Genomic DNA, 114,546 nt, shown 5'->3' with positions numbered 1-114,546 from the left:
CTTTATGTGGTGGCGACGCCCATTGGCAACCTGGATGACATCAGTGCGCGGGCCATGAAAGTGCTGCGCGACGTGTCGCTGATTGCCGCGGAAGACACCCGTCACTCACTCAGATTATTGCAGCACTTCGGGATTGCGACACCGCTTGCGGCCTGTCACGAGCACAACGAACGTGACGAAGGCAGCCGTTTCATCGCCAAGTTGCTGGCGGGCGAGGACGTGGCCCTGATCTCCGATGCGGGCACGCCGTTGATCTCCGATCCCGGTTATCACCTGGTACGCCAGGCGCGGGCGGCAGGCATCAGTGTAGTGCCGGTTCCCGGCGCCTGCGCGTTGATCGCCGCGCTCTCGGCGGCGGGTCTGGCGTCCGATCGCTTTATCTTCGAAGGTTTCCTGCCGGCCAAGGCGGTGGGGCGTCGGGCTCGCCTGGAACTGCTCAAGGAGGAACCGCGCACGCTGATTTTCTACGAAGCGCCGCATCGGATCCTTGAATGCCTGCAGGACATGGAGACGGTCTTCGGCGCCGAGCGCCCGGCGCTGCTGGCCCGTGAGCTGACCAAGACCTTCGAAACCCTCAAGGGCTTGCCATTGAGCGAGCTGCGCGGCTTTGTCGAGGCGGATGCCAATCAGCAGCGCGGTGAGTGCGTGGTGCTGGTCGCCGGCTGGACGGCGCCGGAAAACGACGATGCGGTCGGCGCCGAGGCGCTGCGGGTCCTCGATCTGTTGCTCCAGGAAATGCCGCTCAAGCGTGCCGCGGCCCTGGCGGCGGAAATTACCGGGGTGCGCAAGAACCTGCTGTACCAGGTGGCGCTGGATCGGCAGAAAAATGCCTGACTGATTCGGCTGTAGGTTGGCTCCTGTTTGGCTATGAGATCCGGCCTGCCGGTGTTTGCCGGGACACAACCCGCTGGCGAAACGCCTTTAACGCTTGTCCTTCAGGGCGTGTGCCGGTAACCTTCGCGGCGGAGAGTCGATTGGACAGTCGCTGCCCCCTATGAAAATTAGGGGGGGGAGGAAAGTCCGGGCTCCATAGGGCGGAGTGCCAGGTAACGCCTGGGAGGCGTGAGCCTACGGAAAGTGCCACAGAAAATAACCGCCTAAGCGCTTCGGCGCCGGTAAGGGTGAAAAGGTGCGGTAAGAGCGCACCGCACGGCTGGCAACAGTTCGTGGCTAGGTAAACCCCACTCGGAGCAAGACCAAATAGGGTTCCAAGGCGTGGCCCGCGCTGGAACCGGGTAGGTTGCTAAAGATGTCCAGTGATGGCCATCGTAGAGGAATGACTGTCCTCGACAGAACCCGGCTTACAGATCGACTCTCCACCTCTTTCCTTCCCTGCACGCAATCGCTGGCAGAAGCGCATTTGTAATACCGAAAAAATCTTACTCTTCACAAATCACTTTAACTTCCGCGCTCAAATTTCTCAGGGCGTTGAAGTTCGTCTCCAGAAACACTCTCCCGATTGTCGAATTACCTCCTTTTATGCTCCTAAATCTCCGATCTGTAAGGCTTTTCCTTAAGACCGCGCCTTGACGGTGTGGTGGGCGCATTCCTATAGTGTGCGCAAGTGGAGGAAAGTGGCATGAAGTGGGTTTTTTTGACGTAAAACGCTAATATTTGGAGAAGCGCAGCTGTGTTTCGCGGAGCCAACGCTATCAGTCTCGATGCAAAGGGCCGTCTCGCTATGCCGAGCCGGTACCGTGACGAGCTCGTTTCGCGTAGTTCCGGCCAACTGATCGTGACCATTGATGCCGTGGACCCCTGCTTGTGTGTGTACCCGCTCGACGAGTGGGAACTGATTGAAACCAAGCTGCGGGCGTTGCCGTCGTTGCGCGAAGAGAACCGCCGGCTGCAGCGTTTGCTGATTGGTAATGCCGTCGACCTCGAGCTCGACGGCAGCGGCCGTTTCCTGGTGCCGCCGCGCCTGCGCGAGTACGCGAAGCTGGACAAGTACGCGATGCTGGTGGGCCAACTGAACAAGTTTCAACTGTGGGACGAGGACGCCTGGAACGCTGTATCTGCAGCGGACCTGGCGGCCATTCAACAACCGGGCGCGATGCCTGATGAACTGCGTGATCTGATCCTGTGACTATTGATAGCGGCTTTAACCACATCACCGTACTGCTTGACGAAGCCGTCGAGGCTCTCGCCGTACGCCCTGATGGCTGCTATCTGGATGGCACCTTCGGTCGTGGCGGGCATAGCCGGCTGATCCTCAGCAAGCTCGGGCCGGGTGGCCGGCTCCTCGGGTTCGACAAGGATCCTCAGGCGATTGCCACCGGGCAAGCGCTAGCGGCCGAAGACGGCCGCTTTGTCGTTGTGCAGCGCAGCTTTGCCGAGCTCGGTTCGGAAATCGTCGAACGCGACATGGCCGGCAAGGTCAACGGCATCCTGCTCGACCTCGGCGTGTCCTCGCCGCAGCTCGACGATCCGGAGCGTGGTTTCAGTTTCATGAACGACGGTCCGCTGGACATGCGCATGGACCCGTCCCGTGGCATCAGTGCCGCCGAGTTCATCGCCACCGCGCCGGCTGAAGAAATTGCCCGGGTATTCAAGGAATACGGCGAAGAGCGTTTCTCCGGGCGCATGGCCCGGGCCGTGGTCGAGCGGCGTGTCATCAAACCCTTCGAGCGCACCGCCGACCTGGCCGAAGTGCTGAAGGTCGCCAATCCGGCCTGGGAAAAGGGCAAGAACCCGGCAACCCGGGCTTTCCAGGGCCTGCGCATCCACGTCAACAATGAGCTGGGGGATCTGGAAGCCGGTCTCGAAGCGGCGCTCGAGGCCCTGGAAGTCGGCGGCCGCCTGGTGGTCATCAGCTTTCACTCGCTGGAGGATCGCATCGTCAAACTGTTCATGCGCCGTCTGGTCAAGGGCGAAAGCGACAACCTGCCGCGTAACCTGCCGGTCCGCCACCAGGTTTTCGAGCCTCGGATCAAAGTGCTTGGCAAGGCCCGGTTCGCCTCCGAAGCCGAGCTCAAGGCCAACCCGCGTGCGCGCAGCGCCGTCATGCGCGTCGCGGAGAAGTTGCGGTGAGCAAGCTCTACGCCAAGCCACTTCCCGGCGGAAGCTTTTTCATGTTCCTGCTGTTTATCGCCGTGCTGGTCTCCGCCATCGGCGTGGCCTACAGCGCGCACTGGAATCGCCAGTTGCTCAACTCGCTGTATAACGAGTTGAGCGTGCGCGACAAGGCCCAGGCCGAATGGGGGCGCCTGATCCTCGAGCAGAGCACCTGGACCGCCCACAGCCGGATCGAAACCCTGGCCACCGAACAACTGAAGATGCGTATCCCCAGCCCATCCGAAGTCAGGATGGTGGCGCCATGATGAAGCTCGAAGGTGCGCTCTATCCCTGGCGCTTCCGCGTGGTCCTCGGCGCGCTGGCGATCATGGTCGGCTATATCTGCTGGAAGATTGTCGACCTGCAGGTGATCGACCGGGCGTTCCTGATCGGCCAGGGCGACGCGCGCAGCATGCGGCATATCCCGATTCCGGCGCACCGTGGTCTGATCACCGACCGCAATGGCGAGCCCCTGGCCGTCAGTACCCCGGTGACCACGCTGTGGGCCAACGCCAAGGAAATGCAACTGGCCAAGGACCGCTGGCCGGCGCTGGCCATTGCGCTGGGGCAGGACCCTAAGCTGCTGACCGAACGCCTGGAACAACAGGCCAACAAGGAATTCATTTACCTGGTCCGTGGCTTGACCCCGGAGCAGGGCCAGTCCGTGCTCGACCTCAAGGTCCCCGGCGTCTACGGTATCGAGGAATTCCGGCGGTTTTATCCGGCCGGTGAAGTGGCGGCCCATATGGTCGGCTTTACCGACATCGACGACCACGGCCGTGAAGGGGTGGAGCTGGCCTACGACGAGTGGCTGGCCGGGGTGCCCGGCAAGCGACAGGTGATCAAGGACCGGCGCGGCCGGCTGATCAAGGATGTCCAGGTCACCAAAAACGCCAAGGCCGGCAAGCCCTTGGCGTTGTCCATTGACCTGCGCCTGCAATACCTGGCCAACCGCGAGCTGCGCAACGCCCTGGTGGAAAACGGCGCCAAGGCCGGCAGCCTGGTGATCATGGACGTGAAGACCGGCGAGATCCTCGCCATGGTCAACCAGCCGACCTACAACCCCAACAACCGGCGCAACCTGCAACCGGCGATGATGCGCAACCGCGCGATGATCGACGTGTTCGAACCGGGTTCGACCATGAAACCGATCTCCATGAGCGCGGCCCTGGAAACCGGCCGCTGGAAGCCCAGCGACACGGTGGAGGTCTACCCGGGCACCCTGCAGCTGGGCAAGTACACCATTCGTGACGTGTCCAAGACCGAAGGTCCGGTACTCGACCTGACCGGCATCCTGATCAACTCCAGTAACGTCGGCATGAGCAAGGTCGCCTTCGATATCGGTGGCGAGGCGATTTACCGCGTGATGCAGAAAGTCGGCCTGGGCCAGGACACCGGCCTCGGCTTCCCCGGCGAGCGGGTCGGCAACCTGCCGAACTACCGCGAGTGGCGCAAGGCCGAGACCGCGACCCTGTCCTACGGCTACGGCCTGTCGGTGACCGCGATCCAGCTGGTGCATGCCTTCTCGGCCCTGGCCAACAACGGCAAGATCGTGCCGCTGACCTTGATCAAGACCGACAAGGCTCCCGAGGGTACCCAGGTTATCCCGGAAAATGTCGCCAAGACCATGCAAGGTATGTTGCAACAAGTGATCGAGGCGCCGCGCGGTGTCTGGCGTGCGAAAGTGCCGGCCTATCATGTGGCCGGCAAGTCCGGTACGGCGCGCAAGACCGCGGTCGGTACCAAGGGTTATGAAGAAAACGCCTATCGCTCGCTGTTCGCCGGTTTCGGCCCGATGAGCGATCCGCGCTACGCCATCGTGGTGGTGATCGACGAGCCGAGCAAGGCCGGTTACTTCGGCGGCCTGGTCTCGGCACCGGTCTTCAGTAAAGTCATGTCCGGCACCCTGCGCCTGATGAACGTCATCCCCGACGACTTGCCGACAACGCCCCAACAGCAGGCCGTTGTCGTGCCTGCCCCGGTTAAAGGAGGGCGTGGTTAATGTCCCTGAGCCTGAACAAGATCTTTGCCCACGCCGGTCGCGATCTGCTGATTCGCGAGCTGGCGCTAGACAGCCGTAAAGTCCGTGCCGGCGACCTGTTCCTGGCGGTGCCGGGCGCCAAGGTTGACGGCCGTAACCATATTGCCGATGCCTTGCAGCGTGGCGCGGCGGCGGTGGCCTATGAAGTGGAAGGCGCCACCGTGCTGCCGATCACCGACGTGCCGCTGATCCCGGTCAAGGGCCTGGCCGCGCAACTCTCCGATATCGCCGGGCGTTTCTATGGCGACCCGAGCCGCCACCTGAACCTGGTGGGCGTGACCGGGACCAACGGCAAGACCAGTGTCAGCCAGTTGATTGCCCAGGCCCTCGACCTGTTGGGCCAGCATTGCGGCATTCTTGGCACCCTGGGTACAGGCTTCTACGGCGCGCTGCAGAGTGGTGTGCTCACCACGCCGGACCCGATCGCGGTCCAGGCGAGCCTGGCCGACTTGAAGAAAGCCGGGGCCAAGGCCGTCGCCATGGAAGTGTCTTCCCACGGCCTGGAACAGGGGCGGGTGACCGCGCTGGCATTCGACGTGGCGGTACTGACCAACCTGTCCCGCGATCACTTGGATTATCACGGCACCATGCAGGCCTATGGCGCGGCCAAGGCCAAGCTGTTCGGCTGGACTGACCTGAGCTGCCGCGTCATCAATATCGACGATGCGTTCGGTCGCCAGTTGGCGGCGGAAAAACACCCATCGCGCCTGGTGACCTACAGCCAGGAAGACCCGAGCGCTTACCTCTATTGCCGCGACGCGCAATTCAGCGATGAAGGTGTGCGCGCTACCTTGGTGACGCCGCAAGGCGAGCATCATCTGCGTGGCGCCCTGCTCGGACGCTTCAATCTGAGCAATCTGCTGGCGGCGGTCGGTGCCTTGCTGGGCCTGGATTACCCGCTGGACGAGATCCTGCGGGTGTTGCCACAACTCGAAGGTCCGGTCGGTCGCATGCAACGCCTGGGTGGTGGTGCCCGGCCATTGGTGGTGGTCGACTACGCCCACACCCCGGATGCCCTGGAAAAAGTCCTGCTGGCCCTGCGTCCGCACGCCAAGGGGCAATTGCTCTGCCTGTTCGGCTGTGGCGGCGACCGCGATCGCGGCAAGCGCCCGCTGATGGCCGAAGTGGTCGAGCGCCTGGCCGATGTGGTGTTGGTCACCGATGACAACCCGCGTTCGGAAACCCCTTCGCGGATTTTCGACGATATCCGCGCCGGCTTCGTGGCGGCGGACAAGGTTCGGTTTGTCGCCGGTCGCGGTCTTGCCATTGCCGAACTGATTGCTGGCGCCTCGGCCGATGACGTGATCGTCCTGGCCGGCAAGGGGCATGAGGACTATCAGGAAATCAACGGCGAGCGCCATGCTTTTTCCGATCTGGTCGAGGCCACCAAGGCCCTGGACGCCTGGGAGGTCGCGCATGCTTGAGGCAATGAAACTCAGCCAAGTGGCCGGTGCCCTCTCGGGGCGCCTGGTGGCGGCCGATGCCAGCTTCAATGGCGTGAGCATCGACAGTCGGGCGATTCAGCCGGGCCAGTTGTTTGTCGCGCTGACCGGGCCGCGTTTCGACGGTCATGATTATCTTGACGATGTCGCCGCCAAGGGCGCCGTCGCGGCGCTGGTCGAACGTGAAGTGGCCGGCAGCAAGCTGCCTCAGTTGCTGGTTGCCGACAGCCGTCTGGCCCTGGGGCAGTTGGGCGCGCTCAACCGCGCGGCTTTTACACAACCGGTGGCGGCTATTACTGGCTCCAGCGGCAAGACCACGGTCAAGGAACTGCTTGCGAGCATTCTGCGTACCCGTGGCCTGGTCCTGGCCACCCGCGGCAACTTGAACAATGAACTGGGCGTGCCGTTGACCCTGCTCGAACTGGCCCCGCAGCACAGTGCCGCGGTCATCGAACTGGGGGCCTCGCGCATCGGCGAAATTGCCTACACCGTCGCCATGACCAAGCCCCATGTGGCCGTGCTGAACAATGCCGGAACCGCCCACGTCGGCGAGTTCGGTGGCCCCGAGAAAATCGTCGAGGCCAAGGGTGAAATAATTGAAGGACTGCAGGTCGATGGTGTCGCCGTCCTCAATCTGGATGACAAGGCTTTCGCGCTTTGGAAAGCCCGTGCCGCCGGTCGGAAAGTCCTGAGTTTTGCCCTGGAAAATAGCGCCGCCGATTTTCATGCCGGCCTGATTTCCCGTGATCCACGCGGCTGCCCGGGTTTCGAACTGCACAGTCCGCTGGGCAGTGCCCGGGTGCAACTGAACCTGCTCGGCGTGCACAACGTCGCCAATGCCCTGGCCGCCGCGGCCGCCGCCCATGCCCTCGGCGTTTCCCTGCCCGGCATCGTCGCCGGGCTGGAAGCGGTACAACCGGTCAAGGGGCGCGCGGTAGCGCAATTGGCAATCAATGGCATTCGTGTCATTGACGACACCTACAACGCCAACCCTGCCTCAATCTGTGCCGCCGTTGATATACTCGCCGGCTTTTCCGGCCGCACCGTTCTGGTGCTCGGAGATATCGGCGAGTTGGGCGAGTGGGCGGAGCAAGGACATCGTGAAGTAGGCGCTTATGCCGCCGGCAAGGTTTCGGCGCTGTATGCGGTGGGACCGATGATGGTTCATGCCGTCCACGCCTTTGGCCCACACGCCCGTCATTTCGCCACCCAGGCCGATCTGATCGAGGCGCTCGGCGCCGAGCAAGACACTGACACCACCATTTTGATCAAGGGTTCGCGCAGTGCTGCGATGGAAAACATCGTGGCGGCTTTGTGTGGGCCCGCTTCTGACGAACACAAGGGAGAGAAGCATTAATGCTGCTGCTGCTAGCGGAGTACCTGCAACAGTTCTACAAAGGCTTCGCGGTCTTTCAGTACCTGACCCTGCGCGGGATTCTCGGGGTGCTGACCGCGCTGTCTTTGTCGCTGTGCCTGGGTCCCTGGATGATCCGTACGTTGCAGAATCGTCAGATCGGCCAATCCGTACGGAATGACGGTCCGCAATCGCACCTGTCCAAGTCCGGTACGCCGACCATGGGCGGCGCCTTGATTCTCTCGGCCATCGGCATCAGTACCTTGCTCTGGGCCGACCTGCACAACCGTTATGTCTGGGTGGTCCTGCTGGTCACCCTGCTGTTCGGCGCCATCGGCTGGGTCGACGACTACCGCAAGGTGATCGAGAAGAACTCCCGTGGCCTGCCGAGTCGCTGGAAATATTTCTGGCAATCGGTGTTCGGTCTCGGCGCGGCGATCTTCCTGTTCATGACCGCGCAAAGCCCGGTCGAGACCACCTTGCTGATACCGATGCTCAAGGATGTCAGCATTCCCCTGGGTGCCGGCTTCATGGTGCTGACCTACCTGGTCATCGTCGGTTCGAGCAACGCGGTCAACCTGACCGACGGTCTCGACGGCCTGGCGATCATGCCGACGGTGATGGTCGGCGGCGCGCTGGGGATCTTCTGCTACCTGTCGGGTAACGTGAAGTTCGCTGAATACCTGCTGATTCCCTATGTCCCGGGCGCGGGTGAACTGATCGTGTTCTGCGGCGCGCTGATCGGTGCCGGCCTGGGGTTCCTCTGGTTCAACACCTATCCGGCCCAGGTTTTCATGGGCGACGTCGGCGCACTGGCGCTGGGCGCGGCCCTGGGCACCATTGCGGTGATCGTCCGCCAGGAAATCGTTCTGTTCATCATGGGCGGGGTGTTCGTGATGGAAACCCTGTCGGTGGTGATCCAGGTCGCGTCCTTCAAATTGACTGGTCGCCGTGTGTTCCGCATGGCGCCGATTCACCACCACTTTGAACTCAAGGGTTGGCCCGAGCCACGGGTGATCGTCCGTTTCTGGATTATCACCGTGATCCTGGTGCTGGTCGGCCTTGCCACCCTGAAGCTGAGGTAGAACACGTGTCACTGATCGCTTCTGACCACTTCCGCATCGTTGTCGGCCTCGGCAAGAGCGGCATGTCCCTGGTTCGCTTCCTGGCGAACCGGGGCATTGCCTTTGCCGTGGCCGATACGCGGGAAAATCCACCGGAGCTGGCCACGCTGCGCCGTGACTATCCGCAGGTGGAAGTGCGTTGTGGCGAGCTGGACGTCGAATTCCTCTGCCGTGCCGACGAGCTCTACGTGAGCCCCGGCTTGGCCCTGGCGACTCCGGCCCTGCAAGCGGCGGCTGCCCGTGGCGTGAAGTTGTCCGGCGATATCGAGCTGTTCGCGCGTCACGCGAAGGCGCCGATTGTCGCCATCAGCGGCTCCAACGCGAAAAGCACCGTCACCACCCTGGTGGGCGAGATGGCCGCGGCGGCCGGCAAGCGCGTTGCCGTCGGCGGCAACCTCGGCACCCCGGCGCTGGACCTGCTCAGCGACGATGTCGAGCTGTACGTGATGGAGCTGTCGAGCTTCCAGCTGGAAACCACCGACCACCTCGGTGCCGAAGTGGCCACCGTGCTCAATGTCAGCGAAGACCATATGGACCGCTACAGCGGCCTGCCGGCTTATCACCTGGCCAAGCACCGGATCTTCCGGGGGGCGCGGCAGGTAGTGGTCAACCGCCAGGACGCCTTGTCCCGGCCACTGATGAGCGAAGGCCTGCCGTGTTGGACCTTTGGCCTCGGCAAACCGGATTTCAAGGCCTTCGGTCTGCGCGAAGAAGACGGCGAGAAATACCTGGCCTTCGAATTCCAGAACCTGATGCCGGTGAGCGAGCTGCGCATTCGCGGTGCCCACAATCAGGCCAATGCCCTGGCGGCCCTGGCCCTGGGCCATGCGGTCGGGCTGCCGTTCGACGCGATGCTGTCGAGCCTGCGCACTTTTGCCGGTCTTGAGCATCGTTGTCAGTGGGTACGTGAGTTGAACGGCGTGAACTACTACAACGACTCCAAGGCCACCAATGTCGGTGCGGCCCTGGCCGCTATCGAAGGTCTCGGTGCCGACATTGCCGGCAAGCTGGTACTGATTGCCGGTGGCGATGGCAAGGGCGCGGACTTCAGCGGCCTGCGCGGCCCGGTCGCGAGCCACTGCCGTGCGGTGGTCCTGCTCGGCCGCGATGCCGAGCTGCTGGCCCAGGCCCTGGGCGACGCCGTACCGTTGGTTCGCGTGCAGAGCCTGAACGAGGCCGTGCAGCGTTGTGCCGAACTGGCCGAGCCGGGTGATGCGGTGCTGCTGTCGCCGGCCTGTGCCAGTTTCGACATGTTCAAGAACTATGAAGAGCGCGGACGCCTGTTCGCCCAGGCCGTGGAGGGGTTGGCATGAGTTTCAACATCATCAAGCCTTACCCATCGCCGATTATCAGCGGGCATGGCATCGACGTCGATTTTCCGATGCTGGCCGGTGCCCTGGGCCTGCTGGGCCTGGGCCTGGTCATGATCACCTCGGCGTCGTCGGAAGTCGCCGCCGTGCAGTCGGGCAACGCGCTGTACCACATGATTCGCCATCTGATCTACATGGTCATCGGCCTGGGGGCCTGCATCACCACCATGATGGTGCCGATCGCCACCTGGCAGCGCATGGGCTTCATGATGCTGGTGAGTGCCTTCGGCCTGCTGGTCATGGTGTTGCTACCGGGCATCGGTCGTGAAGTAAACGGTTCGATGCGCTGGATCGGTTTCAGCTTCTTCAACGTGCAGCCTTCGGAAATCGCCAAGGTCTTCGTGGTGATCTACCTCGCCGGTTACCTGGTGCGGCGACAGAAGGAGGTCCGCGAAAGCTGGATGGGCTTCTTCAAGCCGTTCATCGTCCTGCTGCCGATGGCCGGACTGCTGCTGATGGAACCGGACTTCGGCGCCACCGTGGTGATGATGGGCGCGGCGGCGGCGATGCTGTTCCTCGGCGGCGTCGGACTATTGCGCTTCGGCCTGATGGTCATGCTCGCGGTGGTGGCGGTGGTGGTGCTGATCAAGGCGCAACCCTACCGGATGGCGCGCTTGACCACCTTTACCGACCCCTGGGCCGACCAGTTCGGCTCCGGCTACCAGTTGACCCAGGCGCTGATCGCCTTCGGTCGCGGCGAATGGCTGGGCGTGGGCCTGGGCAATAGCGTGCAGAAACAGTTCTACCTGCCTGAAGCGCACACCGACTTCGTGTTCTCGGTACTGGCCGAAGAGCTGGGTGCGGTGGGGTCGCTGCTCACGGTCGCGCTCTTTGTCTTCGTCAGCGTGCGCGCCATGTACATCGGCCTGTGGGCGGAAAAGGCCAAGCAGTTCTTTGCCGCTTATATGGCCTACGGCCTGGCCTTCCTGTGGATCGGTCAATTCCTGATCAATATCGGTGTGAACGTCGGTCTGTTGCCGACCAAGGGCCTGACCCTGCCGTTCCTCAGTTACGGCGGCAGTTCGTTGGTGATCTGCTGTGCCCAGCTCGGCTTGTTGCTGCGCATCGAGTGGGAGAGTCGGACCCACCTGGGCAGTGAAGAGATGGAGTTCGATGAAAGTGACTTCGCCGAGGAGTCACCCCATGGCCGATAAAGTGCTGATCATGGCCGGCGGCACTGGCGGGCACGTGTTCCCGGCACTGGCCTGCGCGCGGGAATTCCGGGCGCGCGGCTATGAGGTGCATTGGCTGGGCACGCCGCGTGGTATCGAGAACGACCTGGTGCCGGGCGCCGGCCTGCCGTTGCACCTGATCCAGGTCACCGGCCTGCGGGGCAAGGGCAAGCTGTCGCTGCTCAAGGCGCCGTTCGTCCTGCTCAAGGCGGTGTGGCAGGCGCGCAAGGTCATGCGTGAACTGAAGCCGGTCTGCGTGCTGGGCTTTGGCGGTTACGTGACCGGTCCCGGCGGCGTGGCCGCGCGGATGGCCGGTATTCCGGTGATCGTTCACGAACAGAACGCCGTGGCGGGTACCGCCAATCGGCTGCTGGTGCCCTTGGCGACCCGGGTCTGCGAAGCTTTCCCGAATACCTTCGGCGCCTCGGACAAGCGTCGGACCACCGGCAACCCGGTGCGTACCGAACTGTTCCTGGAAACCCCGCGCCAGGACTTGGCCGGACGCCGCGCGCGTCTGCTGATCCTGGGCGGCAGCCTGGGAGCCGAGCCGTTGAATAAGCTGTTGCCCGAAGCCCTGGCGCAAGTGCCGGCCGAATACCGCCCGGAAGTGTTCCACCAGGCTGGGCGCAATCACGACGAAATCACCGCCGAACGCTATAAGGCGGTCGGCGTCGAGGCGCAAGTGGCGCCCTTTATCAAAGACATGGCCCAAGCCTATGGCTGGGCCGACCTGGTGGTCTGCCGTGCCGGCGCCTTGACCGTCAGTGAACTGGCCGCCGCCGGTCTGCCGTCGTTGCTGGTGCCCTTGCCCCATGCGATCGACGATCACCAGACCCGCAATGCCGAATATCTGGCCGGGGAGGGCGCCGCCTTCCTGCTGCCGCAAAGAACGACTGGCGCCGCCGACCTGGCGGCTCGCCTGACAGAGGTTTTGATGCAACCGGAACGACTGAACAGCATGGCGCGCACCGCCCGCCGCCTGGCCAAGCCAGATGCCACCCGCACCGTGGTCGAGATCTGCCTGGAGGTGGCCCATGGTTGAGCGCCGGAAAGCCATACCGCAACCGGAAATGCGCCGTATCCGCCGCATCCACTTCGTCGGTATCGGTGGCGTGGGCATGTGCGGTATCGCCGAAGTGTTGCTGAACCTGGGCTATGAAGTGTCCGGCTCCGACCTCAAGACTTCGCCGGTGACCGAGCGCCTGGAGTCGTTTGGCGCCCACATCTTTATCGGCCACCGCGCCGAGAACGCCGCCAATGCCGATGTGCTGGTGGTGTCGAGTGCCGTGAACAAATCCAACCCGGAAGTTGCCACCGCTCTGGAGCGGCGCATTCCGGTGGTGCCGCGTGCCGAGATGCTGGCCGAGCTGATGCGCTATCGCCACGGCATTGCCGTCGCCGGTACCCACGGCAAGACCACCACCACCAGTCTGATCGCCTCGGTGTTCGCCGCCGGCGGCCTCGATCCGACCTTTGTCATCGGTGGCCGGCTGAATGCCGCCGGTACCAATGCCCAGCTCGGCACCAGCCGCTACCTGATCGCCGAAGCCGATGAAAGCGACGCCAGCTTCCTGCACCTGCAACCGCTGGTCGCCGTGGTCACCAATATCGACGCCGACCACATGGACACCTATGAAGGCGACTTCAACAAACTGAAGAAAACCTTCGTCGAGTTTCTCCACAACCTGCCATTTTATGGCTTGGCCGTGGTCTGCCTGGACGATCCGGTGGTGCGTGAGATCCTTGCGCAGATCGCCCGTCCGACCCTGACCTACGGTGTCCACGAAGACGCCGACGTGCGCGCGATCAATATTCGCCAAGCCGGCATGCAGACCCATTTCACCGTGCTGCGTCGCGACCGCGAGCCGCTGAACGTGTCGGTGAACATGCCGGGCAACCATAACGTGCTCAACGCCTTGGCGACCATCGCCATCGCCACCGACGAGGGCATCAGCGATGAAGCCATCGTCCAGGGCCTGTCGGGCTTCCAGGGCGTCGGCCGACGCTTCCAGGTCTACGGTGAACTGCCGGTGGACGGCGGCAGCGTGATGCTGGTGGACGACTACGGTCACCACCCGACCGAAGTGGCGGCGGTGATCAAGGCCGTCCGTGGCGGCTGGCCGGAGCGCCGTCTGGTGATGGTCTACCAGCCACACCGCTATACCCGTACCCGCGACCTGTACGACGATTTCGTCCAGGTGCTGGCCGACGCCAATGTCTTGCTGCTGATGGAAGTCTATCCGGCCGGCGAAGAAGCGATTCCGGGTGCGGACAGCCGCCAGTTGTGCCGCAGTATTCGTCAGCGCGGCCAGCTCGACCCGATCTACATCGAACGCGGTGTCGAACTGGCGCCGCTGGTCAAGCCGCTGTTGCTGCCCGGTGACATCCTGCTCTGCCAGGGCGCCGGCGATATCGGTGGCCTGGCCCCGCAATTGCTCAAGAGCCCGCTGTTCGCCGTTGCCGTAGCCAGCCCGGGGAAATCGAAATGACCGCTGCCTACGCCAACCTCTTCTCGACCGTCGAGCCGAAAGCCTTCGGCCGCGTCGCCGTGCTGTTCGGCGGCAAGAGCGCCGAGCGCGAGGTCTCGCTGAAATCCGGCAACGCGGTGCTCGAGGCGCTGCAAGGCGCCGGTGTCGACGCTTTCGGCATCGATGTGGGCGATGATTTCCTGCAACGTCTGCTCAACGAAAAGATCGATCGCGCCTTTATCATCCTGCACGGTCGCGGCGGCGAAGACGGCAGCATGCAGGGCTTGCTCGAATGCCTGGGGATTCCCTACACCGGCAGCGGCATCCTCGCTTCGGCGCTGGCCATGGACAAGCTGCGGACCAAGCAGGTCTGGCACAGCCTGGGGATTCCGACCCCACGTCACGCCGTGTTGAGCTGCGTGGCCGACTGTATTTCAGCTGGTGCGGAACTGGGCTTCCCTTTGATCGTCAAACCTGCTCATGAAGGCTCCAGTATTGGGATGGCCAAAGTGACCTGTGCCGACGATTTGATCGCCGCCTGGAAAGCCGCCGCCACCTACGATTCGCAAGTATTGGTTGAACAGTGGATTCAAGGTCCGGAGTTCACCATCGCCACCCTGCGCGACCAGATCCTGCCGCCGATTGCCCTCGGCACCCCGCATTCTTTCTACGACTACGACGCCAAGTACCTGGCTTCCGATACCCAGTATCGGATTCCCTGCGGCCTCGATAGCGCCAAGGAAAAGCAATTGATGGACCTCACGGCCAAGGCCTGCGAGGCGCTCGGTATCGCCGGTTGGGGCCGGGCCGACGTGATGCAGGACGCCGACGGGCAGTTCTGGTTCCTGGAAGTCAACACCGCGCCGGGCATGACCGACCACAGTCTGGTCCCCATGGCCGCGCGGGCCGCCGGCCTGGACTTCCAGCAGTTGGTGCTGGCGATCCTGGCGGCAAGCATTGAGGCGCGAGGTTAAGACCATGCACGGCGCATCGATTCGTCATCAGCCACCCGCATCCGGCCGTAACAAGCCGGTGCCGCGGGGTGCCAGCCGGATGGTGGCTAAAGAGCCGATGTCGGTGCGCCTGCCAAAAGCCAATTTCGGCTTTTTGAAGAGCCTGATGTGGCCCGTGCTGCTGGTGGCCTTGGGTTTCGGTACCTACGAAGGTGCCCAGCGCCTGTTGCCCTATGCCGATCGGCCGATCAGCAAGATCAATGTGCAGGGCGACCTGAGCTATATCAGCCAGCAGGCGGTGCAGCAGCGGATTGCGCCCTACGTCGCGTCGAGCTTCTTCACCATCGACCTGGCGAGCATGCGCCGGGAGCTGGAAACCATGCCGTGGATCGCCCACGCCGAGGTCCGTCGCGTGTGGCCGGACCAGGTGGTGATTCGCCTGGAAGAGCAATTGCCGGTGGCCCGCTGGGGCGACGGTGCATTGTTGAACAACCAGGGCCAGGCGTTCGCGCCACGGGAACTGGCGAACTACGAGCATCTGCCGCAGCTGTTCGGCCCCCAACGGGCCCAGCAGCAGGTGATGGAGCAGTATCAGGTGTTGAGTCAGATGCTGCGTCCGCTGGGGTTCTCGATTGCCCGGCTGGAGCTGCGTGAACGTGGCAGCTGGTTCCTGACCACCGGCGCGGGCAGTGCGGGGCCGGGAATCGAGCTGTTGTTGGGCCGCGACCATCTGGTCGAGAAGATGCGCCGTTTCATTGCCATTTATGAAAAAACGCTGAAAGAACAGATTACGAACATTGCCAGCATCGATCTGCGTTATTCCAACGGCCTGGCCGTCGGATGGCGGGAACCTGTGGCACCCGTGACGGCCAAACCCGCCGTTGCGAAGAATTAAGAAGAGGCAGGACCATGGCAAACGTGCAAAGCGGCAAAATGATCGTCGGGCTGGATATCGGCACCTCCAAGGTGGTGGCGCTGGTGGGCGAGGTCGCGGCCGATGGCACGCTGGAAATCGTCGGTATCGGCACCCATCCTTCGCGCGGCCTGAAGAAGGGCGTGGTGGTGAATATCGAGTCCACCGTGCAGTCGATCCAGCGCGCGGTAGAAGAAGCGCAACTGATGGCCGGTTGCCGGATCCACTCGGCGTTCGTCGGCGTGGCGGGTAATCACATTCGCAGCCTGAACTCCCACGGTATCGTCGCGATCCGTGATCGCGAAGTCAGCGCGGCGGATCTGGAACGTGTGCTCGATGCGGCCCAGGCCGTGGCGATCCCGGCGGACCAGCGGGTCCTGCACACCCTGCCGCAGGACTACGTGATCGACAACCAGGAAGGCGTTCGCGAGCCCCTGGGCATGTCCGGCGTACGTCTGGAAGCCAAGGTCCACGTGGTCACCTGCGCGGTGAACGCGGCGCAGAACATCGAAAAGTGCGTGCGTCGCTGCGGTCTGGAAATCGACGACATCATTCTTGAGCAACTGGCTTCGGCCTACTCGGTGCTGACCGACGACGAGAAAGAACTGGGCGTGTGCCTGGTGGATATCGGCGGCGGCACCACCGACATCGCGATCTTCACCGAAGGCGCGATCCGCCACACCGCGGTGATCCCGATTGCCGGTGATCAGGTGACCAACGACATCGCCATGGCGTTGCGCACCCCGACCCAGTACGCCGAAGAGATCAAGATCCGTTACGCCTGCGCCCTGGCAAAGCTGGCCGGTGCCGGTGAAACCATCAAGGTCCCGAGCGTCGGTGATCGTCCGCCGCGCGAGCTGTCGCGCCAGGCCCTGGCTGAAGTGGTCGAGCCGCGCTACGACGAACTGTTCACCCTGATCCAGGCCGAACTGCGTCGCAGCGGCTACGAGGACCTGATTCCGGCCGGCATCGTGCTGACCGGCGGTACCTCGAAGATGGAAGGCGCGGTCGAACTGGCCGAAGAGATTTTCCACATGCCGGTGCGCCTGGGCGTGCCGCACACCGTCAAAGGGCTTTCGGACGTGATCCGCAACCCGATCTATTCAACTGGGGTAGGGCTGTTGCTGTACGGACTGCAAAAGCAGTCGGACGGCATTTCCCTGTCCGGCTACAACGGCGGCAACAGAAACGACTATCGCGATGAAGAACAGAAAGCACCTGTACTGGAGCGCTTGAAGCGCTGGGTCCAGGGCAACTTTTAAAGTTTCAAAGCAGTAGAAGTAGGCGAAAAAACTAGAGAATGAAAGGAGAGGGAACATGTTCGAACTCGTAGACAACGTCCCACAAAGTCCGGTAATCAAGGTTATCGGCGTAGGCGGTGGCGGCGGCAACGCCGTTAACCATATGGTCAAGAGCAACATTGAAGGCGTCGAGTTCATCTGCGCCAACACCGATGCCCAGGCCCTGAAGAACATTGGCGCGCGGACTATCCTGCAACTGGGGACCGGCGTGACCAAGGGCCTGGGTGCCGGCGCCAATCCGGAAGTCGGTCGTCAGGCCGCGCTGGAAGATCGCGAGCGCATCGCCGAAGTGCTGCAGGGCACCAACATGGTGTTCATCACCACCGGCATGGGTGGCGGTACCGGTACCGGTGCGGCCCCGATCATTGCCGAAGTGGCCAAGGAAATGGGCATCCTCACCGTTGCGGTGGTGACCCGTCCGTTCCCGTTCGAAGGTCGCAAGCGCATGCAGATCGCCGATGAAGGCATCCGCGCGCTGAGCGAAAGTGTCGACTCGTTGATCACCATCCCCAACGAGAAGCTGCTGACCATCCTCGGTAAAGACGCCAGCCTGTTGTCGGCTTTCGCCAAGGCTGACGATGTACTGGCCGGTGCCGTTCGCGGTATCTCCGACATCATCAAGCGTCCGGGCATGATCAACGTCGACTTTGCCGACGTGCGTACCGTGATGAGCGAAATGGGCATGGCGATGATGGGCACTGGTTGCGCCAGCGGTCCCAACCGTGCACGTGAAGCCACCGAGGCGGCAATCCGCAACCCGTTGCTGGAAGACGTCAACCTGCAAGGCGCGCGTGGCATCCTGGTGAACATCACCGCCGGTCCTGACCTGTCCCTGGGTGAGTACTCCGACGTGGGTAGCATCATCGAAGCCTTCGCGTCCGAGCACGCCATGGTCAAGGTCGGTACCGTTATCGATCCGGATATGCGCGACGAACTGCACGTGACCGTGGTCGCCACCGGCCTGGGTGCGCGTATCGAGAAGCCTGTGAAGGTCATCGACAATACGCTGCAAACCAGCCAGTCGGCTGCCGCCCAGACGCAAGCGCCATCGCGTCAGGAACTGCCGTCGGTGAACTATCGTGACCTGGACCGTCCGACCGTCATGCGCAACCAGGCCCAGGCCGGTGCTGCGACTGCCGCGAAGATGAACCCGCAAGATGACCTGGACTATCTGGATATCCCGGCTTTCCTGCGTCGCCAGGCCGATTGATGGAATGTATCAGGAGTATTAGGGTGATTGGTGTTCAGCAAAGGCCTGGTCTGCTATTATCGCCAGCCTTTGTTGATACCTGTTCGCAATTTGCGCTGAAGCGGCCCATGCCATGATTAAACAACGCACCCTGAAAAATATTATCCGTGCTACAGGTGTCGGCCTGCACTCCGGTGAGAAGGTCTACCTGACCCTCAAGCCCGCGCCTGTGGACACCGGTATCGTGTTTTGTCGTGCTGACCTCGACCCTGTGGTGCAGATTCCTGCTCGCGCGGAAAATGTTGGTGAAACCACGATGTCGACCACGTTGGTCAACGGTGACGTCAAGGTGGACACGGTGGAGCACTTGCTCTCGGCCATGGCCGGCCTGGGCATCGATAACGCCTACGTCGAGCTCTCCGCGTCCGAAGTCCCGATCATGGATGGTAGCGCTGGACCCTTCGTATTCCTGATTCAATCTGCCGGCCTGGAAGAACAGGACGCAGCCAAGAAGTTCATCCGCATCCTGCGTGAAGTCACAGTGGAAGACGGCGACAAGCGCGCCACTTTCGTGCCTTTCGAAGGGTTCAAGGTGAGCTTTGAGATCGATTTCGATCACCCGGTGTTCCGTGACCGCATCCAGAGTGCCAGCGTGGATTTTTCCAGTACTTCGTTCGTAAAAGAAGTCAGCCGCGCCCGGACCTTTGGTTTCATGAGTGATATCGAGTACCTGCGCAAGCACAACCTCGCACTTGGCGGTAGCGTGGAAAACGCCATCGTGGTGGATTCGAACGGTGTACTGAACGAAGACGGCCTTCGTTACGAAGACGAATTCGTCAAACACAAGATCCTCGACGCCATCGGTGACCTCTACCTGCTGGGCAATAGCCTGATTGGTGAGTTCAAAGGCTTCAAGTCCGGTCACGCCCTGAACAACCAGCTTCTGCGTAAGCTCATCGAGCAGAAAGATGCCTGGGAAGTGGTGACCTTCGAAGACGCCAGCACCGCGCCGATCTCTTACATGCGTCCCGTTGCGGCCGTGTAACGACTCTCTCCTTTTGTTGTATTTGAAAGCCGCCTCCGGGCGGCTTTTTTTATGTCCGGCACATTCCTGCAGGAGCAGAGCCGGCTCGCGAAAGCGGCCGGATAGTCAATGCAGGGCTTAAGCGTCATATGAGGTGGGCGGCTTGTTATTGTTCGAGGCTGGCATGCACCACGCGGTCACGGCCGTCGTGCTTGGCCTGGTACAGCGCCTGGTCGGCTTTGCGCAGCAGCTGCTCCAGAGTGCCTTCGCCGGATGGTGATGCGGTGCAGGCACCGATGCTGACGGTGATTGCCTGTCGGTCACCGTTGAAGGGGGCCAGGGCGGCCATGGCCGCTCTGATCTTTTGCGCCAGGTTCAAAGCCCCTTGCGCGTCGGTTTCCGGCAAGACCACGGCAAACTCCTCGCCGCCATAACGTGCCGCCAAGTCGCCGGGACGACGAATGTTGTCGCCAATCACCCGCGCCAATCGCCGCAGGGCTTCGTCACCGGCCGGGTGACCATGGCGGTCGTTGAAGGCTTTGAAGTGGTCGGCATCGATCATCAGCAGTGACAGCGGTTTGTCCGCCCGTTGCGCCCTGGCCCACTCGCGCTGCAGGGCCTCATCCAGTGCGCGGCGATTGGCCAGGCCGGTCAGCGCGTCGGTCGCGGCCAGTTCGGCGAGTTCCTGTTCGGCGTGCAGGCGCAGGCGCAGTTCCCGGGAGAGCAGCCAGGTCAGCCAGAGCAGGCCCAGGCAAAGGATGCCCGTGGCGAGGCCGATCAGCCAGGCAGTGCGCTTCCAGGTGCCATAGACTTCATCGGAAGAGAGGCCTACCACCACGATCAATGGCAACTTGCCCACCTGGGAGAAGGTATAGAGCCGCTCCGCGCCGTCGACACTGGAGATGCTGGTAAAACTGCCTTCGCCCTCGCGCAGGATACGGATGAAGTTGGGACGGTTGCTGAAGTCCTTGCCGATCAACTCCTCGGCCAGCGCTGGCTGTTGGGCGAGGAGGAAACCTTCGGTGCTGACCAGGTTGATCGAACTGCCCTTGCCGACGTTCAAGGTCTTGAACAATTCGTCGAAGTAACTGAGGCGCATCGAGGCGGCGGCGACCCCGAGAAAGGTTCCGTCTGGCGCGGACAAGCGCCGACTGAAACCGATCAGCCAGAGATTGGGGGAGCGACGGCCCTTGAACGGGCGGCTGATCATCAGTCCCGGGTCCGGATTGTGTACATGAGCCTGGAAGTACTCACGGTCGGATAAATTAATGACCCTCGGTATGACCGAGAAAGAGTCGGCGATGACATCGCCTTGGCGATCAAGCAGTAGCACGTCGCTTCTGTGGGCCGCGTTCGATGCCAGATCGAAGAGTGCGAGATGGCGAACCTGAGGCGGTATGTTCACCAGGTCCGTGCGTTGCGAGGCCTCGATCAGCCCTTTGAGGGCCTGATCGTAGAGTTCCACGTTCCGCAGCACATCGGCATCGATCAGTTGCACGATATTGCTTGCTGCCCGGGCGGCGGCCTGAGCGGCATTGACACGCTCGCGGGCTAGCAGGAAGGTCACGATGGCGAGAATGGCAACAACCGTGATTGTGCAACCCAATATCAGCAGGGTTTGCGGATTGGCGGGTTTGGCCGGGTGGTGGTTAATGGTGGCACTCTCGATCGCATAGGCTCATTGGCGCATATATACGGCCCACGCAAGAAAAACGCCAGTCTCAAGCGACTGACGTTCTGGGTTTTTGCATGTGAAAAACGTCGTTCTGATCGGCGTTGGGCCGATTCCGTTTGCCATGACGGCGGGAGATGGCTGCACTCGGCCGGCGCAGGTCCAGGCCTGTCATCGTTACTGCCTGGGCAATGAACAAAAAAAGCCGCCTTTTCGGCGGCTTTAAAACATTCAATCGCAGATAGAGCGCTGGATGAATGTCGAGGGATGGTTCAGCTGTCTTTGCTGCTGTCGGACTGTCCCTGGACGGAGGTGTGTTGCCCGGGGTTACCGTATTGATCCTTGGCGCTCATTTCGACCTGGCTGTGCTCGGCGCTGGCGACGCGAGCGGCATTCCGGGCGGCGAACGATTGGGATTCCTCGGCCAGGGCCAGAGGCGACAACAACAAGGCGGACAGGGCGAAAGCGCTGGCCATACCCATGGTGGTAGACATTTTGAGGACCTTCTTGCGGGGCAAGTGCTGTGTGGTGCGCGCACAATAAAGGTCCTGGGCGGTGGGAAAAAGCGCCGGAAGGGATAATTTCCGTTACAAAATCGGTAACAGTAGCGTCATTGAAGTGCTCCGGTCTGCACGTATCCTGGGCCTTGCGGTGCCCGTCCGGTCGCCATCGCCAGCAACCCGGAGCCCACGAGGTGTCTGTTCGCTGCGGTGTGCGTTCAGGCCGGAAGATAGAGGCCAAAGGTATTGATCCCATCGTGGCTGCGCACGAACACGTCGCCGCCATGCATCAGGGCGATGGCCCTGACGATCGCCAGCCCCAGCCCGTGGTTGGCGCCACTGTTGCTGCGTGAGGCATCGACCCGGTAGAAGCGTTCGAACAGGCGTGGCAGATGCTCGGCGGCAATCGCTTCACCTGGGTTGGACACGGCAATTACCACCTGCTCGCCCTCGCGTTCGATACGCACCACGATCACCAGGCCCGGCGCGGTGTGCTGCACCGCGTTGCTCAGCAGGTTGATCAGCGCCCGGCGCAGATGGGCGATCTCGATCTGTACCTGGGCATCGCCGCTGACCCGTACCTGGACCTGGGCGTCTTCGAGAATGAAATCCAGGTAGTCCAGGGTGGTCGCCACCTCGCCGGCCAGCGACGTGCTGATCAGCTTGGTGGCCTTGCTGCCCTGGTCGGCGCTGGCCAGGAACAGCATGTCGTTGATGATCGAGCGCAGGCGTTCCAGTTCTTCGAGGTTCGATTGCAGGACCTCGAAGTAGTGTTCGGCCGAGCGTCCGCGGGTCAGGGCCACCTGGGTCTGGCCGATCAGGTTGGTCAGCGGCGAGCGCAGTTCATGGGCGACGTCGGCATTGAACGACTCCAGGCGCGAGTAGGCATGCTCGACACGTTCCAGGGTCGAGTTGAAGGAGTTGACGAACTGGCTGAGCTCTGGTGGCAGCGGCGACAACTGCAGGCGCCCGGACAGCCGTGGCGGCGCCAGTTTCTGCGCCTCCTCGGACAGCTTGATCAAGGGTTTCAGGCCGATACGCGTCACCCAGTAACCCAGCACGGAAGCCAGGGCGATGCCGACAATCGCCAGGCTGATCAGGGCGATCAGCAGGTGATGTTGGGTCTGCCGGAAGGTTTCCGTGTCGATGGCGATCAGAAACTTCAGCGGCGGGCGCGGTCCCTTGGCCGGCAACGCATTGACCAGCACCTTGAACGGGTAGGCATGCCCCGGCAAGCTCAGGTCGCGCATCCCCCCGGGGCCTTCGGCGAAGGTGCGAATCAGCGCGTCGGGGGAGCCGTATTCATAGTTGCCAGCATCGCTGACCACCCAGAAACGAATGCGCTTGTCCTCTTCGCCCAACTGCTTGAGCTTGGCGCTGACCTTGGCCCAGTGGTCCGGGGTGCTGTCGTGGTTGAGCGACGACAGCAGCACGCTGTAGCGCGCCTCCAGTTCGGCTTCCGGCAGCAGGCCGAGGCCCTTGCCCACTTGCTGGTACAGGGCCCAGCCGATCAGCAGGAACACCAGCAGCGCCACGCCGCTGAACAGGACGCTCAGGCGCAGGGCGATGCTGTTAGTCGGCACCGCGACTCTCCAGTACGTAGCCCATGCCGCGAATGGTGTGCAGCAGTTTCTGTTCGAACGGCCCGTCGAGCTTGGCCCGCAGGCGCTTGATCGCGACTTCGACGACGTTCGCGTCGCTGTCGAAATTGATATCCCAGACCATCTCGGCAATGGCGGTCTTGGAGAGGATTTCGCCCTGGCGCCGGGCCAGCACACTGAGCAGCGAGAACTCCTTGGCGGTCAGGTCCAGGCGTACGCCGGCACGGCTGGCCTTGCGGCTGATCAGGTCGACCCAGAGGTCGGCGACGCTGATCTGCACCGGCTCATGGCCGCCGCCGCTGCGTCGAGTCAGGGCCTGCAGGCGCGCCACCAGTTCGAGAAAGGAAAAGGGCTTGCCCAGGTAGTCGTCGGCGCCCTCGCGCAGGCCGCGAATCCGGTCTTCGACGCGTTCACGGGCGGTGAGCATGATCACCGGGGTCTGCTTGCGCGCGCGCAGCGCCTTGAGCACGCCGAAGCCATCCAGCTCCGGCAGCATCACGTCGAGGATGATCACCGCGTAGTCGCTTTCCAGCGCCAGGTGCAGGCCGCCGACGCCATCGTGGGCGAGGTCGACGGTGTAGCCCTGTTCGGTCAGGCCGCGGTGCAGGTAGTCGGCGGTTTTTTCTTCGTCTTCGATGATCAGAACGCGCATGGGCCGCCTCAGAGAGTGATCGCCGGCGCGGGCGCCGGTGTTGGCCGATGGAAGAGCCGCTCAAGCCACAAGTATATGACGGGGGTGGTAAATAGCGTCAGCGCCTGGCTCACCAACAGACCGCCGACCACGGCGATCCCGAGCGGCTGGCGCAACTCGGCACCGGTACCGTGGCCGAGCATCAGCGGCAGGGCGCCGAGCAGGGCCGCCAGGGTGGTCATGATGATCGGCCGGAATCGGGTGATGCAGGCCTTGTAGATCGCCTCCTCCGGCGATAGCCCGCCACGCTGGGCCTCAAGGGCGAAGTCGATCATCAGGATGCCATTCTTCTTCACGATGCCGATCAGCAGCACCAGGCCGATCAGCGCCATGATCGAAAAGTCCTTGCCCAGCAGCCAGAGCATGATCAGTGCACCGAGACCGGCGGAGGGCAGGGTGGAAATGATCGTCAGCGGGTGCACGAAACTCTCGTAGAGCACGCCGAGGATGATATAGACCGCCACCAGCGCCGCGAGGATCAGCCACGGCTGGCTCGCCAGGGAACTCTGGAAGGCCTGGGCCGCACCCTGGAAATAACCGTTCACCGAGGCCGGCATGCCGATCTCGTTCTTCGCCTGGTTGAGTTGCAGCACCGCATCGCCCAGGGCCACGCCGGGCGTCAGGTTGAACGACAGGTTGGCGGCCGGGAACATGCCGTCGTGGGCGATGGACAACGGGCCGCTGGTGGGCGCATCGAAGCGTGCCAGGGCCGAGAGCGGGACCATCTCGCCGGTCAGTGGCGAGCGCAGGTAGAAGTAGTTCAGGCTTTCGGCCTTGCCGCGCTGGGCGGCATCCAGTTCGAGGATCACGTTGTATTGGTTGGTCTCGGTCTGATACTCGTTGATCTGCCGCTGGCCGAAGGCGTCGTAGAGGGCTTCATCGACGTCGCTGGCGGTCAGGCCGAAACGCGCGGCGGCGCGGCGGTCGATGTTGATATGGGTAATGCTGCCGCCCGTTTGCAGGTCGTTGGACAGATCCCGAAAGGCCGGGTAGGTACGCAGTTTTTCGGTCAGGCGCTGGGTCCAGGTGTTGAGCGTATCACCGTCATTGCTTTTGACCACGTACTGGTACTGGGCCCGGCTCGGACCGGAACTGAGGTTGATGTCCTGGCCCGCCCGCAGGTAGAGCACGATGCCGGGAATCTTCATCAGTTGCGGGCGAATCCGGTCGATGAATGCGCTGGCTGACACATCCCGTTGGTCCTGTGGCTTGAGGGCGATCCAGAAGCGGCCGTTGGCGATGGTCTGGTTGCTGCCGGAAACGCCCACCGAATGGGAGAACGCCTGCACCGCCGGGTCGGCTGCGACGATTTCGGCCAGGGCCTTGTGCTTGGCCACCATGTCGGCGAAGGACACGTCGGCGGCAGCCTCGGTGGTGCCGAGGACAAAACCGGTGTCCTGGATCGGAAAGAAACCCTTGGGAATGAACACGTAGCCGGCGATGGCCAGGCACAGGGTCACGCAGAACAGCCCGAACATGGTTCTCTGGTGCGCCAGGGCGCGGCGCAGACCACGCTCGTAGACGGCCAGCAAGCGTTCGCCGAAGCCCGGCTTGGAGTGTTCGTGATGCACCGGCGCGTGCATGAACAGCGCGGCCAGGGTCGGTGCCAGGGTCAGCGAGACCACCACCGAAATCAGGATGGTCGAAGTGGCGGTCAGGGCGAACTCCTTGAACAGCCGGCCGACCACGCCACCCATGAACAGCAGCGGAATGAACGCGGCGATCAGTGAGAAACTGATGGAAACCACGGTAAAGCCGATCTCCCCGGCGCCCTTGATCGCCGCTTCGCGCATGCCGTCGCCGGCCTCGAGGTGGCGATGGATGTTTTCCACCACGACAATCGCGTCGTCGACCACGAAGCCCACGGCGATAACGATCGCCACCAGGGTCAGGTTGTTCAGGCTGAAACCCATCACGTACATCAGGGCGAAACTGGCCACCAGGGATACTCCGAGCACCGAGGAGACGATCAGGGTCGCCGACAACTGGCGCAGGAACAGCGCCATCACCGCCACCACCAGCAGGATGGCGATCAGCAAGGTCATTTCCACTTCATGCAGCGAAGCGCGGATGGTCTGGGTCCGGTCGATCAGCACCTTGACCTGCACCGAGGCCGGGAGCATGGCTTCGAGTCCTGGCAGCGCGGCCTGGATACGGTCCACGGTCTCGACGATGTTGGCCCCTGGCTGACGCGAAATCACCAGGTTGACCCCCGGCTCGTCACCGGACCAGGCCTGCACGTAGGCGTTCTCGGAACCACGGATGACCTGGGCCACGTCCTTGAGTTGGACCGGTGCGCCATTCTTGTAGGAGACGATCAACTGGTCATATTCCTCCGGCTGGAACAACTGGTCGTTGGTCGACAGGGTGGAGATGCTCGACTTGCCATACAGCGCGCCCTTGGCCAGGTTGAGGCTGGTCTGCTGGATCGCCTGGCGCACGTCGGCCAGGGTCAGGCCGATGGCCGCCAGCTTGTCCGCCGAGACCTGGACCCGGATGGCCGGGCGCTGCTGGCCGGTGATGTTGATCTGGCCGACGCCGTCGATCTGGCTGAGTTGACGGGCCAACAGGGTTTCGGCGTAGTCGCTGAGTTCGGTGCCGGGCATCTGGCTGGAGCTGACGCTGAGGATCAGCACCGGGCTGTCGGCCGGGTTGACCTTGCGCCAGGTCGGCAGGGTCGGCATGTCCTTGGGCAGCTTGCCCGAGGCGGTGTTGATCGCCGCCTGGACTTCCTGGGCGGCGGTGTCGATGCTTTTGCTGAGGGTGAACTGCAACGTCAGGGTGGTGGTGCCCAGGGCGCTGCTGGAAGTCATCTGGGTCATGCCGGGGATGGCGCTGAATTGCACCTCCAGTGGCGTGGCAACCGAAGACGCCATGGTTTGCGGGCTGGCGCCGGGGAGCTGGGCGGAGACCTGGATGGTCGGGAACTCGGCTTCCGGCAGCGGCGCCAGGGGCAGGCGCGGGAAGGCGATCGCCCCGAGCAGCACCAGGGCGAAGGTCAGTAGGATGGTCGCTACCGGATGGTCGATGCACCAGGCCGAAACGCCGCGACTTTCCTTGATCATGGCTTGGACTCCACGGCGGTCTGGCGGTCAGCCATTTTCGGCTGGCCCTGCACTTCGATCCGTGAGGTCGGTTTGAGCCGCGACTGGCCGTCGCTGACCAGCACATCGCCGGCCTGCACACCGCTGATGATGTTCAGGTCGCTGTCCTGGTAAGCCATCTGCACCGGTACTACTTCCACGCCGCTGCCTTTGACCCGGTAGACGAAGTAGTTGTCCAGGCCGCGCTGGACCACGGCGGGGGGGACCACCAGCGCCGCGCGCTCGAGGGCGGTCTGGATCTTGATGTTCACCAGTTGCCCCGGCCAGAGTTTCTGGCCCTTGTTGCTGAATTCGGCCTTGGCCTTGATGGTCCCGGTCCCCGCCGCGACCTGGTTGTCGATCAGCGTCAGGTGGCCTTCACCGAGCAGCAGGCCGCTATGCCCGTCGTCGCCGAGGAAAGCCCGGACCGACGCCGGCGAGGTGCTGCTGAGCAAGCCTTGCAGGGTCGGCAGCATCTGCTGGGGCAGGGAGAATTCCACGGCGATCGGATCGATCTGGGTGACCGAGAACAGGCCCTGGGCATCGCTCATGCGCAGGAAGTTGCCTTCGTCCACGGCACGAATACCGACCCGGCCGGTGACTGGCGAGTGGATCTGGGTGTAGGACAATTGCACCTGTGCCGCGGCAATCGCCGCCTGGTTGCCTTGCGCGGTGGCCTTCAACTGATTGACCAGTGCTTGTTGCTGGTCATAGGTCTGCTTGGAAATGCCATCATCGACCGTCAGCAGCTTGTAGCGCTTGAGGTCGACTTCCGCCACCTGCAACTGCGCCTGGCTTTGCGCCAGCTGGGCCTTGGCCTGGGCCAGGCTGGCCTGGATCGAACGGTCGTCGAGGGTCGCCAGCAGGTCGCCTTCCTTGACCAGTTGCCCTTCCTTGACCAGCAGTTTGGTGAGAATCCCGTCGATCTGTGGGCGGATCACTACGCTGTGCAACGACAGCACCGAACCGATACCGCTGACATACCGCGGCACATCCTGCTGGATCACGCTGACCACAGTGACCGGCACGGCGACGTTGGCGCTGGGTTTGGCCGGATGCGGTCGGCTCAGTGTCCAGGTCGCGGCGGCGGCCACGAGGACCACCAGGCCAAGGATCAACGCGGTTTTCTTCGGGATACGCATGCTGTCAGGACGCCGGGACAAAGGGATGGGAAGGTGAATGCTGGCAGAACAGTCGCTTCTTTATAAACCCCCAACCGGGTCAGCACGGTGACGGCTACCTGACAGCACTGTCAGAAAACCGTCCGGTTTATAACACGCCAGACAATTAAAGTGCCTATCACTTTGGCCGATAAGGTTAACGGGTGTTGTGGACAGAAAAACAGCCGTGACATGTCCTACGGAGAGTTCTTTGGTTTCTGGTGGAGTGGCGTGGGGTGATCTTTACTGCTTAATACCGGCCCTGCTTTGGGAGTGTTGGAAATGAACGGAAAGAGAGTGAATCTTGCTGTGCTGTTGCTGATGGCGGGTAGTTTCAATGTGCACGCGGCGAACAACACCGGTCAGATCGGGTTTTCCGGACAGATCGTCGAGTCCGCTTGCGAAGTGGGCAGGCAGGCCCAGGGCGATGTCGAGTCCGTTAGCCGACGACTCAAAGTCTCCCCCGCATTGAGTTTGAATGTCGATACGAGGGCCAATGCCTGCCGTGATGAGCGGGTGCCATTTAGTGTGAGCTATCAGCCCTTGGCGTCGGCTTCTGCGACCCAACAGATGACGGCGCAAGGGGTCGTCATCATCACGTACAACTAAGTTGTACGTGGTCCAAGCGCCAGCCGTTGCCGCTGGTGTGTATAGACGCGCTGCCGGGAAGGTAAAAGTCCGGCGACCTGCGGGGCCAGCGGGCCGGGCATGCGGAGATCTTGAACAAACAGTGCCGTTTGTAACTAATTGGCGTGGCATCAGATCAATATCAATGTGGTCAATGGTTATGTTTTGACGATGAGTTATTTCGTTAAGGAAACTTGAATATTAAACGCTTATTGTTCTTTTTTCTTGGGGTTTGGAATGACGCCGTGCTCTGACAGTCTTGGCGTTCCTCTTTCTAAGCGCGTTCTTAGTTAATCAGGTGGGAAGGGCTTACAGCGTAATAAAATCTTCGGGTCTATAGTGTTTGCCACCCAAGTGATGGGTGCAAACGAATTAACTCGAAGGATTGTGTTCGCATGAAAAAAATCTCGATGACCCTGGCTTTATTGGCGGCGACTCTGGGGGCAGTCACTACCACGCAGGCAGCCAACAATGGCACGCTGAATTTTACCGGTGCCTTGACCAACACCAGTTGTGAAGTGTCTTCCGGAGGCGGCTCGGCCGATAATATTCCGGTGGACCTGGGGCGTGTGTCCTTTGCCGATATCGGTAACCGCACCGACGCGCGACTGGGTACCGCGAAAGACATCGACCTGGTGGTGACCTGCCTGCAACCGGCGGCGGAGAACACCGTGCATATGTCGTTCCGGCCTTCGCAAACCGATACCAACGATCCTTACCTGCTGACCACCGCCGGTGCCGCCAAGGGCGTCGGGATCGGCCTGGTACGCCGCGACAGCGACACTTTCCTCAATATCCAGGACCCTACCGACACCATTGACGGCGTTCTCCAGGCCAGCGGTACCGGCTCGCGCGGCGAGCTGGCGCTGAGGGCGGTGTTCGTCAAGAACGGCGTGGCCACGGTACCCGGTGCCGCGACTGGCACCGTGCCCTTTGTTCTGACTTATAACTAAGTGGCTTTCTTGAACGGAGCGTTGCATAGCTCCGTTCTTTTTTCATTGGAATGGGTAGTTCGTATGCGGAACGTTTTTGCTCCGGTGATCGGTATTGTCCTGGCAATGTCGATAGGGGCCGAGGCGCGGGCGGGTATTGTGTTGAATACGACGCGGGTGGTTTATCCGGCGCAAGACAAGGAAGCGGTGCTCAGTGTCCTGAACAATAATTCCTCGAGCATATTGCTGCAGTCCTGGCTCGAAGCCGATGGCGAGGTGACCCAGGCGTTGCCCTTTGTGGTGGTGCCACCCCTGGTGCAATTGCCTTCGGGCGCACGCCAGACGGTGCGGATCATCCACTCGGGGGCGGCGATGCCGGCGGATCGCGAGTCGCTGTTCTGGTTGAACGTGCAGGAAATTCCCCAGGCCAGCGAGCGGGAAAATGTCCTGCAGATCGGTATCCGCCAACGCATCAAGCTGTTCTACCGCCCCGGCCGGCTCAATGAGCGGGTCGAGCAGGCACCGGCGCAACTGCGCTGGAGCCTGGCCCATGGCGGCGTGCTCAAGGTGCTCAACACCGGGCCCTATTACGTGACGTTGGTGGACATTCAGTTGACGTCCGGGGGGCGTCGGGTCCTGCACAAGAAGAACTCGATGCTGGCCCCGGGGCAGTCCGCCGACTATGAGCTGCAGGAACATGCCCAGGCCCAGGGCGCCCGGCTGAATTTCAGTGTGATCAACGACCACGGGGCGCTGGTGCCTTATCGGTTGTCTTCGGCTGACTGGAGCAAGGGCCAGGCGCAACCGCTGGACAGTTAGCGTCTGCGATCGTTATCCGATTTTTTCGATGCCGGACCCCGCGCGCAGGTCAGGGCATTGTGCGGGCGGAAGGAACCCGTCTGGAACACACTTCAAGCTATTGTATTGCGAAGGTGCACATGGATTGGCTTTATCAGCGAACAAAGGAAGTTCTCGCGTTATCACGTCAGGGGGCGCGCAGCGGTTTCGTGCGCTCCCTGTTTGAGAAAACACGAGGCCCATGGGGCTTCAAATGGTCGTTGGGGGTGGTGCTGATTGCGCCGGGCGCTGCCTTTTCCGAGTCGTCGGGGGATGAAAGCGGGCAGGCCGTCCGGTTCAATACCGCCTTTATCCACGGCGGCGAACAGTCGGCGGACCTGAAGGCCTTTCTCGAAGGCAACAGCGTAGTGCCGGGTACCTACCGGGTGGATATCTACCTCAATCGCAACCTCAGCGCACGACGGGACCTGGTGTTTGCCCGCAACGCCACGACCGGCCAGGTCGAGCCTTGCCTGACCTTGCCGGTGCTCGACGACCTCGGGTTGGACCTGCAGCGTCTGCGCAGCCTCGGGGTGTTGACCGACGGTACGGCACGCGAAGAGTGCTTCGACTGGCGACGCCTGGATCAGGCCAGCGTCGACTACCAACCCAACAGCCTGCAACTGAACATCAGTGTGCCGCAGATCGCCTTGCGTCGCAGCGCCCGGGGCTACATCTCGCCGCAGTTATGGGACCGAGGAGTGAGCAGCGGCTTTATCGACTACAGCTTTATCGGTAACCGTCGCGAGGTCACGGGGATTCGCACCGACAGCTACTACCTGGGCCTGAACAACGGTTTGAACCTCGGTGACTGGCGCCTGCGCAACCAGTCCTCGCTGTTGCAGGGCAGCGACCAATCGGCGCGTTGGAGCAGCAACAGCACCTTCGCCCAGCGCGACCTGAGCGCCTGGAAGAGCCAACTGACCCTGGGCGAGACCTATACCGATTCACGGGTTTTCGACAGTGTGCGTTTTCGTGGTGTCCAGGTGGCCACTGACGACGGCATGCTGCCGGACAGCGAGCGGGTCTATGCGCCAACCATTCGCGGTGTGGCCGAGAGCAACGCGACGGTGGAAATCCGCCAGAACGGCTACCTGCTGTACAGCGCCAATGTGGCGCCGGGGCCGTTCGAAATCCGCGACTTCTACCCCAGCGGCTCGAATGGCGACCTGCTGGTGACAGTGATCGAGGCCGATGGTCGGCGCCGGACCTTTACCCAGGCATTCGCCTCCCTGCCGATCATGGTGCCCGAGGGCACCTTCAGTTACAGCGTCGAAGCCGGGCAATACGACAGCAACAGCAGCGGTTACCAGGCCCCCGGGTTTGCCAGCACGACCCTGATCTACGGCCTGACCGAGCACCTGACCGGCTATGGAGGCCTGCAACTGGCCGGGGATTACCAGGCCAGTAACCTGGGGGCGGGGTTCAATACCGGGCTGGGGGCGATTTCGGCGGACCTGACCCATTCGGTCAGTCGCCAGCCGGCAACGGACCTCGGCGGGCAGAGCGTACGCCTGCGCTACGCCAATACCCTGAATGCCACCAGCACCACCTTTGCCATTGCCGGTTATCGCTATTCCAGCGAGCAATACCGCACGTTCGACCAGCATGTGCAGGAGCGCAGCCAGCCCGGCCTGATCCAGCAGGGCCGGGCCAGGGACCGGGTGGATCTCAACCTCAGCCAGCCGCTGGGCACCGGGACCTTGAGCGTTTCGGCCCTGGAACAACGTTTCTGGGATCTGCCAGGCACGTCCCGGCAGTACAACGTGACCTACGGCGGCTACTGGCGCGATCTCAATTACAGCCTGTCGCTGGACCGTGCCGAAGTCACTGATCTCAACGGCCAGGCCGGTACCGATCATCAACTGACCCTGACCCTTTCGATGCCGTTCGGCAATCCTGAGCGAGCGACCCGCGCCTCGTTTACCGGGGTGCGCGACAGCGAGGGTGGTTCCAGTGCCCTGGCCGGCGTGACCGGGCGCCTGCCGGAGAGCCGCGACACCTTCTATTCGGTACTCGCCGGTAACGATGGCAGCGGTGCCGGTGCGGGGTCGGCCAGCTTGAACAGCACCACGTCCGTCGGGCGTTTCGAGGCCGGCTACAGCCATGGGCGCGATTTCAACAGCTGGAACCTCGGGGCCCGGGGTTCGCTGGTGGCCCATGGCGGCGGCATCAATCTCGGCCAGTCCCTGGGCGACACCTTTGTATTGGCGCAAGTGCCGGGTATCAGTGGGGCCCGCTTCAACAACTTCAGCGGTGTCGAGACCGGCGCCAACGGTTATGCCGTGGTGCCTTATGCGCAGCCTTACCGGGCCAACTGGATCAGCCTGGATACCCGCGACCTGGGCGCCGATGTCGAGGTGGATAACGCCATCGCCCAGGTGGTTCCGCGGCGTGGCGCGGTGGTACTGGCCACCTTCAAGGCCAGTGCCGGGCGGCGCGTGCTGTTCGAGCTGAGCCAGGCCGATGGCAGCCCGATTCCCCTCGGCGCGAGTGTCCAGGACGCCGCCGGGCGGACCTTGGCGGTGGTCGATCCGAACAGTCACGCGCTGGTACTCAGCGAGCAGGAGCACGGCGTGCTGAGTGTCAGCTGGTCGGAACGGCACTGCCAGTTTTCCTTCAAGCTGCCACCCAAGGACCCGCAGCGGACCTACGAGCGGGTTCGCGGGGTGTGCCAGTGAAGCGCTGGAGTGTGCTGGCGTTGCTGCTGGTGGTGTGCGCCGACGGTCCGTTGCAGGCCGCGGTGTCCCTCAGTGATACGCGATTGGTGTTCGACGGGCGCTTTCGCGAGGTGAGCATCGAAGCCCGCAACCGTGGTGCGCAGGAGGTCCTGCTGCAGGCCTGGTTGAGCGATGCAAACGAGGGGGCGGAGCCGTCAGCGAATTTGCCCTTTGTGCTGACGCCGCCGCTGTCGCGGCTGGCGCCGGCGGGGCGCCAGGTCTTGCGCCTGATGTATGAAGGGCTGGGCATGCCGACGGGGCGTGAGTCGCTGCTGCACCTGTACGTACTGGAAATTCCCCGTACCCGCCCGGGCGATGGGGTGCTGAACATCGCGATTCGCCAGCGGATCAATGTGCTGTTTCGTCCGCCGGGGCTGCCGGGGGATCCGGCGGCCACTCCGCAGCGCCTGAACTGGACGTTGGTGCGTGACGACAGCGGCGTGCATCGATTGCGGGTGGAGAACCCGACGGTGTTCCATGCCGCCTTGCTGAATATTCAGATAGAGGAGTCGCCGCGCCCGGGCCCGCCCCTGCGCCAGGGGAACGATTTGCTGGTCCCGCCGGGAGAGCGGCGGGAACTGATCCTCGCCCGCGCCCCTGCGCAGCACTTGCAGTTCAAGGCGCTGACCGACTACGGCGGCCAGCGTGCCTATCGCGCCCGGCTGGCCTTCGGTACGCCATTCAACGCGTCACTGAGTGGCGACACCATCCATACCGAACAGAAGGTTTCATCCCATGATTAAGCTTGACTGCCGTGCCTGGCGGCGTCCGTTGTTGTGCCTCGGACTCTTGAGCCCGGCCAGTGCATTTGCCTTGACCTGCACCTTGCAGGGCTCCGGCGCTACCCTGGTCAACGCCGACCTCGGCAGCACGGTCGCGATCCCGGCCTCGTCGCCCAATGGCAGCGTGATCTGGCGCTCGGAACCGCTCAACCTGGCGGTCGACTGCGTCAGGGACAATCCCCTGGGCGCTGACGAGGACGTGTTTATCTACCTCAACCCGGCCGGCCAGGTGATCGGCCAGGGCATCCGCGCCGGCTTGACCCTTGACGGCGTCGATCATCGCCAGAGCAGCGGGCGCATCGCGACCGGGAGACGGGTACCGGGGTGCCTTGAAGGGAATTGCCCGGCGTCGAGTTTCAATCTGGCCTTCTCGGTGTTTATCGAGAAATTCGGGCCGACACCGCCTTCGGGGGTAGCCAGCAACCTGCTGGACTATCGTCTGTTCCAACTGGACGGGAGCGCCGGGCCGGGCATGGGCGCGCGTTCGCTCAATTACGTGATCAACAACCTTTCCGGCCTGCGCTTCGTTGCCTGTGACGCGCAGTTGCAGGTGATTCCCGAGACCGTCGATTTCGGCCGGGTTGCCATCGAGCGGGTGGTCATGGGCCAGGTCGCCGCCCGTCGCCCGTTTGCCCTGCACACCAGCCGAACCTGCGACACCGCGTTCAGCCTGGACGCACGCTTGAAGCCGGTGTCGGGTAGTGTTTCCGGGGACTTGCTGATTCCCCAGGGCAATGACGGCGTGGGCATACGGATTGTCCGGGCGGACGGTGGCCCGGGGATTCCCTACAACCGCTCCTTTCACCTGGCCGACCTGCTGGGGGAAAACCGGGCGGCCATGGTGCGCTTCGACGCCGAGCTGGTATGGAACAGTGATCGGCCCAAGGCCGGGCCGTTCTCGGCCGGGGTGGTGGTCGATTTGTTCTATAAATGACCGTTGGCGGCGGCGCGGGCAGGGCGCTCACAGGTATACTGCGGTCTTTCGGTTCGACCTGATCCGTCCCGCCTTTCGGAGCTTCCATGACTTCCCCTGAACAACCGTCCGTTTCCGCCAACCCGGGTGAAGAGCCTGTGGTCGAGGCTGAGCTCGCGGTCAGCGAAAAACCCGCCGTCCCGGCCTTCAGTTTTCCGTTCAACCCCGCTGAATTCGCCGCGGCGAAAAAGGCCGGCCAGACCTGGTACCAGAAGGGTGGCAAGGATGGGCATCACGAGAGGCCGGGCCGCGCGCCGAATGGTACGCGGCGGTCGATGGGTAAGCGCTGAGTCTTGAGCTTCGCAGGGCTTGCCCGCGAAGAGGCCCCTGAATCTTGCGCCACGAATATGGACTTCATCGCCGGCAGGTCGGCGCCAAAAAACAGGGATCGTCTTTGAATTGTCATGACGATGGCTAAATGCCAGGACCCTGAGCTAGATCAGTGTTTTGCTTTTCCGTGCGCTTAGAGTCGACGCCCTGCCGACTCCTCTCACTCTCTGAGCGCGCTTTCCATGAAGATCAATCTGCCGATCACCGGGCGAAGTGTAGACGTCGCCTTTGATGCCAACATCCTTTCGACCACCGATCTGGACAGTACGATCACCTACGCCAATCCTGACTTCGTCAGGATCAGTGGCTACAGCCGCGAGGAGTTGCTGGGTTCGCCGCATAACCTCTTGCGTCATCCGGACATGCCCGCCGAGGCCTTCGCCCATATGTGGCAAACCCTCAAGGGCGGGCGCTCGTGGATGGGGCTGGTGAAGAATCGCTGCAAGAATGGCGATCACTACTGGGTCAACGCCTACGCCACGCCCGTCACCCGCGACGGCCAGACGGTGGAATACCAGTCGGTGCGAACCCGACCCGCCGCCGCACAGGTCGAGGCCGCCGAGCGTTGGTATGGTTGGTTGCGCGGCGGGCGTTTGCCCTGGCGTGAGCGTCTGCCCAACCTGCGTGTGCAGACCCGGCTCTGGGTGCTGGCCAGCGCGGCGTTTGCCGTTGTCCTGGCGCTGGGGCATGGCGTTGCCGAGCAGCCGCTGAAGGTCGAGTTCGGGCTCTGGGCCCTGGGCACCGTGCTGGTCGGCGCGCTGATCCACTGGGCCCTGCGCCCGTTTGCCGAACTGACGGCGCGAGCCCGGGAGATTGCCGATAACCCCCTGAGCCAGGTGATCTATACCGGTCGTAGAGACGAGTTCGGTCAGATCGGCTTTGCCCTGAACATGCTGGAAGCTCAGGTCGGCGCGGTGGTGGGACGTATCGGCGATGCCTCGCTGCGCCTGTCCGGGCATGCCCAGGCGTTGGCCCGGCATATTCAAAGCAGTCATGGCAGCACCCTGGATCAACAGGCCGAAACCGACCAGGTCGCCGCGGCAATTCAGCAGATGAGCGCCAGCGTGGCCCAGGTCGCCAGCAATGCCCAGCAGGCCTCGGAAGTGGCCGACCAGGTCGGCGGCGAAACCCACGAAGGTCATCAACTGGTGGCTGACAGTCGCGGCGCGGTGTTGCGCCTGGCCAACGAGCTGGCGCGGGCCACCGAGGTGATCCTGCACCTGGAAAGCCACAGCACCGAGATCTCCACGGTATTGGAGGTGATCCGCGGGATTGCCGACCAGACCAACTTGCTGGCGCTCAATGCCGCCATCGAAGCTGCCCGTGCCGGGGAGCAGGGGCGGGGCTTTGCGGTGGTGGCCGACGAGGTGCGCGGGCTGGCCCAGCGCACGCAGCAGTCGACCAACGAAATCCAGCGCATGATCAGCAACCTGCAGGGCGGTGCGCGCAATGCGGTAGAGGTGATGCGGAACAGCAGTCAGCAGGCCGAGGCCAGTGTGCAGCAGGTCCAGCAGGCCGCCGATGCCCTGGCCGGGATCAGCCAGCGGGTCGGCCGGATTACCGCGATGAGCCAGCAGATTGCTTCGGCGGTGGAAGAGCAGAGCAGTGTCAGCGAGGACATCAGCCGCAATATCGTCAGTATCCGCAATGCCTGCGAGGCGCTGGTCACTGTCGGCCAGCAGAGTCATCTCAGCTCAGGTGATGTGGCGGGGCTGGCGGATGACCTGCGTTCATTGGCCCGGGAGTTCTGGCTCAAGCGTTGTTGAACCTGATTCTGCCCGCGCCACGGGACCCTGTAGGCGCGGAGTTTGTTTGGGAGCAGTGCTCCTACAGGTCGGCGTTTCGCCGTAGATCGTGCTCAGGTCGCCTGCAAGGCGATAAAGGCATAGGTGGTCGCGGCTTCGCTCACCACCCGGGCCCCCTCTGCCCGCAACCGCTCGGCGATGACCGGGCCCGAGACATGAAAGCTCCACTCGCTCGCCGCCGGCCAGTGCGTCAGCTGTTGCACTTGGTCAATCGCCTCCGCGAATGCTGACATCTGCGGCAGGTAGGCGGTGAAGCCGTCGCCCTTGAGGGCCGTGGTGTGAATCCCCAGCCGGGCGCAAATCACTTCCTTGGCCTGGATATCATCGCGGTCGGCCTGGCGCGAGGCCTCGATCAGCCGGACCAGTTCCGGGTCCTGCAACTGCCCGCCGACGATCAGCAGCGGCTGCGTGTCCAGCCAGGCCTCCGGCGGGCAATCCTTGGCTTCGGGGCGCAGCGGGATATGCGGATTGATTTCCATCGGATAGATCCGGCACACCAGCGGCCGCCGTTGGTAGATCCGACAGAGCAGGTCTTCGTCAAGATTCCGGCAGGGTCCGACGTTGTAGGCGGCAAAGGTGATGGCGACGCGGGCTTCGGCGTGACCGCTGGGCACGCCCCAGGAACGGCGCAGTACGTGATCGCGTTGCTGCTCCGGCTGGCCCGGACCATCGGCGATGAAGGCCTCGACCAGGACGATCACCTGGCCGCCGTCAGCGGCCCATTGCCGGGCTTCGACCAGTGTCAGGGGCACATGGTGATCGGTGCAGCATTTGCCGCAACCGACACAGGAAAAATGGGTACTCATGAGTAGGCCGACCGAAGGACAAGGGCAGGGACGGTGACGTAATTCCGTTTTGTTTCGCCGTGCGAGCTTTGGTCAAAGCAAGTTATGCGCCAGCCACTCAGTTGCTGCGGGCGGGCATGACCGAGTCCCATTCGGTGACAACGGCGGTCTTGCTCTTCTTGTTGTACAGGCACAACTCGGTACCCGGCTGGTTCTTCATGTGGGCCTGCGGATAGCGGCCATGCAGCAGCAGGGCGGTGTAACCGATCTTGTCGTCGAATTGCGCGGGGTTGCCCACGGGCTTGACGTTTTTCAGTTTGCTGGCCTTGGTGCAACTGGCGACCACGGCTTTGTGTAAGTTCGCCCAGGCATCGGGGCTGGCGGCCTGGGCCTGGCTGGCCAGGGTGACGAGGCTGATGAAGAGCAGGGTGAAGGCTTTCATGACAGGTCTCCTTCAGGGGCGGCGGGCAAAAAGGGATTATGCCTGAGCCGGGCTGACTTCATAGCGTTCGATAAAACGCATGCCGGCCCGCTCGTACAGGCGCCGGGCAGCGAGATTGTTCTCCATGACCTTGAGGTCGACGAAGGCTTCGCCACGCGCGGCGAACACCTTGAACGCCTGGCGCAGCAAGGCCAGGCCGAGGCCTTGGGCGCGGCGCCGCGGGTGCACGACCAGGTCCTTGATATAAGCGCTGGTCCAGCACAGTGCGACACCGGCCACGCCGTGCTCGTCGAGGGCGATCAGGCACAGCGCGGGATCGAATTCGGCATCGGTGGTGAAGTGTTGACGCCACACGGCGAAGTCTTCGACGCTGCCGCCGCCATCCTGGTAGCCGTGCTTGAGCAAGGCATGCACCGGCTCCATCAACTGCGCGCGCAATAGGCCGACGCGGATGCCGGTCGGCCATTGGGGAATGTCCAGCAGATCTTCGAGGTCCTTGCGCAGCAAATGGCAGTGGCGATCAGGCATTTCAGATCCCTTGCTCCGCGACGGTCCGGGCGGCCTGGATCAGGCAACGAGTCAGCTCCGGAGAGGAAAACTTGGTCAGCACCGCGTTGGCCCCGGCCAATCGCGCCTTCTCGCTGTTCATGGCGCTGTCCAGGGAGGTGTGCAGGAGGATGTAGAGGTCCTGGAAATCCGGGGTTTCGCGCACCGTGCGGGTGAAGGCGTAGCCGTCCATCTCGGACATTTCGATGTCCGAAACCACCACGTTGATCTGCTCGGCGGTGCCTTGCAGGTCCAGCAGGCAGCCGATGGCATCCTTGGCGCTGCGGGCGGTGTGGCAGGTCAGGCCGAGGGTGCGCAGGGTCAACACCGATTGCTGCAAGGCCACCTGACTGTCGTCGACCACCAGGATGCGGGCATGACCGAGGATTTCCGCCTCTTCCATGGTCAGTTCGCTCGGTGTGACTTCGATTTGTGTCGGCGAAATACCGTGGATGACTTTTTCGATATCCAGCACCTGGACCAGGGTCCCGTCGACCTGGGTCACCCCGGTGATAAAGGCCTTGGGCCCGCCGGAACCATAGGGCGGCGGGCGGATATCGGTGGTCAGGCAATGGACAATCTTGCTCACGGCCTGGACATGCAGGCCCTGTTTGGAACGGCTGACGTCGGTGACGATCAGGCACCCGCCGTCCGGGTCCACCAGCGGCCGTTCGCCGATGGCGCGGCTCAGGTCGATCACCGACAGCGAGGCGCCACGCAGGGTGGCGATACCTTTGACGTGGGGATGGGACTCCGGCAGCTTGGTCAGCGGCGGACAGGGAATGATTTCACTGACTTTCAGCAGGTTGATCGCCATCAGCTTGCCGCTGCGCAGGGTAAAAAGCAGAAGTGACAGCGAGTCTGCGCGGGCTTTGTTGGAGGACATAGAAACCTTCTGTGGAAAAAGGTGGTTCAGGACAGATTAACCCTGAACGGCTATCGATGACGGGTTATCGACCCGATAAGAGCAGGCTTTAGTTTGAATATCTTGTAGGAGAGGTGCTTTTGTGGGAGCGGTGCTTGCCCGCGAAGCGAGCGCCACGGTTTTGCAGGTATATCGCGTTATCGTTCTTCGCGGCGATGCGGCGCTCCGACAAACACTGCTCCCACAGAGCAGCACTGTCAGCTTGAGTTTCATTTTGTCATTTCAAGCCGAGGCGTTTGGCCATCCGTCCCAGGTTGGCCCGGTCCAAGCCCAGTTCGCGGGCGGCGCTCGCCCAATTGTGCTGGTGTCGCTCCAGGCAGGCGCTGATCAGTTGCCGCTGGTAGGTTTGCGTGGCCTGGCGCAGATCGACACCGGTTTCCAGTTCCGCAGGCGCGGGGACTTGCTCTTGCGAGGCCTGTGCGACAGCTGTCGGCAAGTCCAGGTCGGCCGCGCTCAGGCTGAGGATCTTTGGCCGTTCCCGGCAATTGCCCAAGGCTTTCAGGGCACTGCGTCCGATCAGGTGTTCCAGCTCGCGGACATTGCCCGGCCAGTTGTATGCCAGCAGTGCCGCCTGTGCGTCCGCCCCCAGGCGCAAGCTGCCCAGGCCGAGACGCGAGCGGTTCTGCTCGAGAAAAAAACCGCTCAATAGCAATACATCGCGACCGCGCTCGCGCAGGGCCGGCACTTGCAGCGGATAGACACTCAGGCGGTGGTAGAAGTCAGCACGGTAACGCCCGCTGCGCACTTCTTCGGCGAGGTCGCGGTTGGTGGCGGCGATCAGTCGGACATCCACCTGATGCTCGCGGTCCGAGCCCAGTCTTTGTAGCTGGCCGCTTTGCAGCACACGGAGCAATTTGGCCTGGACGCTCAGTGACAGTTCGCCGACCTCATCGAGAAACAGCGTGCCGCCATTGGCCAGTTCGAATTTGCCACGGCGATCATTCACGGCTCCGGTGAAGGCCCCGCGCACATGCCCGAACAGCTCGCTTTCCACCAGGGTATCCGGCAGGGCCGCGCAGTTCAGGCTGATGATGGGTTTTTCCGCACGCGGGGAGGCGGCATGGATCGCCTGGGCCACCAGTTCCTTGCCGACGCCGGTTTCACCGGTGATCAGCACGGTCAAGTCGCTGCTACCCACCAGGTTGATCTCTTCCACCAGGCGCTTGTGGGCTTTGCCCTGGCCAATCATTTCACGATTTTGCGGGACGTTGGCCTGGCGATAGAGTTCGGCGCGCTGGTGCTCATCCTCGGCGCGCAGGGCCAGGCGCTCGATGCGCTCGGCGGCATTCACCGTGGCCGCGGCCAGGCTGGCGAAGGCCTGCAGGGCATCGAGCTCGATCCGTTCGAAGCGCTCCGGGTCGAGGGCATCGAGGGTCAGCAGGCCCCAGGGTTGTTCGTCGATAAACAGCGGGCAGCCCAGGCAGTCATGCACCTCCAGGTGCTCGGTCAAGCCTTCCACCAGGCCGTCGTAAGGGTCTGGCAGGTCGCTGTCGCTGTCGAAACGGGTAGGTCCCTGGCTGCCGAGCAGGATCTGGAAGCGCGGATGCTCGCTGACCTTGAAGCGTCGCCCGAGGGTGTCGGGGCTCAGGCCATCGACGGCCAGCGGCACCAGCCACTCGCCGTCCAGGCGCAGCAGCGCGGCGGCGTCACAGGGCAGCAGCGCGCGCATGGCTTCGAGCAGGCGCCGATAGCGTTCGCTTTCAGGCAGTTCCCGCGAGAGATCCGATACCAGCGGCAGTAGGGTGGTCAGTAGGAGTTTTGCAGTCATATTGACTCCTGTGATGTCAGATTGACTATAGCATGCATGTAGTCATTATGACTTTCATCATTTTAACTTATTGATTTATATGGTTTTTAATCTTGGCATGAAGTGTGATGAGTAAAAGGTCAATTCAGATAGAACCTCGTGCTCAGGAGTTGACCCATGCTTAGCGTTCAAGACCGTACCATCATCAAATCGACTGTTCCGCTGCTGGAAAGCGGCGGCGAGGCGCTGATCACTCACTTCTATCGGATGATGCTGTCCGAGTACCCGCAGGTGCGCCCGCTCTTCAACCAGGCTCACCAGTCCAGCGGTGACCAGCCCCGGGCCCTGGCCAACGGTGTATTGATGTACGCGCGGCATATCGACCAGCTCGACCAGTTGGGCGACCTGGTGGCCAAAATCATCAACAAACATGTGGCGCTGCAGATCCTCCCCGAGCATTACCCGATTGTCGGCGCTTGCCTGTTGCGGGCCATTCACGAGGTGCTCGGCGAGGAAATCGCCACGCCTGAGGTGATGAGTGCCTGGGGCGCGGCCTATAACCAGTTGGCCGATATCTTGATCGGTGCCGAAACCGCTATTTATGACGAGAAGGCCCTGGCGCCGGGCGGCTGGCGCGGTGCGCGGTTGTTCAAGGTGGCGGCCAAGGTCGAGGAAAGCCAGGAAATCACCTCGTTCTATTTCGAACCGGTGGACGGTCAGCCGGTCCTGGCGTTCACCCCAGGGCAGTACATCGGTATGAAGCTGGTCATCGACGGCGAAGAGGTGCGGCGCAACTACTCGCTCTCGGCGTTGGCGACGGCCGGGCAGTATCGGATCAGCGTCAAGCGCGAGGCCGGTGGGAAAGTCTCGAACTACCTGCATGACCAACTGGTCGTCGGTGCCACCCTGGAGCTGTTCCCGCCGGCGGGCGAGTTCACCCTGGCGGCCAGCGACAAGCCGCTGGTACTGATCAGTGGCGGGGTCGGTATCACGCCGACCTTGCCGATGCTCGAGGCGGCGTTGGCGGGCGAGCGGCCGGTGCATTTTATCCACTGCGCGCGCAACGGCCAGGTGCATGCTTTCCGTGACTGGGTCGATGACCTGGCCGAGCGTCATCCGCAGCTCAAGCGCTTCTATTGTTACGCCGAGGATGACGGCATCAGCCCGGCGGCGGACAAGGTCGGCCTGTTGAGCCAGGAACAGTTGGGCGAATGGTTGCCGCAGGAACGTGACCTGGATGCCTATTTCCTCGGGCCCAAGGGCTTCATGGGCGCGATCAAGCGTCACTTGAAAGCCCTCGGGGTGCCGGAGCAACAGAGCCGTTATGAGTTCTTCGGCCCGGCCGCGGCCTTGGAATAACCCACGATATCCGCGTGGCCAAGTCAGTGGCCACGCTGTTGGCGGGTCGGATCGGGCAGATGGGCAAAATCCCTTGGCGCGTTAATCCCGGTTTAATCGGCCTGTCGTTAATTCGCCGATCATTGTCGGCGATCCTGTGGTGGTTTACCCATACTCCCGCGGACACCGACGTCGCGTGTCCAATACGCTCAAAGGTCATGGTCAGCGTGTAGACTTCCGGGCAACACATGTTCACCGGGTTGAAACGATCGGATTGCGACCTGTGGGTCTATGGGATACAACCTCGGTTTGATGCCGCGGCATGCTGCGCGGCCCTCCGGCCGATCCAACAACGAGTCAAAGGGAAACAGGATGACTGACGAAATGATGCGGCTGGGACGGGAAAAGCGCTTCCTGGTCCTGCTGGGGGTGATCTGCCTCGCCTTGATCGGCGGTGCGTTGTACATGCAGGTGGTGCTCGGCGAAATGCCTTGCCCATTGTGTATCCTGCAGCGCTACGCCTTGCTGTTCATTGCGCTGTTCGCCTTTATCGGCGCGGGCATGCGCACCCGGCGCAGCCTCACGGTGCTGGAAGTGCTGGTGTGGCTGAGTGCCGTCGGTGGGATTATCGCGGCAGGCCGTCACGTCTATATCCAGGCCAACCCGGCGGTGAGCTGCGGCATCGACGTGCTGCAACCTATTGTCGACGGCCTGCCCCTGGCGTCGATCTTCCCACTGGGCTTCCAGGTCGAGGGTTTCTGCGAAACGCTGTACCCACCGCTGCTGGGCCTTTCCCTGGCGCAATGGGCGCTGGCGGCCTTTGTCCTGACGGCGTTGCTGGTGCCGGTGGGTATCTACCGTAATCGCCAGAAAAACCGCTGATTCCGGCGGTTGGCCCTGGCGGCTGGCCCTCGCCCCTGATGCTTGAAAAACGCCTCGATCTTTCATGTAAGATCGGGGCGTTTTTATGCGTGCTAACCGCGCTAAAAGCGCCTTGATGGCAGACAAGAAAAGGGCTGGAAAAACTGCGACATATTGTCACGTCGCGGCTGTCGCACCGGTCGTTTCTGATCTCGATGTCATCTTCTGATTGACAGTCATCCTCGAAAAAGTTCCCTGGCAGCCCCTGTGTTTCACGTTTGTTCAGGGGGTGTCCCATCCCCCCTAGAAGACCCGTGCAACGCCCCGTCATGCCTGGGCCAGAGCCTCTTCGCAGGCTCTCGGCAGGGCGATTTCGGGGCAGATCAGTTGTCCGGCAAAAGAGCGGTTCATAGCTTTTTATTGAGAATGAAACTCGATACGATCCATGATCGTTGCAAAAACGGTTAATGATTGTTGCGTGAATTGATAAAAAATATTTCAGGATGAGACGTGGTTTATAAAACGCGACCTAACTACAATCGCCGCACTGAATGTCCGGCGCCGCTCTGCCTGAGCGCAATAGGGCGGTCGAAGGGCTCGAGGGCGCTATGCGACCCCCGGTGCTGGCAACCTTTCCAAGTATCCGCACCAAATGGAATTGGTCTGTAACAAGGCCTATGACCCACGAAATCGAATAAGAACTCACGCCCGTTCCAGAGGTGCCGATCAGCGATTGGCGCGACGGACAGGCCCTTATTCAATCGGAAAAAATTGCCAACCCTTGGCAGGGTGAAGTGTTGGCTATCGAAACCCAACTGCATTGCGCAAGCTGCTTTAGAGGTCGTGAGATGAGTAAAACAAGGTATCCCAGATTCTTAGGCTTATTGCCACTGCTCGGCACGTTGTTGCTGGGAGGGTGCAACATGACCTTGCTTGACCCCAAGGGTCAGGTGGGCCTGGACGAACGTAACCTGATCATCACCGCTACGCTGCTGATGCTGTTGGTCGTGGTGCCGGTCATCCTGATGACCTTTGCCTTCGCCTGGAAATACCGCGCGTCGAACAAGGACGCCACCTACGCACCGAAATGGAACCACTCGACCAAGATCGAAATCGTGGTATGGGCCGTTCCTGCGATCATCATCCTGTTCCTGGGCATCGTCACCTACAAGTCGACCCACGCCCTGGACCCGTATCGTCCGCTGGAATCCGACGTCAAGCCGATCACCGTCGAAGTGGTCGCCCTGGACTGGAAATGGCTGTTCATCTACCCGGAACAAGGCATTGCCACCGTCAACAAGCTGGTCTTCCCGGCCAAGACCCCGGTGAACTTCAAGATCACTTCCGACAGCGTGATGAACTCGTTCTTCATCCCGGGCCTGGGCGGCCAGATCTACGCCATGGCCGGTATGCAGACCAAGCTGCACCTGATCTCCAACGAGAATCATGAGTACGAAGGGATTTCCGCCAACTACAGCGGCGCCGGCTTCACCGGTATGAAATTCAAAGCGACCGCAACCAGCCAGGCGGATTTCGATGCCTGGGTAGCTGAGGTCAAGAAGGCACCTAAACAGCTTGAACAAGCTGAGTACGCGGACCTTTCCAAGCCAAGCCAGGACAACCCGGTCGCGCTTTATTCCTCCGTTACGCCGAACCTGTTCCAGACCATCGTCGACAAGTACGAAGGTATGAAAGCAGGCAAGCCGGTCGAGCATGAGAAGAAAGAAGTGGCCGCAACGGAAGGCATGGACATGAGTTCGCATTCAGCTGCCGGGGCAGAGGAGTAAACGATGTTTGGTAAATTAAGTTGGGAAGCGGTCCCGTTCCACGAACCGATTGTCATGATCACGCTGGCGATGATCGCGGTCGGTGGCCTGGCGTTGTTCGCGGCGATCACTTACTTCAAGAAGTGGACCTACCTGTGGACCGAGTGGCTGACTTCGGTCGACCACAAGAAAATCGGTGTCATGTACATCATCGTGGCCATGGTCATGCTGCTGCGCGGTTTCTCCGACGCCATCATGATGCGGACCCAGCTGGCCATGGCCACCGAGGGTTCCCCTGGCTACCTGCCGCCTCACCACTATGACCAGATCTTCACCGCCCACGGTGTGATCATGATCATCTTCATGGCGATGCCTTTCTTCACCGGCCTGATGAACATCGTCGTGCCGTTGCAGATCGGTGCGCGTGACGTGGCCTACCCGTTCCTGAACTCCCTGAGCTTCTGGCTGCTGGTTTCCGGCGTGGTGCTGATCAACGTTTCCCTGGGTGTCGGCGAATTCGCCAAGACCGGTTGGGTTGCCTATCCGCCGCTATCGGGCCTGCAATACAGTCCGGGCGTCGGGGTGGATTACTACATCTGGGCGCTACAGCTATCAGGGCTGGGTACAACGCTGACCGGGGTGAACTTCCTGGCCACCGTACTGAAAATGCGTACCCCTGGCATGAAGATGATGGACATGCCGATCTTCACCTGGACCTGCACCTGGGCCAACGTGCTGATCGTCGCTTCGTTCCCGATCCTCACCGCTACACTGGCTTTGCTGACGCTTGACCGCTACATGGATTTCCACATTTTCACCAATGAACTGGGTGGAAATCCGATGATGTACGTCAACCTGTTCTGGGCCTGGGGTCACCCCGAGGTGTACATCCTGATCCTGCCGGCGTTCGGGGTCTTCTCCGAAGTCATCTCGACCTTCTCCGGCAAGAAACTGTTCGGCCACCACTCGATGATCTACGCCAGCGGCGCGATCTCGGTGCTGGGCTTCATGGTTTGGCTGCACCACTTCTTCACCATGGGTTCGGGTGCCAACGTCAACGCCTTCTTCGGCCTGGCGACCATGCTGATCTCGATCCCGACGGGGGTGAAGCTATTCAACTGGCTGTTCACCATCTACCGTGGCCGTCTGCGTTTCACCAGCCAGGTTCTCTGGACCCTGGGCTTCATGGTGACCTTCGCCATCGGCGGCATGACCGGCGTACTGCTGGCCATCCCGGGTGCTGACTTCGTCCTGCACAACAGCCTGTTCGTGATCGCGCACTTCCACAACGTGATCATCGGCGGTGCGGTCTTCGGTTACATCGCCGGTTTCAGCTTCTGGTTCCCGAAAGCGTTCGGCTTCAAGCTGCACGAAGGTTGGGGCAAGGCAGCGTTCTGGTTCTGGATCTCCGGCTTCTTCGTCGCGTTCATGCCGCTCTATGCACTGGGCTTCATGGGTATGACCCGTCGTCTGAACTCCAGCACCAACCCTGAGTGGGTGCCTTACCTGTACGTCGCGCTGTTCGGTGCCATTCTGATCGCCTTCGGTATCGCTTCGCAATTGATCCAGATCTACGTAAGTGTGCGTGACCGCAAGCAGAACATGGATGTGACCGGCGACCCATGGAACGGCCATACCCTGGAATGGTCGACCTCTTCGCCGCCACCGTTCTACAACTTCGCCGAGCTGCCGAAAGCCAATGTGGTCGACGCGTTCACCGAAGCCAAGGAAGACGGTACCGCGTACTCGGTGCCCAAGCGCTACCAGCCGATCCACATGCCGAACAACACCGCGACCGGCCTGATCATGGGTGCTCTGCTGACCGTGTTCGGTTTCGCGATGATCTGGCACATCTGGTGGATGGCGATCGCTGGCCTGGCCGGTACCGTGATCTATTTCATCATCCACATCTCGCGTGATGATCAGGGTTACATGGTGCCAGTGGACGTCATCGAGCGTATCGAAGCTGAACAGCACAAGGTGCTGGCGGCAGCGAAAGTGACTCCTGCCACCCGTGTTGAATCTTCGCTGGAAAAGGCTTAAACCATGTCGAATGCAGTGACTCATGCTGGACACGCCCATGGTCATGACCATGGGCACGATGACCATCACCACGATACGAGCGAGATGACCGTCTTCGGTTTCTGGCTCTACCTGATGACCGACTGCATCCTGTTTGCGTCGATCTTCGCAGCGTACGCGGTGCTGGTTAACAACGTCGCCGGTGGCCCGTCGGGCCACGACATCTTCGAACTGCCGTACGTGCTGGGCGAAACCGCCTGCCTGTTGCTCAGTTCGATCACCTACGGCTTCGCCATGCTGGCGGTGTTCAAGGGCAAGAAAAGTCAGGTCCTGTTCTGGTTGGCAATCACCTTCCTGTTCGGCCTGGGCTTCATCGGCATGGAAATCAATGAATTCCACAAGCTGATCGAAGAAGGCTTCGGTCCTAACCGCAGCGGCTTCCTGTCCGGGTTCTTCACCCTGGTCGGGACCCACGGTCTGCACGTCAGCAGCGGCCTGATCTGGATGGGCGTGATGATGTACCAGGTCTGGAAAAACGGCCTGACACCCAGCAACATCACCCGCCTGAGCTGCCTGAGCTTGTTCTGGCACTTCCTGGACGTCGTGTGGATCTGCGTATTCACCGTTGTTTACCTGATGGGGACTCTGTAAATGGCTAATGCACAGCATTCCAGTGATGCCAACCACGGCAGCGTGAAGTCCTACATGGTCGGCTTTGTCCTGTCGATCATCCTGACTATCATCCCGTTCGGCCTGGTGATGTACCCGTCGCTGCCCAAGGCGGCGACCCTGTGGATCGTTCTGGTTTTCGCGGTGATCCAGGTGCTGGTGCACCTGGTGTACTTCCTGCACCTGGACCGTTCCGAGGCACAGCGTAACAACGTGGTTGCGTTTATCTTCGCGGCACTGGTGATCGTTCTGCTGGTGGGTCTGTCGTTGTGGATCATGTTCAGCATCCACACCGTCATGATGGCGAAGTGAGGTAGACCCGATGTCGCTCAAGCACTTTATCCAAATCACCAAACCGGGGATCATTTTCGGTAACGTGCTTTCTGTGGCGGGTGGTTTCTTCCTGGCCTCGAAAGGGCATGTCGATCTGGCCATCTTCCTGGCGGCCATGATCGGTACTTCGCTGGTGGTGGCGTCCGGTTGCGTGTTCAACAACTGCATCGACCGTGACATCGACCTGAAGATGGAGCGCACCAAGAACCGGGTGCTGGTCCAGGGGCTGATTTCCCTGAAACTGGCCCTGATCTACGCCACTGTCCTCGGGATCGCCGGCGTGGCCCTGCTGTACCGCGTCGCCAACCCGTTGGCGGCGCTGTTCGCGGTGATCGGCTTTGTCATCTACGTCGGCTTCTACAGCCTGTACTTCAAGCGCAAGTCGGTTCACGGCACGCTGATCGGCAGTCTGTCGGGGGCGATGCCTCCGGTGATCGGCTACGTGGCGGTGAGCAACAGCTTCGACATGGCGGCCCTGACGCTGCTGGTGATGTTCAGCTTGTGGCAGATGCCGCATTCTTACGCCATCGCGATCTTCCGCTTCAACGATTACCTGGCCGCATCGATTCCGGTGTTGCCGGTGAAGCGCGGGATCCTGGTGGCCAAGAAGCATATCCTGCTCTACATCCTGGCCTTCCTCGGCGCGACGTTGATGCTGACGTTCAGCGGTTATGCCGGCATGAGCTACCTCGCCGTGGCCGCGGCCATGGGCATGTACTGGTTGTACATGGCCTGGACCGGCTACAAGGCGGTGGATGACACGGTCTGGGCACGCAAGTTGTTCGTGTTCTCGATCTTCACCATCACTGCCCTGAGCGTGATGATGTCGCTGGACTTCAAGGTGCCGAGTGAGTTGTTGCTGACTTACGCGCGCTGAGTCCACCCGCTGTTGAAAAAGCCCCGCCTTCGGAAGAAGCGCGGGGCTTTTTTTGTCTAGGCCTGGAGCAAGCGCAGAAAACGTTCGCGCACCCGTTCGTCGTCACTGTGGGCGACGTTGAAGCGCAGAAAGCTCGAGGCTTCGGCGTCGATGCTGAGCAAGGTGCCCGGGGCCAGCACAATGTCATTCTCCAGGCCCTTGCGTGCCAGGGCCTCGGCCTCGATCCCGGCCGGCAGGCGGGCCCAGATGAACAACCCTTCGCCCGGGCAGGACGCCACTGAACAGCCGGCTTCGTTCAACCAGCGGGCTACGCGGTTATTGGCCCCATACAAGCGATCGACCATACGCCGGGCATGCCGGGTGTAGCTGCCGTCGCTGAGCATCCGATAGATGATCTGTTCCACCAGCTCCGAGGTCACGCAGCCGCTCGACATCTTCAGGTCGACCATGCGCGCGGCCAGCTCAGGCCGCAGTGCCAGGTAGCTGACCCGGCTGTTGGCACTGAGTATCTTGGTGAACCCCGAGACATAGCTGACGTTGTCCAGGCCGCCTACCGCCGCGAGGCGAGGGGTCTGTTTCTGCTGGATATCGCCATACAGGTCGTCTTCGATGATATGGAAGCTGTAGCGATGGCTGAGCTCCAGCAAGCGATAGACCTGGGCCGGGGAAAAAGAGTGGCCGGTGGGATTGTGCAGCGTGCTGTTGGTCAGGTAGAGCACCGGGCGATGGCGTTCGAGCAGCGGTTCGAGCTGGTTGAAGTCGAGCCCGTCACGGCTGCGGGGGATGCTGACGATCCGCGCGCCGTGCAACATCAGGTTCGCCCGCAGGTTGAAGTAGCACGGATCGTCCAGCAGCACCGTGTCGCCGGGCTTGATCAACAGGCGCATGAGCATGTCGATGGCCTGGAGGGTGTTGGCCGTGGTGGTGATCTGTTCCACGGGGACGTCGATGCCCAGGGTTGACAGCTTCACCCGCAGGGCTTGGCGCAGCGGCGGGTAACCGGCGGGCACGCCGACTTCGCCCATGCGCAGGCTGGTGGCCCGCAGGGTGCCGCGAGCGGCCTTGAGCAGTTCCTCGCGGGGTAGCCAGGAAGAGGGCAGGAAACCACAGCCGGGACGCAAGGTGCCGTTGTCCAGCAGCAGGCCACGGCGTATCACGCTCAAGGTGTCTTGTGGCAGCAGCTCACGGCCGACGCCGGCCTGCACTGCCGCGCTAATCCGTGAGACGTAGTGCCCCGAGCCCTGGCGCGAGGTGATCAGGCCCTTGGCCCGCAGCCGGTCCAGCGCTTCGACCACCGTCGACTTGCCCACCCCCATGAGGTCGGAGAGTTCGCGAATCGGTGGCAACTTGGCCCCGTGCTGCAAGGCATCCTGGTTGATGGCTGTCGAGAAGCGGTCGACGATCTGTTGCACCAGTGGCTCGCCAGGAAGGAATTCAATGGCGGCGATCACGGCTCTCTGAACCTGCATTTTACTGGTCGCTCGAGCAATAAAGTCCGGAGGATTCTAGTCGAACTTGCCCTGATCAAGAAGGCATCCGCTCGCTAGTATCAAGAGGCCATATTTCCCCGCATGGCGTGCTGATTGAAGAGGTTCTCCCCAGGTGTTGAAACTGCCCAATCGAACATTCGAGGTACCTGTGCATGACTGAGCCCGCCAGGAGTCTGATATGAACGCGCAACCCTGTGTGATCGTGGCCGGCTACGCCGACAAGCGAGCAGGAGATATCCGGAAGCTGCGCGAGTTGTGCCGGGCGCTGTATCAAGCGTCGCTGATCTTTCTGGTGGAGAAGGTCCAGCCTGGGGATGACCACGTCGCGGGTAACGTCTGGGCGCCTTCCCTGGCGCTCGACAACGTCGATGCCGCGCTGAATGCGCTTTGCCATTGCCTGGCGAGCGATGCCTGGAAAGATCTGGAGCTGCCGCTGTCCGAGACCTGTCTACGCTTGCGGGGACTCTGCGCCGAGCTTCACCATGGTTGGCAACGGGACCTGGCTACGATCACCTTTGCGCTCGTGGCCCACATCAGCGCCACTACCCGGTTGAATCTGTTCGTCGATGATCAGCCGATCCAGCCGCGCAATCGCCATGGGGCGGCGGCGCGGGACCGCGACAAGCCCGTCCGCGGCCAGATGCTCAGCGAAGTGGCGAAGGTGTTGTACCAGAATCTGGATACTGAAAAACGCCTGTTCTTCGCGCGGACCCTGCCCAAGGCCCTCCATGGGTTCGTCGGCCAGGATCATTCGAAGTGGCAGGTAATCCTCACGCAACTGGGGGTTCTGGAGGCCGCGGCGCTGTTCGACGACAGCAGTCGCGGCCGCGCACTCATACCTGTCCTGGCGCCGTGAGCGGCTCTGCCCCTGATCGTCAGGATTGGATCCATGTATGGCGAAAGGCTTACATGGCGTGACACTGATCTCCTCTGTTGACCCTTCATGGCCGGGCTTAATCTGTACCCATCGCTGCTACGCAAGGATGCGTGCAGGATCAAGGATGATCGAACCAGGCCATGGAGGCCGCCGACGGGATGTCGGACTGCTTTGGAGAAAACCCGCTTCGGCGGGTTTTCTTTTATTTGTGGATGACCATCACGTACAGGGATGCACACGCATGGGCAGATGCCTGGCCTTCGTTTTCCTTCTCGGCGCCTCCTGCCCGGCATTCAGCGCCGACGCCTACAAGTGCGTGAGTCACGGCGGCAAGGTCAGTTTCGCCGCACAGCCCTGCGCGCCGGACCAGGGCGTATCCAGCTGGCAAGCCCGCACCCAGCTCACGCAACTGCACAGCGTCTCGGCCGATGACGCCAAGCCCGACGCCATCAATCAGCGCGCCATGAAGGTCCTGCAGGCGGGCTATCACACGCGCATTGTCTACAAAGTCAATATCGTTCCCGGCCCCGGACAGAAAGCTCCCTGAGATAAATGCGGGCACGGGTGAAATTGTCCGGCAATTATTTCAAGTTGTCATACAACGTGCCGATAGCCTGCCAACTCTGGAGCTAAGGGCTGGGGTCACTGGCCTGAAGCCATAACAAAAAAAGGCGGTCGTCATGTTTCTTCGTCAACTGAATATCGCACCTCGTGCGGCGCTGGGTTTTGCCTTGATCGCCGTGCTGGTGGCCTGGCTCGGGGTGTTCGCCCTGGGCCAGATGTCGAACATCCGCGAAGGCGAGCTGGCGGTGGAAACCCAATGGCTGCCGAGTATTCGCGGCGGCGACGAGATTCGCGAGATCATGTTGCGCATCCGCACCATCTCCCTGCGCATGGCCCTCGATCAGGAGCCGAAGAACATCTCGGTGTACCGTGGCCAGATGGACGTGCGCGACAAGGAGTTGAGCGAACGGATCGTCGCCTACGACAAGCTGGTCACCACACCTGAAGCCCGGGTGTTGTACGACCAGTTCAAAACCACCTTCGCCGCCTACCGTGCCGGTATCGCCCAATCCTTCACCCTGGCCGAGCAGGGCCGGCGCGACGAACTGATCAAATTGCTGCTGGTGGACATGAAGACCGTAGTGGACGGTTCCGGCAAGCAACTGACCGACCTGGCCGACCTCTTTAGCAAACAGGTGGCGGCCGAGAGCCAGAAGTCCGAGGAGCATTACAGCCGCTCGCGGATGATCGTTATCCTCTTTATTGTCCTGGCGGCGTTGGCCACCGTGGGCCTGGCAATGCTGCTCACGCGCAGTATCGTCAAACCCCTGGGACAGGCCCTGAGCGCGGCGCAGAATGTGGCGCGCGGCGACCTGACCCAACGTATCGAAAGCCATGGCGACGATGAAGTCAGTCACCTGCTTGAAGCCTTGGCCACCATGCAGCAGACCTTGCGCGACACCTTGCAGGGCATCAGCGGTTCGGCGACCTCGCTGACCACGGCGGCGAACGAACTGAATACGGTTACCCGCAGCAGCACCGAGGGCCTGCAACAGCAGAACCACGAAATCGAACAGGCGGCCACGGCGGTCAACGAAATGACCACGGCGGTGGAAGAGGTGGCGCGCAATGCCGTGTCTACCTCCGATGCCACCCGCCAATCCAGCGAATCGGCGCGAATCGGCCAGGAGCGGGTGAGTGAAACCCTCGGCGCCATCAGCGCCCTGTCCGGGGATGTCGAACGCACCGGGGAACTGGTGCGCTCCCTGGCCGATCAGTCGCAAGGTATCGGCAAGGTGTTGGAAGTGATTCGGGCGATTGCCGAGCAAACCAACCTGCTGGCGCTGAATGCCGCCATCGAGGCGGCCCGCGCCGGCGAGAGCGGACGCGGCTTTGCAGTCGTGGCCGATGAGGTGCGGGCCCTGGCCCATCGCACGCAGCAGTCGACCCAGGAGATCGAACAGATGGTGTCCGGCATGCGCAGTGGCTCGACTCTGGCCCTGGAGTCCATGCACACCAGCACCGCCCGTGCCGCCAGCACTCTGGCCCTGGCCGAACGGGCCGGCGAAGCGCTGGTGACCATCACCGCCTCGGTGCATGAAATCCACGAGCGCAACCTGGTGATCGCCAGCGCGGCGGAAGAACAGGCCCAGGTGGCCCGGGAAGTCGACCGTAACCTGGTGAACATCCGCGACCTGTCGATCCGCTCGGCGACCGGAGCCGATCAGACCAGTGCCGCCAGCCATGAATTGTCGCGGCTGGCGAACGCGTTGCAGGGGATGGTCGGGCGTTTCCAGGTCTGAGCCCGGCTCAGGCTTTGTGACGTTCCCGTGCCTTGGCCCGCAGATGGCGGACCAGGGCGATCCCGGCGACGATGATCACCACCCCGATCACGATGGGCAGGCGGTACGGTTTGAGATCGCCCAGCAGGCTTTCGAGAAAGCCCCCGGCCCAATAGCCGGCGCTGGCAAAGAGCGTGGCCCAGACCAGCGCCCCGAGCAGGTTCATCAGGCTGAAGCGCAGCGGCGACAGGCGGCTCGCGCCGATCACCATTGGACCGACCAGGCGCATGCCATAGAGAAAGCGCACGGCGAAGATCGAGGTCAGCGGATGGCGCTGAATCAGCCCGGTCACCCGTTCTATGGCGGCCTGCTGGCGATGCAGGCGCGGTAGCAGGCGGGCGCCGAAGTAACGCCCGGTCCAGAACAGCGCCTGGTCGCCGAGCATCCCGCCGAGGCTGGCCCAGAAGATCACCAGCGGCAGGTGCAGGACCTGCTGGTGCGCCGCCATCCCACCGAGGATCAGGATGGTTTCCCCTTCCAGCAGGCAGCCGATGAAGATGGCCCAATAACCGTAGGTGGCGAGCAGATAATTGAAGTCGATGTGTTCGAACATAGCGGTGTACGGGTCCTTGTATCTGTTCGTTGTCTGTATTGCCGGTGCACGAGGCGGCAGGCAAGTAACGGTATTCTAGGGTCTGATCGATCGGCCTGGCGAAAGTGCCCTGGTGTATCGACTCGACAGTCGCTGAGCTTGCGCCTGTTCTGATTCAGGCTGACTGTCGCGCCAAGCACTCCCGCCGGCTCAGGGCTTGCCCCACTTCTCCAGCGCGAACTCCACGAAACTGCGCAGCTTGGGCAGTCGGTAGCGATCTTGCGCATAAAGCAGGTTCATCGGCCGGCTGGGCAGTTTGTAGGTCCCCAGCAGCGGCACCAGTCGGCCCTCGCGCAGATCGTCGCGCAGCAACGCATCCGGCAGCATCACGATGCCCATGCCGGAGAGCGCCGCCTGATACAGCGCCGAGGAACTGTTGATGGTCATCGGGCCACTGACCGGCACCAGGATTTCCCCCTCCGGCCCGCTCAGGCTCCATTGTTTTTCTACTGTTCGCCAGTCGTCCCCCGCCGGGTAGGCGAAGGCCAGGCAGTCGTGATGTTCCAGATCCTGGGGGATGATCGGTGTCCCGCGCCGTTTCAGGTAGGACGGCGAGGCGCAGACGGTCAGCGCATAGTTTTCCAGTGGCCGGGCAATCAGCGCCGAGGGTTCGGGCGCACCCAGGCGGATTGCCGCATCAAAGCCGCTGTCGATCAGGTCTTCGCGCTGGTTGCTGAGCATCACGTCAAGCTTGATCCGGGGATAACGCCGCACGAATTCGCTCAGGGCCGGGGCCAGGCGTTCGGAGCCGAAGGTCAGCGGCGCGGTGATCCGCAGGATACCGCTCGGCTCGCCTTGAGCCTGTTCGGCCAGTCGCTCGGAATCAGCCACCAGCCCCAGCACCTCAAGGCAACGCTGATAGTAGGTCGAGCCGAATTCCGTCAGGCGCTGACGCCGGGTCGTACGGCTGAGCAGGCTGACTCCGAGGCGTTGTTCCAGCGAGCGCAGGTGATTGCCGACCATGGTGGTGGAAAGGCCGCATTCCAGGGCGGCAGCGGTCATGCTGCCGGTCTCCACGACTTTCACGTATACCCGCATTGCCTGAAACAGGTCCATTATCAATCTCAGCTTTAAAATGATTGAAGTTTTTTGGAGTTTATCCAGCTCTGGTGGCTAACGATACTGCCAGCACCCCCCATGCCTGGAGCTCGATGCCATGACTGCCGCTAGCCTGATGACCACCTATCAACCGCTGGACCTGGGTTTCGTCAAAGGGCTGGGCAGCCGCCTGTGGGATCGCGAAGGGCGCGAGTACCTGGACGCGGTGGCGGGTGTGGCAGTGACCAATATCGGGCATTCCCACCCGCGCCTGGTGAGTGCCATCCGCGAGCAGGCCGGCCTGCTGCTGCACACCTCCAACCTCTACAGCATCGACTGGCAGCAGCGGCTGGCCGTGCGTCTGACCCGGCTGTCGGGCATGGATCGGGTGTTCTTCAACAACTCCGGTGCCGAGGCCAATGAAACGGCGCTGAAACTGGCGCGCCTGCATGCCTGGCACAAAGGTATCGAGAAACCCTTGGTGGTGGTCATGGAAAATGCCTTCCACGGGCGCACCCTGGGCACCTTGTCGGCCAGCGACGGCCCGGCGGTGCGCCTGGGCTTCCATGACTTGCCGGGGGACTTCATCAAGGTACCGTATGGCGACCTGGGGCTGCTGCACAGCATCGCCCGCAGCCACGGCGGGCGGATCTGCGCGGTGCTGATGGAGCCGATCCAGGGCGAAAGCGGCGTGCAACTGCCGCCACCGGGCTACCTGAAAGCCGTCCGCGACCTGTGCAAGCGGCGCGCCTGGTTGCTGATGCTCGACGAAATCCAGACCGGCATCGGCCGTACCGGCCAGTGGTTCGCCTTCCAGCACGAAGGCATCGTGCCGGACGTGATGACCCTGGCCAAGGGCTTGGGCAATGGCATTCCCATCGGCGCCTGCCTGGCGCGGGGCAAGGCCGCCGAACTGTTCACCCCGGGCAGCCACGGTAGTACCTTTGGCGGTAACCCGCTGGCCTGCCGGGTCGGCTGCACCGTGCTCGATATCATCGAGGAGCAGGGGCTGGTGGCGAATGCCCGGCAGCAAGGCGAGCGTTTGCTGGCACGGCTCCGGGCCGAACTGGGCGACTGTCCGCAGATCCTGGCGATACGCGGGCAAGGCCTGATGATCGGTATCGAGCTGCGGCAGCCGGTACGTGACCTGGCGCTGATCGCGGCCCGGGACCAGGGCTTGTTGATCAACGTGACCCGGGGCAAGACCATTCGCCTGCTGCCGCCGCTGGTTATCGATGAACAGGAGGTCGAGATGATTGTGAATGGGCTGTGTGGGGCGTTGCGGTGGGAAAAAACCACGGTAATAGCGAAAGGCTTACAGACCGTGCCCGCAATCGCCTCTATGAGCGCTTGAGTGGCTGCCCTAATCTAGACCCATCACTGCTGCGCAAGGAGGCGCACAGGATCAGGGAAGATCGACCATCGCCAGGACGGCAGCCGACAGGACGTTGGAATGGTCAAAAGAAAACCCCGCTTCGGCGGGGTTTTTTGTGCGGGCAGGAAAAGTCGCTGATGCCTGAGAGCGGCCAGGGGCAGTGCGACCTCAATTGGCTATCACATTCTTGCCGGCACCCTTGGCGCGATACAAGGCCTGGTCGGCCCGGCACATCAGTTCGGTCATGGGCTCGTCGGCGCGCCGTTCCACCACTCCAAAACTGATCGTCAGTGAGCTCAAGCCCAGGGGCTTGCGTTGCAGCAGGCGCTCGCGCATTTGCTGCGCCAGGTTCATGGCGGCGGTGAGCGGGCTGTCCGGCAGGACAATCATGAATTCGTCACCGCCCCAGCGCGCCAGCAGGTCGGTGTCGCGCAGGCAGCCCTGGAGCGTTTGCGCGACCTCGACCAGCACCCTGTCGCCGCCCAGGTGCCCGTGGCGGTCATTGATGAGCTTGAAATCATCGATATCCATGGCGATCAGTGACAGCGTCTGGCGAAAGCGTCCGGCACGCTCGCACTCCCGGGACAGGATCTTCTCCAGGCGATAGCGATTGGCGACCCCGGTCAGTGAATCGCTCTCGGCCAGGCGGCGATTTTCCTCGAGCTGGGCCTGCAACTGCCGATTGACCCGTGACAGCTCGGCGGTCCGTTCGGCGACGATGGCCTCGAAGGAGTGGGTGCGGACTTCCAGTTGTTCGAGCAGGCGCCGTTGGTCTTCGAGACAGCGGTGGGCGCCGATCATCCGGGCCACCGAACCGTCGGGGTTACGGGCGATCACAAAGCCGCGGTCTTCGATCAGGATATAGTCGCCGCCACGGGTTCGGCAGCGGTATTCGGCGTGATAACCCAGGGTCCGTTCATTCAGGTGATCGTCGAAGTGGGCCATCACCTGCGGGTAGTCATCGGGGTGAATCATGTTCTCCCAGGTGAAGACGCTGTTCGGCAGGCTGTTGGGGGAATAGCCGAGCATCTCGTACCAGCCGGGGCTGCGGTAGACCAGGCCGGTATTGGCGTTCCAGTCCCAGACGCCATCGCTGACCAGTTCGAGGATCGCATGCACGACGTCTTCGTTGATATCGCCGAGCGGGGTGTTCCAGGGGCCTCTATTGGATGCGTCGACCATCGCTGCTCACTCCTTTGGCATTGATTTCGGTGTCATGGGCCAAAAGCGGGGATGCAAGGGTCTATGGCACAGTAATACTGTACCGCTTGTTGTGGGAAATATAGAAGTATGCTGCTCGATAGAGTCCTGATGACGGGGTTCCGTCAGACACCAGCAAGGGACTGCGTAGGTATTTAGAACGAAGCATACAAGCCGCCCAATGGCGAATCAAAAAAGGCAGGCCCATTCCCGGGTCCGCCCTCACCGTGACTGACCTCGAAACGCACCTGCCTCTTTTCATTCGCCGCCGCGCCCATTCAGCGGCGCATCGTCATTGCTGTACGACGCTATACCCGGCAAACGCCGTCTGCTGCTGAATCGCCGTGACGATATTCTGGCGGGTGGCCGGCTGTTCGTTACCTTCGTTGTCCACGAAGGTTTCGCTCAGCAGCTCGGCCAGGTCGCCATGGCCGGCAAAGGCAAAGCCGAGGAACTCGAACGCTTCGCGGTCGGCATTGGCCTTGCTGCGCGGTGTGCGCAGCGGGAAGGTGACGCTGGTGTCGTCCTTGCTGATGATGAAGACCGGCGCTTCTTTCTTCGGACGCGTGGCCTTGCCCTTGCCGGCGCCGGGGTTGCTCAGCGCCTGGTGAGTCTGGTTCAGCACCTTGAGCGCCAAGCCATAGACCAGTTCCTGGAACGCCGGGTCGTCCTTGTAGCTGGAGAGTATCCGGCTGATCGGGAATTTCGTGCTCAGGTCTTCCAGGGCCGCGATGTCGGCCGCTTCGGCGTCCTTGAGTTGCTTGAGCTGGCCCATGAGTTCGTAGGCTTTGTCGTCGTCGAAACGGTCGTGCGCCTGGCGGATCGCCAGACGCAGTTGGCGAATCTGCTCGCTCTCTTTCGAGGTTTGAAAGGCGTCGAGGACCATCTCGCTGATGTTCTTGGCCTGGGGCGCATGCTGGGAAAGATGGATGGCGTTTTCGTATTCGCGTTTGGCGGACAAGGGGGTTACGGCTTCATCGGTATGGGAATCAGGCATCGAAATTTCGCTATTTCAGTGTCATTTAACTGGGGTGGGACTCGAAAGGCCGGAGCATTTCAGGGCGCCTAATCTATTGGACCCACGCGCCATTGTCACGGCTCAACCGGTCAGCGGTCTCGGAAGGGGGGAATTTGCCAGTGAAATGAAGGTGTTGAACTTGCTCGCCAATTTATTGACGAGCGTCAGTTTTTATTTGATAAAAATCTATTGGACAACAAAATAATGACGCTATCAAATTGATACTGCGTGGGGAGGGAGCAATCCGGGAATAATGGGCAATGGAATGTACAGCTAGACGTGTGCTTGTCCCCTTACATTTTTGAGTTGAACCTAATTGTACGAAGGGATACCTACATGCACCGTTCAGATGACATTGCGAATCTGTTCAATCGATTCGGGGGGAGTGTCGAGAGCTACCGGGAGATCGAGCCCAGCTACGACTATATCGAAGACACAATGCCTGTCGTGTCCGAAGTCCCCGTGTCGGCGCCGCCGGCTCTCAGCCTTGCCCCCCAGCCCGCTGAACCCTTGAGTGTTATCCCGTCTTCCTCCAGGGTGCACAGCGGCTCCACGCCGTTGAGCCGGCTGCTGGGGGAAATCGAACAACAACGCGGTGGCGTTTCTAGCGTGCAGTCTGTTGAGCAGGGTGTGCCAAAGCCCAAGGCCAAGGTCGTTGTCGTGGTTTCGGCCAAGGGTGGGGTGGGCAAGAGCACCCTGGCCGCGGCCTTGGCCTGCGCGATCAAACGTTCGGGCGGGCGTACGCTCGCGCTCGACCTGGACCCGCAAAATGCCTTGTGCCTGCACCTGGGCGGCAGCGAGGACTGGCCAGGTCTCGCCCGGTCCGAGAGTGCCGGCGAAGACTGGCAGCCGCTGATCCGCAACGGCTTTTCCGGTAGCCGTTGCCTGGCCTATGGCGTGGTCGGCGAGCCGCAGCGCCGGAGCCTGGAACAGCGCCTGGAAAACGATCGTCTCTGGTTGGTCCGTCACCTGGCGCACCTGGCCCTGGATGAGCAGGACACGTTGGTGATCGACACCCCGCCAGGGGCAACGGTCTACCTGGCCCAGGCGCTGGAAATCGCCGATGTGGTACTGGGGGTGACCCTGGCCGATGCGGCCGCCTACACCAGCCTCAATCAGCTGGATCGGCTACTCGCGCCCTATCTGCAACGGGAAAACCCCGCGCAATACAAAGTCGTGATCAACCAGTTGGACACGTCTCGCCAGTTCAGCCTCGACCTCTGCGAAGTGCTGAAAAAAAGAACAGGAAATCAGCTGTTGGGGGTGATCCGCCAGGATCATTTCATCAGTGAAGCCTTGGCGTACGACCGTAATCCGCTGGCGCATACCCCAAGCACCCGAGGTTGCCAGGACGTCCTCGACCTCACAGGTTCGCTGTGCGAACTGCTCATGTACGGTACGCCAGAGTCCTCTTTGTCATGACCCGCGATCCCAACCTCACGCCCCATCTCCCAGGGCGCTCGGAACTGCGCCTCAACGCTTGGCTGGAGCGTTTCAACCAATGGCCGGGGGCGCTGCGCAAGGCGCTGATCGCGGGCATTTCGCTGATTGGCGGGCTGTTGCTGATCAGCATCGTCAGCGCACCGCTGGACCTTTACAGCCAGTGCCTGTTCGCCGCGCTGTGCTTCGGCCTGGCCTTGCTGGTCAAGCGCATGCCGGGGCGCTGGCCGATCCTGTTGCTGATCGTACTCTCGCTGGTCGCCTCGTTGCGCTACATGTACTGGCGCTTGACCGAGACCCTCGGTTTCGAAGGCTGGCTGGATATCGCCTTCGGTTATGGCCTGGTGCTGGCGGAGATCTACGCCCTGGTGGTGTTGGTCTTCGGTTATGTGCAGACCGCCTGGCCCCTGCGCCGTCGCCCGGTGCTGCTGACCGGCGACCCCAGCGAGTGGCCGACGGTGGATGTGTTCATCCCCACCTACAACGAAGCCTTGAGCATCGTCAAGCTGAGCATCTTCGCCGCCCAGGCGATGGACTGGCCCAAGGACAAGCTGCGGGTACACGTGCTGGACGATGGTCGTCGCGACGAGTTCCGGCGGTTCTGCCAGAGCATCGGCGTCAACTACATCACCCGTGACAACAATGCCCACGCCAAGGCCGGCAACCTCAATGCCGCCCTCAAGGTGACCGATGGCGAGTACATCGCCATGTTCGACGCCGACCATGTGCCGACCCGTTCCTTCCTGCAGATCGGCATGGGCTGGTTCCTCAAGGACCGACAGCTGGCAATGTTGCAGACGCCGCACTTTTTCTTCTCCCCGGATCCGTTCGAGAAAAACCTCAAGACCTTCCGCGCCGTACCCAACGAAGGCGAGTTGTTCTACGGGCTGGTGCAGGATGGCAACGACCTGTGGAACGCCACCTTCTTCTGCGGCTCCTGTGCCATCCTGCGGCGCCAGCCATTGGAAGAAATCGGCGGCGTGGCGATTGAAACCGTTACCGAGGACGCCCACACCGCCCTCAAGCTCAACCGCGCCGGCTACAACACTGCTTACCTGGCGATTCCCCAGGCCGCGGGCCTGGCCACCGAAAGCCTGTCGCGGCATATCAGCCAGCGTATCCGCTGGGCCCGAGGCATGGCGCAGATCTTCCGCCTGGACAACCCGCTGGTGGGCAAGGGCCTCAAGCTCGGCCAACGGATCTGCTATGCCAACGCCATGCTGCACTTCTTCTATGGTCTACCGCGCCTGGTGTTCCTGACCGCGCCCCTGGCTTACCTGATCTTCGGTGCGCAGATCTTCCACGCCTCGGCGCTGATGATCACCGCCTATGTGCTGCCGCACCTGTTCCACTCGAACCTGACCAACTCCTGCATCCAGGGGCGCTTCCGCCACTCGTTCTGGAACGAGGTCTACGAGACGGTGCTGGCCTGGTACATCATGCCACCGGTGCTGATGGCACTGATCAAGCCCAGCTATGGCGGTTTCAACGTCACCGACAAGGGCGGGATCATCGACCAGCAGTTCTTCGACTGGAAGCTGGCCCGGCCCTATATCGTCCTGCTGGTGCTGAACCTCACCGGGCTCGGTTTTGCCGTCCACCAATGGATCTGGGGCGATCCCGCCACGGCGATCACGGTGCTGATCAACGCCCTGTGGACCCTCTACAACCTGATCATCACCAGCGCCGCCGTGGCGGTGGCCAGTGAGTCGCGACAGATCCGCGCCGAGCCGCGGGTCAGCGCCGAGTTGCCGGTCAAGGTCGAATTGCCCGATGGCACCCCGGTATATGGCGTGACCCAGGACTTCTCCCAGCGCGGGCTGGGCATCAAGCTGCCCGTGGGTACCACGGTCACGGCCGGTGAGCGGGTACGGGTGACGCTGTTCCGCAGCGCCGCGACCTGCGAGTTTGACACCACGGTGGTGTTCAGCAAGGGCCAGTACCTGGGCGCGCTGTTCGATCCGCTGACCTTGCGCCAGCAAAGCGAACTGGTGCGCATGACCTTCTCCCGTGCCGACACCTGGGCCACCAGTTGGGGCAGCGGCAAGCTCGACACGCCGCTGTCGGCCCTGCGCGAGGTCAGCGCCATTGGCCTGATCGGCCTGGGCACGTTGCTCAAGGCGCTGTTGCTGCCGGCGCGCCGGCGCCCGGCCGATCAACCGACGCCTGTTCGCCAAGCCGCACCGGCCAGAAAAAACGCTCCTTTGAACCCGCTCGTACCTCTTATGGATAAGTCATGACCCCTACACCGTTGACCCGTAGCGCCCTGCGTTGCACTCGTCGTCCGCTCATGCTCCTGGCTTCGTCCGCACTGTGCCTGGGGGGGCTGGTTCATAACGCCTGGGCCGAGACCGCTGCGACGCCGCCCGTGGTGCCGGCGAATGTCGCGCCACAACCGCCGGCCGGCAGTTACAGCCACAGCCTGAGCCTCAAGCAACTGGGTCGCCTGGACACCATGAACCTGCAAGGCGTGGAAGCGGCCGACAGCGTCAGCTTCAACGTCCGCGCCGACGAGGTGGTCAACAGTGCGCAACTGCTGCTGCGCTACAGCTACTCGCCGGCGCTGCTGGCCGACCTGTCGCAGATCAACGTGCTGGTCAACGATGAAGTGGCCGCCAGCCTGGCGCTGCCCAAGGACGGTGCCGGCAAGCCGCAAGAGCAGGTGGTGAATATCCCGGCGCACCTGATCACCGAGTTCAACCGCCTGCGCCTGCAATTCATCGGGCACTACACCATGCAGTGCGAAGACCCGCAGCACAGCAGTCTGTGGGCCAAGATCAACAACAGTTCGCAGCTCGAACTCAATGTGTCGCCGATCCCGCTCAAGGACGACCTGTCGATTCTGCCGCTGCCGTTTTTCGATCGTCGCGACTCGCAGCCCTTGAACCTGCCGTTCGTGTTTGCCAAGGCACCGGATCACGCCGCCCTGGAAGGTGCCGGTGCGCTGTCGTCGTGGCTGGGTGCCCTGGCGGCTTATCGTGGTGCCAGCTTCACCAGCAACGTCGGGCAATTGCCGGACAAGGGCAACGCCATTGTTCTGGTCGAGAGCAAGGACGCCGTGCAACTGGGCGGGCTTGCGATTGCCGCGCCGAAGGGGCCGACGGTGACCCTCGTGACCCATCCCGGTGACCCCCATGCCAAGCTCCTGATCGTCGCCGGTCGCGACGGCGCTGAACTCAAGCTCGCGGCCTCGGCCGTGGCCTTGGGCAGCAAGGCGCTGGAAGGCAACAGTGTGCTGATCGAGCATCTTGATTCGCTGAGCCCACGCAAGCCCTATGACGCGCCCAATTGGCTGCCGTCCGATCGTCCGGTCAAGCTCGGCGAACTGCTCGATCCCAAGCTGCTCAGCGTGTCCGGCTACAATCCGGGTTCCATCAGCATACCGTTGCGCCTGCCGCCGGACATGTTCAACTGGCGTGAAGAAGGTGTCCGGCTGGACTTGAAATATCGCTACACCCCGCAGCAGGAGTCGAGCAACTCCTCGTTGCTGGTGAGCCTGAACAACACCTTCATGAAATCGATGCCACTGCCTTCGATGAAGAGCCTGGGCGGTGCTGAAAGCCTGCTGACACTGCTGCAGAAAGATGAAAGCCTGCCCCGCGAATCCGTCGTCCGCATCCCCCTGGGGGCCGCCGGCGCGCAGTCGCAATTGCAGTTGCGTTTCATGTTCGACTACATCAAGCAGGGCGAATGCCGCGACATCATCATCGACAATATGCGCGGCCTGATCGACCCGGATTCGACCCTCGACCTGACCGGCTACAACCACTACATCGCTTTGCCGAACCTGGGCGTGTTCAACGACAGCGGTTTCCCGTTTACCCGCCTGGCCGACCTTTCGCAGAGCGCCGTGGTGCTGCCCGACGGTAGCGGGCCGGCGGAGTGGGGCGCCTACCTGACCGTGCTCGGTCGCTTCGGCGACTCCACCGGCTACCCGGCCACGGCCGTGCAGGTGGTGGACGCCGCGCAGGTGCAGTCGGTCAGTGACAAGGATCTGCTGGTGCTCGCCTCGGGCGACAACCAGCCATTGCTCAAACAGTGGATCGATCGTTTGCCGGCCGCCGTCTCCGGCGACAACCATCGCTTCTCGCTGTCCGACCTGACCTTGCGCGCGCGCCAGTGGATCAGCCCGGACCCCGCGGCCAACCAGCGCAAGCCGACCTTGAACGTGAGCTACAGCGGTCCCCAGGGCAGTACCTACCTGGCCGGTTTCGAGTCGCCGCTCAAACCGGGTCGCAGCGTGGTGGTGATTGCCAGCGGCAAGCCTGAAGGGCTGGCCGAGGCCACGGCCGCGATGATCGGCGGCGACGCCTACAAGGACAGCCTCCAGGGCAGCCTGGCGGTGGTGCAGGGCAAGGAGATCACGTCCCTGGTGGCCGACGAGCAGTATTACGTCGGTGAGCTGAACCTGTTCAAGCGCGTGCAATGGCTGTTGTCGCAGAACATGCACTGGATGCTGCTGGTGACCGTGGTAGGCCTGTTGCTGGTGGCCAGCCTGCTGTACCTCGCCCTGCGTGCCCGTGCGAAGAAGCGTCTGTCATGATTCTGCGTCGAACCTTGTTGTCCCTGGCGCTGCTGGTGCCGCTGGCCGCGCAGGCCGAGTCCTGCTCGCTGCAGAACTGGCCGCTGTGGAAAAACTACGCCGAGCGTTTCGTGCAGAAGGACGGGCGCATGCTCGGTTCGAGCATGGACCCCAACCAGAGCAGCTCCGAAGGCCAGGCCTACGGGATGTTCTTCGCCCTGGTCGGCAATGATCCGCTGACCTTCGAGGAGCTCTGGCACTGGACCCGTGACAACATGGCCGGGGCCAATATCGCGCAGAACCTGCCCGGCTGGCTGTGGGGCCCGACGCCCAACGGTACCTGGGGCGTGATCGACACCAACTCCGCCAGCGATGCCGACCTCTGGATGGCTTACTCGCTGCTGGAGGCCGACCGCCTGTGGCACAAGCCCGAGTACCGCACGGATGCCCAGCGGATGCTGAGCAACCTGGACAAGACCCTGGTTCGCAACATCCCGGGCCTGGGCAAGATGCTGTTGCCGGGCCCGGTCGGCTATGAGCATCCGGACCAGCTCTGGCGTTTCAACGCCAGCTATACGCCGATCCCGTTGTTGCGCCGCTTCAGCCAGGAGAGCCCGTCCGGGGCCTGGAAGGAGATCGCCGAAAGCACCGCGAAGATGATCGCCGACAAGAACATGAACCGCTTCGGCTTCGTGCCCGACTGGGTCGGTTACCGCGGCACGGACGTCAACAAGGGCATGTTCGTGGTCGACAAGTTCACCTCGGCCCAGGGCAGCTACGACGCCATCCGCACCTACCTGTGGGCCGGCCTGACCTCGCCCGCCGATCCATTGGCCAAGCCGATCCTCGACAACCTCGATGGCATGGCCCAGTCCGTTGCCTCCACCGGCGTGCCGCCGGAAAAGGTCCAGGTCGTCACCGGCGTCACCGAGGGCATCGGCCCGTACGGCTTCTCCGCGTCACTGGTGCCGTACCTGCGGGCCAAGGGCCTGCCGTTGCTCGCCGACCAGCAGCAGCGCATCGTCGACGAGGCCATCGCGCACTACAGCAATCCGGCCGATCCGGCCTACAGCCAGCACCAGTATTACCACGTGATGCTGAGCCTGTTCTCGTTGGGCTGGAGTGAAAAACGTTATCAGTTCAACAAGGACGGTACCTTGAAAGTGTCCTGGGAGGCTCCATGCGCCAGCAAACCCTAGCCCTGGCGGTGTGTGCCGCGCTGGCGGCCATGCCTGGCCTGGCCGCCGAGACCGGCAACCCGCAGTCGCTGCTGATCCAGCAGGGTTACTACTGGCAGGCCAAGGAGCATCCCGACCGGGCCGCCGAGGCCTGGAGCAAGTTGTTGAACCTGTCCCCCGAGCAGCCTGACGCGCTCTATGGCCTGGGTCTGATCGACCTGCAACACAAGCGCCTGGACGGTGCCCGCCGGTACCTGGCCCGCCTGCAGGCGATCAAGCCGCTGCCGCGCCTGGCCTTGCAGCTGGAACAGGACATCGCCCTGAGTCCGGACGACAAGCAGCAACTGCTGGAAAAGGCCCGTGAACTGAGCGATGCCGACCAGCGCGACAAGGCGGTGGCGGTCTATCGGCAACTGCTCGATGGTCATCAGCCGCAAGGCTTGATCGCCCGTGAGTACTACAACACCCTGGGCTTTTCCACCGGTGGCTGGCCCGAGGCCCGGGTGGGTCTGGAACGGCTGCGCCGGGAACGTCCCGACGATGCGATCCTTGATCTGTTCCTGGCCCTGCACCTGGCGCGCAACCCCGACAGTCGCCCGGAAGGTATACGGGCCCTGGCGCGGCTGTCGCATAACCCGGACATCGGCGGCAATGCCGATGAAACCTGGCGCTTCGCCTTGCAGTGGCTGGGCCCGCCCTCCCGTGACCAGGTGTCGTTGTTCCAGCAGTATTTGCAGGCACACCCGGACGATAGCGAGATCCGCGCGCTGATGGACAAGGGCATCGCCCAGGGCCGTGGCGGTGCCGGCTGGCAGCGTGACCCGCAGGTGGCCCGTGGCCTCAAGGCCCTCGATGCCGGCGATATCGCTGCTGCCGAACAGGCGTTGCAGGCCCGTCTCAAGGAACGCCCCAACGACTATGACGCCCTCGGTGGCATGGGGATCGTGCGCCAGCAACAGAAGCGTCTGGGCGAGGCCGAAAACTACCTGGTGCAAGCCACCCGCCTGCCGGGCGGAGCACAGTGGAACGCGGCCCTCGAGGATGTGCGCTACTGGATCCTGCTGGACCAGGCCGGCGATGCCCAGCGCGCGGGGCGGCAGAGCCAGGCCCGCGCACTGATCGAACAGGCGATCGCCAAGAATCCCGCCGAGCCGGCCGGCCCCACGGCCCTGGCCAACTGGCAGTCCCAGGCCGGACAACTGGATGCCGCCGAAGCCGGTTACCGTCAGGTGCTGGCACGCACGGCGAATTATCCGCAGGCCCTCGCCGGATTGATCAACGTACTGTCGCGGGCCGGCAAGTCCGATGAGGCGTTGCGCCTGATCGATGGCCTGTCGCCGGCGGACCAGGCACGCCTGGCGCCCACGGTGAAAATTCGCGCCCTGCGCGCCATCCAGCTGGCCAAGCTGGCCGAACGTCGCGGCGATCTGGCGGCGGCGCAAAAGGCCTACAAGGAAGCCCTGGCCGACGACCCGAAAAATCCCTGGACCCGCTTCGCCCTGGCCCGCGTCTACTTGCGCGACGGCCAGACCCAGGTGGCTCGGGATCTGATCGACGAGCTGCTCAAGCAGCAACCCGACCAGCCCGACGCGCTCTACACCAGCACCTTGCTCTCGGCCGAGCTGGGTGAATGGACCAAGGCCCAGCGTACCTTGTCGCGGATTCCAGCGGCCAAGCGCAGCAGCGACATGAATGACATGGAACTGGATATCCGCCTGCATATCCAGACCGAGCTGGCGGTGGACGTGGCCCGCCGCGGCCAGCGCCAGGAAGCCTGGGCGCTGTTGTCGCGCTGCGAGCCGCTGGCCGGGCAGAAACCCGAGCGTGTCGCGGTGCTGGCCTCCGCCTACGCCGAAGCCGGCAATCCACAGCAGGCCGTGAGCCTGATGCGCCAAGTGCTCGACCACTCAGCGTCGACCCCCGACCTGCAATTGCTCTATGCCGGGGTGCTGCTCAAGGCCGATCAGGACGCCCAGGCCAGTGAGATCCTGCGGGACCTGCAGGGCAAGCCGCTGAACGAGACCGCCGGCAAGCGTTATGCAGACTTGCTGTTCCTCTATCGGATCAAACAGGCCGATGAGTTGCGGGAAAAGAACGACCTGGTGGCGGCTTTCGACATGCTCTCGCCGGCCCTCAAGCAACGGCCCAACGACAGCCAGGCGGTGTCGTCGCTGGCGCGCATGTATGCCGCCAGCGGCAACACGCAGAAGGCCCGGGAGCTTTATGAGCCGCTGATCAAGGCCGACCCGGGCAATGCCAAATTGCAGCTGGGCCTGGCCGATATCGCCCTGCAAGGACGCGACTTCGACCTGGCCGAACAGTCGGTGAAAAAGGCCCTTGAACTGGAGCCCGGGGTACCGCAGACCCTGACCGCTGCCGCGCGGATCTATCGCGGCATGGGCAAGACCGGTGAAGCCGGCAAGCTGTTGCGCAAGGCCATCGAGATCGAAGACAGCCAGCGCCAGGAGATCTACGTGGCGGCGGCTCCGCAAGCCCCGGCGCAGTCGGCCAACCCCTTTGTCGGCTTGCCCGGGCAACGCCGGGAGGCGACCGTCCTGGCGTCGTCGAACCTGGTCCCGCCGCCGATCAATGCCTCGGTCGTGGGCCTGGGTTCAGGCCTGGGCATCGGCGACGGCGAGGCGGTACCGACAGCGGTCGAGCGCAGGAACGGTGTCGCGGTCAATCCGTTGGGCAATGTCTACGCTCGCGAAAGCACCTCGCGCCCGGCGTTGAGCCCGGCGCAGCAGGCCTTGAACGAGATCGTCGAAGACCGCACCGGCTATGCCGTCCAGGGCCTGACCGTGCGCAGCAACAATGGCGAAAAAGGCTTGAGCAAGCTGACGGATGTCGAAGCCCCCTTCGAAGTCAGTGTGCCGGTGGGCGATAACAGCGCCAGCATGGCGTTGCAGATCACCCCTGTGTCGCTGTCCGCCGGCAGCCCGGGCAATTCCGCCCAGGCGCGTTTCGGTGCCAGTGGCCTGGACCCGGTCGGCTCGCAGACCGCCAACGGTGTCGGAGTGGCCGTGGCCTACCGGGACAAGGAGCAAGGCCTCAAGGCCGATCTCGGGGTCAGCCCGGTGGGCTTCCTCTACAGCACGCCGATTGGTGGCGTCAGCCTCAACCGCCCCTTCGACGGCAATTCCGACTACCGCTACGGCGTGAGTGTGTCACGCCGGGCGGTCACCGACAGCGTGACTTCCTTTGCCGGGTCTCGCGATCCACGTACCGGCGACAAGTGGGGCGGCGTCACGGCCAATGGCGTGCGCGGCGAACTGAGCTACGACGACCAGCAAGTCGGCGCCTATGGCTATGGTTCGGCGCATGTGCTGCTGGGCAACAACGTCGAGTCGAACAACCGCTTCGAACTGGGCAGCGGTGTCTACTGGTACCTGCGCAATGCCCCCGACAGCATCCTCACCCTGGGCCTGAGCGGTTCGGCGCTGACCTATGCCAACAACCAGGACTATTTCACCGTGGGCCACGGCGGTTACTTCAGCCCGCAGACTTTCTTTGCCCTGGGCGTGCCGATCAGTTGGTCGCAACGCACCGAACGCTTCACCTACCGGATCAAGGGCTCGGTGGGCGTCCAGCATATCGGCCAGGACAGCGCCGAGGTCTTCCCCGGTAACAGCGATCTGCAACCACGGGCCACGGCGGCCGGGCTGAGCGGTTACGGCAGCGAGAGCAAGACCGGCGTCGGTTACAGCCTCAATGCGGCCGGCGAATACAAGTTCGGTTCGAGCTTCTTCCTCGGCGGCAGCGTGGGCGTGGACAACTCCAGCGATTACCGCCAGCTCAGCGGTGGTGTGTACCTGCGCTACACCTTCGAGGACATGACCGGGCCGATGGCCCTGCCGGTCAGCCCTTTTGGCTCCCCCTATTCGAATTGATGCAACGAGGAATTGATTGATGGCTTCTTCCGTACTGGCTGGTTTGACGTTGCTCGTGATTGGCGAAAGCCATATGAGTTTCCCCGACTCGCTGATGAACCCGCTCTACGACAACCTGACCCAGCAGGGCGCCCAGGTCCACGCCATCGGTGCCTGCGGCGCCAACCCGGCGGACTGGGTCACGCCCAAGCTGAAACTCGATTGCGGGGCGACTCGCGAGCCGGGCGAAAAGATCAAGGTGATGAGTCGCGGCACCCTCGATACGCAGCCGATCAAGGACGTGATCGCCAAGGACAAACCGGACCTGGTGGTGCTGATCATGGGCGACACCATGGCCTCCTACAAGACCACGCCGTTTCCCAAGGTCTGGGCCTACCAGAGCGTCACCGCGCTGACCAAGCAGATCGCCGACAGCGGTGCCAAGTGCGTGTGGGTCGGCCCGGCATGGGGCAAGGCCAACGGCAGCAACACCAACGAAAACCAGTATGGCAAGAACCAGGTCCGTACCCAACTGGTGGCGGGCACCCTGGCCAATATGGTCGCGCCGTGCACCTATATCGACTCGACGAAGTTTTCCAAGCCCGGCGAGTGGACCACCTCCGACGGCCAGCACTTCACCATCGCCGGCTACAAGTTGTGGGCGGCGGCCATCGGCAAATCACTGAACGAGCTGCCCGCCGCGGCAGTGAAAGGAGCTGCGAAGTGAAACGGATTTTCCATGCCGTTGGCGCCCTGGCCGGCCTGGCCCTGAGTGCCAGCGCCTTCAGCGGACCGATTGCCCTGTATCCCACCGGCCCGTCCCAGGACTCGGCCTACCTGCGTTTCGTCAACGCGGCTGACACCCCCCTGGAACTGACCCCCGAAGGGGCAACCACCAGCTTGAAACTGGAGAAGGGCCAGGTGGTCAGCGGCTTTATTCCGGTGTCCGGCGGGCAACCGATCAGGGGCAGCTTGAGCCGCGACGGCAAAAGGGTGGCCCTGGACGTGAAGGTCAACGCCGGTGATTTCGCCACGGTGTTCGCCCTGGCGGATGCGCAGCAAGGCATTCGGCAAGTGGTGGTCAGCGAAGCCTTCGATATCCCCAACCAACTCAAGGCCTCGCTGGCATTTTTCGATGCCGACCCGGCTTGCACTGACGCACGGGTCAACCTGGCCGGGCGCGACGTCGATCTGTTCCAGAAGGCGCCCGTCGGCAATCCCCGGCGCCAGGAGCTGAACCCGCGGGCCTCGTTGGCGGTGCAGTTGGTCTGCGCCGGCCACCCGGTGGGTTCGGCGGTCGAGCTTGGCGCACTGGAGGCGAACAAGCGCTACAGTTTGTTATTACTGCCTTCGTCGACGGGGCCGCGCCTGATTACCGCCACGGATAGCTTGTCCAACTGAATCGGAAGCGCCCGTTGCCATGGTTTTCGCCTCGCTTGAATTCCTGACGCTGTTCCTGCCAGTGTTTCTGCTGGTCTATGCGCTGGCCCGACCGGGCTGGCGTAACGTCATCCTGCTGATCGGCAGCTGGCTGTTCTATGGCTGGCTGAGCCCGTTGTTCCTGTTCCTGCACATGGTGTTGACCCTGCTGGCCTGGGTCGGCGGGCTGCTGGTCGACCGCTCGCGGGAAGATTCGCGGGGACGGATACGGTTGTTGATCGCGCTGATCGCGATCAACACCGTGGTGCTCTGCTGGTACAAGTACGCCAATATCTTCGCCGCGACCTGGAACCAGTTGATCACCTATTACGGCGCCATGCCCATGGACTGGCAACGGGTGGCCTTGCCGGCGGGGTTGTCATTTATCGTCCTGCAGGCGATCTCCTACCTGGTGGATGTGCATCGGCATGTGGTGCCGGTGGAGCGCAGCTTCATCAACTATGCCACCTACATCTCCATGTTCGGCCACTCGATTGCCGGGCCCATCATTCGTTATGACTGGGTTCGCCGGGAACTGAACCAGCGCTATTTCAACTGGTTCAATTTTTCCCTCGGCGCGCGCCGGTTCATGATCGGCCTGTGCATGAAAGTACTGGTGGCCGACACCTTGTCGCCGCTGGTGGACGTGGCCTTTCACCTGGACAACCCGTCCTTTGTCGACGCCTGGATCGGTTGCCTGGCGTATTCGCTGCAACTGTTCTTCGACTTCGCCGGCTACAGCGCCATGGCCATCGGCCTGGGATTGATGCTGGGTTTTCACTTTCCGGAAAACTTCAATCGCCCGTACCTGGCCTACAGCATCCAGGACTTCTGGCGGCGCTGGCACCTGTCATTGTCCAGTTGGCTGCGCGACTACCTGTACATCGCCTTGGGCGGCAATCGCAAAGGCGTGTGGAAAACCTATCGCAACCTGTTCCTGACCATGGCCATCGCCGGGCTTTGGCATGGCGGTGACAGTTGGAACTACCTGCTCTGGGGCTCGGCCCATGGCGTGGCCTTGTGCGTCGACCGGGCCTGGTCGCGCTCCAGCCTGCCGGGCCTGCCGCTCTGGGCCTGTCATGTGGCCACGCTGTTGTTCGTGTGCCTGGCCTGGACGCTGTTCCGCTCGCCGGACTTCGCCACGGCCCTGAGCATGTATGGCGGCCAGTTCGGCCAGCACGGTTTTGCCCTCGGCGACGCCCTGGCCGTGACCTTGCGCCCGGTGCATGGATTGGCGGCGTTGCTCGGGCTGGCGTGCATTCTTGCGCCGCTGTTGCAGCCCCGTGTGGAAAGACGCTTCGCAGGCAGCGAGCTGTTCGTGTTGGCTGCGGCCCTTTGGCCCGTGCTCGGGTTCACCCTGTCGTTCGCTCTGATCGCCAGTCGTGAAGCCGTGCCCTTTCTGTACTTTCAATTCTGATGAACCAGCCAACGCAATCCCCGTCCGTTGCCCCGACGCCGCCTAGCGCACTGGCGATGCGCGCCAGTCCCCTGGCGGGCGTGGTCTTTACCCTGTTCCTGGCGCTGGGGGCCTTGTCCTGTGTCTGGTTGATGATCAAGGGGTCGATCGAGTTCGTGCCCAAGGTGGTGACGCCGGACATCCTCCTGCATGGCGAGATCACCCACCGTTTCGCCAAGACTCTGTCGGATGCGCCGCTGCCCAGACAGGCGGCCGACCTCGAGCGCGGCGGCAGTTGGTTGATCGACGGCGACCTCGGGGCGCGGGTGCGCGGGGGGTGTCCGGGCTGGTTGTTCCTCAGTGATGAGTTGCGCCTGAACCGCAATGCGGCGGCCAATGCCCAGGCCAAGGCCCAGGCGGTGCTTGATTTGCGCCAGGCATTGAACAAGCGCGGTATTGAATTGCTGGTGGCGGTGGTGCCGGACAAGAGCCGCATCGTGGCGGCGCAGTTGTGTTCGATCAGGCGTCCGACTTCATTCCAGCCACGGATTGCCACCTGGTTGACCGGGCTGCAAGGCGCGGGCGTGGCGGTGGTGGATCTGACGCCGAACTTGCAGGCCCTGGGCGAGGGCGCTTTCCTGCGCACCGATACCCACTGGAGCGAGGCCGGAGCCAAGGCGGCGGCGGGGCGGATTGCCGAGGCGATGAGAGCCTTGAAGTTCAGTGCGACGCCGCGCAAGAGCTATGAGTTGAATACGCAAGCCAGTGCCGTACGACCGGGTGACCTGGTGCGTCTGGCGGGGATCGACTGGTTGCCGTTGGCGTGGCAGCCCAAGGCCGAGAGCGTGGCGGCGACGCAGGTCAAGGAGAAGGCTGACGCGACGGCCGGCGAGAACCTTGACGATCTGTTTGGTGATGACAATCTGCCGAACACCGCGTTGATCGGTACATCGTTCTCGCGCAACTCGAATTTTGTCGGTTTCCTGGAGGCGGCGGTGGGGGCGCCGGTGGGTAATTTTGCCAAGGATGGTGGGGAGTTTTCCGGGGCTGCGAAAGCCTACTTCGACAGCCCGGCGTTCAAGCAGACACCGCCGAAGTTGCTGATCTGGGAGATCCCGGAGCGGGATCTGCAGACGCCCTATGACGGCAATGTGCGGTTGCCTTGAGCCAGGTATGGCAGCGCTCTGATGGCCGGCGATGAACGATAACGCTTTCCCCGGGCTAAAGCGCAATCGCCCCGGCCCGCCCGCTCTCCACCACGAACTGCTTGAGCGTCGAGACGCTGGCATTCACATCCCGGGGATCGGAGATCACCCGGAAGCTCGTCAGCATCTTCTGCTCCTGCACCTCGACCGATACGTAGCCACGCTGGCGACTGTCGAAAAAGCGAACATGTGGGTTGAGCGGCAACACGCCGTTGAACAACTCGAACGGCGGCCCGTCGGAGGTCACCGATGTGCCGACAAACTCCGTCGCGACGACCTTCGACTCCGGATCGCCCGAGCGCGCATGCAAGTCCGTGGTCCAGAACGAATGAATGTCCCCGCCCCAGAACACCGGATTGCTCACCCGGGTGCGCTCGATGGACGCCAGCACCCGATCCCGCGTCGCCCCATAGCCGTCCCAGCCATCGGTCCAGTGTCCCAGCTCGTGCGTGGTCGGATTGCGTTGTATCAGTGGCGCCACCAGCAGGTCCTGGGCAATCACGTTCCAGCGGGCTTTCGAGCGGGCAAAGCCCTGTTCCAGCCAGGCCTCCTGTTCCCAACCGAGCAGGGTGCGCTTCGGGTCGCCAAGATCGGCGCAATCGACTGCCGCGACATGCCCCTGACGGCTGCGATTGGGTGTAATGCACGGCTGTTCCGAGCGGTACTGACGGCCATCGAGGATATGCAATTGCACCAGCCGGCCGTAGTCGAGTCGTCGATAGACCCGCATGTCCGGCCCCTTGGGCAGGCTGCTGGCGCGCAGCGGCATATGTTCATAGAAAGCCTGATAGGCCGCGGCCCGCTGGCGCAGGAAATCGCGGGTGGAAATGGCCGGATCCTGTGACCACTGGTTCGCATAGTCGTTCTGCACTTCGTGATCGTCCCAGGTCGCGGCGCAGGGCGCGCAGGCATGCAGGGCCTGGAGATCGGGGTCGGTCTTGTAGAGGGCGTAGCGGTTGCGATAGCCAGCGAGGTCGACGGCATTGCCGGCGCCATGGGGGCGGATGATCTTGCCCGAATCGGCGGCGTAGGAGCTGTCGTAGATGTAGTCGCCAAGGAACAGCACCAGGTCCGGTTGTTCCGCCGCCAGGTGCCGGTAGGCGCTGAAATAGCCGCGCTCCCAATGCGAGCAGGAGACGAAGCCCAGGCGCGCCGGCGTCATGGCCGTCAGTGCCGGGCTGGTCCGTGATTGCCCCACCGGGCTTTGCGCGCCCAGCCCTTCGAACTGATACCAGTAGGGCCGTGCGGCTTCCAGCCCGGCGACCTCGACGTGTACCGAATGGGCGAAGCGCCGGTCGGCCAGCACCTCGCCCTGTTTCACGATGCGGGTCATCGCCGCGTCGCTCGCCACCCGCCAGCGTACCGGCACCGGCTTGCTCAGGCCACCGCTGCCGTCGGCGGTATTGAACAGCGGCGCCAGCCGGGTCCAGATGACAAAGCCATCAGGCAGCGGATCCCCTGAAGCCACCCCGAGGGTGAAAGGGTAGTCGACGCCCGCGCTGCGGGCGAAGGGACTGAGGATCGACAACACGGTCGCTCCGGCCAGCCCGGTGATGATTCGGCGGCGGTCCTGGTCGACCCTGGGTTCGCCTTCGCTCGGTACAACCTTATTGTTCATGGGCACGGCTCGCGGATGATCAGGTAAGAGATTGCCAATGGTTACGCAACAGCCCATACAGCAGCATGTCTTCGTAGACGCCATTCTTGAGAAAGGCGCCTTTCAGACAGCCTTCGTAGCGCAGTCCGGCTTTGTCCAGGACCCGTGCGGAGGCTTTGTTGCGCCTGAAACAGTGACCGGCAATGCGCTGCAACTTCCGCTCGACAAAGCCGTGCTCGAGCATCGCGCCGACCGCTTCGCCGGCATAACCACGGTTGCGATGCTGCGCCCCGATCCAATATCCCAGGTGCGCGCTGTCATGGGCCGGTGAAAATCTCAGGTTGATAACGCCGATCAGTTCACGACTTTCACTCAAATGAATACCCAGTCCCATCAGACGAGCGGAGCGGTATTGCTCCTCCTGATCGGCAATGAATTCCCGTGCATGTTCGACGGTGTAAGGCGAGGGGAGCGCCCCCGTGTTGCTGGCGATTTCCGGTTCATCCGCCAGCCACGCCAACGTTTGCGCCTGCTCCGCCTGCAAGGGCATCAACAGTAGGCGTCGGGTGTTCAGGTGAGGTAAGGCGACACTCATGATGGGCGGTCCGTCCAATCAAATTTTGCAAGACTGTACCAACTTTGTGTCCTCTTCATTACATAGATAAATTTACTGTGTAACAGCTTGTAAGGCCCGATTTAGAGCCTTTAAATCGTAAATTAATGTTAACCGTTCGGTCATTTTTCGTTGCTAGCTTGGCGCCCCTAATCGAATGAGGGCATCGGAATGAGAACCTGGGACGAACCCAAAAAGCGTAAGGCGCACATCGAATTGATCCCCATGATCGACGTGATGATGTTCCTGTTGGTGTTCTTCGTACTGGTGAGCCTGAACGTGATTCCGGCGCTGGGCATGAAGACGCAATTGCCGAGCGCGAGCAGTTCGCAGCAACTCAAGCCACAGAACAAATTCATCCTCACCCTGGGGCTTGCCGGCCAGTTGCAACTCGACGGCAAGGACATTGCCGTGGACGCGCTGGTCTCGGCGCTCAAGGCGGCGGAGAAGCCGGATACCAAGTCGACGATCATCGTCAACAGCGACAAGGGCGTGGAAGTCGCGCGCCTGGTGGAAGTCATGGACACCTTGCGTCTGGGTGGCTTCACCTCCGTCTCCATTGCCACGCGTAAGTCCTGACCATGTACGTCCTGTTCCGAGTCCGTCAGTTGCTGGGCAGCGTCCCGGCCATCGTGGCGCTGGTGCTGATTGCCATGGGCATCCAGTCCCAGCCGCTGAAGGTCCAGCCGGTGTACGACGAGTCGGCGGTCGAGCTGGCGCTGGTCGAGCCGGAGCCCGAACCCGAGCCTGAACCGGTGGTTGCGCAAGAGCCGCCACCGCCGGTGATCGAGGACGAGGAGGCCGAGCCCGCGCCGCCACCGCCGCCACCGCCCAAGCCACTGCCCAAGCCCGAACCGAAACCTGAGCCCAAGCCCAAGCCCAAGCCGAAACCCGTGCCCAAGCCACAGCCGGTGGTTGCCAAACCGGCGCAAACCCCGCCGGTCGCGGCCCGGCCCGCCACCGAGCCGGTGGTCGCCCGTACACCGGCACCGGCCGCGCCACCACCGCCGCCGAAAGTTGACGGCCAGGCTCTGGAAGGCGGCTACCTCAAGGGCCTGCGCAACGAGTTGGATACCTACAAGCAGTACCCCACCGGACGTCAGGCCTCCCTCGAACGCCCCAGTGGCGAGGTGGTGGTCTGGTTGCTGGTGGACCGGCAGGGCCGTGTCCTCGACTCCGGGATCCAGACCCCGGCGCCGAGCATGCTGCTCAACCGTGCGGCAACCAACAGCCTGCATCGCATCAAGCAGGTCAAGCCTTTCCCTGAGCAAGCCTTTGGCGGACGCAACGAGCAACGCTTCACCGCCACCTTCAACTACAGCGTGCAATAAAGCACCGACAAGCAGGAATACAGTGATGAGGTTCTCAAAGATTCACCTGGCAATGATTGCCGCGAGCATGAGCCAAGGTGTCGCGTTGGCGGACAGTAACGACAGTGACGTCGGTACCATCGGTGTCCAGGGAAAGGCGACCGTGGGTGGCGGTTACATGGTCCAGGAGGAGAGCATCAAGGGGCGCTCCACGGTGACCAAGGAAGCGCTGGACAAGCAGACCGCGACCGGCAATGCCATCGACAAACTCAAGTACACCCCGGGCCTGAACATCTCCAGTGAAGACGCCACCGGCCTGGGCAGCTTCCGCTTCACCATGCGCGGACTCAACTCCGACCAGGTGGGCATGTCCATCGACGGCATGCCGATCAACGACTCCGGCAACTACGCCTTGTACGCCAACCTGCTGGGCGACCCGGAAAACATCGACCAGATCTTCGTCACCCAGGGCTCGTCCGAGGCCGACGGCCCGCACATCGGTTCCAGTGGCGGCAACATCGGCGTGGTGACCATTCGCCCGACCAAGGAAACCGGGGCCTTCGTCAAGCAAGTAGTCGGCAGTCATGCCACCACCAAGACCTTTGCCCGCCTCAACACCGGTGAGGTCAACGGCCTGAGCAACTGGCTGTCGTTCTCCCACACCGAAGGCCAGAAATGGCGCGGCAACGGCGCCGAGCGTGCCGACAAGGTCGAGTGGAACAGCTTCTTCGACATGGGCGGCGGCAACACCGCGAACCTGATCCTCAAGTACCACGAGCAGGAAAACGCCAGCTACAGCCAGCTGACCAAGGCCCAGTTCCAGAAGTACGGGCGCACCTATGACCCGTATCCTTCGACCCCGGCCCTGGGCAGCAACGGCAAGATCAGCAGTTATGAAGGCCTGGCACTCAACCCGTTCCAGACCTTCACCGGGGTGCTCAACACCCAGTTCAAACTGGCCGACAACCTGTCCCTGTCGGTGATCCCGTATTACTACTGGGGTAACGGCAGCGGCGTCGGCAGCTCGGCCTATGCGCTCAACCGCGGCTCCAACGTCGGTGGGGTCTTTGACCTGAGCAACCTGCCGACCGCCGCCCAGTACAACGCCGACGGCCAGCCGAACACCGGCGTCTACTACCGGCCTTCGCGTACCCAGACCTGGCGTCCGGGTATCACCACCAAACTGAACTGGGACCTGGACAGCCACAGCCTGCAGTTCGGCTACTGGTATGAGCGTGCGCGCCAGAGCCAGACCCAGCCGTTCATCCGTCTCAAGCAGAATGGCAAGCCGGAAAGCATCTGGCCGGATTCCGATTATGTGGTCGATGCCAACGGCAACACCGTTCAGGGGCGCGACCGCTTCACCGTGACTCCGGCGCAAAAAGTCTGGGCCCAGGACACCTGGTACTTCGCCCCGGACTGGACCCTGGTGGCGGGGCTGGCCTACATGAATGTCGAGCGTGACGGCAGCAACCACGGCAGCATTACCGAAAAGGCGGAAAAGCGTCACCAGACCTACAACAAACTGCTGCCCAACGCCGGCCTGAAATACCAGCTCGACGAGCATGACCAGTTGTTCTACAGCCTGTCGCGCAACATGCGCGTGCCGCAGAACTACGTGTTGTATGACCAGGGAGCGGGCTCCATCGACTCCAAGCCGGAAACCAGCTGGAACCACGAGCTGGGCTGGCGCTACACCGAACAGGACATGACCGTCGCGGCCACCCTGTTCTACATGCAGTTCGAGAATCGCCAGGTGTCATCCAAGGACATCAACGGCGATTTCGCCGATATCAACGCCGGCAGTGTCGACAACAAGGGCCTGGAGCTGGAGTGGAGCGGGCTGCTGCCGCACAACTTCAACTTCTATACCTCCTACACCTATACCCGTGCCGAGCAGAAGGACAACCTGACCGTCTACAACGCCGGTAAGGCGATCCTGCTGCCGACCGCCGGCAAGCAGTTCGCCAACGTGCCGAAGAACATGCTGGCGGCCAATATCGGTTATGACGACGGCCTGTTCTACGGCACCTTCGGTGGCAAATACACCAGCAAGCTGTATGGCGACCTGACCAACGACGAAGCCATCTCCGGACGCACCGTGTTCAACCTCGGCGCGGGTATCTACCTGCCGGTGGACAAGAAGGTGGTCAAGAGCGCGACCCTGCGCCTGAACGTCGACAACCTGTTCGACAAAAAGTACCTGGACGGCGTGTACACCACCAAGACCAACTCGGCGAGCTACAGCGGTTTCCGCGATGGCGACCCGGCCTACATCGTTGGCCTGGACCGTACGGTGACCGTGTCGCTGGAAGCGAATTTCTGATGTTTGTCCCACGCCTATTATCGACCGAGGTCACCCGATCATGGACATGAACCTGCTTCACGAAATCACCTTCTATGTGATGTATGCGGCCCTGGCGATTGCGATCTTTATCGCCATCGAGCGCGCCATCTATTTCGCTTATGTGCGGCGTTCGGCCCGGGCGCTGATGGAGGCCCTGGGCTCCCATGTACACAGCACGAAGGACCTGCCGCAGGCACTGACCCGGCGTGACAGCCTGCCTTTGGACATGGCTTCGGCGGTGCTGGCGCAGAAGGCCAGCCATGGGCCGCGCAAGGACCTGGACGACGTGATCGATACCCAGTACCTGGCCAGTCGCGCGCCGTTGGCCCGCAGCCTGTGGATCATCGAGACCGTCACCACCGCCGCGCCGCTGTTGGGTTTGCTGGGGACCATCCTCGGCATCATCGACACCTTCAAGGCGTTGGCCAGTGCCGGGGTCTCCGATCCGGGCCAGATCTCCGCTGGTATCGGCACGGCCTTGTTCGCCACCGGCCTGGGGATTGCCATCGCGTTGTTCTGCGTGGTGTTCCACAACTTCTTCCAGGACAGCCTGGAGCGCATCAACGACCAGCTCAAGATGTTGCTGATCCGCGCGTCGAGCGGTGCCCGTGTACAGGCTGAAGTTCCGCATCGGGCGGCGAGCCCGGCGCAGTTGCAGACGGCCTGATTTCGCGGCTCCCTCTCCGCCCCCTGTCGGTACGAGCCGGCAGGGGACGGTGCATTGATTGAAGAGAGTCTTATGCGCAGCTTCCTGAAGTTTCAACCGACACTGCTTCGCGTCGGCATGGCGGGCCTTGTCGGCCTGCTGCTCAGTCCGCTGGCCCAGGCGGACTTTTCCATTCCCGGTTTCGAGCTGGTGCATACCGTCCCGCTCGCCACCGATCTCGGCGCCCCCGATTTGCGTCAACCCGGTCCGGTCTGGATCGAGCTCTTCGACGGCGCCAAAAGCCGAATCGATATCGGCCAGTTCTATGCCGCGGACCATCCCGGTTCGGTGATGGACAAGGTCATGGACAGCCTTGAGGCCGCCGGCAAGCGTGGCGTGAAGATTCGTTTCCTGCTGGAAGAGAAGGGTGTGAAGCTCTCCGAGGACGCCACCCTCGACCGGCTGCGCAAGATCCCCAACCTGACCTTCCGCGTGCTGCCGTACGCACGCCTGAGCGGCGGTATCATCCACGCCAAGTACCTGGTGGTGGACGGCCGGCAGGCGTTTATCGGCAGCCAGAATTTCGACTGGCGCTCGCTTGAGCATATTCATGAAACCGGCTTGCTTATCAGCGATGCGACGATGGTCGGCCAGGTCCAGGCGATCTTCGACCAGGACTGGAAAGCCCAGGCTGCGTTGGCTGACAACCAACCGGTGGCGCTGCCCAAGGTCGGGAAAGAGCCGACGCGCACCGGCAATTACCTGGTGGCCAGTCCGCAACGCTACAACCCGCCGGGTGTCGGCGATTCGCAGCTGGAATTGCCGCGCTTGCTGGCCGAGGCCAAGCATGAAGTGCGGGTGCAACTGCTCGACTATGCACCGTTGTCCTACGGTCCGGATAAAACCCGTCCGTACTATGCGGTGATCGACAATGCCATGCGGGCGGCGGCGGCGCGCGGGGTGTCGATCAAGTTGATGGTCTCCGACTGGAACACTGGCAAGCCGGAGATTGCCTACCTCAAGAGCCTGGCGGTCCTGCCCAATGTGCAGGTCAAGATCGTCACCTTGCCGCAGGACCCGCAGGGCTTTATCCCCTATGCGCGAGTTATCCACAGCAAGACCATGGAGATCGACGGGCAGGTGGCTTGGGTCGGGACCAGCAACTGGCTCGGCGGCTACCTCGACAACTCGCGCAACCTGGAAGTAGTGATGCGCAACAGCGCCATGGCCGAGCGGATCGAGGCCTTGCATGAGCAACTGTGGGATGGACCGTATGCCTGGCCGCTGGATATTGCCCGGGATTATCCGGCGCCGCATCCGGGCAAGCCCTGATCCCCAATTGCGAAGAGGTCTTCGTCACTGCGTCAGGTTGTTCAGGGGGAATCAGCAGAATGTTGAAACACCCTGATCATCAGCGCCGCTGGGCCTGACGACGCGCCAGCCATGGAGGTATTTATGCGCTCACCTGCCTTGACGGTACATATCGTTGGTATCGCCTATGGCTGTGTACGAATGCTGATCGGTGCCATCTCCGTGGCCTATTTGATGCGTGCCGGTTTGAGCCTGCCGCAGATCGGTCTGTTGAAGTCGTTTCAGGCGGCGGTCATCGTCTTTATCGATATTCCACTTTCTTATTTTTCCGATCACTACAGTCGAAAGTTTTCCATTGCGTTGAGTGTGCTTTTCTCAGCGATTTGGCTGGCGTTGACCGGGATAAGCGAGGGCTTCTATGGCTTTCTCCTGGCGGAATTTTTTAATGCGCTGTCGCTCGGGATGATGTCAGGCACCTTCAGTGCCTATTTGTATGATGTGTCGAAAAGCGAGGGCGCCGATCACCAGGCCGTGACGATATTTGCCCGCTATCAGAAAAATCAGTTCTTCTTCATGGGGATCGCCTCTTTGCTGGGAGCCGGCGTGTTTACGCTGGAGCCAAGGCTAGCCTGGTTCATGGCGGCGCTGCTGATGTCGGTGGTCTTGCTCATTACCTGGTTCCTGCCCTCGGACAACTTTTTTAAAGCGCCCAAAGATCGCGCAATGATGGGGCGCTTGAAAGCCGATATGGCCAGTATGAGGGAGGTGTTCAGGCAGAACGGGCAGGTGGGGCAGGCAGTGATTCTCCTGGCGCTAGGCTACGGTCTGGTGCTGCAGTCGCTGATTCAGTATTGGCAGGTGTTGGCCGATATCGAACACGGCAATCTGCCGTTGGGCGTGCTACTGGGGGCGGTGTTCTTTGTCGTTCTGATGGCGCAGTCCTTGTCAGGAAAACCTGCGCTCAACCTTTCTTTCGGGGTTTGCCACGGTGGGCAAGATCATCATGTTTGTCACGATGCCGATCATTGCTGGCTTGATCGGAAGCTCGGGCGTCTGGTTTTTTCTGATCGCCTTCGTGCTCCTGGTTTTGACGTCGGGCTTTCTATTTGGCACTGCCGCAGAAGTGCAGAAAGAAAGTTCTCTATAACTCGGGGCCACAAAAAAGGGGACCTTGCGGTCCCCTGAGTGTTCAAGTCGTCTATCAAGCCAGCGTCTCAGCTGACGGTGCGCGTCCGGCCCTTGGCCAGCCGCAGCCGGTACAAGCCATAGATGAACAGCACCCACAGCGGCATCACATACACCGAGACACTGATCCCCGGAATCATCAGCATCACCGCCAGGATCAGCGCGACGAAGGCCAGGCACAGGTAGTTGCTGAACGGGGTCCAGAACGCCTTGAAGCCCGGGACCACGCCTTGCCGTTCCATGGCCTTGCGGAATTTCAGGTGGGTCAGGCTGATCACGATCCAGTTGATGATCAACGAAGCCACCACCAGCGCCATCAACAGCTCCAGCGCTTCATGGGGCGCCACGTAGTTGACCACCACGCACAGCAAGGTCACCAGCGCCGAGACCCCAATCGCCCGTACTGGCACGCCCTGTTTGTTCAGTTTCATCAGGGATTTGGGAGCATCGCCTTGCTCGGCCAGGCCGAACAGCATGCGGCTGTTGCAGTACACGCCGCTGTTGTAGACCGACAGGGCGGCGGTCAGCACCACCACGTTGAGGATCTGCGCCGCCGTGTCGCTGCCGATCAGGGCGAAGATCTGCACGAACGGGCTGCCGCTGTAGGCGTCGCCGGAAGCGCCGAGGGTGGTCAGCAACTGGTCCCACGGGTACAGCGACAACAGCACGGTAAGGGCGCCGACATAGAAGATCAGGATCCGCAACACCACCTGATTGATTGCCTTGGGGATCACCTTGCGCGGCTCGCTGGCCTCGGCGGCGGTGATGCCCACCAGCTCCAGGCCACCGAAGGAAAACATGATGAAGCACAGCGCCATCAGCAGGCCGCTGAAACCGTTGGGGAAGAATCCACCGTGGCTCCACAGGTTGCTGACCGAGGCTTGCGGGCCGCCGGTGCCGCTGATCAGCAGGTAGCAACCGAGGGCGATCATGCCGATGATCGCCACCACCTTGATGATCGCGAACCAGAATTCGGTTTCGCCGAACACCTTGACGTTGGTCAGGTTGAGCAGGTTGACCAGTACGAAGAACACCGCCGCGCTGACCCAGGACGGCACATCGGGCCACCAGAACTGCACGTACTTGCCGACGGCCGTGAGCTCGGCCATGCCCACCAGTACGTAGAGCACCCAGTAGTTCCAGCCGCAGAGAAAGCCCGCGTAGCCGCCCCAGTATTTATGGGCGAAGTGGCTGAACGAGCCGGCCACCGGCTCTTCGACGATCATCTCGCCGAGCTGGCGCATGATCAGGAACGCGATGAAACCACAGATCGCATAACCGAGGATCATCGCCGGTCCCGCGGACTTGAGTACGCCGGCGGAGCCCAGGAACAGCCCGGTGCCGATGGCCCCACCCAGGGAAATCAGCTGGATATGGCGGTTTTTCAGGCCGCGCTTGAGCAAACCCGGTGTCAGGTTTTCACCCGTCATTGCTTCACCTTCTCTAGTTTTTCTTCTCGGTGTCGACCTGAGCGGGCCAGGCGTGCAACCGGTACTGATGCTCGACATAAGCGGCGTGGATATTAAATCCCGAAGGTGCGGGGCTCAAGTATTACGCAGGTTCGAGGGGGAAATAGAGAAGAAGCTGTAGGCGCCTGAGCGGCTTCGAGAGTGCCGGATCACTCTCGAGGCGGGCGAGAAGGGCTCAAGGACGGGGTGTCAGACGCTGTGTTCGGCGCGCTGGACAAGCCAGCGCAATAGATCGTCCATTGGCACCTGGTGATGGCGTTCGACCCACTGCGAACCTTGCGGGCTGTAGTGTTCGGTATAGCTACTGAGGATCAGGTGGCGCCGATCGTCCGACAGCCGCAGGCTGACCTCATGGCAGTGCAGGTCACTGTCGGCGTGTTTGCTCACCCGTTGTTCCAGAATCAGTGCCCGCCGTTCAGAAACCATCCCGGGCGGCTCCCTGGCAGCGGTCCTTCTCCGGCTGGGTGCTGCCCTGCTTGCCTTCCTCCACGAAAGCCGCGCGGTGTTCGGCGACCACATTACGCAGTGCGCTGTAGTAGTCCGGCAGTTTTTGCAGGCTGTCGGTGAGCGGCAGCAGTTCGGCGCGCTGGTCGATCACGCCGCCGACCAGGCTGACCGTCGTCAGGGTCTTGATGGTGTCGCTGTTGCTGCCGAAGGGATTGAAGGCCAGGCCCAGCACCCGTCCGGCGGCATCGCGGGCATTGCCGGTGCCGAGCAGCGGCAACTCGACGATGGGCCCGTTGCCGATGCCCCAGACGCCAAAGGTCTGGCCGAAGTCGGCGGTGTGGCGGGGGATGCCCATCGGGTCCGAGACATCGATCAGCCCCACCACGCCGAGGGTAGTGTTGACGGTAAAGCGCCCCAGGGTCGTGGCCGAACGTTTCAGGTTGCCTTGCAGCAGGTCGTTGACGAACACCTTGGGCTCGCCGAAGTTGCTGGTGAAGTTATGCACACCCTGCTGAAAAAAATTCGGCAGGTAGCGATAGCCCCGGGCCACAGGCGCCAGGGCATAGTCATCGACCGCCTTGTTGAAGGCAAAAATCCCCCGGTTGACCCGCTGGGCCGGGTCGAACACCGGATAATCGACTTGCGCGCAGTTGGCGCTCGCCACCGGGGCCTGGCTGCCGCAGCCGGCCAGGTACGAAACGGTCAGCAACAGCGCGGCGTGACGGAGCAGGGCGGGCGAGCACTTGAGCGGGGGCATGGGCAAACGGTCTCTGCGGAATACGGGAGGCCGATGCTGGCAGCCGCGCCTTGCGCAAAGATGTCTGCTTTATTGCTTCGTTGACGGTTTGTTACCGCATTGAAATATATGACGGAGCGCGGCGAATGGTTTTAGATGGGGCTCTTTCCAACTTCAAGTGATGGCCGCCGGTGAGCAGTCTGTTGATCGTGGACGATGACCTCGAGGTCCTTGCCCTGCTGAAGAAATTTTTTGTGCTGCACGGCTACAGCGTGGAGGTCGCCGCCGATGGCGCCGCATTGTGGGCCGCGCTGGAGTGCCAGGCCCCGGACCTGATCATCCTCGACCTGATGCTGCCGGGAGAGAACGGCCTGATGCTGTGCCAGCGCCTGCGTCGGCAGTACGCGACCCCGGTGATCATGCTGACCGCCATGGGCGAGTTGAGCGACCGGGTGGTGGGCCTGGAAATGGGCGCCGACGATTACCTGGGCAAACCCTTCGACGCCCGCGAGCTGCTGGCGCGAGTCCGGGCGGTGTTGCGCCGGGCCGGGGAAAGTCGGCCCTTGACCGGTGACGTGCCACGCCCGCTGATCCGCTTCGCCGACTGGCAACTGGACCTGACCCGACGTGAACTGCGTTCGCCGGACCAGGTGATGATCCCGCTGTCGGCCGGGGAGTTCGATCTGCTGCTGGTGTTTGTCGAGCATCCCCAACGCATCCTCACCCGCGAGCAACTGCTGGATTTGGCCCGCGGGCACAGCCATGACGCGTTCGACCGCAGCATCGACGTCCAGGTCAGCCGCCTGCGGCGCAAGCTGGAATTCGACACCAAGCGCCCGGCGATGATTCGCACGGTGCGCAATGGCGGCTATCTGTTCAGCCCTGATGTGACGCGTCAGTGAGTCGCCTTGGAGCCGGACGTTATCGCCCAAGGGACACGGTGGCCCGCTGGATCGCCCTGACCATCCTGACGGCGATGCTCACGGCGCTGGGGTTCAATGCGCTGTTCGTCAAGCTGGCCGGTGTCTGGGCCTATCCCTCCCTGATCGAGACCGGCCTGCTGGAAAGGATCGCCTCCATCAGCCGCGTGCTCGAAGCCTCCGACCCCGGGCAGCGTGCCCGTCTGGCGGCGGTGGTCAGCGACCCGAACATGCAGGTGAACTGGTACCTCCGCCGCCGCGATATCGCCCAGCCGAAAATCGTCGAAGAAGTCCGCGGGCGGGGATCGGAAGCCATACGCCGGGCACTCGATGCACCGCATCGCCGGATCGAGGCCTATCGCCCCTCCGACTGGCAGGGCCCGGGCGGGCGTTATGCCTTGCTGATCCAGTTGGACGACGGCTCCTGGCTGATGTTTTCCGCCGCCTCACGCAGCTGGGGGCTGGAGGAGGGGCCGCGTGGGCTCATAGTGATCGTGCTGGTGCTGATTTCCACGGCGGTCGTCACGCTGATCGCCACCCGCCGTCTGGCCAGGCCCCTGCAACAATTTGCCCTGGGCGCGCGGCGTTTTGGCGTCGACTTCCGGGCGCCGCCGGTGGAGCCGGTCGGGCCCCATGAAATCCGCCAGGCGATCCTCGCCTTCAACGCCATGCAGGCCCAGTTGCAACATTTCATCAAGGACCGCACGCAGATGCTTGCGGCCATCTCCCATGACCTGCGCACGCCCTTGACCCGTATGCGCCTGCGTGGCGAGTTCATCGAGGACGAGGAGCAGCAAAAACGCCTGTTTCGCGACGTCGATGAAATGCAGGCAATGATCAACTCGGCACTCGAGTTCTTCCGCGACGATGCGCGCCTGGAAGAAGCGACCTCCTTCGATCTGGCGGAGTTGTTGCAAACCCTGGTGGACGATTATCGCGACCAGGGGCTTGAGGTCGACTTCGTGGGGCCGTCCAGGTGGGTGTATTTCGGGCGACCGTTGGGACTGAAGCGGGTCATCGGCAATTTGCTGGATAACGCCATCAAGTACGGCAGCGCACCATCGATCGAGTTGGAAGCGGACGCAGAACGACTGCTGATCCGCGTGCAGGATCGGGGGCCGGGTATCGCCGCGGATTGCCTTGAACGGGTGTTTGAACCGTTTTTTCGGCTGGAGAGTTCGCGCAACAAGAGCACCGGCGGCGTCGGGCTGGGCTTGTCGGCGGCGCGGGCGATTGTGCTGGAGCAGGGCGGGGCGCTGACCCTGCGCAACCGGGCGGGTGGCGGGTTGATCGCCCTGGTGGCATTGCCGGCGCAAGGGGCCTTGTAGGCCGCGTCTGGCAGATGTGCTGGTTATCAGGTCAGTTTTATAAATAGAACATTGACAACTTCATACACCGGTAAAGAAAGTGTTGTAACGCTGGGGCGATCAGTTTTTTTGATGCCAGCCCCCGGATATTTGTTGTTTGACAGCCCTTTAAGTAACACTGAAACTTTCCCCATTAAGGGTGGTTTTCGCCCTGCCCATTGTTTTGTCCTGCCTTGATATAAAGTCAAACAAAAACCCTCCATTGTGCAGTAGCCAAAACCATGAATATTCGTTTGAAGTTCAGTCAGAAGATCCTGCTCGCCGTTTCTACCGTGGTTGTTGTGGTCTTTGCGGTTTTCGCACTGTATGGCGATTATCAACAGCGCAACGAAATCAGCGGGAATATCGAGAGCAACTTGCACACCAGCGGGCAGGTCCTGGCCCAGAATATTCAAACCTGGTTGAGCGATCGTTTGCTGTTGGTGGACGCGATGGCCCAGGTCGTCGCGCTCGACCCCGCCAGGGAGAAGGTCCATACCTTGCTTCAACAGCCTGCGCTCACCTCGACCTTCGTCGCCAGCTACAGGGCAACGCGCGACGGAGCCTTCGATATCTTCCCCGAGCGAGTCATGCCTGACGGCTACGATGCCCGCCAACGGCCCTGGTACTCGGATGCGCTTAAAAACGGTCCGATCCTGACCGAACCCTATATCGGTGTGGGCAGCGACTACCTGGTCATGAGCGAAGCGGCACCGATCAAGTCCGGCGACCAGGTACTGGGTGTGCTCGGGGTCAATATCAGCCTGGACAAGATGGCCAGGATGATCAACGCGCAGGATTTCGGTGGTATCGGTTATGCCTTCCTGGTCAGTGCCGACGGCAATATCCTGGTGCACCCCGACAAAACCCTGGTCACCAAGAACCTGCGTGATGTCTACGGCATGGCGCCGACGCGGATCGGCGCCGAGCTGACCGAGGTACAGCAGGCGGGCACTGCGCAGTTGCTGACCTTCATGCCGGTACAGGGCCTGCCTTCGGTGAAGTGGTATGTGGGTCTGGCCGTCGACAAGCACAAGGCCTACGCGGCGCTGACCCAGTTTCGTCTCTCGGTACTGATTGCGACCGTGGTCCTGCTGGCTATCACCTTCGTCCTGCTCAGCCTGTTGATCCGCTTGCTGATGAAACCCTTGCACCACATGACCCGCGCCCTGGAAGACATTGCCCAGGGTGATGGCGATCTGACGCAGCGCCTGCCTATCCAGTCGCGCGACGAGTTCGGCCACCTGGCGGGGGCCTTCAACCGTTTCGTCGAACGGATCCATGGTTCGATCCGTGAGGTGGCCTCGACCACCGCCCGTTTGAGCCAGGTGGCCAGTCGGGTCGTGAATGCTTCCAACGCCTCGATGAGCAACTCGGACAATCAGTCCCAGCGCACCAGCAGTGTCGCGGCGGCCATCAATCAATTGGGGGCCGCGGCCCAGGAGATCGCCGTGAATGCCGCGGACGCCTCACAAGGTGCGTCCGATGCGCGAGACACGGCGGATGAAGCGCGGCGGGTGGTCGAACGCTCGATCCAGGCGATGAATGAACTGTCGACCAAGATCCTTTCCTCCAGTACGCGGATCGAGCAGCTCAATAGCCACACGTCGAGCATTGGCCAGATCCTCAAGGTGATCCAGGCGATTTCCGAACAGACCAATCTGTTGGCCCTGAATGCCGCCATCGAGGCCGCCCGTGCCGGCGAATCGGGGCGCGGGTTCTCGGTGGTCGCCGATGAAGTGCGCAACCTCGCCGGGCGGACCCAGGCCTCGGCCCAGCAAATCCACGGGATGATCGAGGAGCTGCAAGTCGGTTCCCGGCAGGCGGTGCGCACCATGGCCGAGAGCCAGCAATACAGCGCGGAGAGCGTGGCCATCGCCAATCAGGCCGGCGAGCACTTGGGGCAGGTCACCCGGCGTATTGGTGAGATCGATGGGATGAACCAGTCGGTGGCCGCCGCCACCGAAGAGCAGACCGCCGTGGTCGAGGCGATCAACATGGACATCACCCAGATCGACACCTTGAACAAGGACGCGGTGGCGAACCTCAATGCCACGCTGCTGGCCTGTTCCGACCTGGAACAGCAGACCACCCGGCTGGAGCAATTGGTCAGTGGTTTCCGTATTTGAGGTGTCCTTTATCTGAGCGTCGCTTCGCCCAGAGTTGCCATTCGTCCTGGAGTCTCGTATAAATCGGCACAAACATGCAGACTCAGGCATAAACATGCAAAACGTTCACCAAGCGTCGGAGCTGCCACACCTGCGGCGGCAAAAGATCCTGTTGTTGCTCGAACGGGACGGCAAGGTCATGGCCTCGGAGCTGGGCCAGCATTTCGCGGTCTCGGAAGACACCATCCGCCGCGACCTTGCCGAGCTCGCCCAGGCCGGGCTGTTGCAGCGGGTCCATGGCGGTGCGTTGCCGCGTCCCAAGGACACCGGCAAGGACTACTTCACCCGGGTCGCCGAACCCAATGAAGTAAAAACCCGCCTGGCCCGGATAGCGGCACGCCGTGTCGAGCCGGGGCAGATCGTGCTGTTCGACTCGGGTAGCACCACCTTGCAGATCGCCCAGTCGCTGCCGTCCGGGCTGTCGCTCACCGCCGTCACCTGTTCACCGATGATCGCCATGACCCTGGCAGAACATCCGGGCATCACCGTGATCCTGGCCGGCGGCAAGCTCAACCCGGCGACCATGGCCTCTGGTGGGCATGAGGCGGTGCGCCTGATCCAGGGCATCAAGGCCGACCTGCTGTTTACCGGCGTCTGCGCGATTCACCCGGAGATGGGGATTACCTCCCTGCATTACGACGAAGTCGCCGTGAAACAGGCCATGCTCGACAGCGCCTCGCACGTGGTGGCGGTGACCACGGCCGACAAGCTTGGGGCGGTGGAACCGTTTGTGGTGGCGCCCTGCACGCGTTTGCAGACGATGCTCACCGAGCACTTTGTACCGTCGGAGGATATCGAGGCTTATCGGCGAATGGGGATCGAGGTTGTACAGTTGGAGACATGAGGCGACTGGCCGACACGGGAAGTACTTTCTTGAAACAGTCGTTCATACACTAACTTCGAAGAGGTATTTCAAGCGTCTATAGTTTGAATTCATGCCAAAGGAGGGCGTGTTATGACATTCAATGACTTGATCGGTAAGTATTTATTTCTACCCATGCTCGATACCTTTGAATGGCCGGATGAGATCTGGCCCTGTTTTCAGGTGTTGGCGGGACATGATTTTGTCGGGGAAATAACCTGTTTCTATAGTGAGGCCAGTCAGGCCGGGAAAGTGCTCGGTTCCTTCTCCCCCGAAGAGGGCGGTCGTGAGGAGGAGGGGTATTTGCGCGTCACATTGGACGGCCTGACCTCGGATCTTCAATGCGATGTCGAAGGCAGTTTTTGCCAGCTGTACAAGGCGCCGTCACAAGCGGTCATGAGCAGGATGTGGCAGGCGACGTACTATAAATTGCTCAGCAACAGTGCAGGTGACTATAACTTGTGGCTGATGCGTTCTCAGGAGGGCGCGGCCATTTTGCAGTTCAGTGTGGCGGATGAGCTCAGGCGCTCGCGTCTGGCGAATGTGAGAACCTGTTAGCGGCTGGCGGAATCACGAGGGCCGACGGATGCCGGTCCTCGCGTTGTTTCACTGCCCTGGGGGCGAGGATCACAGCCTTGGAGAAGGGGCCGATTACCAGGGGATGCTGCCGTTCTCGTCGAAGTAGCCGCCGGTGACGCCGTCTTGGTCGAGCGTCGCCAGTCTGACAATGATCTCGGCGGCCTGTTCCACCGTGCGATAGCCGCGGTGATGGTTGAAGTCGGTCTTGGTGTAGCCCGGATCGGCGGCATTCACCCGGATGCCAGTGTCCGCCAGCTCCTTGGCAAAGGACAGCATCACCGCATTGAGCGCCGACTTCGAGCTGTTGTAGCCGAGGATATTGACCGAGGCGAACTCATTGTCCGGGTCGCTTAGCGAGTGGAGAGAGCCCAGGCCGCTACTGACCATGACGATATTGGCGTGGGCCGAGGCCTTGAGCAGGGGCAGGAACGCCTGCGTCGTGCGGATCGGGCCGAACACATTGACTTCGTAAACCGCTTTGATGGTGCTCAGCTGCATCTCGCTGGGGGCCGACATATCGCCCAGTATGGCGGCATTGTTGATCAGCACGTCGAGTCGGCCATCTTCCCGCTGCACGCGCTCGGCGGCGGCCTTGACACTGTCGTCGCTGGCGGTATCGATCTGCAGGACCTGGATATCCTGGCCCATGTCGCGCAATAGCTGGGCTGCTGTTTCGCCGCGAGCCAGATCGCGACTGCCCATCCAGACCTTGTAGCCGAGCTCGCCGAGACGCCGCGCGGTTTCAAAGCCGATGCTTTTGTTGGCGCCGGTGATCAATACTGTTTGCTTGAGCATCTGGTTTCTCCTGTGTGGGTGAAACCAGTTTGCTCGTCGGCGTCAGGACGGGTGTGCCGGTTACTGGCTAGTTCTTGCCTATTACTGGCGCTTCGGTTGACGGTTGGCGCGGTGAGTGAGAGTTTTCGACCATGAACAACAGACTTGATCAACTCAAACACTTCGTGCGCCGGCATGCCAAGGGCCGGCAGACCGCAACCGGTATGCCGCGGCTTTCCATCATGATGGGCGAAACCCGCACCGGCCGTCTGCCGGGACTTTACGATCCGATGATCTGCCTGGTGTTGCAGGGCGCGAAGCGGGTGATGATCGGTGATCAGATCCTTGAGTACGGTACCGGTTGCTACTTTATCGCCTCGGCCGAAATACCGGCCAGCGGCGAGGTGATCGACGCCAGCCCGCAACTGCCGTACCTGTCGGTGGCCCTGGTCTTCGACCCCGAGGTCATTGCCTCGTTGTTGCTGGAGATGCCGGTTGTCGGGGAAAAGAGCCTGGGCCGCAGCTTTGCCGTCAGCGCCGCCGATGATGAACTGATCGATGCCTTTGGGCGGATGCTGCGCTTGATGGAGCGGCCCCAGGAAATCGCCGTGCTGGCGCCGTTGTTGGAGCGCGAGATTCTGTTTCGGCTGCTGCGGGGGCCTCAAGGGGGCATGTTGCGCCAGATCGCCCGGGCCGACAGCCGCCTGTCCCGCGTCCGTCGGGTGCTGAACTGGATACGCCAGCACTATGTGGAAAGGTTTCGGGTCGAGGACCTGGCGCGGCTTGCCGATATGAGCCCGTCGGTCCTGCATCGGCACTTCAAGGCGGTCACGGCCATGACCCCGATCCAGTACCAGAAGCGTATCCGCCTCCATGAAGCCCGCCGCCGTTTGCTGGCAATGCCGGGTGATGCGGCCGGGGTGGCCTTTGAAGTGGGCTATGAAAGTGCCTCCCAATTCAGTCGCGAGTATGCCCGGTTGTTTGGCGTGCCGCCGGCCAGGGATGCCAGGCAATGGCGGAGCAAGGTGCCGGCTGAGGTGTCTAGCTGAGCCCTCTTGAGCGGGGGGCATCTTGTCAGAGAAGGTAACAAAACATTGCAATGGTCGGTCGGATCACCGCATCATTACAGGCCTACTCCCCCAAAGAGGCCCCCTGAGGAAATGGATTCTCAGATAATAGGCATCGATTTCGCCGATTGGCGGATGCCTGAAGTGAACGCGGACTGGATCGCCGCGTTGGAAGCGGGCAAGGTGCTTTATTTCCCCCGGTTGTCGTTTGAACTGCGAGAGGAAGAGAAGTCCTTGCTCCGTCCGGATGTTCGCTCGCCCAAGGCACGTAATATCAGCCTGGATGCGAATAATCACCTCAAGGGCGCCGAAGGCGATGCTGCCGTGCAACAGGCGCTGACCGAGATGATCGGACGTTTCCGTGAGCAGGCGCAGACGCTGGTGTACTCGCTGCTGCCCCGCTACCAAGGCGCGTTGCGCCTGGCGCCTACCAGCTACCGTCCGATGCGGGTCGAGACCCGTGCCCAGTCCTGGCGCGCGGATGACCGGCGCCTGCATGTCGACGCTTTTCCTTCGCGTCCCAACTATGGCGAGCGGATCCTGCGGGTGTTCAGCAACGTCAACCCCGAGGGCGTGCCGCGGGTGTGGCGTGTCGGCGAGCCTTTCGAAACGGTTGCCCGCAAGTTCCTGCCACGGGCCAAACCCTATATGGCCTGGCAGGCCAGCTTGTTGAAGGCGTTGCACATCACCAAGTCATATCGCAGTGAATATGACCATCTGATGTTGCAGTTGCATGACGGCATGAAAGGCGATCAGACCTATCAGGAAACCGCCGAGCAGGTGACCATGCCATTTGCCGCCGGCTCGGTCTGGGTGTGCTTCTCGGACCAGGTGCCGCATGCGGTCATGTCCGGCCAGTACATGCTCGAACAGACCTTGCACATCCCTGCCGACAAGCAGTACGACACCCAGTCCAATCCCTTGGCGATCCTGACGCGGATGATGGGTCGGCCTTTGGTTTGAGCCCACGCTGATTTGTGCTGAAACGCCGGCTGCGGCCGGCTCGGCAGCTTGGCTTTGCGCCCCCGATTCGATTCCCCGTTCGGCGCCAAGGTCGGGATCGCGTTCTGATGCATGAAGCGCGGGACCTTCGGGCCCCGGGCTTTATCCTGATAGTGACTGTGCTTTTTCCCGCAATTTCGCCGACGGCGCTGCGGCGAGCGGCAACTCGAAGAAAATCCCAGCAGCTCTGCTGGCATTCTTCCTCGGTGCTTTTGGCGTGCACAAGTTCTACCTGGGCTACAACGTCCAGGGCGTGATCATGCTGCTGGTGTTCCTGTTCGACTGAGCAATGCCCTGTCTGTGCGGCGGCTATGCCTTACCCTCTCGATATTCTCCAGGAGCACAGCTGCTCGTGATTGCTGGAGGTTTGGCCCACGTCAATGGATGTCCAAGATACTTCGACGTACCTGGCGCTTCGTAGTCAACTTGTTACGGGTTTATCACCTGTATGAGTTATCACATTCGATTTGCCCGTCTACCGGGGTATGCTTGAGCACGGCTGAATCATTTTCCGGCCGCTTTTTCGACGTAACTGCGAGCTCACGGCGTTCCATGATCACCCACGTTGCCCTGTTTTTCTGCACCCTGATGGCCATGGAAGGGGTCGGTTACCTCGCGCACAAGTACGTCATGCACGGCTGGGGCTGGTTTCTGCACCGTTCCCATCATGAGGAGCACCTGGGCGCCTTCGAGACCAACGACATCTACCTACTGGTATTGACGGCGGTGGCCGTCACCCTGATCGTGCTGGGCAATAGCGGCTACGAGCCCCTGCAGTGGATCGGCGCCGGAGTGGCGGCGTTCGGGATCATCTATGTCGTGGTGCATGACGGCGTCGTCCACCGCTATTGGCCATTTCGGCCGCGACCGCGTCATCCCTACCTGAAGCGCCTGTATCAAGCGCACCTGCTGCATCATGCGGTGAAGGGGCGTAAGAACAGCGTGTCGTTCGGCTTTCTGTATGCGCCGCCATTGCGCACGTTGAAGAGGCAGTTGCGGGAGTCGCGTGAGGCGACCGGGCTTGAAGGGGAAGGGCACCGTTCAGTGTGGCGGGGTGATAGCGCGAGTGAGTCTGAATAAGACCAGGGCGAAGAAAATTTCTTGAGGGAGCTGATCGCGTGAAAAGTACCATCGATCATCTGGCTATCGTGGCGCCGGACCTTGATACCGGCTGTGCGTTCGTCACTGGCGTTCTGGGCGTCGACCTTCAACCGGGCGGTGCCCATCCACGCATGGGCACCCATAACCGGCTGCTTCGCCTTGGTCCTGAGCTTTATCTGGAAGTGATTGCGGTGGACCCATTGGCTGAACGCCCCCGTCGGCCTCGCTGGTTCGGTCTTGATCAACTTGCGCCTGACTCACCGGCACGCCTGGCGACATGGGTTGCGCGTACCGATGATATCCAGGCTGTCAGCGCTTCTTGCCACGACATCCTCGGGGATGTGGAGCCCATGACCAGAGGAGCATTGTCCTGGCAGATAACGATACCTGCGGACGGCAGCCTCCCTTTGGGAGGGGTTGCCCCGACCCTGATCCAATGGGCGCAGGCGACTCATCCCGCGAGCGCAATGCAAGACAAAGGCTGTTCTCTAGTGGCTTTGGATGTCTTCCATGCTGATCCGGAAAAAGTCAGAACGGTGCTGTCGGCCATAAACTTTTCGGGGCCGGTTTATCTTCATGCGCTCAAAGACACTTCAACTCCGTTTCTTGTCGCACATATTCAAACACCCAATGGCTTAAAAGCATTGCCGATTTCAGGCGCGTGAGTTGAACTCGGATCTGCGGTGGTCACCGGGAACAAACTACGCGCCGAGTACCTTCTACTGCTTCTCGTCAAATCGGACCGATCGAATGATTGCGCCAATCGTGTCGAAGTCCTGGTAGTAACCCACGGTGTCGAACAGCAACTGCGTCTTGGCGTTGTAGACGATGGCCATCAGGCAGGTGCCGCCGGCGGCATGAAAGCCGGTCTCTTCATCACCGACGCCACAGGTCTGGGTCGTCTGCATGCCTTTCCAGCCGGGGCCTTCGATGATGTCGACAGGGCTGGGCGAGTCCATGCCGGCGCTACGCATCCAGACGCCGTCCTCTTGGGAAAAGACCATGCTGTCGGCGGCCTGTTGCAGCGTGCCGTGCTGGACGCAGAGGTTGAGGGTGTATTCCTCGTTGGTCTGTGTCTTTGGCTGATTGAGGTTCAGGCATTCCTTGTTCTTGCTGATTTTCCAGCCCTTCGGGTAGTTGAAGCTGAAGCCATCGGCCTGGTAGGGCTTCGTGCTTTTGGCTGTGGCCGGCACATCGGGTGGTCGTGGCGCCAGCGGATTGGCCGGCTCGTGCAAGGTTGTATCGTTGCGGCAGGCCGCCAGTGGGCGGGCGACGGCGTTGGTGAGGTGGTTCAGGCGGTGGGTCTCGGGATCGGCGCTGGCGGTCATGCAGCCGCAGCCGTAGCCGTAATGCCCGTTGGTGCGCACCCATTGCGCATCGCTGAATTGTGGCCATTCGCCTACGGCCTGGTAGCCACCCTGAGTAGCGATTTCCCAGGTGCCATCACGGTCGGTGAGGGTGGCGTTCGCCGCGGTCGGGTTCTCGAACCAGCCGCAGCGGCGTTCGACCTTGTCGGCGGCGTGGGCCGGCAGGATTGCGCAGGTCAGCGCGAGAGTGATCAGGGCTGACTGGATGTGCAGGGAGCGGAGCGGCATGGAGCGTCCTTGTCTGTGAGCGGCACAGGGCGGCGGTGCACTGGAGTGGTCGCCGAAAGCATAGGTGATGATAGCGAATGTAGGGCCATTCTCGCGGCAGTAAAGTGCGTGAGCCTTGCCGCGAGGCCTTGGGCTTTGGTGTAGGCGGGTGACGTCTGGCTTGTGCCGATTTTGCTGGTGAGTGTTGGCAGGCTCACCGCGTTATCGTTCCTCGCGAGCAAGCTCGGCTCCGACAATAATTGCAGGTTAATTGTTACTCGCGTACTTTAATAACAATTAATCGTGATGCTATAGGGCAATCGCTATGCACACTCTCACGTTGGAACAACTGCGGGCCACCACCGAAGCGGGTGGCATCGTCGGTGTTACCTTGAAAGCGCAGGGCGGGGTTTTTTTCGTCCAAGTAGAAACCCGGAACGGAGACGCCGCCGTACTGGCCAAGGCGCGTAGTAGCGAGCCGCGCAGTTTCGGTAATCCTGGCCAGGCCCTGAACCTGCTACTCGGGCTCGGCCTTGTGGTTGGTGCCTTCGATGTTGCGCTTTGGAATCCCGAGGACAGGAGCGCCAGCCGGACCCGACCAGATCGTGCTGAGGCGCTGAAACGCACGCATGGGGCCGCCGAGCACGACAAATGGTTTCGGGAGCAGGTACGGCAAGGGCTCATCGAAGCGGATGATCCGAATACCCAGTGGGTATCGCATGAAGAGGCGAAATCAAGCTGGGCGGCGAAACGAGCAGGGTTGGCGAAACGCATCAAGGAGGGTGGTTCTTGATTATTCGCTGGCTCCCCAGTGCGATTCAGGATCGTGATGTACAGCTCGATTACACTGGCGAGCGCAACCCTGGTGCTGCGATCGATCAGGGTGATCGTATTGAACATCAGGTCAGCCAGTTGCTCGATCACCCGGAGATGGGGCGGTTCGGTCGTATCGAAGAGACTCGTGAACTGGTCATTGGCGGAACCCCGTTCGTCATTGTCTATCGCCTCAGGCCCCGCCTCAAGCTGATTGAGATTATCCGCTTGTTACACGGTGCCCAGCAGTGGCCGAAAACTGATTGAGCGAGTGCAATGGTGCATTGCCAGACGCTGCTTTGGAAACGCAGAGGGTCGATTCTAAAAGCACTGGAACACCCCTCGACCCGTCCTCACAGGCCAAGGGGGCATCCCAAGCGATCGTCTGAACCTAAGCCTCCCACCCCGCCCCACTGACCGCCGCCTGCGCCAGCGGGTGCAAGTCCGCCCCCTGATGCTCGGTCTGCCAGGCGAGCAACTCCTTGCGCATGCCGGGCGTCCAGAACAACTGCAGATGATTACGCACACCGAGCACGGCCTGTTGCTGGTCCGGTTCGGTGGCGAAGTACTGGGCGATCTGGTTGGCCATCTTGATCAGGTTTTCAGTACTCATCGGCGCACCTCGGCTTTGGCTCCGGCGCCGCGTTCATGGCGGCGCTCGTCGAGCAGGCGTTGTTGTTCGTCGCTGAATTCCTGATAGCGTTTCTGCCACTCGGACGGGTGGTAGACGCGGCTGACCTCCACAGCGGTGACCTTGTACTCCGGACAGTTGGTGGCCCAGTCGGAGTTGTCGGTGGTGATAACGTTGGCCCCCGACTCAGGGAAGTGGAAGGTGGTGTACACCACGCCCGGGGCGACCCGTTCGGTGACCCGCGCGCGCAGTACGGTCTGTCCGGCGCGGCTGCCGATGCCGACCCAGTCGCCTTCGTTGATGCCACGGCTCTCGGCGTCGCTCGGGTGGATTTCCAGGCGGTCTTCGTCGTGCCAGGCGACGTTCTCGGTACGCCGGGTCTGGGCGCCGACGTTGTACTGGCTGAGGATGCGCCCGGTGGTCAGCAGCAGCGGATAGCGATTGTTGACCTTCTCCTCGGTGGGGATATAGCCGGTGAGCATGAAGCGACCCTTGCCGCGCACGAATTCCTCGATGTGCATGGTCGGCGTGCCATCCGGTGCCTCGGCGTTGCACGGCCATTGCAGGCTGCCATGGCTATCCAGCGCGGCGTAGCTGACATTGGTGAAGGTCGGCGTCAGGCTGGCGATTTCATCCATGATTTCCGACGGGTGCTTGTAGTGCATGGGGTAACCCAGGGCGTTGGCCAGGGCCACCGTACCTTCCCAGTCGGCCTTGCCGCCCAGCGGTTCCATGACCTTGCGTACCCGCGAGATGCGCCGCTCGGCGTTGGTGAAGGTGCCGTCCTTTTCCAGGAACGAACTGCCCGGCAGGAACACATGGGCGAACTTGGCGGTTTCGTTGAGGAAAATGTCCTGCACCACGATGCATTCCATCGCCGATAGAGCGGCCGTGACGTGCTGGGTATTGGGGTCGCTCTGGGCGATGTCTTCGCCCTGGCAATACAGGCCCTTGAAGCTGCCGCTGAGGGCGGCCTCGAACATGTTGGGGATGCGCAGCCCCGGATCGGGTTGCAGGCTGACGTGCCAGGCTTGTTCGAACTGCGCCCGTACCACTTCATTGGAGATGTGCCGGTAGCCGGGCAGTTCGTGGGGGAACGAGCCCATGTCGCAGGAACCCTGCACGTTGTTCTGCCCACGCAGCGGATTCACGCCGACGCCTTCGCGGCCGATATTGCCGGTGGCCATGGCCAGGTTGGCGATGCCCATGACCGCGGTGCTGCCTTGGCTGTGCTCGGTGACGCCGAGGCCGTAGTAGATCGCCGCATTATTGCCGCCGGCATACAGGCGGGCGGCGGACCGGATATCGGCCGCGGCGACGCCACAGATCGCGCCAAGCACTTCCGGCGAGTTTTCCGCGCGGCTGACGAACTCGCTCCAGTGGGCGAAATCGCTGCCCTCGCAGCGGGCGTCGATAAAGGCCTGGTCGAGCAGCCCTTCGGTGACGATGACGTGGGCCAGGGCGTTGAGCATGGCGACGTTGGTGCCCGGGCGCAGGGCCAGGTGCAGCTCGGCGCGGCCATGCACCGCGTCCACCAGGTCGATGCGCCGTGGGTCGATGACGATCAGTCGCGCGCCTTCACGCAGGCGGCGTTTGAGTTGGGAGGCGAACACCGGGTGGGCGTCGCTGGGGTTGGCACCGATCACCAGGATCACGTCGGCCTGCATCACCGAGTCGAAACTCTGGGTACCGGCGGACTCGCCCAGGGTTTGTTTCAGGCCATAGCCGGTCGGCGAGTGGCAGACCCTGGCGCAGGTGTCGACGTTGTTGTTGCCGAAGGCGGCCCGTACCAGTTTTTGCACCAGATAGGTTTCTTCGTTGGTGCAGCGGCTGGAGGTGATGCCGCCGATGGAGTCGCGCCCGTACTTCTGCTGCAGGCGGCGGAACTCGCTGGCGGCGTAGGTCACCGCTTCATCCCAGCTGACTTCCTGCCAAGGATCGTTGATGTGCTTGCGGATCATCGGCTTGGTGATGCGATCCGGGTGGCTGGCATAGCCCCAGGCAAAGCGTCCCTTGACGCAGGAATGGCCGTGGTTGGCCTGGCCGTTCTTGTCGGGGACCATGCGCACCAGCTTGTCGCCTTTCATTTCGGCGCGGAACGAGCAGCCCACACCGCAATAGGCGCAGGTAGTGATCACGGCGCGCTCGGGCTGCCCCAGTTCGACCACGCTTTTTTCCATCAGGGTCGCGGTGGGGCAGGCTTGCACACAGGCGCCGCAGGACACGCATTCCGAGTCGAGGAAGTTCTCGCCGCCGGCGGCCGCGACCCGCGATTCGAAGCCGCGTCCGGTGATGGTCAGGGCAAAGGTGCCCTGGGTTTCTTCACAGGCGCGTACACAGCGGTTGCAGACGATGCACTTGCTCGGATCGTAGTCGAAGTAGGGGTTGGAGGTGTCCTTCTGCTCGGCCAGGTGATTTTCACCTTCATAGCCGTAGCGCACTTCCCGCAGCCCGACCTGGCCGGCGACGGTCTGCAGTTCGCAGTTGCCGTTGGCCGAGCAGGTCAGGCAGTCCAGCGGGTGATCGGAGATATACAGCTCCATGACATTGCGGCGCAGGGTGGCGAGCTTCGGCGTCTGCGTGTGCACGCTCATGCCTTCGCTGACCGGCGTGGTGCAGGACGCCGGGTAGCCGCGCATGCCGTCGATCTCCACCAGGCACATGCGGCAGGAGCCGAAGGCTTCCAGGCTGTCGGTGGCGCAGAGTTTCGGAATGGTGGTGCCCAGCAGCGCGGCGGCGCGCATCACCGAGGTGCCTTCGGGCACGCTGATGCTGCGGCCGTCGATGTTCAGGGTGACCTGTACCTGGCTGTCGCGGGCCGGGGTGCCGAGGTCGATATCGGTATTCGGGTCGAAGAGAGTGATCATTGCTCGGCCTCCGAGGATTGCAGACCGAAGTCGGCGGGGAAGTACTTGAGGGCGCTGGCTACCGGATAGGAGGTCATGCCGCCCAGTGCGCAGAGCGAACCGTATTGCAGGGTGTCGCACAGGTCCTTGAGGATGAGTGCCTGGGTATCGCGAGCGTTCTGGTCCGGTGCGGCCAGCAGGCGGTCGATCACCTCCACGCCGCGGGTCGAGCCGATACGGCAGGGCGTGCATTTGCCGCAGGATTCCTCGGCGCAGAACTGCAGGGCGAAACGCGCCATGCGGGCCATGTCCAGGCTGTCGTCGGCTACCACCACACCACCGTGACCGAGCATGGCGCCGATGGCGGCGAAGGCTTCGTAATCCAGCGGGGTGTCGAATTGGCTGGGTGGCACCCAGGCGCCGAGGGGGCCGCCGACTTGGGCGGCCTTCAGCGGCCGGCCACTGGCGGTACCGCCGCCGTAGTCTTCCACCAGTTCTCGCAGGGTCAGGCCGAAGGCGCGTTCCACCAGGCCGCCGTGACGAATATTGCCCGCCAGCTGGAAGGGCATGGTGCCCAGGGAGCGGCCCATGCCGTAATCGCGATAGAACGGCGCGCCCTTGGCCAGGATCAGTGGCACCGAGGCCAGGGTCAGCACGTTGTGCACCAGGGTCGGCAGGCCGAACAGGCCCTTCAGGGCGGGGATCGGCGGCTTGGCGCGGACGATCCCGCGCTTGCCTTCGAGGGAGTCCAGCAGCGCGGTTTCCTCGCCACAGATGTAGGCGCCGGCACCGACGCGCACTTCCATGTCGAAGGCCAGGCCGCTACCGCCGACATTGGCGCCGAGGTAACCGGCGGCGCGGGCGATCTCCAGGGCCTCGCGCAGGGTGGCGACGGCCTGTGGATATTCCGAGCGCACATAGATGTAGCCGTAGCTGGCACCGACGCTGATACCGGCAATGGCCATGCCTTCGATCAGCAGGAACGGGTCGCCCTCCATCAGCATACGGTCGGCGAAGGTGCCGGAGTCGCCTTCGTCGGCGTTGCAGACAATGTATTTCTGCGCCGCCTGGGCGCTGCGCACCGTGCGCCATTTGATCCCGGCGGGGAAGGCCGCGCCGCCACGACCACGCAGGCCGGAATCGAACACGGCGCTGGCGGTCTGTTCGCCGCCCAGGGCGATGGCCTGGGTCAAGCCCTCGAAGCCGCCGTGGGCGCGGTAATCCTCAAGAGACAATGGGCGGGTGATGCCGGCGCGGGCAAACAGCAGGCGTTGTTGTGTCTTCAGGTAAGGCAGTTGCTCCACCGGGCCCAGGGCCAGCGGATGAGCGGACGGATCGCCTTGCAGCGCATCGAGCAGCGACGGTACATCGGCAACGGTGAGTGGGCCGAAGCCGATACGGCCCTGCGGGCTGTCGATTTCCAGCAGCGGTTCCAGCCAGTACAGGCCACGGGAACTGGTGCGTTGCAGATCCAGCGGCAGGTTGCGTTCGCCGGCCTGGGTGGCCAGGGCCACGGCGACCTCATCGGCACCCACGGCACGGGCAAGGGAGTCTGCGGGGAGATAGAGGCTCGGCATCATGCGTCCTCCCGGCAGGTATCAAGCAGGGCATCCAGGCGTTCGGCGCTGAGTCGCGCATGCACCTGGCCATCCAGCTCCAGGGCCGGCGAGCAGGCGCAGGCACCGAGGCAATACACCGGGCGCAGACTGATGTTGCCGTCGGCGCTGCTGCCGTGGTCATCCAGTTGCAGGCGCTCGCGCAACTGTGCGGCGAGTTGCTCGGCGCCGCGGCTCTGGCAGGATTCGGCGCGGCACAGGCGCAGGATATGCCGGGCCGCAGGCGCGCTACGGAAGTCGTGGTAGAAGCTGATCACCCCGCGTACCTCGGCCTGACTCAGGTTGAGCGCATGGGCAATCTCGGGGACGGTGGCATCGGGGACGTAGCCGATGTCCGCCTGAATCTCATGAAGGATGGGCAATAGTGCGCCGGGGGAGCCCTTGTGGCGCTCCAGCACGTTATTGACCATAGACAGGTGCAACATCTCATCAGGCATACGGCATTCCTCACGGTCACGGACAAACCAGGCGGTTGTCGGTTGTCCGAAAGTGTCGGCTGCGGCACTCACGCCACGTCACGCTAGTGTGGCATTTCAGGCCGTTGGCCAGGCACCCTGGGCGGGTATCTTGTTGGGTCCGGTGCGGTCTTCGCCACACCTCTTCAGGGCATAAAAGCCAGCTTGCCACGCGGCCTTTGAATCGCCTGCACCAAAGCGACGTATGCGGTTCTTTTTGCGACCGCCTGTTGAGTCTAGATGAGTGCTGACCGAGGCGTTGTCCCCGACGGGGCGTGAGGCTCCTTTTTCCAGAAAGTCGGGGCGAAAAAAAACCGCCTTGGTAGGGCGGTTTTTCCGCAGGTCTGGCATAAAGCCAGCCTGCATGGCTCACAGAGTGAGTTACTTGTATCCAAGCTCCTTTTGGTGTCGAACAGTCAAGATCGTGACGAAATCGCCATTGATATGGTAGCGGGCTACATAGCCGCTGTCTCCGAAGTCAATCAACCATTCCCGGTACTCGTCGGGCAGATCCTCAATCGGGCGGCCAATATGTGGTTGAATTCCGAGCATCCGCACGCTCTGCATGATTACTGTGCCTGCTCGACCAGCGGCGTCGGCGTTCTTTGGACGCAGGAACTCCCGCAACCGTTGAATGTCCCGAATGGCGGCAGGGGCGAAGATCACTTGTGGCATACGGGCGCAGGCAATTCATTTTCAGTGCCCCAGCTCGAAAGCCACTTCTCTACTTCATCGGTCGTCGCGTGCAGGCCAGTGGCTTGAAACTCTTCCCATGCTTTCAGCGTGTCCTGCCGGAACGCTTCATGCTTTTCCTCGCGCTCAACGTACTGCGCGATAGCCTCGCGCATAATCCAGTGCGAAGTGCGGCGGCGAGCCTCGGCCAGATGCTGCACGCGCCCTTTAAGCTCATCATCGAGCTTGATGGAGGTTGCTGTTGCCATGCTGGCACTCCTGTAGCGAAAGGTAATACCTAGCGCTACTATAGCCACCGAGTGCTGGGCTGTCCATCGATCTACTTTCTGCCGGCTCACCGCTTGTCGATAGCTGTTTGGCGATGCCCTCGTGATTTGCCAGGGGGTGGGCTTAACGCTCACTGGAATTGTTCCCCTATACAGAATGCGATAGCGGCAAGAAAAAAAGGGATCTCAAAATACAATGGGGCTTTGATCCATCTCTTGAGTTGCAGCGGAATGGCATCGACCTCTTGTTGGGTCAAGAGCCCGCGCCAGATAAACATTTTGGGGAACATGATCATCATGCTGATCACCCCTTGTCTCATCGAGCGATCTTTGAACGAGCTTCCGCCCCACCACCGGCGATCACCGATTATCATTGCATTATTATTGAAGTAGGGCTCGACCAGATCCAATTTTGTATTGACGACATAGGTTGACAAGCCAATACCAAAGAGCATGAAAAATATACTAAAAACGGCTAATAGCGGATAAATAGTCATAAGCCTTCCCACTTATACATCAGATCCCCTATTGACTCTCCGAATTTTCCTCCCCACGTTCCTCCCACATATCCGCCGACGGCACCACCGATAATTCCGCAACTCAACGCACCCCAACCTCCCGACACAACACCCAATCCAACGGCACATACAATGCGCCCTCCATAGGCGCCAACCTTTCCTCCGAAGTGAGATCCCGTAATCCCGGCCGCTACTTTCCCGCCTTCCACATAGCGCGCCTTCCGGCACTGCTCCTCTCGCCCGGTCGAACAGGCTTCTTGAATCGCCAGCCCCGCCGCTCCCACGTCCAGCGCCATGCCCACATAACCGCCTTTGCTCAGAAATCGGGAGGTACTGGCAATCTTGTTGATCCGCTGCGCATATCTGGGTCGGCGATTCTCTCGGCAATTGCATTGATGTGCCATGCTTTGGGCTTAACGCTCACCGGAATTGTTCCCCTATACAGAATGCGATAGCGGCAAGAAAAAAAGGGATCTCAAAATACAATGGGGCTTTGATCCATCGCTTGAGTTGCAGCGGAATGGCATCGACCTCTTGTTGGGTCAAGAGCCCGCGCCAGATAAACATTTTGGGGAACATGATCATCATACTTATCAATCCCTGCCTCATTGAACGATCCTTGAACGAGTTGCCTCCCCACCATCGGCAATGGCCAATCATCATTGGGTTATTTTTGAAGTAGACTTCAACAAGATCCAGCTTGACCTTCGTGACATAGGCTGACAAGCCAACACCAAGGAATAATAGAAACAGAGACAGAAAAGCCCCCACTGCTTTTAATGTCATCATCAGTACCGCCCCTCATAAATCAAATTGTCCTGGCGATGCAGATAGCGTCGGGTGGAAATGCCGAGCATCTTCTTGATCGATTTGTTATGCCGCAAGCTGGTGCCGTAATGACCGACGCTCTGGAGTTGGGTGTCCAGCTTCTGGAACAGGACTTGGCGCCGAGCGATGAACTCGGTCCTTGCCGAAGCGCCGCCTTTCAGGTGCTGCTGATGCAGTTTTTCTATGTCTTTCAAGGTTTCCTCAACCCCACTCAAATGCCGTCCCCAGGCCGCGGTGGTGCTGCCGATGCCAATCGAGCTATAACCCAGCAACCCCTGCAACAAATCATAGTTGTTTCATTGATGAATCCGTGCGCCACGCTTCACATCCTTGATGTGTGAAAGATGACGTCGGATATAAAGGCAGATAAACACTGAAAAAAAGAGCAATTCCGCTATTTGCTACAGGTCTTAATTGATTATAGGAAATGTCCTACGTGTCGATTGATGCTGACAAGGTTGGAGAGCGTGCGTGGCTTACTTGGTGACGGGCAGTTTGCCGGTGGTAATGAAGGCATGAAAGGCTTTTTGTCCGTCACGCGCGGCCTGACGTACATCAAGGTATGTCAGTTCACTGCTGATGGGCTTCTTGTAGGGCTTGTCGATTTTTTTGGTGGTGGCCATGGTGCTGTCCAGAGATCGAATGCTCATATGAAAAGGTTAAGCGATCGTTCATTGTTGAGCAAACCAGGGTGGCTGGCGATATTGCAGCCGCTTCGGCCAATGGTTTGTGCTGGGCGGTCGGCGGGCTCAGCGCACTTTTGTTCTTCGTCGGTACGCTGCCGTTAGCGTGAAACCGCTTACCTTGACCGGACGCCTTGAGCAAGCGTGGTGTACCGCGCCTCGGGATGTGGACCGGGCACTTGTCGCACGCAGACCCTAGACACCCTCTGGAAGCTTCGATGCCATCATTTTTCTTCGATTCAATTTACGTCCGTCGACGATGAAGGTGCCATCACCCACGGCATGAATAGTTCGCGTCTCTTTTCGTGAGCTATCGAAGTACGCAGCGATGCCTTCGAGGACAACGATATTGTGCTTCTCGATGATATCGATAACTTTGCATTCGATATTGGCCAGGCACTCCTTGATCAAGGGTGACCTGACATGCTTCCCTGTCACAGGCGTCAGTCCGAATTTTACAAATTTGTCGGTATCGGCGCCGGAACATATCCCGACACCAACCACTTGATCGATCAGATCCACAGTGGGGATTGAAATGACACATTCCCTGGTATTGCGAAGCGCGGCGTATGAGTAATTCCAGGGGCCGGTGGTTATGGCAAATATCGGCGTAAAGCCCATCACCATGGTCCACGAGATGGTCATTATGTTGTTCTTTTCAGCATCATGGGTGGTGACGAAGACAACCGGGCCTGACTCCATCAGTGTGAATGCTTTGCCGATGTTCATCTGCTTCATCACCCGGCGCTCCTCATTGTGTTTGATACGCCGTTGGTCACGGACTGCAAGAACCGGCAAGGTGCACTGACAGACGGTACCTGGCGAAGTCCAGTTCGCCCAGACGCGGGGGGGCGGTCAATTGCATGTGTGTAGGCGGCACGCTGAGATCATCGGCATGGCAGTCTCCCGTCGAGCGCCGATAAATCGATCATAGCGCAAGGCACTGTTGCTGGGGCAGTTTCCGCGCCTGGCAGGTCAACACGCCTATTACATGATTCGCCAGCTCAAGGTGCTTCAACAGACCGAGCAGCGCCCGCGTGTCGGCCTGATGAAGCAGGTCATCCATTCACTGCCTGATGAAGATGTCGTCTCTGTCGCCCATTACATTGCGACACTCGGGGCGAAATAGGCACCGGCAATGGGCGCGAGAGGCCGGGTTGGAATACTGGGCGGTCGTTGATGATTTGACGCAGGGGATGTTGCGCGGGGAGAGGGCGTAAGGACCGGGCGATCTTCGATTGATGTCGAGATTGGCGGCGGCGCACGGCAGGCTCACCGCGTTATCGTTCATCGCCAGCAAGCCGGCTCCTACAGGATTGCGGTGCCTCACGTCGGGATACACGCTGGGAGCCGCTGGATTTCTATTCACTGCGAGCAGGACTCAACTGATAGCTATCTCTTCAGCGCGCAAGGTCCACCTTGGAATGTCGTGAGCCGGTGGTGTTGGATGTATTGGATGGCATTTGGATGAAAGGAAACACGCAATGGAACATCCACGCCGAACACAGATGCGTCCGCTTGGCTCAAGTCATTCGCTACCAAAAGATCGCCCTGGTCGGTGAACGAAATCAAGCCTTCGTCCAGCAATGCGTGGAGTGCCACATTTAAAATGATGCTTTTAAATGGGTGTCCGGTTTCATTAGACCACTACATTCCCGGCTGGAATAGGCATCGCTTGCGCAAGGTGAGTCGTGAAGGGCATTCCTGATGGGCATATTTCCTATGCAGGCCAGCTCTCTACTGGGCGAGCGGCGATGTCGCGATCATGAGTCTCGAGACATCAACTTACCGAGGAAATACTCATGACCCTTCAAGCCAAACTGGATGCTTTCAAGGCCGACTTCGTTGCCGGCAAACCGCCCTACAATGCTCCGGCACCCGTGCATGCCGTGATGCAGCGGGCCACTGCCGAGCTGATCGCCAGCGGCCAGGCCGAGCGTGCGCTCAAGGCCGGTGATATGGCGCCGCTATTCAGCCTGCCTGATGCTCAGGGCAATCTGGTGTCGTCGGCGGAACTGCTGGCGCGCGGGCCGCTGGTGATCAGCTTTTATCGTGGCGTCTGGTGCCCGTACTGCAACATGGAGCTGCAAGCGCTGGAGCAGGCACTTCCGGCCTTTCAGGAGCGCGGTGCCAGCCTGGTGGCGATTTCGCCGCAGAGCCAAGCCAACAGCCGCAAATCGCAACGTCAAAACGGCCTGGGGTTTCCGATCCTCAGCGACAGCGGCAATGAAGTAGCGGCTGCTTTCGGCCTGCGGTTCAAACTGCCGGACTACCTGGTTGAACTCTATCTGAGCCTGGGCAACAACCTGCCGGTCATCAACGGTGATCAGAGCTGGACCTTGCCGATGCCGGGTCGTTTCGTCATCGGCCAGGACGGCATCATTCTGTACGCGGAGGTGAATCCCGATTACACGCTGCGTCCAGAGCCCACTGAGTTGCTGCCTGCATTGCGCGGTTGATATCGAGTCCCTCAAGGCCGCCTTCGGGCGGCCTAGCTTATTGTTGGTTCATCAAGCCCGCGACGAAATCAACGAATGCCCGCGCCTTGGCACTGGCCAGGCGCCCGGTAGGAAACACCGCCCACAGATCCAGCGGCGGCAACTGCCAATCCTCCAGCAGGGGTACCACTTCGCCTTTGGCCAGTTCTTCTGCGAACATCCATTGGGACGTCAAGGCTACGCCCAGACTCCCCAGCACCGCTGCCCGCACACCCTCCGCCGCACTGACCCGTACCCGCCCGCTGACCGTCACCGACTGCACCGTGCTGCCCTGTTTGAAGGCCCAGTGCTCACCGCCGCCTGCCTGGGCGAAAACGACCGCTTGGTGTTGCGCCAGATCAGTAGGGTTGCAAGGTTTGCCATGGGCTAGCACGTAAGCCGGGGTGGCCAGCACCAGCCGCTGACATTCACCGATCTTGCGGGCGATCAGGTTGGAGTCGGCTAACGCTCCCATACGCAAGGCAACATCGATGCCTTCCTCGACGAGATTGACGGTGCGGTCATCCAGAACGATATCGATGTTCAGCTCGGGGTGTGCATCGAGGAACGCTCCCAGGTACGGCAGCACATGCAGACGCGCGAAGGTCACCGCCGCACAGATCCGCAAGGTGCCGTGCAGGCCGCTGCCCGCACCGCGTGCGGCGAGGTCGGCTTCGTGGGCTTCCTCGATGGCACGCTTGGCACGTTCGTAGTAGGCGGTGCCGGCTTCGGTCGGTGTAAGCCCGCGAGTAGAGCGCAGCAATAGCCGCACGCCAAGGCGATCTTCGAGTTGTGCGATGGTTTTCGATACCGCGGGCTGGCCGAGGTTGAGGCGCCGCGCCGCCGCGGAAAACGACCCCGCTTCGAGCACGCAGACAAAGGTTTCCATTGCTGCCAATCGATCCATGTCGTTCCACCTGAAACAGTTAAAAACTCATAGCAAAAAAAGCGAGCGAAGCAGGGGGCTTCGCTCGCGGCGGGTGGTTTATCTCAACAAGGCGTGCGCAACGCAACCCTGGCTAGAATGCGGCTTTGCCGATTGATGCGCCACCGTCGACGAACAGCGTCTGGCCGGTGATGAAACCGCTGCTTTCGTAAAGCAGGAAGGCGATGGCTGCTGCTATCTCTTCGGGTTGGCCGAAGCGCCGCAGAGGGATGCCTGAGAGGTAGCGGGCTTCACCTTCACTGCCGAGCGGATTGTTCGCGCGGAACAGTTCGGTCTCGGTCGGCCCAGGGGCAACGGCGTTGACGGTGATACCCGTCGTGGCCAGTTCCAGTGCCCACGACCGGGTAAAACTGATGAGCGCGGCCTTGGCGGCGGCATAGGCGGTGCGATGGGTAATGCCCAGTACGGTCAGGCTGGAGATGTTGACGATCCGGCCCCATTGACGCTCGCGCATACCGGGCAGCAGCGCCTGAGTGGCCAGAAGCGCCGAGTGCAGATTCACCCGCATCACGGCATCGAAATCGTCCAGATCCACTTCACCCAGCACCTGCGGGCGAACCAGACCGACGTTATTCACCAGCCCGTCGAAAGCATACTGCTGGGTTAACGTCGCCAAGGCCTGTTCGGTCGCCTTGCGATCTCCCAGGTCAACCGGTACCAAAATGCCGGGGAAATCGACACCCTCAGCGTGCCGGGCGATGCCCACGACGCGGTGACCCGTGTTTGCCAGTGTCTGTGCCAACGCCAGGCCGATGCCCTTGCTGGCGCCGGTGATCAAAAAGCTTCGCTTGTTCATGAGTGCTCCTGGGACCAGCCCGTGCAGGGGCTGGCCGAGTGAAGGCCGAAGGCAGGTTTCAGGCTGGCTTGGTCCATTCGTTGCCTTTCATGAACGGATCGAGCTGGGTGTGCACCAGATGGTTGGTGTAGTTGCTCATGACCTTGGTGGCGACGCCCAGTACCACCTCCAGCACGTTGCGCCGCGTGAAACCGGCAGCCAGGAAGGCTTCGATACCGGCGTCGTTGACGAAGCCGCGATCACGCACGACCGCCGTGGCGAACACATGCAAGGCTTCCAGGCGAGCATCCGGAATGACGCTGCCGGCGCGCAGAGCGGCAATGACCTCGGGCGCCATCTCGATCATCTTGGCCAGGGTGGTATGCCCGGCCATGCAGTAGTGGCAGTTGTTTTCGAAGTTGGAGGTCAGGTACACGACCTGCTGTTCGTGCGGGGTGAGGGTGCTCTTGCCGAACAGGTCCCAGAGTTGGCTGTAACCGGCCAGCAGCTCTGGCGATTCAGCCATGTTGCCTTGCAGGTTCGGTACGAAGCTGAAGGCTTTCTGCACGGCTTCCAGAATGGGCTTGGAGGCAGCAGGGGCAGTGTCGAGTGTGTAACGAGTGAAAGTGGTCATCGCAGTTTTCCTTGAGTGGGTCAGCAAGAGTGCTGGGGCTATCTTGCTGCTCTTGGCGGGGCTGCGGAACGTCGCGGCGGGGCATATGATTCATGCGATTTGGGAATAAAGCAGGACATGGACATATTGTCCGGCTGGCGATTTTAGAATCTCGCGGTCAATGGAAATGATGACGGATTTATTTTGCCGCAGCCCAAGACGTCATCCCTGAATGATCGTAATGCACTTCGGGTAGATCGCCATCTAGCTTGGGGCTGTGAACGATCTTCTATGCCGACTGAAATTTTTCGACTTACATACCTCCGCCACTCACATTGCGGCTCCCTACTGTGCGCGCTACCTTTTCCCTGTCGCTGCCAATTCAGCGACCGGGCCTGGAAACCTGTGGAACAATGGGCGCATAGGCGCCACCATTCATCACGACTGCTGGTGCTTTTTTGTGCCAGTCTCTGCGTGTTATGGCGGCTGTGCGCGGGAGGCCCTTGGGTCTGCCGGGTTTTCCTATTGTCCCGGTTTCCAGCCTGCGTACAGCTGCCACCCATTCGCCTGGAAACGAACGTGGTAGCTCCCTCACATTAGGAGTCCTGCGTATGAGCGTTTTTGATGGGTCGACTTTGCATGTTCTAACCCTCGGCACCCGGGTCCACGCCGGAGGTGTCCAATGACCAATCCACCCACAAGCAAAACCCTTGGTGTCATCACTTTTTCCCAGTGCGGCTCCCAAGGTCGTGAACTATTCCGTGTGAACCCAGGCGTTCCCATTCTGGAAGCCATGGAGCACGCGTCCCTCCTGCTCTATTGCGCCAAAGCACTTTCCCTCGATGCTGCTCTGGAAAGCGACGGCGAACGTTACGCCTGGGCATCGCATTACCTAGGCGAGATGGGCAAGGCGGTGATTGATGATTTGACGCAAGGGATGTTACACGGGGCGCCGGTGTAGGCAGGTGACGTCCGTTTGAGGTCCAGACCGGCGGTGGGTGTTGGCGGGCCCACCGCACTATCGTTCTTCGTCGGAACGCCGCCCGGAACTCGCTCCACAGGGCATTTGTACGAGCGAAAGTGCTGGCTTGGCGAGCCTGAGTAAGGGGCTCTCCCTGTGCTATCTAAAAATAGAATCTCATTTTATGACACCTTATGCTGATTAAGGTGTGTTTTCGTGATTCTTAATTTTTTAGATTTTGATCATAGTATTTCATTAAATGCTACATTAATTGCCATAAGGATTCATTTGGTATCATCTTATGAAAGGCTATTTCCCGGTTCAGAGCGCATCATTGCTCTATCGTATAGGTATGCTGGTGAAGGAGGCGCGTCTGCGTATGGGGATCAGGCAGGCTGATCTTGCTGAGCAGGCCGATATCTCCCTACGCGCGGTACGCCATATCGAAGCGGGCAAAGCCGAGGGGGTTTCTCTACACGACTTCATGCTGGTCCTGTTCACGGTCGGCATCTCTGACAGGGTGTTCCAGGCCCTGCTGGAGGACCCTGGGTTCGAGTCCGAGCAGCTTTCTTTAAACAGTACCAAGCGAGTGCGGGTTCCGCGCAGTCGTGACGAGGCATTCTGATGTCGAGCGTCTACATCTACATGGAGTGTCCGGTCTCCGGTGAGACGGTGACCTTGGGCAAGCTCACCCTGGCCGGGAAAGAGGGCACTTTTGTCTATGCGCCAGAGGCGGTGGAGGGAAACGTCTGGGTTCCTGATCCGATCCGTTTTCCGCTGTCCAACAGGAAGTTCATCGTGCGCAAGAACGGTGGAGTGCCTGGGTTTATTGACGACGCTATGCCAGACGGCTGGGGGGAGCGCTTGCTACGACGTACGACTCAAGGCCCGCTTGACCCGATTCAGCTGCTTCTGAGATCTCCCAACGAGGACCGTGCGGGTAACATCATGGCGGGTGAGCAGCGTACACCTCGGCCGGGGATCGGCGGGAAACCGATGAAAATGTTGGAGGCCAAAGGCCTGGACCACTTCATTGAAGTCTGTGCGGCGATCTATGACAGCCAACTGACCGCCGAGCAACTGGAGGTACTGAAAATCCGCGATCAGCGATCCTCTGTTGGAGGTGCCCGGCCGAAGCGTACCTTTCGCACCGATCACAAGCTGATCCTGGCAAAGCCGCGCGACAAGTTCGACCATTACGATCTGCCAGTCTTCGAGTTCGCCTGCATGACATTCGCTGCGGATAGAGGTTTGAACGTGGCCCGTACGGCATTGCACCGGGGCGAGAATGCCAACACGCTGCTGGTCGAGCGTTTCGACCGGGAGTGGCTTGAGGGGCAGCAGCGGTTCCGCCGTATTCCCATGATGAGTGGGTTGACCTTGTTGGACGCTGAATGGCATTCGCGGGCCAGTGAGGGCTGGATCTACGCTGCACTGGCTGACGAGCTGTATCGCCGTGGCGCATCTGATTTCGATCGGCGTGAACTGTTTCGGCGCATGGCCTACAACGCCCTGGTTGGGAATAGCGATGATCATCCGCGTAACCATGCGGTGATCTATCAGGACGGCGCTTGGCGGCTTGCGCCTATGTATGACGTCGTGCCGGTGCTGGATGAGGGGCCGGCTCAGGCGCTGGCGATGTCCGTGGGTATGCAGGGGCATCTTCTCAGTCGATCCAATCTGCTCAGTCATCATCGTCATTTCGGCCTCACTGAAGATGAGGCGGCAGTCATTCTCGATGACGTTGCTGACTGGGAGCAGGATCTGAAGGAACACTATGCCCAACACCTTGCGGGGGCTGAGTTGGATGCGGCGGTCGCGGCAACGAGTGGCGCTCGGTTGTTGGCGTGACAGTCGGAAACAGATCATCGCAAGAAATATGTGATCGAGGATACGTGGATTTCCCGGCTGAACTGCGCCGGAGGGGAGATCAGGGTGGTGATCGATGATTTGATACAGGGGATGTTGTGAGGGGAGA

105 protein-coding genes, 1 other RNA gene and 2 pseudogenes (1 of these 108 only partly in view) are annotated in these 114,546 nt (G+C 61.8%); 71 read left to right on the top strand and 37 right to left on the bottom strand.

What is annotated here, in order from left to right; genetic code table 11:
• The 18 genes from rsmI to lpxC all read left to right on the top strand — a co-directional run.
• On the top strand, positions 1-834 hold the 3' portion of the coding sequence (gene rsmI / locus M5B99_RS06700) for a 16S rRNA (cytidine(1402)-2'-O)-methyltransferase (protein WP_248803349.1). The gene continues 21 nt to the left of window position 1, outside the view; 834 of the gene's 855 nt are visible here — the last part of the coding sequence; its start codon lies off the left edge, out of view; it ends in the stop codon at positions 832-834.
• Positions 835-966: 132 nt separating this feature from the next.
• An RNA gene (gene rnpB / locus M5B99_RS06695) (RNase P RNA component class A) lies at positions 967-1,320 on the top strand.
• Positions 1,321-1,630: 310 nt separating this feature from the next.
• Complete coding sequence (gene mraZ, locus M5B99_RS06690; protein ID WP_248803289.1) at positions 1,631-2,086, top strand: division/cell wall cluster transcriptional repressor MraZ; 456 nt, start codon at positions 1,631-1,633, stop codon at positions 2,084-2,086.
• Positions 2,083-3,030: a 16S rRNA (cytosine(1402)-N(4))-methyltransferase RsmH gene (rsmH, locus tag M5B99_RS06685; protein WP_412548697.1), complete on the top strand. Its 948-nt coding sequence runs from the start codon at positions 2,083-2,085 to the stop codon at positions 3,028-3,030. Before mraZ ends, rsmH begins: the two co-directional genes overlap by 4 nt.
• On the top strand, positions 3,027-3,320 hold the full coding sequence (gene ftsL, locus M5B99_RS06680; protein ID WP_040070760.1) for a cell division protein FtsL: 294 nt from the start codon (positions 3,027-3,029) through the stop codon (positions 3,318-3,320). The genes rsmH and ftsL overlap by 4 nt, the downstream gene beginning before the upstream one ends.
• Complete coding sequence (locus M5B99_RS06675) at positions 3,320-5,056, top strand: peptidoglycan D,D-transpeptidase FtsI family protein (protein ID WP_248803347.1); 1,737 nt, start codon at positions 3,320-3,322, stop codon at positions 5,054-5,056. The genes ftsL and M5B99_RS06675 overlap by 1 nt, the downstream gene beginning before the upstream one ends.
• Entirely contained in the window at positions 5,056-6,519 is a 1,464-nt protein-coding gene (locus M5B99_RS06670) for a UDP-N-acetylmuramoyl-L-alanyl-D-glutamate--2,6-diaminopimelate ligase (RefSeq protein ID WP_248803288.1), read from the top strand. The genes M5B99_RS06675 and M5B99_RS06670 overlap by 1 nt, the downstream gene beginning before the upstream one ends.
• Positions 6,512-7,894: a UDP-N-acetylmuramoyl-tripeptide--D-alanyl-D-alanine ligase gene (locus M5B99_RS06665; RefSeq protein ID WP_248803287.1), complete on the top strand. Its 1,383-nt coding sequence runs from the start codon at positions 6,512-6,514 to the stop codon at positions 7,892-7,894. The genes M5B99_RS06670 and M5B99_RS06665 overlap by 8 nt, the downstream gene beginning before the upstream one ends.
• Positions 7,894-8,976, top strand: coding sequence for a phospho-N-acetylmuramoyl-pentapeptide-transferase (mraY, locus tag M5B99_RS06660; RefSeq protein ID WP_248803286.1), 1,083 nt, complete (start codon positions 7,894-7,896; stop codon positions 8,974-8,976). Before M5B99_RS06665 ends, mraY begins: the two co-directional genes overlap by 1 nt.
• Before the next feature lie 5 nt (positions 8,977-8,981).
• Positions 8,982-10,328 carry a UDP-N-acetylmuramoyl-L-alanine--D-glutamate ligase gene (murD, locus tag M5B99_RS06655; RefSeq protein WP_248803285.1) on the top strand — a complete coding sequence of 449 codons (1,347 nt, stop codon included), beginning with the start codon at positions 8,982-8,984 and terminating at the stop codon, positions 10,326-10,328.
• Positions 10,325-11,539, top strand: a complete 1,215-nt coding sequence (gene ftsW, locus M5B99_RS06650; protein ID WP_248803284.1) for a putative lipid II flippase FtsW — start codon at positions 10,325-10,327, stop codon at positions 11,537-11,539. Before murD ends, ftsW begins: the two co-directional genes overlap by 4 nt.
• Positions 11,529-12,599, top strand: coding sequence for an undecaprenyldiphospho-muramoylpentapeptide beta-N-acetylglucosaminyltransferase (gene murG, locus M5B99_RS06645; protein ID WP_248803283.1), 1,071 nt, complete (start codon positions 11,529-11,531; stop codon positions 12,597-12,599). The genes ftsW and murG overlap by 11 nt, the downstream gene beginning before the upstream one ends.
• Entirely contained in the window at positions 12,592-14,046 is a 1,455-nt protein-coding gene (murC, locus tag M5B99_RS06640) for a UDP-N-acetylmuramate--L-alanine ligase (protein ID WP_248803282.1), read from the top strand. The genes murG and murC overlap by 8 nt, the downstream gene beginning before the upstream one ends.
• Positions 14,043-14,999, top strand: coding sequence for a D-alanine--D-alanine ligase (locus M5B99_RS06635; protein WP_248803281.1), 957 nt, complete (start codon positions 14,043-14,045; stop codon positions 14,997-14,999). Before murC ends, M5B99_RS06635 begins: the two co-directional genes overlap by 4 nt.
• A 4-nt stretch (positions 15,000-15,003) precedes the next feature.
• Positions 15,004-15,873 carry a cell division protein FtsQ/DivIB gene (locus M5B99_RS06630; protein WP_248803280.1) on the top strand — a complete coding sequence of 290 codons (870 nt, stop codon included), beginning with the start codon at positions 15,004-15,006 and terminating at the stop codon, positions 15,871-15,873.
• Between the two features lie 14 nt (positions 15,874-15,887).
• Entirely contained in the window at positions 15,888-17,153 is a 1,266-nt protein-coding gene (gene ftsA / locus M5B99_RS06625) for a cell division protein FtsA (protein ID WP_248798936.1), read from the top strand.
• Positions 17,154-17,208: 55 nt separating this feature from the next.
• Positions 17,209-18,402, top strand: a complete 1,194-nt coding sequence (ftsZ, locus tag M5B99_RS06620; RefSeq protein ID WP_103494534.1) for a cell division protein FtsZ — start codon at positions 17,209-17,211, stop codon at positions 18,400-18,402.
• A 112-nt stretch (positions 18,403-18,514) separates the two neighbouring features.
• On the top strand, positions 18,515-19,426 hold the full coding sequence (gene lpxC, locus M5B99_RS06615; protein ID WP_248803279.1) for a UDP-3-O-acyl-N-acetylglucosamine deacetylase: 912 nt from the start codon (positions 18,515-18,517) through the stop codon (positions 19,424-19,426).
• 145 nt (positions 19,427-19,571) lie between these two features.
• Here lpxC and M5B99_RS06610 read toward each other — a convergent pair whose 3' ends face one another.
• The 6 genes from M5B99_RS06610 to M5B99_RS06585 form a co-directional block, all read right to left on the bottom strand.
• Positions 19,572-21,020, bottom strand: coding sequence for a sensor domain-containing diguanylate cyclase (locus tag M5B99_RS06610; RefSeq protein ID WP_263860422.1), 1,449 nt, complete (start codon positions 21,018-21,020; stop codon positions 19,572-19,574).
• A gap of 329 nt (positions 21,021-21,349) precedes the next feature.
• Positions 21,350-21,571 carry a hypothetical protein gene (locus M5B99_RS06605; protein ID WP_248803277.1) on the bottom strand — a complete coding sequence of 74 codons (222 nt, stop codon included), beginning with the start codon at positions 21,569-21,571 and terminating at the stop codon, positions 21,350-21,352.
• 224 nt (positions 21,572-21,795) lie between these two features.
• Entirely contained in the window at positions 21,796-23,160 is a 1,365-nt protein-coding gene (locus M5B99_RS06600; protein ID WP_248803276.1) for a heavy metal sensor histidine kinase, read from the bottom strand.
• Entirely contained in the window at positions 23,150-23,830 is a 681-nt protein-coding gene (locus tag M5B99_RS06595) for a heavy metal response regulator transcription factor (RefSeq protein ID WP_248803275.1), read from the bottom strand. Before M5B99_RS06595 ends, M5B99_RS06600 begins: the two co-directional genes overlap by 11 nt.
• An 8-nt stretch (positions 23,831-23,838) precedes the next feature.
• On the bottom strand, positions 23,839-26,934 hold the full coding sequence (locus M5B99_RS06590) for a multidrug efflux RND transporter permease subunit (protein ID WP_248803274.1): 3,096 nt from the start codon (positions 26,932-26,934) through the stop codon (positions 23,839-23,841).
• Positions 26,931-28,094, bottom strand: coding sequence for an efflux RND transporter periplasmic adaptor subunit (locus M5B99_RS06585; RefSeq protein WP_248803273.1), 1,164 nt, complete (start codon positions 28,092-28,094; stop codon positions 26,931-26,933). Before M5B99_RS06585 ends, M5B99_RS06590 begins: the two co-directional genes overlap by 4 nt.
• A gap of 300 nt (positions 28,095-28,394) precedes the next feature.
• Here M5B99_RS06585 and M5B99_RS06580 point away from each other — a divergent pair, with 300 nt between their 5' ends.
• From M5B99_RS06580 to M5B99_RS06545, 9 genes and pseudogenes are all read left to right on the top strand, one after another.
• Positions 28,395-28,721, top strand: a complete 327-nt coding sequence (locus M5B99_RS06580; protein ID WP_248803272.1) for a hypothetical protein — start codon at positions 28,395-28,397, stop codon at positions 28,719-28,721.
• A 413-nt stretch (positions 28,722-29,134) separates the two neighbouring features.
• The gene (locus M5B99_RS06575; RefSeq protein ID WP_248803271.1) at positions 29,135-29,692 is read left to right on the top strand and encodes a fimbrial protein; all 558 of its coding nucleotides are present in this window, start codon (positions 29,135-29,137) and stop codon (positions 29,690-29,692) included.
• Positions 29,693-29,755: 63 nt separating this feature from the next.
• On the top strand, positions 29,756-30,490 hold the full coding sequence (locus M5B99_RS06570; protein ID WP_248803270.1) for a molecular chaperone: 735 nt from the start codon (positions 29,756-29,758) through the stop codon (positions 30,488-30,490).
• A gap of 119 nt (positions 30,491-30,609) precedes the next feature.
• Positions 30,610-33,189, top strand: coding sequence for a fimbria/pilus outer membrane usher protein (locus M5B99_RS06565; RefSeq protein WP_412548696.1), 2,580 nt, complete (start codon positions 30,610-30,612; stop codon positions 33,187-33,189).
• The gene (locus tag M5B99_RS06560; protein ID WP_412548695.1) at positions 33,180-33,971 is read left to right on the top strand and encodes a molecular chaperone; all 792 of its coding nucleotides are present in this window, start codon (positions 33,180-33,182) and stop codon (positions 33,969-33,971) included. Before M5B99_RS06565 ends, M5B99_RS06560 begins: the two co-directional genes overlap by 10 nt.
• Positions 33,964-34,944: a fimbrial protein gene (locus tag M5B99_RS06555; protein WP_248803267.1), complete on the top strand. Its 981-nt coding sequence runs from the start codon at positions 33,964-33,966 to the stop codon at positions 34,942-34,944. Before M5B99_RS06560 ends, M5B99_RS06555 begins: the two co-directional genes overlap by 8 nt.
• Positions 34,945-35,030: 86 nt before the next feature.
• On the top strand, positions 35,031-35,273 hold the full coding sequence (locus M5B99_RS06550) for a hypothetical protein (RefSeq protein WP_152741162.1): 243 nt from the start codon (positions 35,031-35,033) through the stop codon (positions 35,271-35,273).
• Between the two features lie 222 nt (positions 35,274-35,495).
• Positions 35,496-35,777: pseudogene (locus M5B99_RS30145) on the top strand (PAS domain-containing protein); the annotation flags it as partial.
• 270 nt (positions 35,778-36,047) lie between these two features.
• On the top strand, positions 36,048-37,079 hold the full coding sequence (locus M5B99_RS06545; protein WP_412548700.1) for a methyl-accepting chemotaxis protein: 1,032 nt from the start codon (positions 36,048-36,050) through the stop codon (positions 37,077-37,079).
• Between the two features lie 92 nt (positions 37,080-37,171).
• Here the strand turns inward: M5B99_RS06545 and M5B99_RS06540 are convergent, their stop codons facing one another.
• From M5B99_RS06540 to norR, 5 genes are all read right to left on the bottom strand, one after another.
• The gene (locus tag M5B99_RS06540) at positions 37,172-37,924 is read right to left on the bottom strand and encodes a YkgJ family cysteine cluster protein (RefSeq protein WP_248803265.1); all 753 of its coding nucleotides are present in this window, start codon (positions 37,922-37,924) and stop codon (positions 37,172-37,174) included.
• A 97-nt stretch (positions 37,925-38,021) separates the two neighbouring features.
• Positions 38,022-38,345, bottom strand: coding sequence for a hypothetical protein (locus M5B99_RS06535; protein WP_248803264.1), 324 nt, complete (start codon positions 38,343-38,345; stop codon positions 38,022-38,024).
• A gap of 36 nt (positions 38,346-38,381) precedes the next feature.
• A complete protein-coding gene (locus M5B99_RS06530) occupies positions 38,382-38,873 on the bottom strand; it encodes a GNAT family N-acetyltransferase (RefSeq protein ID WP_248803263.1) in 492 nt (163 codons plus the stop codon).
• A 1-nt stretch (position 38,874) separates the two neighbouring features.
• Positions 38,875-39,777 (bottom strand): chemotaxis protein CheV, encoded by a 903-nt coding sequence (locus M5B99_RS06525; RefSeq protein WP_103494552.1) that lies wholly within the window; start codon positions 39,775-39,777, stop codon positions 38,875-38,877.
• A 256-nt stretch (positions 39,778-40,033) separates the two neighbouring features.
• On the bottom strand, positions 40,034-41,584 hold the full coding sequence (gene norR, locus M5B99_RS06520) for a nitric oxide reductase transcriptional regulator NorR (RefSeq protein ID WP_248803262.1): 1,551 nt from the start codon (positions 41,582-41,584) through the stop codon (positions 40,034-40,036).
• A gap of 156 nt (positions 41,585-41,740) precedes the next feature.
• Here norR and hmpA point away from each other — a divergent pair, with 156 nt between their 5' ends.
• From hmpA to cyoE, 7 genes are all read left to right on the top strand, one after another.
• Positions 41,741-42,922, top strand: coding sequence for an NO-inducible flavohemoprotein (gene hmpA, locus M5B99_RS06515; RefSeq protein ID WP_248803261.1), 1,182 nt, complete (start codon positions 41,741-41,743; stop codon positions 42,920-42,922).
• A gap of 351 nt (positions 42,923-43,273) precedes the next feature.
• A complete protein-coding gene (locus tag M5B99_RS06510) occupies positions 43,274-43,783 on the top strand; it encodes a disulfide bond formation protein B (RefSeq protein ID WP_248803260.1) in 510 nt (169 codons plus the stop codon).
• An 827-nt stretch (positions 43,784-44,610) separates the two neighbouring features.
• Positions 44,611-45,549, top strand: coding sequence for a ubiquinol oxidase subunit II (cyoA, locus tag M5B99_RS06505; RefSeq protein WP_248803259.1), 939 nt, complete (start codon positions 44,611-44,613; stop codon positions 45,547-45,549).
• Positions 45,550-45,552: 3 nt separating this feature from the next.
• The gene (cyoB, locus tag M5B99_RS06500; RefSeq protein ID WP_248803258.1) at positions 45,553-47,571 is read left to right on the top strand and encodes a cytochrome o ubiquinol oxidase subunit I; all 2,019 of its coding nucleotides are present in this window, start codon (positions 45,553-45,555) and stop codon (positions 47,569-47,571) included.
• Between the two features lie 3 nt (positions 47,572-47,574).
• Positions 47,575-48,201, top strand: a complete 627-nt coding sequence (gene cyoC, locus M5B99_RS06495) for a cytochrome o ubiquinol oxidase subunit III (protein WP_248803257.1) — start codon at positions 47,575-47,577, stop codon at positions 48,199-48,201.
• Positions 48,202-48,531: a cytochrome o ubiquinol oxidase subunit IV gene (gene cyoD / locus M5B99_RS06490; protein WP_248803256.1), complete on the top strand. Its 330-nt coding sequence runs from the start codon at positions 48,202-48,204 to the stop codon at positions 48,529-48,531.
• Between the two features lie 10 nt (positions 48,532-48,541).
• Complete coding sequence (gene cyoE / locus M5B99_RS06485; RefSeq protein ID WP_103494558.1) at positions 48,542-49,429, top strand: heme o synthase; 888 nt, start codon at positions 48,542-48,544, stop codon at positions 49,427-49,429.
• A gap of 56 nt (positions 49,430-49,485) precedes the next feature.
• On the opposite strand, the gene M5B99_RS06480 is transcribed toward cyoE, so the two are convergent.
• On the bottom strand, positions 49,486-50,898 hold the full coding sequence (locus tag M5B99_RS06480) for a PLP-dependent aminotransferase family protein (RefSeq protein ID WP_248803255.1): 1,413 nt from the start codon (positions 50,896-50,898) through the stop codon (positions 49,486-49,488).
• 199 nt (positions 50,899-51,097) lie between these two features.
• Here M5B99_RS06480 and M5B99_RS06475 point away from each other — a divergent pair, with 199 nt between their 5' ends.
• The 3 genes from M5B99_RS06475 to M5B99_RS06465 all read left to right on the top strand — a co-directional run bounded on the left by M5B99_RS06475 (position 51,098) and on the right by M5B99_RS06465 (position 54,102).
• A complete protein-coding gene (locus M5B99_RS06475) occupies positions 51,098-51,775 on the top strand; it encodes a diiron oxygenase (RefSeq protein WP_248803254.1) in 678 nt (225 codons plus the stop codon).
• 262 nt (positions 51,776-52,037) lie between these two features.
• Positions 52,038-52,343 (top strand): DUF4124 domain-containing protein, encoded by a 306-nt coding sequence (locus tag M5B99_RS06470; RefSeq protein ID WP_248803253.1) that lies wholly within the window; start codon positions 52,038-52,040, stop codon positions 52,341-52,343.
• A gap of 133 nt (positions 52,344-52,476) precedes the next feature.
• Positions 52,477-54,102 carry a methyl-accepting chemotaxis protein gene (locus tag M5B99_RS06465; RefSeq protein ID WP_248803252.1) on the top strand — a complete coding sequence of 542 codons (1,626 nt, stop codon included), beginning with the start codon at positions 52,477-52,479 and terminating at the stop codon, positions 54,100-54,102.
• Between the two features lie 7 nt (positions 54,103-54,109).
• Here the strand turns inward: M5B99_RS06465 and M5B99_RS06460 are convergent, their stop codons facing one another.
• Entirely contained in the window at positions 54,110-54,694 is a 585-nt protein-coding gene (locus M5B99_RS06460) for a DedA family protein (protein ID WP_248803251.1), read from the bottom strand.
• A 189-nt stretch (positions 54,695-54,883) separates the two neighbouring features.
• Entirely contained in the window at positions 54,884-55,789 is a 906-nt protein-coding gene (locus tag M5B99_RS06455; protein ID WP_248803250.1) for a LysR family transcriptional regulator, read from the bottom strand.
• A 100-nt stretch (positions 55,790-55,889) separates the two neighbouring features.
• Between M5B99_RS06455 and M5B99_RS06450 the strand changes: the two genes are divergently transcribed.
• Positions 55,890-57,125: an aspartate aminotransferase family protein gene (locus M5B99_RS06450; protein WP_248803249.1), complete on the top strand. Its 1,236-nt coding sequence runs from the start codon at positions 55,890-55,892 to the stop codon at positions 57,123-57,125.
• Between the two features lie 189 nt (positions 57,126-57,314).
• Here M5B99_RS06450 and M5B99_RS06445 read toward each other — a convergent pair whose 3' ends face one another.
• Together M5B99_RS06445 and M5B99_RS06440 are read right to left on the bottom strand one after the other, a co-directional pair.
• Entirely contained in the window at positions 57,315-58,328 is a 1,014-nt protein-coding gene (locus M5B99_RS06445) for a sensor domain-containing diguanylate cyclase (protein ID WP_248803248.1), read from the bottom strand.
• A 310-nt stretch (positions 58,329-58,638) separates the two neighbouring features.
• The gene (locus M5B99_RS06440; RefSeq protein ID WP_248803247.1) at positions 58,639-59,343 is read right to left on the bottom strand and encodes a hypothetical protein; all 705 of its coding nucleotides are present in this window, start codon (positions 59,341-59,343) and stop codon (positions 58,639-58,641) included.
• A gap of 357 nt (positions 59,344-59,700) precedes the next feature.
• On the opposite strand from M5B99_RS06440, the gene bcsQ reads away from it, so the two are divergent.
• The 9 genes from bcsQ to M5B99_RS06395 are packed head-to-tail and all read left to right on the top strand — an operon-like array spanning position 59,701 to position 74,354.
• Positions 59,701-60,786 carry a cellulose biosynthesis protein BcsQ gene (gene bcsQ / locus M5B99_RS06435; RefSeq protein ID WP_248803246.1) on the top strand — a complete coding sequence of 362 codons (1,086 nt, stop codon included), beginning with the start codon at positions 59,701-59,703 and terminating at the stop codon, positions 60,784-60,786.
• A complete protein-coding gene (bcsA, locus tag M5B99_RS06430; RefSeq protein ID WP_248803245.1) occupies positions 60,783-63,044 on the top strand; it encodes a UDP-forming cellulose synthase catalytic subunit in 2,262 nt (753 codons plus the stop codon). The genes bcsQ and bcsA overlap by 4 nt, the downstream gene beginning before the upstream one ends.
• Positions 63,041-65,347 carry a cellulose biosynthesis cyclic di-GMP-binding regulatory protein BcsB gene (gene bcsB, locus M5B99_RS06425; protein ID WP_248803244.1) on the top strand — a complete coding sequence of 769 codons (2,307 nt, stop codon included), beginning with the start codon at positions 63,041-63,043 and terminating at the stop codon, positions 65,345-65,347. Before bcsA ends, bcsB begins: the two co-directional genes overlap by 4 nt.
• The gene (bcsZ, locus tag M5B99_RS06420; protein WP_248803243.1) at positions 65,344-66,525 is read left to right on the top strand and encodes a cellulose synthase complex periplasmic endoglucanase BcsZ; all 1,182 of its coding nucleotides are present in this window, start codon (positions 65,344-65,346) and stop codon (positions 66,523-66,525) included. Before bcsB ends, bcsZ begins: the two co-directional genes overlap by 4 nt.
• The gene (locus M5B99_RS06415; protein ID WP_248803242.1) at positions 66,507-70,394 is read left to right on the top strand and encodes a cellulose biosynthesis protein BcsC; all 3,888 of its coding nucleotides are present in this window, start codon (positions 66,507-66,509) and stop codon (positions 70,392-70,394) included. Before bcsZ ends, M5B99_RS06415 begins: the two co-directional genes overlap by 19 nt.
• Positions 70,395-70,413: 19 nt before the next feature.
• Positions 70,414-71,100 carry an SGNH/GDSL hydrolase family protein gene (locus tag M5B99_RS06410; protein ID WP_248803241.1) on the top strand — a complete coding sequence of 229 codons (687 nt, stop codon included), beginning with the start codon at positions 70,414-70,416 and terminating at the stop codon, positions 71,098-71,100.
• Positions 71,097-71,774, top strand: a complete 678-nt coding sequence (locus M5B99_RS06405) for a cell division protein FtsQ (RefSeq protein ID WP_248803240.1) — start codon at positions 71,097-71,099, stop codon at positions 71,772-71,774. Before M5B99_RS06410 ends, M5B99_RS06405 begins: the two co-directional genes overlap by 4 nt.
• A 19-nt stretch (positions 71,775-71,793) precedes the next feature.
• A complete protein-coding gene (locus M5B99_RS06400; RefSeq protein WP_248803239.1) occupies positions 71,794-73,209 on the top strand; it encodes an MBOAT family O-acyltransferase in 1,416 nt (471 codons plus the stop codon).
• Complete coding sequence (locus M5B99_RS06395) at positions 73,209-74,354, top strand: alginate O-acetyltransferase AlgX-related protein (protein ID WP_412548694.1); 1,146 nt, start codon at positions 73,209-73,211, stop codon at positions 74,352-74,354. The genes M5B99_RS06400 and M5B99_RS06395 overlap by 1 nt, the downstream gene beginning before the upstream one ends.
• Before the next feature lie 55 nt (positions 74,355-74,409).
• On the opposite strand, the gene M5B99_RS06390 is transcribed toward M5B99_RS06395, so the two are convergent.
• Both M5B99_RS06390 and M5B99_RS06385 read right to left on the bottom strand, forming a co-directional pair.
• Positions 74,410-76,011: an alkaline phosphatase D family protein gene (locus M5B99_RS06390; protein ID WP_248803237.1), complete on the bottom strand. Its 1,602-nt coding sequence runs from the start codon at positions 76,009-76,011 to the stop codon at positions 74,410-74,412.
• A 19-nt stretch (positions 76,012-76,030) separates the two neighbouring features.
• Entirely contained in the window at positions 76,031-76,585 is a 555-nt protein-coding gene (locus M5B99_RS06385; protein ID WP_248803236.1) for a GNAT family N-acetyltransferase, read from the bottom strand.
• 189 nt (positions 76,586-76,774) lie between these two features.
• On the opposite strand from M5B99_RS06385, the gene M5B99_RS06380 reads away from it, so the two are divergent.
• From M5B99_RS06380 to M5B99_RS06355, 6 genes are all read left to right on the top strand, one after another.
• Positions 76,775-77,182 (top strand): ExbD/TolR family protein, encoded by a 408-nt coding sequence (locus M5B99_RS06380; protein WP_218225620.1) that lies wholly within the window; start codon positions 76,775-76,777, stop codon positions 77,180-77,182.
• A 2-nt stretch (positions 77,183-77,184) separates the two neighbouring features.
• Positions 77,185-77,934: an energy transducer TonB gene (locus M5B99_RS06375; RefSeq protein ID WP_248803235.1), complete on the top strand. Its 750-nt coding sequence runs from the start codon at positions 77,185-77,187 to the stop codon at positions 77,932-77,934.
• A 25-nt stretch (positions 77,935-77,959) separates the two neighbouring features.
• Positions 77,960-80,239, top strand: a complete 2,280-nt coding sequence (locus M5B99_RS06370; RefSeq protein WP_248803234.1) for a TonB-dependent receptor — start codon at positions 77,960-77,962, stop codon at positions 80,237-80,239.
• A gap of 40 nt (positions 80,240-80,279) precedes the next feature.
• Complete coding sequence (locus tag M5B99_RS06365; RefSeq protein WP_248803233.1) at positions 80,280-80,927, top strand: MotA/TolQ/ExbB proton channel family protein; 648 nt, start codon at positions 80,280-80,282, stop codon at positions 80,925-80,927.
• Between the two features lie 72 nt (positions 80,928-80,999).
• Positions 81,000-82,238: a phospholipase D-like domain-containing protein gene (locus M5B99_RS06360; RefSeq protein WP_248803232.1), complete on the top strand. Its 1,239-nt coding sequence runs from the start codon at positions 81,000-81,002 to the stop codon at positions 82,236-82,238.
• 123 nt (positions 82,239-82,361) lie between these two features.
• The gene (locus M5B99_RS06355; protein ID WP_248803231.1) at positions 82,362-83,402 is read left to right on the top strand and encodes an MFS transporter; all 1,041 of its coding nucleotides are present in this window, start codon (positions 82,362-82,364) and stop codon (positions 83,400-83,402) included.
• A 29-nt stretch (positions 83,403-83,431) separates the two neighbouring features.
• Here the strand turns inward: M5B99_RS06355 and M5B99_RS06350 are convergent, their stop codons facing one another.
• The 3 genes from M5B99_RS06350 to M5B99_RS06340 all read right to left on the bottom strand — a co-directional run bounded on the left by M5B99_RS06350 (position 83,432) and on the right by M5B99_RS06340 (position 86,075).
• Positions 83,432-84,832, bottom strand: coding sequence for an amino acid permease (locus M5B99_RS06350; protein WP_248803230.1), 1,401 nt, complete (start codon positions 84,830-84,832; stop codon positions 83,432-83,434).
• A 228-nt stretch (positions 84,833-85,060) separates the two neighbouring features.
• Positions 85,061-85,297: a hypothetical protein gene (locus M5B99_RS06345; protein ID WP_248803229.1), complete on the bottom strand. Its 237-nt coding sequence runs from the start codon at positions 85,295-85,297 to the stop codon at positions 85,061-85,063.
• Positions 85,287-86,075 (bottom strand): VacJ family lipoprotein, encoded by a 789-nt coding sequence (locus tag M5B99_RS06340; RefSeq protein WP_248803228.1) that lies wholly within the window; start codon positions 86,073-86,075, stop codon positions 85,287-85,289. The genes M5B99_RS06345 and M5B99_RS06340 overlap by 11 nt, the downstream gene beginning before the upstream one ends.
• Before the next feature lie 170 nt (positions 86,076-86,245).
• Between M5B99_RS06340 and M5B99_RS06335 the strand changes: the two genes are divergently transcribed.
• The 6 genes and pseudogenes from M5B99_RS06335 (at position 86,246) to M5B99_RS06315 (ending at position 91,908) form a co-directional block, all read left to right on the top strand.
• Entirely contained in the window at positions 86,246-86,956 is a 711-nt protein-coding gene (locus M5B99_RS06335) for a response regulator (RefSeq protein WP_248803227.1), read from the top strand.
• A gap of 74 nt (positions 86,957-87,030) precedes the next feature.
• Positions 87,031-88,302: a sensor histidine kinase gene (locus M5B99_RS06330; RefSeq protein ID WP_248803346.1), complete on the top strand. Its 1,272-nt coding sequence runs from the start codon at positions 87,031-87,033 to the stop codon at positions 88,300-88,302.
• Between the two features lie 260 nt (positions 88,303-88,562).
• Positions 88,563-89,591: pseudogene (locus M5B99_RS30140) on the top strand (cache domain-containing protein); the annotation flags it as partial.
• Between the two features lie 93 nt (positions 89,592-89,684).
• Entirely contained in the window at positions 89,685-90,449 is a 765-nt protein-coding gene (locus M5B99_RS30135) for a methyl-accepting chemotaxis protein (RefSeq protein ID WP_412548699.1), read from the top strand.
• 94 nt (positions 90,450-90,543) lie between these two features.
• Positions 90,544-91,332, top strand: a complete 789-nt coding sequence (locus M5B99_RS06320; protein WP_248803225.1) for a DeoR/GlpR family DNA-binding transcription regulator — start codon at positions 90,544-90,546, stop codon at positions 91,330-91,332.
• Between the two features lie 111 nt (positions 91,333-91,443).
• Positions 91,444-91,908 (top strand): hypothetical protein, encoded by a 465-nt coding sequence (locus M5B99_RS06315; protein ID WP_248803224.1) that lies wholly within the window; start codon positions 91,444-91,446, stop codon positions 91,906-91,908.
• 93 nt (positions 91,909-92,001) lie between these two features.
• On the opposite strand, the gene M5B99_RS06310 is transcribed toward M5B99_RS06315, so the two are convergent.
• Positions 92,002-92,724, bottom strand: coding sequence for an SDR family oxidoreductase (locus M5B99_RS06310; RefSeq protein WP_248803223.1), 723 nt, complete (start codon positions 92,722-92,724; stop codon positions 92,002-92,004).
• Positions 92,725-92,855: 131 nt separating this feature from the next.
• Here M5B99_RS06310 and M5B99_RS06305 point away from each other — a divergent pair, with 131 nt between their 5' ends.
• The 5 genes from M5B99_RS06305 to M5B99_RS06285 all read left to right on the top strand — a co-directional run bounded on the left by M5B99_RS06305 (position 92,856) and on the right by M5B99_RS06285 (position 96,538).
• The gene (locus M5B99_RS06305) at positions 92,856-93,752 is read left to right on the top strand and encodes an AraC family transcriptional regulator (RefSeq protein ID WP_248803222.1); all 897 of its coding nucleotides are present in this window, start codon (positions 92,856-92,858) and stop codon (positions 93,750-93,752) included.
• Positions 93,753-93,863: 111 nt separating this feature from the next.
• Positions 93,864-94,733, top strand: a complete 870-nt coding sequence (locus tag M5B99_RS06300) for a Kdo hydroxylase family protein (RefSeq protein ID WP_248803219.1) — start codon at positions 93,864-93,866, stop codon at positions 94,731-94,733.
• 214 nt (positions 94,734-94,947) lie between these two features.
• A complete protein-coding gene (locus tag M5B99_RS29950) occupies positions 94,948-95,058 on the top strand; it encodes a TM2 domain-containing protein (protein ID WP_318654565.1) in 111 nt (36 codons plus the stop codon).
• Positions 95,059-95,324: 266 nt separating this feature from the next.
• Positions 95,325-95,852, top strand: a complete 528-nt coding sequence (locus tag M5B99_RS06290; protein WP_248803218.1) for a sterol desaturase family protein — start codon at positions 95,325-95,327, stop codon at positions 95,850-95,852.
• A gap of 38 nt (positions 95,853-95,890) precedes the next feature.
• Complete coding sequence (locus tag M5B99_RS06285; RefSeq protein ID WP_248803217.1) at positions 95,891-96,538, top strand: VOC family protein; 648 nt, start codon at positions 95,891-95,893, stop codon at positions 96,536-96,538.
• A gap of 54 nt (positions 96,539-96,592) precedes the next feature.
• Here the strand turns inward: M5B99_RS06285 and M5B99_RS06280 are convergent, their stop codons facing one another.
• On the bottom strand, positions 96,593-97,468 hold the full coding sequence (locus M5B99_RS06280; protein WP_248803216.1) for a DUF4087 domain-containing protein: 876 nt from the start codon (positions 97,466-97,468) through the stop codon (positions 96,593-96,595).
• A gap of 304 nt (positions 97,469-97,772) precedes the next feature.
• Between M5B99_RS06280 and M5B99_RS06275 the strand changes: the two genes are divergently transcribed.
• A complete protein-coding gene (locus tag M5B99_RS06275; RefSeq protein WP_248803215.1) occupies positions 97,773-98,240 on the top strand; it encodes a hypothetical protein in 468 nt (155 codons plus the stop codon).
• Positions 98,237-98,527: a type II toxin-antitoxin system RelE/ParE family toxin gene (locus M5B99_RS06270; RefSeq protein WP_248803214.1), complete on the top strand. Its 291-nt coding sequence runs from the start codon at positions 98,237-98,239 to the stop codon at positions 98,525-98,527. Before M5B99_RS06275 ends, M5B99_RS06270 begins: the two co-directional genes overlap by 4 nt.
• 124 nt (positions 98,528-98,651) lie before the next feature.
• Here the strand turns inward: M5B99_RS06270 and M5B99_RS06265 are convergent, their stop codons facing one another.
• The 11 genes from M5B99_RS06265 to M5B99_RS06215 form a co-directional block, all read right to left on the bottom strand.
• Positions 98,652-98,873, bottom strand: coding sequence for a formate dehydrogenase subunit delta (locus M5B99_RS06265; protein ID WP_248803213.1), 222 nt, complete (start codon positions 98,871-98,873; stop codon positions 98,652-98,654).
• Positions 98,870-101,758 carry a formate dehydrogenase subunit alpha gene (gene fdhF, locus M5B99_RS06260; protein WP_248803212.1) on the bottom strand — a complete coding sequence of 963 codons (2,889 nt, stop codon included), beginning with the start codon at positions 101,756-101,758 and terminating at the stop codon, positions 98,870-98,872. The genes M5B99_RS06265 and fdhF overlap by 4 nt, the downstream gene beginning before the upstream one ends.
• Positions 101,755-103,317: a formate dehydrogenase beta subunit gene (locus M5B99_RS06255; protein WP_248803210.1), complete on the bottom strand. Its 1,563-nt coding sequence runs from the start codon at positions 103,315-103,317 to the stop codon at positions 101,755-101,757. Before M5B99_RS06255 ends, fdhF begins: the two co-directional genes overlap by 4 nt.
• A complete protein-coding gene (locus tag M5B99_RS06250) occupies positions 103,314-103,790 on the bottom strand; it encodes a formate dehydrogenase subunit gamma (RefSeq protein ID WP_248803209.1) in 477 nt (158 codons plus the stop codon). The genes M5B99_RS06255 and M5B99_RS06250 overlap by 4 nt, the downstream gene beginning before the upstream one ends.
• A 399-nt stretch (positions 103,791-104,189) precedes the next feature.
• Entirely contained in the window at positions 104,190-104,483 is a 294-nt protein-coding gene (locus M5B99_RS06245; protein WP_218225594.1) for a type II toxin-antitoxin system RelE/ParE family toxin, read from the bottom strand.
• Complete coding sequence (locus tag M5B99_RS06240; protein WP_248799010.1) at positions 104,471-104,749, bottom strand: CopG family ribbon-helix-helix protein; 279 nt, start codon at positions 104,747-104,749, stop codon at positions 104,471-104,473. Before M5B99_RS06240 ends, M5B99_RS06245 begins: the two co-directional genes overlap by 13 nt.
• A 149-nt stretch (positions 104,750-104,898) precedes the next feature.
• The gene (locus M5B99_RS06235) at positions 104,899-105,264 is read right to left on the bottom strand and encodes a hypothetical protein (protein ID WP_248803207.1); all 366 of its coding nucleotides are present in this window, start codon (positions 105,262-105,264) and stop codon (positions 104,899-104,901) included.
• A 441-nt stretch (positions 105,265-105,705) separates the two neighbouring features.
• Positions 105,706-106,074, bottom strand: coding sequence for a hypothetical protein (locus M5B99_RS06230; RefSeq protein ID WP_248803206.1), 369 nt, complete (start codon positions 106,072-106,074; stop codon positions 105,706-105,708).
• Positions 106,074-106,397 carry a hypothetical protein gene (locus tag M5B99_RS06225; protein ID WP_248803205.1) on the bottom strand — a complete coding sequence of 108 codons (324 nt, stop codon included), beginning with the start codon at positions 106,395-106,397 and terminating at the stop codon, positions 106,074-106,076. The genes M5B99_RS06230 and M5B99_RS06225 overlap by 1 nt, the downstream gene beginning before the upstream one ends.
• A gap of 192 nt (positions 106,398-106,589) precedes the next feature.
• Positions 106,590-106,736 (bottom strand): hypothetical protein, encoded by a 147-nt coding sequence (locus tag M5B99_RS06220; protein WP_248803203.1) that lies wholly within the window; start codon positions 106,734-106,736, stop codon positions 106,590-106,592.
• A 255-nt stretch (positions 106,737-106,991) separates the two neighbouring features.
• Entirely contained in the window at positions 106,992-107,534 is a 543-nt protein-coding gene (locus tag M5B99_RS06215; RefSeq protein ID WP_248803201.1) for a flavin reductase family protein, read from the bottom strand.
• 208 nt (positions 107,535-107,742) lie between these two features.
• On the opposite strand from M5B99_RS06215, the gene M5B99_RS06210 reads away from it, so the two are divergent.
• Together M5B99_RS06210 and M5B99_RS06205 are read left to right on the top strand one after the other, a co-directional pair.
• Complete coding sequence (locus tag M5B99_RS06210) at positions 107,743-107,925, top strand: c-type cytochrome (RefSeq protein WP_248803198.1); 183 nt, start codon at positions 107,743-107,745, stop codon at positions 107,923-107,925.
• 673 nt (positions 107,926-108,598) lie between these two features.
• The gene (locus M5B99_RS06205; protein WP_248803197.1) at positions 108,599-109,255 is read left to right on the top strand and encodes a peroxiredoxin-like family protein; all 657 of its coding nucleotides are present in this window, start codon (positions 108,599-108,601) and stop codon (positions 109,253-109,255) included.
• Between the two features lie 37 nt (positions 109,256-109,292).
• Here M5B99_RS06205 and M5B99_RS06200 read toward each other — a convergent pair whose 3' ends face one another.
• The 3 genes from M5B99_RS06200 to M5B99_RS06190 form a co-directional block, all read right to left on the bottom strand.
• Positions 109,293-110,180, bottom strand: coding sequence for a LysR family transcriptional regulator (locus tag M5B99_RS06200; RefSeq protein ID WP_248803195.1), 888 nt, complete (start codon positions 110,178-110,180; stop codon positions 109,293-109,295).
• 112 nt (positions 110,181-110,292) lie between these two features.
• Positions 110,293-111,015: an SDR family oxidoreductase gene (locus M5B99_RS06195; RefSeq protein ID WP_248803194.1), complete on the bottom strand. Its 723-nt coding sequence runs from the start codon at positions 111,013-111,015 to the stop codon at positions 110,293-110,295.
• 58 nt (positions 111,016-111,073) lie between these two features.
• Entirely contained in the window at positions 111,074-111,628 is a 555-nt protein-coding gene (locus tag M5B99_RS06190) for a carboxymuconolactone decarboxylase family protein (RefSeq protein ID WP_248803192.1), read from the bottom strand.
• A 661-nt stretch (positions 111,629-112,289) separates the two neighbouring features.
• Between M5B99_RS06190 and M5B99_RS06185 the strand changes: the two genes are divergently transcribed.
• The 3 genes from M5B99_RS06185 to M5B99_RS06175 all read left to right on the top strand — a co-directional run bounded on the left by M5B99_RS06185 (position 112,290) and on the right by M5B99_RS06175 (position 114,419).
• A complete protein-coding gene (locus M5B99_RS06185; RefSeq protein WP_247263214.1) occupies positions 112,290-112,568 on the top strand; it encodes a DUF3077 domain-containing protein in 279 nt (92 codons plus the stop codon).
• A gap of 301 nt (positions 112,569-112,869) precedes the next feature.
• Entirely contained in the window at positions 112,870-113,193 is a 324-nt protein-coding gene (locus M5B99_RS06180) for a helix-turn-helix domain-containing protein (protein ID WP_103498563.1), read from the top strand.
• The gene (locus M5B99_RS06175; RefSeq protein ID WP_248803189.1) at positions 113,193-114,419 is read left to right on the top strand and encodes a type II toxin-antitoxin system HipA family toxin; all 1,227 of its coding nucleotides are present in this window, start codon (positions 113,193-113,195) and stop codon (positions 114,417-114,419) included. The genes M5B99_RS06180 and M5B99_RS06175 overlap by 1 nt, the downstream gene beginning before the upstream one ends.
• The last annotated feature ends 127 nt before the right edge of the window (positions 114,420-114,546 follow it).

The organism is Pseudomonas sp. MWU13-2100 (assembly GCF_023242365.1).
Taxonomy (GTDB): Bacteria; Pseudomonadota; Gammaproteobacteria; order Pseudomonadales; family Pseudomonadaceae; genus Aquipseudomonas.
The sequence above is the reverse complement of the archived record's forward strand: the minus strand, read 5'-3'. Positions and strand labels throughout refer to the sequence as shown.

Excerpts from the sequence above, each read along its gene's own strand:
- M5B99_RS06675 (WP_248803347.1), top strand. The coding sequence starts at position 3,320 with ATGAAGCTCGAAGGTGCGCTCTATCCCTGGCGCTTCCGCGTGGTCCTC.
- M5B99_RS06670 (WP_248803288.1), top strand. The coding sequence starts at position 5,056 with ATGTCCCTGAGCCTGAACAAGATCTTTGCCCACGCCGGTCGCGATCTG.
- M5B99_RS06665 (WP_248803287.1), top strand. The coding sequence starts at position 6,512 with ATGCTTGAGGCAATGAAACTCAGCCAAGTGGCCGGTGCCCTCTCGGGG.
- mraY (WP_248803286.1), top strand. The coding sequence starts at position 7,894 with ATGCTGCTGCTGCTAGCGGAGTACCTGCAACAGTTCTACAAAGGCTTC.
- ftsW (WP_248803284.1), top strand. The coding sequence starts at position 10,325 with ATGAGTTTCAACATCATCAAGCCTTACCCATCGCCGATTATCAGCGGG.
- murG (WP_248803283.1), top strand. The coding sequence starts at position 11,529 with ATGGCCGATAAAGTGCTGATCATGGCCGGCGGCACTGGCGGGCACGTG.
- murC (WP_248803282.1), top strand. The coding sequence starts at position 12,592 with ATGGTTGAGCGCCGGAAAGCCATACCGCAACCGGAAATGCGCCGTATC.
- M5B99_RS06635 (WP_248803281.1), top strand. The coding sequence starts at position 14,043 with ATGACCGCTGCCTACGCCAACCTCTTCTCGACCGTCGAGCCGAAAGCC.
- M5B99_RS06630 (WP_248803280.1), top strand. The coding sequence starts at position 15,004 with ATGCACGGCGCATCGATTCGTCATCAGCCACCCGCATCCGGCCGTAAC.
- ftsA (WP_248798936.1), top strand. The coding sequence starts at position 15,888 with ATGGCAAACGTGCAAAGCGGCAAAATGATCGTCGGGCTGGATATCGGC.
- ftsZ (WP_103494534.1), top strand. The coding sequence starts at position 17,209 with ATGTTCGAACTCGTAGACAACGTCCCACAAAGTCCGGTAATCAAGGTT.
- lpxC (WP_248803279.1), top strand. The coding sequence starts at position 18,515 with ATGATTAAACAACGCACCCTGAAAAATATTATCCGTGCTACAGGTGTC.
- M5B99_RS06605 (WP_248803277.1), bottom strand. The coding sequence starts at position 21,571 with ATGTCTACCACCATGGGTATGGCCAGCGCTTTCGCCCTGTCCGCCTTG.
- M5B99_RS06595 (WP_248803275.1), bottom strand. The coding sequence starts at position 23,830 with ATGCGCGTTCTGATCATCGAAGACGAAGAAAAAACCGCCGACTACCTG.
- M5B99_RS06590 (WP_248803274.1), bottom strand. The coding sequence starts at position 26,934 with ATGATCAAGGAAAGTCGCGGCGTTTCGGCCTGGTGCATCGACCATCCG.
- M5B99_RS06585 (WP_248803273.1), bottom strand. The coding sequence starts at position 28,094 with ATGCGTATCCCGAAGAAAACCGCGTTGATCCTTGGCCTGGTGGTCCTC.
- M5B99_RS06580 (WP_248803272.1), top strand. The coding sequence starts at position 28,395 with ATGAACGGAAAGAGAGTGAATCTTGCTGTGCTGTTGCTGATGGCGGGT.
- M5B99_RS06575 (WP_248803271.1), top strand. The coding sequence starts at position 29,135 with ATGAAAAAAATCTCGATGACCCTGGCTTTATTGGCGGCGACTCTGGGG.
- M5B99_RS06570 (WP_248803270.1), top strand. The coding sequence starts at position 29,756 with ATGCGGAACGTTTTTGCTCCGGTGATCGGTATTGTCCTGGCAATGTCG.
- M5B99_RS06565 (WP_412548696.1), top strand. The coding sequence starts at position 30,610 with ATGGATTGGCTTTATCAGCGAACAAAGGAAGTTCTCGCGTTATCACGT.
- M5B99_RS06555 (WP_248803267.1), top strand. The coding sequence starts at position 33,964 with ATGATTAAGCTTGACTGCCGTGCCTGGCGGCGTCCGTTGTTGTGCCTC.
- M5B99_RS06550 (WP_152741162.1), top strand. The coding sequence starts at position 35,031 with ATGACTTCCCCTGAACAACCGTCCGTTTCCGCCAACCCGGGTGAAGAG.
- M5B99_RS06540 (WP_248803265.1), bottom strand. The coding sequence starts at position 37,924 with ATGAGTACCCATTTTTCCTGTGTCGGTTGCGGCAAATGCTGCACCGAT.
- M5B99_RS06535 (WP_248803264.1), bottom strand. The coding sequence starts at position 38,345 with ATGAAAGCCTTCACCCTGCTCTTCATCAGCCTCGTCACCCTGGCCAGC.
- M5B99_RS06530 (WP_248803263.1), bottom strand. The coding sequence starts at position 38,873 with ATGCCTGATCGCCACTGCCATTTGCTGCGCAAGGACCTCGAAGATCTG.
- M5B99_RS06525 (WP_103494552.1), bottom strand. The coding sequence starts at position 39,777 with ATGTCCTCCAACAAAGCCCGCGCAGACTCGCTGTCACTTCTGCTTTTT.
- norR (WP_248803262.1), bottom strand. The coding sequence starts at position 41,584 with ATGACTGCAAAACTCCTACTGACCACCCTACTGCCGCTGGTATCGGAT.
- hmpA (WP_248803261.1), top strand. The coding sequence starts at position 41,741 with ATGCTTAGCGTTCAAGACCGTACCATCATCAAATCGACTGTTCCGCTG.
- M5B99_RS06510 (WP_248803260.1), top strand. The coding sequence starts at position 43,274 with ATGACTGACGAAATGATGCGGCTGGGACGGGAAAAGCGCTTCCTGGTC.
- cyoA (WP_248803259.1), top strand. The coding sequence starts at position 44,611 with ATGAGTAAAACAAGGTATCCCAGATTCTTAGGCTTATTGCCACTGCTC.
- cyoB (WP_248803258.1), top strand. The coding sequence starts at position 45,553 with ATGTTTGGTAAATTAAGTTGGGAAGCGGTCCCGTTCCACGAACCGATT.
- cyoC (WP_248803257.1), top strand. The coding sequence starts at position 47,575 with ATGTCGAATGCAGTGACTCATGCTGGACACGCCCATGGTCATGACCAT.
- cyoD (WP_248803256.1), top strand. The coding sequence starts at position 48,202 with ATGGCTAATGCACAGCATTCCAGTGATGCCAACCACGGCAGCGTGAAG.
- cyoE (WP_103494558.1), top strand. The coding sequence starts at position 48,542 with ATGTCGCTCAAGCACTTTATCCAAATCACCAAACCGGGGATCATTTTC.
- M5B99_RS06480 (WP_248803255.1), bottom strand. The coding sequence starts at position 50,898 with ATGCAGGTTCAGAGAGCCGTGATCGCCGCCATTGAATTCCTTCCTGGC.
- M5B99_RS06475 (WP_248803254.1), top strand. The coding sequence starts at position 51,098 with ATGAACGCGCAACCCTGTGTGATCGTGGCCGGCTACGCCGACAAGCGA.
- M5B99_RS06470 (WP_248803253.1), top strand. The coding sequence starts at position 52,038 with ATGGGCAGATGCCTGGCCTTCGTTTTCCTTCTCGGCGCCTCCTGCCCG.
- M5B99_RS06465 (WP_248803252.1), top strand. The coding sequence starts at position 52,477 with ATGTTTCTTCGTCAACTGAATATCGCACCTCGTGCGGCGCTGGGTTTT.
- M5B99_RS06460 (WP_248803251.1), bottom strand. The coding sequence starts at position 54,694 with ATGTTCGAACACATCGACTTCAATTATCTGCTCGCCACCTACGGTTAT.
- M5B99_RS06455 (WP_248803250.1), bottom strand. The coding sequence starts at position 55,789 with ATGGACCTGTTTCAGGCAATGCGGGTATACGTGAAAGTCGTGGAGACC.
- M5B99_RS06450 (WP_248803249.1), top strand. The coding sequence starts at position 55,890 with ATGACTGCCGCTAGCCTGATGACCACCTATCAACCGCTGGACCTGGGT.
- M5B99_RS06445 (WP_248803248.1), bottom strand. The coding sequence starts at position 58,328 with ATGGTCGACGCATCCAATAGAGGCCCCTGGAACACCCCGCTCGGCGAT.
- M5B99_RS06440 (WP_248803247.1), bottom strand. The coding sequence starts at position 59,343 with ATGCCTGATTCCCATACCGATGAAGCCGTAACCCCCTTGTCCGCCAAA.
- bcsQ (WP_248803246.1), top strand. The coding sequence starts at position 59,701 with ATGCACCGTTCAGATGACATTGCGAATCTGTTCAATCGATTCGGGGGG.
- bcsA (WP_248803245.1), top strand. The coding sequence starts at position 60,783 with ATGACCCGCGATCCCAACCTCACGCCCCATCTCCCAGGGCGCTCGGAA.
- bcsB (WP_248803244.1), top strand. The coding sequence starts at position 63,041 with ATGACCCCTACACCGTTGACCCGTAGCGCCCTGCGTTGCACTCGTCGT.
- bcsZ (WP_248803243.1), top strand. The coding sequence starts at position 65,344 with ATGATTCTGCGTCGAACCTTGTTGTCCCTGGCGCTGCTGGTGCCGCTG.
- M5B99_RS06415 (WP_248803242.1), top strand. The coding sequence starts at position 66,507 with ATGCGCCAGCAAACCCTAGCCCTGGCGGTGTGTGCCGCGCTGGCGGCC.
- M5B99_RS06410 (WP_248803241.1), top strand. The coding sequence starts at position 70,414 with ATGGCTTCTTCCGTACTGGCTGGTTTGACGTTGCTCGTGATTGGCGAA.
- M5B99_RS06400 (WP_248803239.1), top strand. The coding sequence starts at position 71,794 with ATGGTTTTCGCCTCGCTTGAATTCCTGACGCTGTTCCTGCCAGTGTTT.
- M5B99_RS06395 (WP_412548694.1), top strand. The coding sequence starts at position 73,209 with ATGAACCAGCCAACGCAATCCCCGTCCGTTGCCCCGACGCCGCCTAGC.
- M5B99_RS06390 (WP_248803237.1), bottom strand. The coding sequence starts at position 76,011 with ATGAACAATAAGGTTGTACCGAGCGAAGGCGAACCCAGGGTCGACCAG.
- M5B99_RS06385 (WP_248803236.1), bottom strand. The coding sequence starts at position 76,585 with ATGAGTGTCGCCTTACCTCACCTGAACACCCGACGCCTACTGTTGATG.
- M5B99_RS06380 (WP_218225620.1), top strand. The coding sequence starts at position 76,775 with ATGAGAACCTGGGACGAACCCAAAAAGCGTAAGGCGCACATCGAATTG.
- M5B99_RS06375 (WP_248803235.1), top strand. The coding sequence starts at position 77,185 with ATGTACGTCCTGTTCCGAGTCCGTCAGTTGCTGGGCAGCGTCCCGGCC.
- M5B99_RS06370 (WP_248803234.1), top strand. The coding sequence starts at position 77,960 with ATGAGGTTCTCAAAGATTCACCTGGCAATGATTGCCGCGAGCATGAGC.
- M5B99_RS06365 (WP_248803233.1), top strand. The coding sequence starts at position 80,280 with ATGGACATGAACCTGCTTCACGAAATCACCTTCTATGTGATGTATGCG.
- M5B99_RS06360 (WP_248803232.1), top strand. The coding sequence starts at position 81,000 with ATGCGCAGCTTCCTGAAGTTTCAACCGACACTGCTTCGCGTCGGCATG.
- M5B99_RS06355 (WP_248803231.1), top strand. The coding sequence starts at position 82,362 with ATGCGCTCACCTGCCTTGACGGTACATATCGTTGGTATCGCCTATGGC.
- M5B99_RS06350 (WP_248803230.1), bottom strand. The coding sequence starts at position 84,832 with ATGACGGGTGAAAACCTGACACCGGGTTTGCTCAAGCGCGGCCTGAAA.
- M5B99_RS06345 (WP_248803229.1), bottom strand. The coding sequence starts at position 85,297 with ATGGTTTCTGAACGGCGGGCACTGATTCTGGAACAACGGGTGAGCAAA.
- M5B99_RS06340 (WP_248803228.1), bottom strand. The coding sequence starts at position 86,075 with ATGCCCCCGCTCAAGTGCTCGCCCGCCCTGCTCCGTCACGCCGCGCTG.
- M5B99_RS06330 (WP_248803346.1), top strand. The coding sequence starts at position 87,031 with ATGCTCACGGCGCTGGGGTTCAATGCGCTGTTCGTCAAGCTGGCCGGT.
- M5B99_RS30135 (WP_412548699.1), top strand. The coding sequence starts at position 89,685 with ATGAGCAACTCGGACAATCAGTCCCAGCGCACCAGCAGTGTCGCGGCG.
- M5B99_RS06320 (WP_248803225.1), top strand. The coding sequence starts at position 90,544 with ATGCAAAACGTTCACCAAGCGTCGGAGCTGCCACACCTGCGGCGGCAA.
- M5B99_RS06315 (WP_248803224.1), top strand. The coding sequence starts at position 91,444 with ATGACATTCAATGACTTGATCGGTAAGTATTTATTTCTACCCATGCTC.
- M5B99_RS06310 (WP_248803223.1), bottom strand. The coding sequence starts at position 92,724 with ATGCTCAAGCAAACAGTATTGATCACCGGCGCCAACAAAAGCATCGGC.
- M5B99_RS06305 (WP_248803222.1), top strand. The coding sequence starts at position 92,856 with ATGAACAACAGACTTGATCAACTCAAACACTTCGTGCGCCGGCATGCC.
- M5B99_RS06300 (WP_248803219.1), top strand. The coding sequence starts at position 93,864 with ATGGATTCTCAGATAATAGGCATCGATTTCGCCGATTGGCGGATGCCT.
- M5B99_RS06290 (WP_248803218.1), top strand. The coding sequence starts at position 95,325 with ATGATCACCCACGTTGCCCTGTTTTTCTGCACCCTGATGGCCATGGAA.
- M5B99_RS06280 (WP_248803216.1), bottom strand. The coding sequence starts at position 97,468 with ATGCCGCTCCGCTCCCTGCACATCCAGTCAGCCCTGATCACTCTCGCG.
- M5B99_RS06275 (WP_248803215.1), top strand. The coding sequence starts at position 97,773 with ATGCACACTCTCACGTTGGAACAACTGCGGGCCACCACCGAAGCGGGT.
- M5B99_RS06265 (WP_248803213.1), bottom strand. The coding sequence starts at position 98,873 with ATGAGTACTGAAAACCTGATCAAGATGGCCAACCAGATCGCCCAGTAC.
- fdhF (WP_248803212.1), bottom strand. The coding sequence starts at position 101,758 with ATGATCACTCTCTTCGACCCGAATACCGATATCGACCTCGGCACCCCG.
- M5B99_RS06255 (WP_248803210.1), bottom strand. The coding sequence starts at position 103,317 with ATGATGCCGAGCCTCTATCTCCCCGCAGACTCCCTTGCCCGTGCCGTG.
- M5B99_RS06250 (WP_248803209.1), bottom strand. The coding sequence starts at position 103,790 with ATGCCTGATGAGATGTTGCACCTGTCTATGGTCAATAACGTGCTGGAG.
- M5B99_RS06245 (WP_218225594.1), bottom strand. The coding sequence starts at position 104,483 with ATGCCACAAGTGATCTTCGCCCCTGCCGCCATTCGGGACATTCAACGG.
- M5B99_RS06240 (WP_248799010.1), bottom strand. The coding sequence starts at position 104,749 with ATGGCAACAGCAACCTCCATCAAGCTCGATGATGAGCTTAAAGGGCGC.
- M5B99_RS06235 (WP_248803207.1), bottom strand. The coding sequence starts at position 105,264 with ATGACTATTTATCCGCTATTAGCCGTTTTTAGTATATTTTTCATGCTC.
- M5B99_RS06230 (WP_248803206.1), bottom strand. The coding sequence starts at position 106,074 with ATGATGACATTAAAAGCAGTGGGGGCTTTTCTGTCTCTGTTTCTATTA.
- M5B99_RS06220 (WP_248803203.1), bottom strand. The coding sequence starts at position 106,736 with ATGGCCACCACCAAAAAAATCGACAAGCCCTACAAGAAGCCCATCAGC.
- M5B99_RS06215 (WP_248803201.1), bottom strand. The coding sequence starts at position 107,534 with ATGAAGCAGATGAACATCGGCAAAGCATTCACACTGATGGAGTCAGGC.
- M5B99_RS06205 (WP_248803197.1), top strand. The coding sequence starts at position 108,599 with ATGACCCTTCAAGCCAAACTGGATGCTTTCAAGGCCGACTTCGTTGCC.
- M5B99_RS06200 (WP_248803195.1), bottom strand. The coding sequence starts at position 110,180 with ATGGATCGATTGGCAGCAATGGAAACCTTTGTCTGCGTGCTCGAAGCG.
- M5B99_RS06195 (WP_248803194.1), bottom strand. The coding sequence starts at position 111,015 with ATGAACAAGCGAAGCTTTTTGATCACCGGCGCCAGCAAGGGCATCGGC.
- M5B99_RS06190 (WP_248803192.1), bottom strand. The coding sequence starts at position 111,628 with ATGACCACTTTCACTCGTTACACACTCGACACTGCCCCTGCTGCCTCC.
- M5B99_RS06185 (WP_247263214.1), top strand. The coding sequence starts at position 112,290 with ATGACCAATCCACCCACAAGCAAAACCCTTGGTGTCATCACTTTTTCC.
- M5B99_RS06180 (WP_103498563.1), top strand. The coding sequence starts at position 112,870 with ATGAAAGGCTATTTCCCGGTTCAGAGCGCATCATTGCTCTATCGTATA.
- M5B99_RS06175 (WP_248803189.1), top strand. The coding sequence starts at position 113,193 with ATGTCGAGCGTCTACATCTACATGGAGTGTCCGGTCTCCGGTGAGACG.